This is a genomic window from Streptomyces sp. NPDC019224 (genome assembly GCF_040632605.1).
Classification (GTDB): Bacteria; Actinomycetota; Actinomycetes; order Streptomycetales; family Streptomycetaceae; genus Streptomyces.
Genome location: NZ_JBEYCF010000019.1, coordinates 1 through 111355, shown reverse-complemented (window position 1 = coordinate 111355; position 111355 = coordinate 1). Strand labels below are relative to the sequence as shown.

General features: G+C 71.2%; 103 protein-coding genes, 1 tRNA gene, 3 pseudogenes and 1 riboswitch (1 of these 108 cut by a window edge). Of the genes and pseudogenes, 42 read left to right on the top strand and 65 right to left on the bottom strand.

Features of this window, described 5'->3' with window-relative positions:
- Positions 1-226 carry the beginning of an NDP-sugar synthase gene (locus ABZ564_RS15320; RefSeq protein WP_360855482.1) on the bottom strand. Its footprint begins 866 nt before the window's first position, so only the first 226 of its 1092 coding nucleotides appear in the window; the start codon lies at positions 224-226; its stop codon lies beyond the left edge, outside the window.
- 124 nt (positions 227-350) lie between these two features.
- On the bottom strand, positions 351-1625 hold the full coding sequence (locus ABZ564_RS15315; RefSeq protein ID WP_360855479.1) for an N-acetylmuramoyl-L-alanine amidase: 1275 nt from the start codon (positions 1623-1625) through the stop codon (positions 351-353).
- A gap of 138 nt (positions 1626-1763) precedes the next feature.
- On the opposite strand from ABZ564_RS15315, the gene ABZ564_RS15310 reads away from it, so the two are divergent.
- From ABZ564_RS15310 to ABZ564_RS15295, 4 genes are all read left to right on the top strand, one after another.
- Positions 1764-2513 (top strand): TIGR03089 family protein, encoded by a 750-nt coding sequence (locus ABZ564_RS15310; RefSeq protein ID WP_360855476.1) that lies wholly within the window; start codon positions 1764-1766, stop codon positions 2511-2513.
- Between the two features lie 240 nt (positions 2514-2753).
- Positions 2754-4139, top strand: a complete 1386-nt coding sequence (locus ABZ564_RS15305) for an LCP family protein (protein WP_360855473.1) — start codon at positions 2754-2756, stop codon at positions 4137-4139.
- A gap of 256 nt (positions 4140-4395) precedes the next feature.
- Positions 4396-6108: an LCP family protein gene (locus tag ABZ564_RS15300; protein WP_360855470.1), complete on the top strand. Its 1713-nt coding sequence runs from the start codon at positions 4396-4398 to the stop codon at positions 6106-6108.
- A gap of 256 nt (positions 6109-6364) precedes the next feature.
- On the top strand, positions 6365-7849 hold the full coding sequence (locus ABZ564_RS15295) for an LCP family protein (protein WP_360855540.1): 1485 nt from the start codon (positions 6365-6367) through the stop codon (positions 7847-7849).
- Between the two features lie 133 nt (positions 7850-7982).
- On the opposite strand, the gene ABZ564_RS15290 is transcribed toward ABZ564_RS15295, so the two are convergent.
- Positions 7983-9014 carry a glycosyltransferase family 2 protein gene (locus ABZ564_RS15290; RefSeq protein WP_360855467.1) on the bottom strand — a complete coding sequence of 344 codons (1032 nt, stop codon included), beginning with the start codon at positions 9012-9014 and terminating at the stop codon, positions 7983-7985.
- Positions 9015-9293: 279 nt separating this feature from the next.
- Between ABZ564_RS15290 and ABZ564_RS15285 the strand changes: the two genes are divergently transcribed.
- On the top strand, positions 9294-10661 hold the full coding sequence (locus ABZ564_RS15285; RefSeq protein WP_360855537.1) for an LCP family protein: 1368 nt from the start codon (positions 9294-9296) through the stop codon (positions 10659-10661).
- 85 nt (positions 10662-10746) lie between these two features.
- On the opposite strand, the gene ABZ564_RS15280 is transcribed toward ABZ564_RS15285, so the two are convergent.
- Positions 10747-11295 carry an acyl-CoA thioesterase gene (locus ABZ564_RS15280; RefSeq protein WP_360855464.1) on the bottom strand — a complete coding sequence of 183 codons (549 nt, stop codon included), beginning with the start codon at positions 11293-11295 and terminating at the stop codon, positions 10747-10749.
- Positions 11296-11414: 119 nt separating this feature from the next.
- Here ABZ564_RS15280 and ABZ564_RS15275 point away from each other — a divergent pair, with 119 nt between their 5' ends.
- Both ABZ564_RS15275 and ABZ564_RS15270 read left to right on the top strand, forming a co-directional pair.
- Positions 11415-12719, top strand: coding sequence for an LCP family protein (locus tag ABZ564_RS15275; RefSeq protein ID WP_360855461.1), 1305 nt, complete (start codon positions 11415-11417; stop codon positions 12717-12719).
- Between the two features lie 31 nt (positions 12720-12750).
- Positions 12751-13293, top strand: coding sequence for a histidine phosphatase family protein (locus ABZ564_RS15270; RefSeq protein WP_360855458.1), 543 nt, complete (start codon positions 12751-12753; stop codon positions 13291-13293).
- Here the strand turns inward: ABZ564_RS15270 and ABZ564_RS15265 are convergent.
- Both ABZ564_RS15265 and ABZ564_RS15260 read right to left on the bottom strand, forming a co-directional pair.
- Positions 13278-14084 (bottom strand): class I SAM-dependent methyltransferase, encoded by an 807-nt coding sequence (locus ABZ564_RS15265; protein WP_360855455.1) that lies wholly within the window; start codon positions 14082-14084, stop codon positions 13278-13280. The genes ABZ564_RS15270 and ABZ564_RS15265 overlap by 16 nt on opposite strands.
- On the bottom strand, positions 14081-14572 hold the full coding sequence (locus ABZ564_RS15260; protein WP_360855452.1) for a hypothetical protein: 492 nt from the start codon (positions 14570-14572) through the stop codon (positions 14081-14083). The genes ABZ564_RS15265 and ABZ564_RS15260 overlap by 4 nt, the downstream gene beginning before the upstream one ends.
- 115 nt (positions 14573-14687) lie before the next feature.
- On the opposite strand from ABZ564_RS15260, the gene ABZ564_RS15255 reads away from it, so the two are divergent.
- Positions 14688-15065 carry a nuclear transport factor 2 family protein gene (locus ABZ564_RS15255; RefSeq protein ID WP_360855449.1) on the top strand — a complete coding sequence of 126 codons (378 nt, stop codon included), beginning with the start codon at positions 14688-14690 and terminating at the stop codon, positions 15063-15065.
- A 48-nt stretch (positions 15066-15113) separates the two neighbouring features.
- The gene (locus ABZ564_RS15250) at positions 15114-15791 is read left to right on the top strand and encodes a DNA alkylation repair protein (RefSeq protein ID WP_360855446.1); all 678 of its coding nucleotides are present in this window, start codon (positions 15114-15116) and stop codon (positions 15789-15791) included.
- Between the two features lie 42 nt (positions 15792-15833).
- Here the strand turns inward: ABZ564_RS15250 and ABZ564_RS15245 are convergent, their stop codons facing one another.
- Entirely contained in the window at positions 15834-16991 is a 1158-nt protein-coding gene (locus ABZ564_RS15245) for an acyl-CoA dehydrogenase family protein (protein ID WP_360855443.1), read from the bottom strand.
- 175 nt (positions 16992-17166) lie between these two features.
- Between ABZ564_RS15245 and ABZ564_RS15240 the strand changes: the two genes are divergently transcribed.
- Both ABZ564_RS15240 and ABZ564_RS15235 read left to right on the top strand, forming a co-directional pair.
- Complete coding sequence (locus tag ABZ564_RS15240) at positions 17167-18510, top strand: UDP-glucose/GDP-mannose dehydrogenase family protein (protein WP_360855440.1); 1344 nt, start codon at positions 17167-17169, stop codon at positions 18508-18510.
- A gap of 62 nt (positions 18511-18572) precedes the next feature.
- Positions 18573-18932 carry a VOC family protein gene (locus ABZ564_RS15235; RefSeq protein WP_360855437.1) on the top strand — a complete coding sequence of 120 codons (360 nt, stop codon included), beginning with the start codon at positions 18573-18575 and terminating at the stop codon, positions 18930-18932.
- A gap of 18 nt (positions 18933-18950) precedes the next feature.
- Here the strand turns inward: ABZ564_RS15235 and ABZ564_RS15230 are convergent, their stop codons facing one another.
- Genes ABZ564_RS15230 through ABZ564_RS15220 form a run of 3 tightly spaced genes read right to left on the bottom strand, consistent with a single transcriptional unit; the run spans position 18951 to position 21828 of the window.
- On the bottom strand, positions 18951-20147 hold the full coding sequence (locus ABZ564_RS15230; RefSeq protein ID WP_360855434.1) for a dipeptidase: 1197 nt from the start codon (positions 20145-20147) through the stop codon (positions 18951-18953).
- Positions 20148-20152: 5 nt separating this feature from the next.
- Positions 20153-20692: a 5-(carboxyamino)imidazole ribonucleotide mutase gene (gene purE, locus ABZ564_RS15225; RefSeq protein ID WP_360855431.1), complete on the bottom strand. Its 540-nt coding sequence runs from the start codon at positions 20690-20692 to the stop codon at positions 20153-20155.
- Complete coding sequence (locus ABZ564_RS15220) at positions 20689-21828, bottom strand: 5-(carboxyamino)imidazole ribonucleotide synthase (RefSeq protein WP_360855429.1); 1140 nt, start codon at positions 21826-21828, stop codon at positions 20689-20691. The genes purE and ABZ564_RS15220 overlap by 4 nt, the downstream gene beginning before the upstream one ends.
- Positions 21829-22008: 180 nt before the next feature.
- Between ABZ564_RS15220 and ABZ564_RS15215 the strand changes: the two genes are divergently transcribed.
- Positions 22009-22542, top strand: a complete 534-nt coding sequence (locus tag ABZ564_RS15215; RefSeq protein ID WP_360855426.1) for a GtrA family protein — start codon at positions 22009-22011, stop codon at positions 22540-22542.
- Between the two features lie 29 nt (positions 22543-22571).
- On the opposite strand, the gene ABZ564_RS15210 is transcribed toward ABZ564_RS15215, so the two are convergent.
- Together ABZ564_RS15210 and ABZ564_RS15205 are read right to left on the bottom strand one after the other, a co-directional pair.
- On the bottom strand, positions 22572-23837 hold the full coding sequence (locus tag ABZ564_RS15210; RefSeq protein WP_360855423.1) for an ATP-binding protein: 1266 nt from the start codon (positions 23835-23837) through the stop codon (positions 22572-22574).
- A gap of 64 nt (positions 23838-23901) precedes the next feature.
- A complete protein-coding gene (locus ABZ564_RS15205; RefSeq protein ID WP_018104033.1) occupies positions 23902-24579 on the bottom strand; it encodes a response regulator transcription factor in 678 nt (225 codons plus the stop codon).
- Between the two features lie 425 nt (positions 24580-25004).
- On the opposite strand from ABZ564_RS15205, the gene ABZ564_RS15200 reads away from it, so the two are divergent.
- Entirely contained in the window at positions 25005-26501 is a 1497-nt protein-coding gene (locus ABZ564_RS15200) for an oligopeptide:H+ symporter (protein ID WP_360855420.1), read from the top strand.
- A 63-nt stretch (positions 26502-26564) separates the two neighbouring features.
- Here the strand turns inward: ABZ564_RS15200 and ABZ564_RS15195 are convergent, their stop codons facing one another.
- Both ABZ564_RS15195 and ABZ564_RS15190 read right to left on the bottom strand, forming a co-directional pair.
- Entirely contained in the window at positions 26565-27074 is a 510-nt protein-coding gene (locus ABZ564_RS15195; RefSeq protein ID WP_360855418.1) for an ATP-binding protein, read from the bottom strand.
- 242 nt (positions 27075-27316) lie between these two features.
- The gene (locus ABZ564_RS15190) at positions 27317-27685 is read right to left on the bottom strand and encodes an STAS domain-containing protein (RefSeq protein WP_360855415.1); all 369 of its coding nucleotides are present in this window, start codon (positions 27683-27685) and stop codon (positions 27317-27319) included.
- 283 nt (positions 27686-27968) lie between these two features.
- On the opposite strand from ABZ564_RS15190, the gene ABZ564_RS15185 reads away from it, so the two are divergent.
- Positions 27969-28988, top strand: coding sequence for an RNA polymerase sigma factor SigF (locus tag ABZ564_RS15185; protein ID WP_360855535.1), 1020 nt, complete (start codon positions 27969-27971; stop codon positions 28986-28988).
- A gap of 150 nt (positions 28989-29138) precedes the next feature.
- On the opposite strand, the gene hutI is transcribed toward ABZ564_RS15185, so the two are convergent.
- The 4 genes from hutI to hutU all read right to left on the bottom strand — a co-directional run bounded on the left by hutI (position 29139) and on the right by hutU (position 34862).
- Positions 29139-30338 carry an imidazolonepropionase gene (gene hutI, locus ABZ564_RS15180; RefSeq protein ID WP_360855412.1) on the bottom strand — a complete coding sequence of 400 codons (1200 nt, stop codon included), beginning with the start codon at positions 30336-30338 and terminating at the stop codon, positions 29139-29141.
- Positions 30339-30388: 50 nt separating this feature from the next.
- Positions 30389-31774 (bottom strand): formimidoylglutamate deiminase, encoded by a 1386-nt coding sequence (locus ABZ564_RS15175; protein WP_360855409.1) that lies wholly within the window; start codon positions 31772-31774, stop codon positions 30389-30391.
- A complete protein-coding gene (locus ABZ564_RS15170) occupies positions 31765-32976 on the bottom strand; it encodes an allantoate amidohydrolase (RefSeq protein ID WP_360855407.1) in 1212 nt (403 codons plus the stop codon). Before ABZ564_RS15170 ends, ABZ564_RS15175 begins: the two co-directional genes overlap by 10 nt.
- 209 nt (positions 32977-33185) lie before the next feature.
- On the bottom strand, positions 33186-34862 hold the full coding sequence (gene hutU, locus ABZ564_RS15165; protein ID WP_360855404.1) for a urocanate hydratase: 1677 nt from the start codon (positions 34860-34862) through the stop codon (positions 33186-33188).
- 231 nt (positions 34863-35093) lie between these two features.
- Between hutU and ABZ564_RS15160 the strand changes: the two genes are divergently transcribed.
- The 4 genes from ABZ564_RS15160 (at position 35094) to ABZ564_RS15145 (ending at position 37258) form a co-directional block, all read left to right on the top strand.
- Positions 35094-35501, top strand: coding sequence for a hypothetical protein (locus tag ABZ564_RS15160; protein ID WP_360855402.1), 408 nt, complete (start codon positions 35094-35096; stop codon positions 35499-35501).
- Positions 35502-35545: 44 nt separating this feature from the next.
- Complete coding sequence (locus ABZ564_RS15155) at positions 35546-36280, top strand: transcriptional regulator (protein WP_360855532.1); 735 nt, start codon at positions 35546-35548, stop codon at positions 36278-36280.
- Between the two features lie 38 nt (positions 36281-36318).
- On the top strand, positions 36319-36774 hold the full coding sequence (locus ABZ564_RS15150; protein WP_360855399.1) for a roadblock/LC7 domain-containing protein: 456 nt from the start codon (positions 36319-36321) through the stop codon (positions 36772-36774).
- 109 nt (positions 36775-36883) lie between these two features.
- Positions 36884-37258 carry a hypothetical protein gene (locus tag ABZ564_RS15145; RefSeq protein ID WP_360855396.1) on the top strand — a complete coding sequence of 125 codons (375 nt, stop codon included), beginning with the start codon at positions 36884-36886 and terminating at the stop codon, positions 37256-37258.
- A 47-nt stretch (positions 37259-37305) separates the two neighbouring features.
- Here ABZ564_RS15145 and ABZ564_RS15140 read toward each other — a convergent pair whose 3' ends face one another.
- Positions 37306-38151 carry a MurR/RpiR family transcriptional regulator gene (locus tag ABZ564_RS15140; protein ID WP_360855394.1) on the bottom strand — a complete coding sequence of 282 codons (846 nt, stop codon included), beginning with the start codon at positions 38149-38151 and terminating at the stop codon, positions 37306-37308.
- A 170-nt stretch (positions 38152-38321) separates the two neighbouring features.
- Here ABZ564_RS15140 and ABZ564_RS15135 point away from each other — a divergent pair, with 170 nt between their 5' ends.
- Positions 38322-38747 (top strand): hypothetical protein, encoded by a 426-nt coding sequence (locus tag ABZ564_RS15135; RefSeq protein WP_360855391.1) that lies wholly within the window; start codon positions 38322-38324, stop codon positions 38745-38747.
- Positions 38748-38774: 27 nt separating this feature from the next.
- On the opposite strand, the gene ABZ564_RS15130 is transcribed toward ABZ564_RS15135, so the two are convergent.
- Positions 38775-39536 (bottom strand): SDR family oxidoreductase, encoded by a 762-nt coding sequence (locus tag ABZ564_RS15130; protein WP_360855388.1) that lies wholly within the window; start codon positions 39534-39536, stop codon positions 38775-38777.
- 145 nt (positions 39537-39681) lie between these two features.
- On the opposite strand from ABZ564_RS15130, the gene ABZ564_RS15125 reads away from it, so the two are divergent.
- Entirely contained in the window at positions 39682-40545 is an 864-nt protein-coding gene (locus tag ABZ564_RS15125; protein WP_360855385.1) for a helix-turn-helix transcriptional regulator, read from the top strand.
- Between the two features lie 290 nt (positions 40546-40835).
- Here ABZ564_RS15125 and ABZ564_RS15120 read toward each other — a convergent pair whose 3' ends face one another.
- Positions 40836-42245 carry a cystathionine beta-synthase gene (locus tag ABZ564_RS15120; RefSeq protein ID WP_360855382.1) on the bottom strand — a complete coding sequence of 470 codons (1410 nt, stop codon included), beginning with the start codon at positions 42243-42245 and terminating at the stop codon, positions 40836-40838.
- A 161-nt stretch (positions 42246-42406) separates the two neighbouring features.
- Between ABZ564_RS15120 and ABZ564_RS15115 the strand changes: the two genes are divergently transcribed.
- The 3 genes from ABZ564_RS15115 (at position 42407) to ABZ564_RS15105 (ending at position 45911) form a co-directional block, all read left to right on the top strand.
- Positions 42407-43498: an SGNH/GDSL hydrolase family protein gene (locus ABZ564_RS15115; protein ID WP_360855529.1), complete on the top strand. Its 1092-nt coding sequence runs from the start codon at positions 42407-42409 to the stop codon at positions 43496-43498.
- 119 nt (positions 43499-43617) lie between these two features.
- The gene (locus ABZ564_RS15110) at positions 43618-44838 is read left to right on the top strand and encodes an acetyl-CoA C-acetyltransferase (RefSeq protein WP_360855380.1); all 1221 of its coding nucleotides are present in this window, start codon (positions 43618-43620) and stop codon (positions 44836-44838) included.
- 245 nt (positions 44839-45083) lie between these two features.
- Positions 45084-45911 carry a hypothetical protein gene (locus ABZ564_RS15105; protein ID WP_360855377.1) on the top strand — a complete coding sequence of 276 codons (828 nt, stop codon included), beginning with the start codon at positions 45084-45086 and terminating at the stop codon, positions 45909-45911.
- Between the two features lie 73 nt (positions 45912-45984).
- Here ABZ564_RS15105 and ABZ564_RS15100 read toward each other — a convergent pair whose 3' ends face one another.
- From ABZ564_RS15100 to ABZ564_RS15045, 12 genes are all read right to left on the bottom strand, one after another.
- Positions 45985-46305 carry a hypothetical protein gene (locus tag ABZ564_RS15100; RefSeq protein WP_360855375.1) on the bottom strand — a complete coding sequence of 107 codons (321 nt, stop codon included), beginning with the start codon at positions 46303-46305 and terminating at the stop codon, positions 45985-45987.
- Positions 46306-46390: 85 nt separating this feature from the next.
- Positions 46391-47278 (bottom strand): Bax inhibitor-1/YccA family protein, encoded by an 888-nt coding sequence (locus ABZ564_RS15095; protein ID WP_360855372.1) that lies wholly within the window; start codon positions 47276-47278, stop codon positions 46391-46393.
- Positions 47279-47426: 148 nt separating this feature from the next.
- The gene (locus ABZ564_RS15090; protein ID WP_360855369.1) at positions 47427-48038 is read right to left on the bottom strand and encodes a DinB family protein; all 612 of its coding nucleotides are present in this window, start codon (positions 48036-48038) and stop codon (positions 47427-47429) included.
- Positions 48039-48733: 695 nt separating this feature from the next.
- Positions 48734-49066 carry a MazG-like family protein gene (locus tag ABZ564_RS15085; protein ID WP_360855367.1) on the bottom strand — a complete coding sequence of 111 codons (333 nt, stop codon included), beginning with the start codon at positions 49064-49066 and terminating at the stop codon, positions 48734-48736.
- Positions 49063-49731, bottom strand: coding sequence for a dTMP kinase (gene tmk / locus ABZ564_RS15080; RefSeq protein ID WP_360855364.1), 669 nt, complete (start codon positions 49729-49731; stop codon positions 49063-49065). The genes ABZ564_RS15085 and tmk overlap by 4 nt, the downstream gene beginning before the upstream one ends.
- Entirely contained in the window at positions 49728-51215 is a 1488-nt protein-coding gene (locus ABZ564_RS15075) for a radical SAM protein (RefSeq protein WP_360855361.1), read from the bottom strand. Before ABZ564_RS15075 ends, tmk begins: the two co-directional genes overlap by 4 nt.
- Complete coding sequence (locus ABZ564_RS15070; protein ID WP_360855358.1) at positions 51184-52008, bottom strand: hypothetical protein; 825 nt, start codon at positions 52006-52008, stop codon at positions 51184-51186. The genes ABZ564_RS15075 and ABZ564_RS15070 overlap by 32 nt, the downstream gene beginning before the upstream one ends.
- 114 nt (positions 52009-52122) lie before the next feature.
- A complete protein-coding gene (locus tag ABZ564_RS15065) occupies positions 52123-53256 on the bottom strand; it encodes a hypothetical protein (RefSeq protein ID WP_360855355.1) in 1134 nt (377 codons plus the stop codon).
- A complete protein-coding gene (locus tag ABZ564_RS15060) occupies positions 53253-54155 on the bottom strand; it encodes an NAD(P)-binding domain-containing protein (protein WP_360855352.1) in 903 nt (300 codons plus the stop codon). Before ABZ564_RS15060 ends, ABZ564_RS15065 begins: the two co-directional genes overlap by 4 nt.
- Positions 54152-55354, bottom strand: a complete 1203-nt coding sequence (locus ABZ564_RS15055) for a hypothetical protein (protein ID WP_360855350.1) — start codon at positions 55352-55354, stop codon at positions 54152-54154. The genes ABZ564_RS15060 and ABZ564_RS15055 overlap by 4 nt, the downstream gene beginning before the upstream one ends.
- A 463-nt stretch (positions 55355-55817) precedes the next feature.
- Positions 55818-56240 carry an ATP-binding protein gene (locus ABZ564_RS15050; RefSeq protein ID WP_360855347.1) on the bottom strand — a complete coding sequence of 141 codons (423 nt, stop codon included), beginning with the start codon at positions 56238-56240 and terminating at the stop codon, positions 55818-55820.
- 80 nt (positions 56241-56320) lie between these two features.
- Complete coding sequence (locus ABZ564_RS15045) at positions 56321-56863, bottom strand: hypothetical protein (RefSeq protein ID WP_360855344.1); 543 nt, start codon at positions 56861-56863, stop codon at positions 56321-56323.
- A 593-nt stretch (positions 56864-57456) separates the two neighbouring features.
- Here ABZ564_RS15045 and ABZ564_RS15040 point away from each other — a divergent pair.
- The 4 genes from ABZ564_RS15040 to ABZ564_RS15025 all read left to right on the top strand — a co-directional run bounded on the left by ABZ564_RS15040 (position 57457) and on the right by ABZ564_RS15025 (position 59883).
- Positions 57457-58455, top strand: coding sequence for a hypothetical protein (locus tag ABZ564_RS15040; RefSeq protein WP_360855341.1), 999 nt, complete (start codon positions 57457-57459; stop codon positions 58453-58455).
- Positions 58456-58465: 10 nt separating this feature from the next.
- Positions 58466-59011: a GNAT family protein gene (locus tag ABZ564_RS15035; RefSeq protein WP_360855338.1), complete on the top strand. Its 546-nt coding sequence runs from the start codon at positions 58466-58468 to the stop codon at positions 59009-59011.
- A gap of 74 nt (positions 59012-59085) precedes the next feature.
- Complete coding sequence (locus tag ABZ564_RS15030; RefSeq protein ID WP_360855335.1) at positions 59086-59430, top strand: transposase; 345 nt, start codon at positions 59086-59088, stop codon at positions 59428-59430.
- 159 nt (positions 59431-59589) lie between these two features.
- Positions 59590-59883: an IS3 family transposase gene (locus ABZ564_RS15025; RefSeq protein ID WP_360855526.1), complete on the top strand. Its 294-nt coding sequence runs from the start codon at positions 59590-59592 to the stop codon at positions 59881-59883.
- Between the two features lie 392 nt (positions 59884-60275).
- On the opposite strand, the gene ABZ564_RS15020 is transcribed toward ABZ564_RS15025, so the two are convergent.
- Entirely contained in the window at positions 60276-61802 is a 1527-nt protein-coding gene (locus ABZ564_RS15020; RefSeq protein WP_360855332.1) for a hypothetical protein, read from the bottom strand.
- A gap of 307 nt (positions 61803-62109) precedes the next feature.
- On the opposite strand from ABZ564_RS15020, the gene ABZ564_RS15015 reads away from it, so the two are divergent.
- A complete protein-coding gene (locus ABZ564_RS15015) occupies positions 62110-62334 on the top strand; it encodes a hypothetical protein (protein ID WP_360855329.1) in 225 nt (74 codons plus the stop codon).
- Between the two features lie 253 nt (positions 62335-62587).
- Here the strand turns inward: ABZ564_RS15015 and ABZ564_RS15010 are convergent, their stop codons facing one another.
- From ABZ564_RS15010 to ABZ564_RS14975, 8 genes are all read right to left on the bottom strand, one after another.
- Entirely contained in the window at positions 62588-62791 is a 204-nt protein-coding gene (locus ABZ564_RS15010; protein ID WP_360855327.1) for a hypothetical protein, read from the bottom strand.
- Between the two features lie 229 nt (positions 62792-63020).
- Positions 63021-63106, bottom strand: a tRNA-Leu gene (locus ABZ564_RS15005).
- A gap of 257 nt (positions 63107-63363) precedes the next feature.
- Positions 63364-65772, bottom strand: coding sequence for a glycoside hydrolase family 2 TIM barrel-domain containing protein (locus ABZ564_RS15000; protein WP_360855324.1), 2409 nt, complete (start codon positions 65770-65772; stop codon positions 63364-63366).
- The gene (locus ABZ564_RS14995; protein WP_360855321.1) at positions 65769-66719 is read right to left on the bottom strand and encodes an ATP-binding cassette domain-containing protein; all 951 of its coding nucleotides are present in this window, start codon (positions 66717-66719) and stop codon (positions 65769-65771) included. Before ABZ564_RS14995 ends, ABZ564_RS15000 begins: the two co-directional genes overlap by 4 nt.
- On the bottom strand, positions 66704-67645 hold the full coding sequence (locus ABZ564_RS14990) for an ABC transporter ATP-binding protein (protein WP_360855318.1): 942 nt from the start codon (positions 67643-67645) through the stop codon (positions 66704-66706). The genes ABZ564_RS14995 and ABZ564_RS14990 overlap by 16 nt, the downstream gene beginning before the upstream one ends.
- An 83-nt stretch (positions 67646-67728) precedes the next feature.
- Entirely contained in the window at positions 67729-68634 is a 906-nt protein-coding gene (locus ABZ564_RS14985; protein ID WP_360855315.1) for an ABC transporter permease, read from the bottom strand.
- Positions 68631-69626, bottom strand: coding sequence for an ABC transporter permease (locus ABZ564_RS14980; protein WP_360855312.1), 996 nt, complete (start codon positions 69624-69626; stop codon positions 68631-68633). Before ABZ564_RS14980 ends, ABZ564_RS14985 begins: the two co-directional genes overlap by 4 nt.
- A 176-nt stretch (positions 69627-69802) precedes the next feature.
- Entirely contained in the window at positions 69803-71539 is a 1737-nt protein-coding gene (locus ABZ564_RS14975; RefSeq protein ID WP_360855309.1) for an ABC transporter substrate-binding protein, read from the bottom strand.
- Between the two features lie 222 nt (positions 71540-71761).
- Here ABZ564_RS14975 and ABZ564_RS14970 point away from each other — a divergent pair, with 222 nt between their 5' ends.
- The 3 genes from ABZ564_RS14970 (at position 71762) to ABZ564_RS14960 (ending at position 76395) form a co-directional block, all read left to right on the top strand.
- Positions 71762-72790, top strand: a complete 1029-nt coding sequence (locus ABZ564_RS14970; RefSeq protein ID WP_360855306.1) for a LacI family DNA-binding transcriptional regulator — start codon at positions 71762-71764, stop codon at positions 72788-72790.
- 226 nt (positions 72791-73016) lie between these two features.
- Positions 73017-73787: an ABC transporter ATP-binding protein gene (locus ABZ564_RS14965; protein ID WP_360855303.1), complete on the top strand. Its 771-nt coding sequence runs from the start codon at positions 73017-73019 to the stop codon at positions 73785-73787.
- A gap of 79 nt (positions 73788-73866) precedes the next feature.
- The gene (locus tag ABZ564_RS14960) at positions 73867-76395 is read left to right on the top strand and encodes an FtsX-like permease family protein (RefSeq protein ID WP_360855300.1); all 2529 of its coding nucleotides are present in this window, start codon (positions 73867-73869) and stop codon (positions 76393-76395) included.
- A gap of 65 nt (positions 76396-76460) precedes the next feature.
- Here the strand turns inward: ABZ564_RS14960 and ABZ564_RS14955 are convergent, their stop codons facing one another.
- Positions 76461-77765, bottom strand: a complete 1305-nt coding sequence (locus ABZ564_RS14955) for a cyclopropane-fatty-acyl-phospholipid synthase family protein (RefSeq protein WP_360855297.1) — start codon at positions 77763-77765, stop codon at positions 76461-76463.
- Positions 77766-78081: 316 nt separating this feature from the next.
- Complete coding sequence (locus tag ABZ564_RS14950) at positions 78082-79467, bottom strand: NAD(P)/FAD-dependent oxidoreductase (protein WP_360855294.1); 1386 nt, start codon at positions 79465-79467, stop codon at positions 78082-78084.
- Positions 79468-79879: 412 nt separating this feature from the next.
- Between ABZ564_RS14950 and ABZ564_RS14945 the strand changes: the two are divergent.
- Positions 79880-79993 (top strand): annotated as a pseudogene (locus ABZ564_RS14945) (type II toxin-antitoxin system RelE/ParE family toxin); the annotation flags it as partial.
- A 62-nt stretch (positions 79994-80055) separates the two neighbouring features.
- Here ABZ564_RS14945 and ABZ564_RS14940 read toward each other — a convergent pair.
- The 6 genes from ABZ564_RS14940 to ABZ564_RS14915 form a co-directional block, all read right to left on the bottom strand.
- Positions 80056-81006 (bottom strand): Ppx/GppA phosphatase family protein, encoded by a 951-nt coding sequence (locus ABZ564_RS14940; RefSeq protein WP_360855291.1) that lies wholly within the window; start codon positions 81004-81006, stop codon positions 80056-80058.
- 10 nt (positions 81007-81016) lie between these two features.
- Complete coding sequence (locus ABZ564_RS14935) at positions 81017-81556, bottom strand: DUF501 domain-containing protein (protein ID WP_360855288.1); 540 nt, start codon at positions 81554-81556, stop codon at positions 81017-81019.
- Between the two features lie 70 nt (positions 81557-81626).
- On the bottom strand, positions 81627-82097 hold the full coding sequence (locus tag ABZ564_RS14930) for a septum formation initiator family protein (protein ID WP_360855285.1): 471 nt from the start codon (positions 82095-82097) through the stop codon (positions 81627-81629).
- Positions 82098-82204: 107 nt separating this feature from the next.
- Complete coding sequence (gene eno, locus ABZ564_RS14925; protein ID WP_018104074.1) at positions 82205-83485, bottom strand: phosphopyruvate hydratase; 1281 nt, start codon at positions 83483-83485, stop codon at positions 82205-82207.
- Positions 83486-83814: 329 nt separating this feature from the next.
- Positions 83815-84549 carry a transglycosylase family protein gene (locus ABZ564_RS14920; protein ID WP_360855282.1) on the bottom strand — a complete coding sequence of 245 codons (735 nt, stop codon included), beginning with the start codon at positions 84547-84549 and terminating at the stop codon, positions 83815-83817.
- Between the two features lie 4 nt (positions 84550-84553).
- A riboswitch (cyclic di-AMP (ydaO/yuaA leader) is annotated at positions 84554-84722 on the bottom strand.
- Positions 84723-85020: 298 nt separating this feature from the next.
- Positions 85021-86106 (bottom strand): transglycosylase family protein, encoded by a 1086-nt coding sequence (locus ABZ564_RS14915; RefSeq protein WP_360855279.1) that lies wholly within the window; start codon positions 86104-86106, stop codon positions 85021-85023.
- Between the two features lie 305 nt (positions 86107-86411).
- Here ABZ564_RS14915 and ABZ564_RS14910 point away from each other — a divergent pair, with 305 nt between their 5' ends.
- Positions 86412-87662, top strand: coding sequence for a cytochrome P450 (locus ABZ564_RS14910; RefSeq protein WP_360855276.1), 1251 nt, complete (start codon positions 86412-86414; stop codon positions 87660-87662).
- Between the two features lie 36 nt (positions 87663-87698).
- Here ABZ564_RS14910 and ABZ564_RS14905 read toward each other — a convergent pair whose 3' ends face one another.
- The 8 genes from ABZ564_RS14905 to ABZ564_RS14870 all read right to left on the bottom strand — a co-directional run bounded on the left by ABZ564_RS14905 (position 87699) and on the right by ABZ564_RS14870 (position 95865).
- A complete protein-coding gene (locus tag ABZ564_RS14905; RefSeq protein ID WP_360855273.1) occupies positions 87699-88661 on the bottom strand; it encodes a nucleoside triphosphate pyrophosphohydrolase in 963 nt (320 codons plus the stop codon).
- 34 nt (positions 88662-88695) lie between these two features.
- Positions 88696-89352, bottom strand: a complete 657-nt coding sequence (locus ABZ564_RS14900) for a SurA N-terminal domain-containing protein (protein ID WP_360855270.1) — start codon at positions 89350-89352, stop codon at positions 88696-88698.
- A 131-nt stretch (positions 89353-89483) separates the two neighbouring features.
- A complete protein-coding gene (locus ABZ564_RS14895) occupies positions 89484-89930 on the bottom strand; it encodes a hypothetical protein (protein WP_360855267.1) in 447 nt (148 codons plus the stop codon).
- Entirely contained in the window at positions 89927-90436 is a 510-nt protein-coding gene (locus ABZ564_RS14890) for a GtrA family protein (RefSeq protein ID WP_360855265.1), read from the bottom strand. Before ABZ564_RS14890 ends, ABZ564_RS14895 begins: the two co-directional genes overlap by 4 nt.
- Positions 90433-91398: a glycosyltransferase family 2 protein gene (locus ABZ564_RS14885; RefSeq protein WP_360855262.1), complete on the bottom strand. Its 966-nt coding sequence runs from the start codon at positions 91396-91398 to the stop codon at positions 90433-90435. The genes ABZ564_RS14890 and ABZ564_RS14885 overlap by 4 nt, the downstream gene beginning before the upstream one ends.
- 104 nt (positions 91399-91502) lie before the next feature.
- Positions 91503-93035, bottom strand: a complete 1533-nt coding sequence (locus ABZ564_RS14880; RefSeq protein ID WP_360855259.1) for a serine/threonine-protein kinase — start codon at positions 93033-93035, stop codon at positions 91503-91505.
- A complete protein-coding gene (locus tag ABZ564_RS14875; RefSeq protein WP_360855256.1) occupies positions 93032-93589 on the bottom strand; it encodes a hypothetical protein in 558 nt (185 codons plus the stop codon). Before ABZ564_RS14875 ends, ABZ564_RS14880 begins: the two co-directional genes overlap by 4 nt.
- Positions 93590-93777: 188 nt before the next feature.
- On the bottom strand, positions 93778-95865 hold the full coding sequence (locus tag ABZ564_RS14870; protein WP_360855254.1) for an N-6 DNA methylase: 2088 nt from the start codon (positions 95863-95865) through the stop codon (positions 93778-93780).
- A gap of 262 nt (positions 95866-96127) precedes the next feature.
- Here ABZ564_RS14870 and ABZ564_RS14865 point away from each other — a divergent pair, with 262 nt between their 5' ends.
- On the top strand, positions 96128-96997 hold the full coding sequence (locus tag ABZ564_RS14865) for a DUF4190 domain-containing protein (RefSeq protein WP_360855251.1): 870 nt from the start codon (positions 96128-96130) through the stop codon (positions 96995-96997).
- A 60-nt stretch (positions 96998-97057) separates the two neighbouring features.
- On the opposite strand, the gene ABZ564_RS14860 is transcribed toward ABZ564_RS14865, so the two are convergent.
- Positions 97058-97678, bottom strand: a complete 621-nt coding sequence (locus tag ABZ564_RS14860) for a TetR/AcrR family transcriptional regulator (RefSeq protein ID WP_360855248.1) — start codon at positions 97676-97678, stop codon at positions 97058-97060.
- A gap of 86 nt (positions 97679-97764) precedes the next feature.
- Between ABZ564_RS14860 and ABZ564_RS14855 the strand changes: the two genes are divergently transcribed.
- Together ABZ564_RS14855 and ABZ564_RS14850 are read left to right on the top strand one after the other, a co-directional pair.
- Complete coding sequence (locus ABZ564_RS14855) at positions 97765-98538, top strand: SDR family oxidoreductase (RefSeq protein WP_360855245.1); 774 nt, start codon at positions 97765-97767, stop codon at positions 98536-98538.
- A gap of 181 nt (positions 98539-98719) precedes the next feature.
- On the top strand, positions 98720-99391 hold the full coding sequence (locus ABZ564_RS14850; RefSeq protein ID WP_360855242.1) for an AAA family ATPase: 672 nt from the start codon (positions 98720-98722) through the stop codon (positions 99389-99391).
- A 4-nt stretch (positions 99392-99395) separates the two neighbouring features.
- Here the strand turns inward: ABZ564_RS14850 and ABZ564_RS14845 are convergent, their stop codons facing one another.
- Entirely contained in the window at positions 99396-99905 is a 510-nt protein-coding gene (locus tag ABZ564_RS14845) for an NUDIX domain-containing protein (RefSeq protein ID WP_360855239.1), read from the bottom strand.
- Between the two features lie 64 nt (positions 99906-99969).
- A pseudogene (locus ABZ564_RS14840) lies at positions 99970-100242 on the bottom strand (HNH endonuclease family protein); the annotation flags it as partial.
- A gap of 134 nt (positions 100243-100376) precedes the next feature.
- Between ABZ564_RS14840 and ABZ564_RS14835 the strand changes: the two are divergent.
- From ABZ564_RS14835 to ABZ564_RS14825, 3 genes are read left to right on the top strand one after another with little or no spacing between them, the layout of a single operon-like run.
- Complete coding sequence (locus ABZ564_RS14835) at positions 100377-101552, top strand: tyrosine-type recombinase/integrase (protein ID WP_360855237.1); 1176 nt, start codon at positions 100377-100379, stop codon at positions 101550-101552.
- A complete protein-coding gene (locus tag ABZ564_RS14830) occupies positions 101542-103794 on the top strand; it encodes a tyrosine-type recombinase/integrase (RefSeq protein ID WP_360855234.1) in 2253 nt (750 codons plus the stop codon). Before ABZ564_RS14835 ends, ABZ564_RS14830 begins: the two co-directional genes overlap by 11 nt.
- Positions 103791-104207: a DUF6262 family protein gene (locus ABZ564_RS14825; protein WP_360855231.1), complete on the top strand. Its 417-nt coding sequence runs from the start codon at positions 103791-103793 to the stop codon at positions 104205-104207. Before ABZ564_RS14830 ends, ABZ564_RS14825 begins: the two co-directional genes overlap by 4 nt.
- 14 nt (positions 104208-104221) lie before the next feature.
- Here ABZ564_RS14825 and ABZ564_RS14820 read toward each other — a convergent pair whose 3' ends face one another.
- Entirely contained in the window at positions 104222-105742 is a 1521-nt protein-coding gene (locus ABZ564_RS14820; RefSeq protein ID WP_360855229.1) for a hypothetical protein, read from the bottom strand.
- A 400-nt stretch (positions 105743-106142) separates the two neighbouring features.
- Here ABZ564_RS14820 and ABZ564_RS14815 point away from each other — a divergent pair, with 400 nt between their 5' ends.
- Positions 106143-106799, top strand: a complete 657-nt coding sequence (locus ABZ564_RS14815; protein WP_360855524.1) for an HNH endonuclease family protein — start codon at positions 106143-106145, stop codon at positions 106797-106799.
- A 273-nt stretch (positions 106800-107072) separates the two neighbouring features.
- Here the strand turns inward: ABZ564_RS14815 and ABZ564_RS14810 are convergent.
- Together ABZ564_RS14810 and ABZ564_RS14805 are read right to left on the bottom strand one after the other, a co-directional pair.
- Positions 107073-107543: pseudogene (locus tag ABZ564_RS14810) on the bottom strand (HNH endonuclease); the annotation flags it as partial.
- Between the two features lie 135 nt (positions 107544-107678).
- Entirely contained in the window at positions 107679-108545 is an 867-nt protein-coding gene (locus ABZ564_RS14805) for a hypothetical protein (protein ID WP_360855226.1), read from the bottom strand.
- A 107-nt stretch (positions 108546-108652) separates the two neighbouring features.
- Here ABZ564_RS14805 and ABZ564_RS14800 point away from each other — a divergent pair, with 107 nt between their 5' ends.
- Positions 108653-109234 carry a TetR/AcrR family transcriptional regulator gene (locus tag ABZ564_RS14800; RefSeq protein WP_360855223.1) on the top strand — a complete coding sequence of 194 codons (582 nt, stop codon included), beginning with the start codon at positions 108653-108655 and terminating at the stop codon, positions 109232-109234.
- Positions 109235-109238: 4 nt separating this feature from the next.
- Here ABZ564_RS14800 and ABZ564_RS14795 read toward each other — a convergent pair whose 3' ends face one another.
- Positions 109239-109979 carry a GntR family transcriptional regulator gene (locus tag ABZ564_RS14795; RefSeq protein WP_360855220.1) on the bottom strand — a complete coding sequence of 247 codons (741 nt, stop codon included), beginning with the start codon at positions 109977-109979 and terminating at the stop codon, positions 109239-109241.
- Between the two features lie 77 nt (positions 109980-110056).
- Here ABZ564_RS14795 and ABZ564_RS14790 point away from each other — a divergent pair, with 77 nt between their 5' ends.
- Complete coding sequence (locus ABZ564_RS14790; protein ID WP_360855217.1) at positions 110057-111241, top strand: GDSL-type esterase/lipase family protein; 1185 nt, start codon at positions 110057-110059, stop codon at positions 111239-111241.
- The last annotated feature ends 114 nt before the right edge of the window (positions 111242-111355 follow it).

The window sequence follows — 111355 nt, the reverse complement described above, 5'->3', positions numbered from 1 at the left end:
GGCCGAGGGAGGAGCCGTCCCCGAAGTACGGCTCGAAGACCTCGGCGAGGTACGAGGTGGCGAGGACGATGTGCTCGACGCCGGCGGCCCGGGCACGCGCCAGTTGGTGTGTGAGGAAGGGGACGCCCGCCGCCGGAACCATGGGTTTGGGCGTGTGCACCGTGAGCGGGCGCAGCCGGGTTCCCTTGCCGCCGACCAGGAGGATCGCTTCTTTTGCCTCTGTCACAGCACTGTCTTCGCTTCCTGCTGGGGCCGGGCCTGGTGGGTCAACAGCTTCTTCGGCTGGCCAGTGTATGCAGACCTCGGGGACGTCCTTCGGCCAGCGGCCCGCAGCAGGTGTGGCGCTGGTGTCAGCGCCCCTGCAGGCGGGCCGACGTCGTCCGGGCGGTCCCGAGCTTCTTGTAGAGACGCGCTCCGGGGCATTCGGTTGCGAATCCGTCGCGATGGCCCGAGATGACGTTCAGTTTGACCTTCTTGCCCTTCTTGTATGTGGTGCTGCCGCCCGAGACCAGGGTCACCTTGCCCCTCGGGTCGGCACCGAACAGGCCGAGCTTCCAGGCGGTGAGCCCGGAGACGGCGGTGACGGCGGCGGCGGGCGGGTTGGAGCTGCTGTACGTGCCGAGGACGGCGATGCCCATGGTGTTGGCGTTGAAGCCGAGGGTGTGGGCGCCCATGACCGCCTTGGTCACACCGCCTGCCCGGCCCTCGTAGATGTTTCCGCACTTGTCGACCATGAAGTTGTAGCCGAGGTCGCGCCACCCGTTGCTCTTGACGTGGAAGCGGTAGATGCCCCGGATCACCGAGGGCGCCTGCGAGCAGCTGTAGCTGTTGCCGGTGGCGCTGTGGTGGACGAAGGCCGCCTTGACGGACTTGGTGTACGCGAACGCCTTCTCGCGCAGCTTCTCGTCGGCGCCCCAGCCCTTGCGGGTGACGATGCGCGGGCGCGGCCCGATGTACGGCTTCGCGGCGGGCGCGAGACCGGCGGCGGCCTCGGTTTCGGTTTCGGTTTCGGCCCGGTCCAGGGCGGGAAGCGCGACGGACTCCTGCCCTGCCGTACGGTCCGCGCCGGCCGCGCCCGTCACGTCCTGCGGGTCCTCGCCCGGGTCGACGAGTTCGAGGTGCAGTCCGGCGGGCAGCGGTACGGAGGCGGCGTCCCCGGTGGCCGGGGCCTCGGGGCGGACCCGGACCTGGACGCCGTCGGAGGCGCCGACCCAGAGCGGGGCGGTGGAGCCCTTGACGGTCCCGGCCGCGCGTTCGGCGGAGCCGGGGTCGGGGGCGTGTTCGGCGTTGTGCGTCTCCAGGTCCTGCCAGCCGGACCAGCTGCGGGTGCCGGCGGCGCGGGTGCGGACCTGGGCGGTGCCGTGGAGTTCCGCCTCGGCGTCGTCCCAGACGACGCCGACCATGGAGAACGGGCGGACATCGCGCTCGGTCAGCCCCTGCTCCCCGGCCGGTGCGCCGGTGGCGCGGGTGGAGGGCGACAGCGCGTCCAGGGGCAGCGACTGCGTCGAGCCGGGGAGGTCGTTCTCGCGGGCGGGGGCGGCGGAGGCGTCGGCGGGCGCGGCGAGCGGCAGGACGAGGGCTGCCGTGCAGGTGACGCCAATGGCGGATGCAAGGAAGGCACGCATACATATGATCCTTGACATAACCGGACAAATTCGGCTACCCGGATCGCGCCGGGTCGTTGACGGACCGTCTGCCGAACCGGTGCACGCGGCAGCCTCGGCGCCCGGTGCCCTCCGGCCCGGCCGCGTACGCTTCCGCCCATGAACGCCAGCGACCGCACCCCCGCCGACCTGCTGCGTTCCGCGCTCGCCGCGGACCCGGCCCGCCCCATGGTCACCTTCTACGACGACGCCACCAAAGAGCGCGTCGAACTGTCGGTGGCCACCTTCGCCAATTGGGTGGCCAAGACCGCCAACCTGCTGCAGGGGGACCTGGCCGCCGAGCCCGGTGACCGGCTCGCGCTGCTGCTGCCCGCGCACTGGCAGTCCGCCGTCTGGCTGCTGGCCTGCGCGTCGGTGGGCGTGGTGGCCGAGGTGCAGGGCGACCCGGCCGCCGCCGACCTCGTCGTCTCCGGCCCGGACACGCTGGACGCGGCGCGGGCCTGCCGGGGCGAGCGGATCGCCCTGGCGTTGCGTCCGTTGGGCGGGAGGTTCCCGCAGGCGCCCGAGGGGTTCGCGGACTACGCGGTGGAGGTGCCGGGCCAGGGCGACCGGTTCGCGCCGTTCGCCCCGGTGGACCCGGAGGCGCCGGCGCTGACGGTGGGCGGGGCCGCGTTCACGGCGGCGGAGCTGGTAACCCGGGCCCGCGAGGACGGGACGGCGCTGGGCCTGGGCGCCGGTTCGCGGCTGCTGTCGGGGCGTACGTACGACACCTGGGAGGGGCTCAGCGCCGGGCTCTACGCGCCCCTCGCGACCGGGGGCTCCGTGGTCCTGTGCCGCCACCTCGACCGGCTGGGCGCGGACGCGCTGGCGCAGCGGGTGGAGAGCGAGCGGGTCACGCTGACGGTGTGAAGGGGAGCGGTGCGCCTCGGCCGGCGCGGGCCCCGCACCTGGTACGACAAGCGGTCCGAGGGGCACCCGTCCGGCCCAGCGTGGGCCGAGCCCTCCGCTCTGCGGCTCAGCCCCCGGTACATGATCTGCGGTACGGACCACCAGAGGTCTCCCCCAGGCACAACCAAGCGTGAGGTTCAGCCGTCTACTTCTGCGACCGGCGGCCCAGCGCGCCGCCGAACATGAAGGATGGACGCAGACGTGACCGAAAGCGCCGGCACTCCGGGCGACCCCGACGAGTCGGCCGCGGGCGAGGACCGGACGCCGGACGCACCACCGCCGCCCGCGGGGGAGGACGCGCCGCCGCCCGCAGAGCAGGACGCGCCCCGGCCCGACGGGGAGGATGCGCCGAAGCCCTCCGGGAAGACCGCTCCCGGCGGGGAGACCCGCAGCGGGTCCGGCCGCGGGCCCGGTCCGGAGGCGGCCCAGGAGGGCGGGAGCGCGGCCGTCGCCATCACCGTCAAGCGGAAGCGGCACTGGCTGCGCTGGACCGCGCTCGGGGTCTCGTTCGTCGTCCTCGTCGCCGCGGGTGTGGGCTGGTGGCTGTACAAGAAGCTCGACGGCAACATCCGCACGGACACCTCGGCGGCGGCCGAGCTGAAGGCGTACGAGAAGGAGCGGCCGGTCTCCGTCGTCCACGACGCGGAGAACATCCTGCTCATCGGCTCGGACAGCCGGGCCGGCGACAACCGCAGGTACGGCCGCGACGACGGGGGCAGCCAGCGCTCGGACACGACGATCCTGCTGCACCTGGCGGCGAACCGGAAGAGCGCGACCGCGATGTCGGTCCCGCGCGACCTGATGGTGGACATCCCGGCCTGCCACAAGGCGGACAAGACCACCACCAGGCCCCAGTTCGCGCAGTTCAACTGGGCGTTCGAGATGGGCGGGACCGCCTGCACCATCCGGACCGTCGAGAAGATGACGGGCATCCGCATCGACCACCACATGGTCATCGACTTCAACGGCTTCAAGGACATGGTCGACGCGGTGCACGGGGTGGAGATCTGCCTCAAGGAGCCGGTCGACGACAAGGACGCCCACCTCAAGCTCAAGGCGGGCCGCCACAAGCTCGACGGGGAGCAGGCGCTCGGCTACGTACGGGCCCGCAAGTCGCTCGGCAACGGCAGCGACACCGACCGCATGGACCGCCAGCAGCAGTTCCTGGGGGCGCTGGTCAACAAGGTGCAGAGCAACGGCGTCCTGCTCAATCCGACCCGGCTCTACCCGGTGCTGGACGCGGCCACGAAGGCGCTCACCACCGACCCGGGTCTCGACAGCCTGAAGGACCTGTACGAGCTGGTGCGGGGCATGCGGGACGTCCCCACCGAGAAGGTCCAGTTCCTGACCGTCCCCCGGCAGCCGTACCACCTGAACCGGAACCGGGACGAACTGGTGCAGCCCGACGCGGACAAGTTGTTCAAGCAGTTGCGCGAGGACAAGCCGGTCGTCGTGGTGCCCGCCGACAAGATCGAGGACGGAGACAGGAGCGACGCCGAGAGTCCGGCCCCCGCCGACTCCTCGGCTCCGTCCCCCACACCCACGTATTCGGGGAACAATGCCGCGACCGACCTGTGCAAGCAGTAAAGCAATGGCCAAACAGACATCAGCATTCGGCGTGCAATGGGAGGAATGCCCGGTTGTAAGGGCCGTGGAATGTGTCACGCGCGTCGCTGTACGCGGATGAGGACGGATAGTGTGACGCGATCCGGTGCTTCCGGCCGTCCGGCCGCGCACTTCTGGAGAGCAAGACTGAGCGCCTTTTCGGGGGAGGCGCCTCGCGTGGCACCGACGGAGGACTCGAGCAACCGTGGATGCGCAAAGCCGTGGGCGGGCGGAAGACATGGATGATCCCGCAGACCAGTGGGTTCTCAACCCGGACACCGGCGATTACGAACTGCGACTGAACCACTCCGGAGGGAACACCCCCCGGTCCTCGGCACCCCCGGCACAGCGCGGCCCGTCGGACGCGCCCCGCCGCCGCCCGTCGGACGGCTCCCCGCGGCGCAGCGCCGAGGTGCCGCGCCAGGGCGGACGCCGGTCGGCGAACGCCCCGCGCGGCCAGGAGCGCCCCGCCCCGGGCGACGCCGGCCCGGGACGCCGCAAGCGCAAGGCCCCCAAGTCGCGCCGCAAGAAGGCGCTGCTGTGGACGGGCGGCACGATGGCGTTCGTGCTCGTCGGTCTCTCGGCCGGTGGCTACTGGCTGTACCAGCGGCTCAACGGCAACATCAACACCGTGGACATCGGCGACGCCGGCAACAAGGACGTCGTCACCGCCAACGCGCCGATCAACATATTGATCATCGGTACGGACCGGCGCACCGGTAAGGGCAACGAGGGCTACGGGGACAAGGGCAGCGTCGGCCACGCGGACACGACCATCCTGTTCCACGTCTCCGAGGACCGCACCAACGCCACGGCGATGAGCATCCCGCGCGACCTCATCACCGACATCCCGGAGTGCACCACCAGGCTGGAGGACGGCTCCGAGAAGACCATCCCGGCCCTGCGGCACGTCCGGTTCAACAGGAGCCTCGGCGAGGCCGACCGCAACCCGGGCTGCACGATGAAGACGGTCCAGGAGCTGACCGGCGTGAAGATCGACCACTTCATGATGGTCGACTTCAACGCGGTGAAGACGCTGTCCACCGCGGTGGGCGGCGTCAAGATCTGCCTCGACCACGCCATCGACGACCCCAAGTCCCACCTCAAGCTGCCCGCGGGCCCGAACACGGTCCAGGGCGAGGACGCGCTGGCGTACGTACGGACGCGGCACGCCTACTCCAACGAGAGCGACCTCGACCGGATCAAGGGCCAGCAGCAGTTCATGGGGTCGATGATCCGCCAGGCCAAGTCGGACGACACGCTGACCAGCCCCACGAAGCTGTTCAAGCTGGCGGACGCGGCCACGAAGGCCCTGACGGTCGACAAGCCCATCGGCGACGTGAAGAAGCTCAGCGCGCTCGCCAAGGAGATCACCAGGACGAACACGAAGAACATCACGTTCGTCACCATGCCGGTGATCGACAACCCCGACGAACCCGAGCCCGTCACGGTCGTCCCGCACCCGACCCAGGCGGAGCAGCTGTTCTCGATGCTGCGCGACGACACCTCGCTGACCGAGGTGGCCGCGCAGAAGAAGAAGGCCAAGAGCAGGCAGGACGCGCTCCTCAAGGGAACCAAGGCCGCGCCGGCCGACGTCCGGGTCGATGTGTACAACGGCGGAGACATCTCCGGCGGCGCCCAGCAGACGGTCACCTGGCTGCAGAACACCAAGGGCGTCCTGAAGTCCACGAACAAGGCCAACGCACCGCGGAAGATCGACAGGACGACGCTGGAGTACGCCCCGAACCAGGCGGACCAGGCCCGCGCCCTCGCCGAGATGATGGGACTGCCCGGGTCCGCGATGAAGCCGGGCACCACCGACGCCGAGGGGCTTCAGGCGATGGTGCTGACGCTGGGCAAGGACTTCAAGGCGGCCGGTACACCGATCACGGCACCGAAGAAGATCGACATTCCGAAGTCCAGCGCCGACTCCGCGGGATGCTCCAAGTGACACCGCGTCACCGCACCATACGAGTCTGAACAGCAGGGGGGTCCTGGTGGGACGGAGCAGCACGCCTGGGGAGGGGACGCGGCCGCGGACGCACTCCCGCCGGCAGGGTGGGGACGAGGGCGTGGGCGGCCGGGACGGCGCGCGCCCCGGTGACGCCGGACCGGGCGAGACCGGCGGTGGCCGCGCGGGCCACCGGCGCGCCAAGCCCCGCAAGCGGGCTGCCAAGAAGTCCCGAAGACGCCGCGTCTTCCGGTGGATGGCGCTCACTCTGGCGGTACTCATACTGGGCACCGCCACCGCCGGGTACCTCTACTACCGGCACCTCAACAACAACATCCGCAGCAGCGCCCGCAGCGGCGGCGAGAGCGGTGTGAAGAAGGCCGCGCCCAACTCCGCGGGTGACACCCCGCTCAACATCCTGCTGATCGGCTCCGACAGCCGCAACAGCGCGGAGAACGTGAAACTCGGCGGCAGCCGGGACACCGTCGGTGACAAGCCGCGGGGTGACGTCCAGATGCTGCTGCACATCTCGGCGGACCGGAAGAACTCCTCCCTGGTCAGCATTCCGCGCGACACGATCGTCGAGATCCCCGAGTGCAAGGACTCCGAGACCGGTCAGTCGTACGCCGCAACGGTCAACAGGCCGATCAACGAGTCACTGCAGCGCGGTGGTCCCGGCTGCACGCTGACCACCTGGGAGAAGCTCACCGGCGTCTACATCGACCACTGGATCATGCTCGACTTCGCGGGCGTGGTGGCCATGGCGGACGCGATCGGCGGTGTCGAGGTGTGCGTGAAGACGGGTGTGTGGGACAAGCCCACCACCCGTGTTCCCGGCGGCTCCGGCCTCAAACTGCCGGAGGGGAAGAACACGGTGCAGGGCAAGCAGGCGCTGCAGTGGCTGCGTACCCGGCACGCGTTCGGCAATGACCAGAACCGGGCCAAGGCGCAGCACATGTACATGAACTCCATGCTGCGCACGCTGAAGAAGCAGAACCTCTGGTCGGACGCGGGCCGGCTGATGGACCTCGCGGAGACGGCCACCAAGGCCCTCCAGGTCTCCGACGAGATCCGTTCGGTCAAGAAGCTCTACGACCTGTCGATGCAGCTCAAGAGCGTGCCGATCAACCGCATCACCATGACGACGATGCCGACGGCCGAGTGGTCCCAGGACCGGAACAAGCTCGTCCCCGTCGAGAAGTCCGCGGACGCCCTGTGGCGTCTGGTCCGTGAAGACGTCGCGTTCGACAAGAACGGCAAGGAGAAGAAGAAGCCCTCGTCCTCCGCGAGCCCCTCCGGGCCTCCCGCGGCGGAGCCGGCGACGCTCGGCGTCTCGGTGGTGAACGGCACGGGTGTCGGCCAGGCCCCCAAGGACGGGCGGGCCACCGAGGTCGCCGACCTCCTGCACGGCAAGGGCTTCGCCGAGGCGGAGGCGTCCCGGACCGCCGAGCCGCACCAGGACACGGTGGTGTGGTACCCGCAGGAGGACGGGGACCAGGGCAGGTCGGACGCGCAGTCCGTGGCCAAGGCGCTGGGGCTTCCGACGACAGCGGCCAAGGCCGACCCGAAGGCCGGCGGGCTGACCGTCGTCGTCGGCGCGGACTGGCGCGACGGAACCGTGTACAAGGCCCCGAAGGCGGAGGCGGGGGATCTTCCGGAAGGCGCGGACGACCTCAACGCCGCGGACGAGGGCCAGTGCATGGACATCTACTCCGTCTACCGGTGGGACGGAAAGAGCTGACCGCGGACAGGCGGTGAGCGAGAGGGGGCGCCCGGTCCGGCCGGGCGCCCCCTCTCGTCGTCCGCGCGGGTCGGGGCCGGCCGGTTGGATCATGCCGGGCTCGCGGGGTCCGGCCTGATCCGAACGACCGACCCTAGGCCACCGGCGCGCCCGGCTCGGCGATCGCCGGGCGGCGGCTCGCGATGACCTTCCTCGCCAGCGAGCGCGGGCTCGTCAGGAAGCCGTAGCCCCAGGACATGTGCATGGTCGCCAGCGCGACCGGGATCTGCGCGCGGGCCTTCAGCGACAGGCCCCTGCCCGCCGGGAGGGAGCCCGCGACGATCGCCGCGACGTACCCGCCGGGGACGATCAGGGCCCACGGCGTGACCGCCGCGCCCACGACGAGGCCGGCCGCGATGGCGACGACGGCGGTCGGGGGCGCCAGGTAGCGCAGGTTGATGGAGCCGGCGTGGTAGCGGGCGACGACGTGGCGCCAGCGGCCGTAGTCCTTGTACTGCTTGGCGAGTGCCCGGACGGAGGGGCGGGGGCGGTACTGGACGCGCAGCTCGGGCGAGAACCAGATCAGGCCGCCGGCCTCGCGGATGCGGAAGTTCAGCTCCCAGTCCTGGGCGCGGATGAACTCGACGTTGTACCCGTCGGCCTTCTCCAGCGCCTCCCGGCGGAAGACGCCCAGGTACACGGTCTCGGCGGGGCCCGCCTGGCCGCCGGTGTGGAAGGCCGCGTTGCCCACGCCGATCTTCGACGTCATGGCCGCCGCGACGGCGTCCTCCCAGGCGTTCTCGCCCTCGGCGTGCATGATGCCGCCGACGTTCTGCGCGCCCGTCTCCTCCAGGAGCCGGACGGCGGTCGCGATGTAGTTCGGCGAGAGCATGCCGTGGCCGTCGACGCGTACGACGATCGGGTGGCGGGACGCCTTGATCGCCGCGTTGAGGGCGGCGGGGGTGCGGCCGGTGGGGTTCGGCACGGTGTGGACCCGGGGGTCCTCCGCGACCAGCTCGGCGGCGATCTCGTCCGTACGGTCCGTGGACGGGCCGAGCGCGATCACGACCTCCATCTCGCCCGCGTACTCCTGCTCCAGGATGTGGCGGACGGAGTTTTGGAGGTGGCGCTCCTCGTTGAGCACCGGCATGATCACGGAGACGGCGGGAGGCTGCGCGGCAGACATGTGGTCCTCGGGTGGTCCTCGGGGGCGCCGGGGGCTCGTCCCCCACCAGGCGGCGGTGTTCGGCCGCCACGTTACCGCGAATGGGGGACAGCGGCGCGCGCCGCCGGGCGGCCTCCCGGGATGAGGATCGTATGGGCCTACCGTGCGAACGGTCCCCTCGCACCGCGGAGGTCTCCCCCCGTGCCCACGCCGCACCGCTCCCCCCGTCCGACCGGGCCCCGCCCCGCGCCGCCGCGGCGCGGGCGGCCGCGAAAGAAGGACGAGCGGCCGCACTGGGGCATGCGGGTGGCGACCGGGCTCTCCGTCCTCGTGCTCGGGGCCGGCGGGATCGGGCACGCGGTCGTGACGAACCTGGAAAGCGGGATCGACCGCATCGATCCGTTCAAGGACATGAAGAACCGGCCCGCCGACGGGCGCGGCATGAACCTGCTGCTGGTCGGCACCGACGGCCGCGACAGGATCACCAGGAACGAGAAGCGGAAGTACCGGCTGGGCGGTGAGCCCTGCCACTGCACGGACACGATCATGCTGGTGCACCTGTCGGCCGACGAACAGCGCGCCAGCGTCGTCAGTCTGCCGCGCGACAGCTACGCGGAGATCCCCGCGCACCGGGACCGTACGACCGGCGAGGAGCACGCGGCGCACCCGGTGAAGCTGAACGCGGCGTACGCGGAGGGCGGGCCCGGCCTCACCGTACGCACGGTCGAGCACATGACCGGCGTCAAGATCGACCACTACCTGGAGGTCGACTTCACCAGCTTCATGACCACCGTCGACACCCTCGGCGGTGTGGAGATCTGCACCACCCGCCCGCTGAAGGACTCCTACACGGGCCTGGACCTCGCCGCCGGCCCCCATACGCTCGACGGCGGCCAGGCCCTCCAGTACGTACGCTCCCGGCACATCGACGGGGCCGCCGACCTGGGCCGGATACAGCGCCAGCAGAAGTTCATGGCCTCGCTGATCGAGCAGGCGACGAGCAGCGGGGTGCTGCTGAACCCGGTGAAGTTCCGCGAGGTCGCCTCGACGATGCTGAGGTCCGTACGGGCCGACCGGGGCTTCGACACGCAGCAGATGCTCTCCATCGGCCAGGCGATGCGGGGGTTCTCCGCCGCCTCGTCGGAGTTCGCCTCGGTGCCGATGAGCGATGTCGCCCACCAGGTCAAGGGCATCGGTTCCACGGTCAAGTGGGACCCGGCCAAGTCGAAGCAGCTGTTCACCGCCCTGCGCGAGGACGAACCCCTCACCACCGCCCGTCCCGCCGAGAAGGCCCCCGCGAAGAAGGTCGACGTCCCGCCGAACCGGATCCGCGTCCAGGTCTACAACGGCACCGCCAGGGACGGTCTCGGCTCCACGGTCGACGCCGCGCTGCACGCCACCGGCTTCGACACCACCCGCGCCCCGCTCACCGCACCGCGGCAGGACCTCGAGCGCACCCTGGTGACGTACGACCCGCGCTGGGACCGCTCCGCGAAGTCACTGGCGGCGGCGCTGCCGGGGGCGGAGCTGCGGGCGGTACGGGGTCAGGGGGCGACGATGCGGGTGACGGCGGGCAAGGACTACCGCAAGGTCGAGCGGGTCCACGCGGAGGAACCGGAGCCGGGGCGGTTCGGGGCGGTGAAGGGGGACGAGGTGGTGTGCCCGTGAGCTGTCGGGCAACCCCGGCCCGTCCGGCGCTTGAGGACGGAACCGGTCAGGGGTGAGCCCCGCGCCCTCGATCGGCCCCGCGCCCTCAGTCCTCGATGCCGTCGGCCAACCGCTTCTCGCGGAGCTCCCTGATCGCGCGGCGCCGGGCCAGCCGGTGGGTGCGGCGGATCTGGGCCTCCTGGTAGCGCCGCTTGTCGCGCTCGGTCTCCGGGATCACCTGCGGTACGGGGCGGGGCCGGCCGTCCGCGTCGACCGCGGTGAACACCAGGTACGCGCTGCCGACCTGGGTCGCGGGCGTCGACTCGTTCCACCGCTCGGCCATGACCCGGACGCCGACCTCCATGGAGGACCGGCCGGTCCAGTTGACCTGGGCGCGCACGTGCACGAGGTCGCCGACGCGGACCGGCTCCAGGAAGACCATCTCGTCCATCGAGGCGGTGACCGCGGGCCCGCCGGAGTGCCGGCCGGCCACGGCACCCGCCGCGTCGTCGACCAGTTTCATGATCACGCCGCCGTGCACCGTACCCAGCAGATTGGTGTCGCTGCCGGTCATGATGTGGCTGAGGGTGGTACGGGACGCCTCGGTGGGCTTGGCCGGAATGTCGCCCTCCGGGCGCGGAGCCTGATCTGTCATACCATCCACCATATGTGTGGGCTCGGAACGCGTCGCAATGCATCAGCTTCGCAACAGCCCCGGCCCGATTTTTCTCACACCCTGTAAGAGGGACGGCCGCGACCTGCACACTGGTCCGTATGAACGATTGGCCCGACGGCTGGACCGACGACAACCGCAGCGGCGACCGCTACGGGCAGGGCAGCGCGAACGAGCGGCCCGAGAGCGCCCGCTCGATGCCGCACGTCCAGCGCCGCCCCGCCCCGCCGCGGCAGCGCCCCGCCCCGCCGCGCCGGCGGCCGGTACCGCAGCAGCCGACGGGCTACGACGACGGCGACCCGCAGTACGGCGAGGGTTACGACAGCGGGTACAACACGGGCCAGGTCTACGGCGCGGGAAGCGGCGGCCGTGGCACGGGTCACGGTGACGGCGGTGACCGGGGTCACGTCCAGGGCCGCCCCCGGCCCGCGCCCGACTGGGGCCGCCGGATCAAGATCGGCGCGCTGGTCCTGGTCGTCGCGGTGCTCGGCGTCTCCGTGGGCACGTACTTCTGGGCCGACTCCAAGCTGAACCGTGCCGTCGACCTGTCCAAGGTCATCGAACGGCCGGAGGCGGGCGAGGGGACGAACTACCTGATCGTCGGATCCGACAGCCGTGAGGGCATGACATCCGAGGACAAGAAGCGGCTCCACACCGGTTCGGCCGACGGCAAGCGGACCGACTCGATGATGATCCTGCACACCGGCGACAACGGTCCGACGCTGGTCTCGCTGCCGCGCGACTCCAACGTCGAGATCCCGTCGTTCGTCGGCTCCGAGTCCGGCAAGAGGTACGAGGCCACGGGCCGCACGACGAAGCTGAACGCCGCGTACGCCTCGGACGGCCCCGAACTGCTGGTGCGCACCGTCGAGTTCAACACCGGCCTGCACATCGACCACTACGTCGAGATCGGCTTCGGCGGATTCGCCAAGATCGTGGACGCGATCGGCGGGGTCGAGCTGGACATCCCGAAGGCGTTCAAGGACAAGTGGTCGGGCGCCGACTTCCCGGCCGGCAAGCAGACCCTGAACGGCCAGGAGGCCCTGGCCTTCGTCCGCACCCGCCACGCCTTCACCTCGGACCTGGACCGTACGAAGAACCAGCAGAAGTTCCTCGCGGCGCTGGCGAGCCAGACGGCGACCTTCTCCACGATCGTCAACCCGTTCAAGCTGTACCCGACGATGGGCGCGGGCCTGGACACGCTGATCGTCGACAAGGACATGTCGCTGTGGTCGCTCGGCAAGATGTTCTTCGCGATGAAGGGCGTCACGGGCGGCGACGGCACGTCGATGAACATGCCGATCGCGGGCAACGTCGGCGGAAACCTGGCGTGGGACAAGGCGAAGGTGAAACAGCTGGTCGAGCAGCTGAAGAACGACGAGAAGGTCACGGTCACCGAGAACTGAGGGGGCGCCCCTTCCCCCGGGCGGGAGCCCCATGCCCGTACGGATCGTGTACGAGTCGCACGCCACGACGACCGACAACGAGGCGGGTATCGCCACGGGACGGCTTCCGGGCCGGCTCTCGCCGCTCGGACGCCGCCAGGCCGCCGAACTGGGCGACCGCCGGCGCGGCACCGGGCTCGACGCCGTCTACACCTCGGACCTGGCCCGCGCCGTGGAAACGGCCCGCATCGCGTTCGCCGGCGCCGGGAGCCCCGTCCTCCTCCAGGACGCGCGACTGCGGGAATGCGACTACGGGGAGCTGAACGGCGGCCCGACCGCCGTCCTGCATCCGCTGCGCACGCGGCACATCGACCGCCCCTGGCCCGGCGGCGGCCAGAGCTACCGTGACGTGGTCGAGGCGACGGCCGCGTTCCTGCGCGACCTGGCGGCCGAGTGGGACGGGGGCCACGTCCTCCTGATCGCCCACTCGGCGAACCGCTGGTCCCTGGACCACCTGCTCGCGGGTGCCCGGCTGGAGAGCCTCGTCGCACACCCGCCGCCGTGGCAGCCGGGCGTCTCCTACACCCTGCCCTGAGCCAGCACCGCCGCGTGCGGCAGCGTCAACAGCCCGTCGTCCGCCAGGAATTCGGCGCACAGCACGTCGTACTCCCGCTTGGCCGCCGCCGCGCCCTCCGGGCCGGCGGCGGTGATCATCCCGCCGACCGCGCCGATCCCGGCGGCGGGACCAGCCCACCAGTCCTCCGGATCGGCCCGCTGGTCCCAGACGTGCGTGGCGCTCTGTACGTCTTTGAGCCCGGCGGCCGTGAGCAGCGCGGCCAGCCCCTCCTTGGTGCGCGGGAAGTTGTGCTCCTCGTCGACCGTGGCCAGCCAGTCGGGCCGGGTGAGCCCGGCGGCCTGGGCGGCCCGCCCCACCAGCGCCTGGCCCGGCGCGCCGGGCAGCTGCCAGACGGTGACGGCGATGGTGCCGCCGGGGCGGGTGACCCGGCGCAGCTCGACAAGGGCGTCCAGGGGGCGGCCGACGTGGTTGAGCACGAAGTTCGCCACGACCGCGTCGAACTCCCGTTCGGCGTACGGCAGCTGGGGCAGCGCCCCGGCGCGCACCTCGGCCCCGGGGGCGGCCCGTCGGGTCGCCTCGACCATGCCGGGCTCGGCGTCCACGGCCCGGACGACCGCGCCCCGCGCGAGGGCGGCGACCGTCACGTTGCCGCTGCCGCACCCCACGTCGAGCAGGCGCGTCCCGGCCCCGACACCGGCGGCGTCCAGCAGGGCGGGCACGGTGCGGACGCAGAGCCGGGCGGCGGTGCGGGCGTAGGCATCGGCCCGCCCGTCCCATATCCGCCGCTCCATCACGTCGAACGCGGTCATGTGTCGTCTCCTCCGGTACGGCTGGTGGGGGTCTGCGGTTCGGTCTCGTTCAGGTCCTCGTGCAGGGCGCCGAGGACGCGCCCGGTGGGTTCGCCGCGCGCGGAGAGCTCCCCGAGGAACCACCCGGGCAACCGCCCCTCCACCTCGTCCGGGACGTCGCCCCGCGCCGGGTCGTCGAGCCCCTGGAGCAGTGCGAAGGCGGTCTCCCTCGCCACCTCGCGGGCGATCTCCCCCAGCTCCTCGGCCGTCAGCGCGAGCCGCACGGCCCGCTCGACGGCCCCGCCGGCCACCCCTTCCCGGCGGTAGGCGGCCACCCACTGGGGCGCGGTGGTGCTCCAGGCGTCGATGTCCTGCCACACCATGCGCAGCAACCGGAACCGGGCGAGCTGCGGCAGCCCTTCCTCGGCCTCGGACTCGGCCCACCCCTCGGCGTCCTCGGCCCCGAGCGCGTCGAAGAGCCGGGCCAGTCGCGCCGTGTCCTCCCCCACCGGACTCCCCTCAGCCGTTGCGTGCACGTTACGCGAGAGCGACGGCCGACGCCGCCCGGTTGGGTATCACCCCGGCGCGGGGGCCGCTGTCAGACCTCTGTGGGAGGCTCCTGCGATGGAACCTTCGAAGGTGATCGAGACGCTGTGGGGCCGGATCCAGGAGCGGGACTGGGCAGGTGTCGCCGAGTTGGTCGCAAGGGACGCCGTCGTCGAATGGCCGGTCAGCCGCGAACGCATCATCGGCCGGGACGACTTCGTGGCGGTGAACCGCGAGTATCCGGAGGGCTGGTCGATTCACGTGCTCAAGGTGGTGGCCGAGGGCGACGAGGTCGTCTCCGAGGTCGAGGTGCCGCACGGAAGTCTCGGCGTCTTCCGCGCCGCGTCGTTCTGGACCGTCCGCGGCGGGCAGGTCGTCCGGGGCACGGAGTACTGGACGAGCCTCGGCGCGGACCCGCGGCCCGAGTGGCGGGCCGGCTTCGTCGAACCGATGTAGTACCGAGGGAAGAGAACCCGAAACGACCCCGTACGAAAGGTGGCCCGGATGACCGGAGCAGCCGTCACCGATGTCCTGGCCGAGCTCCGCGCGCTCGACGACCCCCGGGCCCGGGCCGTCAACGCCCGGCACGGGGACGACCATGGGGTGAACCTCACCAAGCTGCGCGCCCTCGCCAAGCGGCTGGGGAAGCGGCAGGAGCTGGCCGTCGAGCTGTGGGAGACCGACGACACCGCCGCGCGGCTCGTCGCGTTGCTGGTCTGCCGGCCGAAGGAGTACACGCGGGACGAGCTGGGCCGGATGCTGCGCGAGGCGCGGGCACCGAAGGTGCACGACTGGCTCGTGGGCTACGTGGTGAAGAAGAGCCCGCACGCGGAGGAGCTGCGCCTCGCCTGGACGGAGGACGCCGATCCGGCCGTCGCGAGCGCCGGGTGGGCGCTCACCGCCGACCGGGTGGTGAAGAAGCCCGACGGGCTCGACCTCGGCGGGCTGCTCGACGTCATCGAGGCGGAGATGCGCGACGCCCCGGAACGCCTCCAGTGGGCGATGAACACCTGCCTCGCCCGGATCGGCATCGAGCATCCCGGACACCGCGCCCGCGCCCTCGCCATCGGGGAGCGGCTGGGCGTGCTCAAGGACTACCCGACGCCCCAGGGGTGCACGTCGCCGTACGCGCCCACGTGGATCGGGGAGATGGTGCGGCGGCGGGGCGGCGAGGACGCGTGAAGCCCCGCCCCGGGAGCGGGGCGGGGCTCGGGCGCGGCGGACTTACGGCAGGTTCCTCGCCATGACGATCCGCTGAACCTGATTCGTGCCCTCATAAATCTGGGTGATCTTCGCGTCCCGCATCATCCGCTCCACCGGGTAGTCCCGCGTGTAGCCGTAGCCGCCGAGGAGCTGGACCGCGTCCGTGGTGATCTCCATGGCGACGTCGGAGGCGAAGCACTTGGCCGCGGCGCCGAAGAAGGTGAGGTCGGCGTCGACGCGCTCGGACTTGGCGGCGGCCGAGTACGTGAGCTGGCGGGCGGCCTCCAGCTTCATGGCCATGTCGGCGAGCATGAACTGGACGCCCTGGAAGTCGCCGATCGGCTTGCCGAACTGCTTGCGTTCCTGGACGTAGCCCTTGGCGTAGTCCAGCGCGCCCTGGGCGACGCCGAGTGCCTGGGCCGCGATGGTGATGCGGGTGTGGTCCAGGGTCTTCATCGCGGTGGCGAAGCCGGTGCCCTCCTCGCCGATCATGCGGTCGGCGGGGATGCGGACGTTGTCGAAGTAGACCTCGCGGGTCGGGGAGCCCTTGATGCCGAGCTTCTTCTCGGGGGCGCCGAAGGAGACACCCTCGTCGGACTTCTCGACGACGAAGGCCGAGATGCCCTTGGAGCGCTTGGCCGGGTCGGTGACGGCCATGACCGTGTAGTACTCGGAGACGCCCGCGTTGGTGATCCAGCGCTTCACGCCGTTGAGGACCCAGAAGTCGCCGTCGCGTACGGCGCGGGTCTTCATGCCGGCGGCGTCGGAGCCCGCGTCCGGCTCGGAGAGGCAGTACGAGAACATGCCGTCGCCCTTGGCCAGCGGGCCCAGGTACTTCTTCTTCAGGGCCTCGGAGCCGGACAGGATCACCGGGAGCGAGCCGAGCTTGTTCACGGCCGGGATGAGGGAGGAGGAGGCGCAGGCGCGGGCCACCTCCTCGATCACGATGACCGTGGCGAGCGCGTCGGCGCCGGCGCCGCCGTACTCCTCCGGTACGTGGACGGCGTGCAGGTCGGCGGCGGTGAGGGCGTCCAGCGCCTCCTGCGGGAAGCGGGCCTCCTCGTCGACCGCGGCCGCGAACGGGGCGATCTTCGCCTCGGCGAGCGCACGCACCGTCTCACGGAGCATGTCGTGCTCCTCGGCCGGACGGTACAGGTCGAAATCGGTCGAACCCGCCAAGACGCTCACTCCCCAGGGTGCTAACTACCGTTAAGTAACCCAATTTTAGGTGTTCGACCCGCCCCCGGCATACGCGCTCGGGCCGTGAGCTGCGCGACAGCCGGAAATGGGAGGTTTCACGGGCGGGACTATGCTCGTTCACCGCATGTCCGTCCGCATCTCACAGGAGCACTTCATGGCCCTCAGGATCACCGTGATCGGCACCGGCTATCTGGGCGCCACGCACGCCGCGGCCATGGCGGAGCTCGGCTTCGAGGTCCTGGGCCTCGACGTGGTGCCCGAGAAGATCGAGATGCTGTCCGCCGGCCGGGTCCCGATGTACGAGCCGGGCCTCGAGGAGATGCTGCGGCGGCACGTCACGGGGGCCGAGGGATCCACCGGGCGGCTGCGGTTCACCACCTCCTGGGAGGAGGCGGCCGACTTCGGCGACGTGCACTTCGTCTGCACCAACACCCCGCAGAAGCACGGCGAGTACGCCTGCGACATGTCCTACGTCGAGAGCGCCTTCGACTCGCTGGCCCCGCTCCTCACCCGGCCCGCCCTCGTCGTCGGCAAGTCCACCGTGCCCGTCGGCTCCGCCGCCCGGCTCGCCGCCCGCCTCGCGGAGCTGGCCCCCGTGGGCGCCGACGCGGAGCTGGCGTGGAACCCGGAGTTCCTGCGCGAGGGCTTCGCGGTCGACGACACGCTGCACCCGGACCGGATCGTCGTCGGCGTGACGAGCGAGCGGGCCGAGAAGCTGCTGCGCGAGGTGTACGCCGTGCCGGTCGCCGAGGGCTCCCCGTTCGTCGTGACGGACTTCCCGACCGCGGAACTGGTGAAGACGGCCGCCAACTCGTTCCTCGCCACCAAGATCTCGTTCATCAACGCCATGGCGGAGGTCTGCGAGGCCGCCGGCGGGGATGTCGCGAAGCTGGCCGAGGCGCTCGGGCACGACGAGCGCATCGGAAGGAAGTTCCTGCGGGCCGGCATCGGCTTCGGCGGCGGCTGCCTGCCCAAGGACATCCGCGCCTTCATGGCCCGCGCCGGTGAGCTGGGCGTCGACCAGGCACTGACGTTCCTGCGGGAGGTCGACTCGATCAACATGCGCCGCCGGGGGCACATGGTGGAGCTGGCCCGGGAGGCCGTGGGCGGCGGTTCCTTCCTCGGCAAGCGGGTCGCCGTGCTCGGCGCCACGTTCAAGCCGGACTCGGACGACGTACGCGACTCGCCCGCGCTCAACGTGGCCGGCCAGATCCACCTCCAGGGCGGCCAGGTCACCGTCTTCGACCCGAAGGGCATGGAGAACGCCCGCCGCATCTTCCCCACCCTCGGTTACGCGGAGAGCGCGCTCGACGCGGTGCGCGGCGCGGACGTCGTGCTGCACCTGACGGAGTGGCGCGAGTTCCGCGAGCTGGACGCGGAGGCGCTGGGCGCGGTCGCGGGCAGCCGGATCATCCTCGACGGGCGCAACGCGCTGGACCCGGTCGCCTGGCGCGAGGCCGGCTGGACCTACCGGGCGATGGGCCGGCCGACGGCCTGACTCCCCCGGGACGGGGTATACGGGTAACCGTCTGCCGGTAGTCCGCCCGAGGAGGAAGCATCATGGCTCTGGCCGCAGTGGGTTCCGTCGTCCTGGACTGTCCCGACCCCGTCGCCCTGGCGAACTTCTACGCGGCGCTGATCGGCGGCGAGGTCGAGCAGCAGGAGGACTGGGTGGACCTCAAGGGGGGCGCGGGCGCCCCGCTCGCCTTCCAGGCCGCCCCCGGCTTCGTACCGCCGAAGTGGCCGAGCGCCGACGCCTCGCAGCAGTTCCACCTGGACCTGGAGGTGGACGATCTGGACGCGGCGGAGCGTGAGGTGCTGGCGCTGGGCGCGACGGTGCTGGAGGCGGACGACCGGGAACGGTCCTTCCGGGTGTACGCCGACCCGGCGGGGCACCCGTTCTGTCTCTGCGCCTCCTGAGGAAGACGCCCCGGTGGCTCAGGCCGCCGGGGCGTCCAGCTCTTCGATCGTGGCGTGCGACGGGCCGCGCCGGGCGCGCAGGTCCCGTGCCACGTCCTCGGCGGCGCGCAGTACCCGTACGGCGTTCCGCCAGGTGAGTTTGGCCAGGTCGGCGGCGGACCAGCCCCGGCGCAGCAGCTCCGCGATCAGGTTCGGGTAGCCGGCGACGCTCTCCAGGCCCTGCGGGAGGAAGGCGGTGCCGTCGTAGTCGCCGCCGATGCCGATGTGGTCGATGCCGGCGACCTCGCGCATGTGGTCGAGGTGGTCGGCGATGGTGGCCACGGTGGCGACCGGGCGGGGGTTCGCCGCCTCGAACGCGGCGTGCAGCTTCATCGCGTGCTCGGTGGTGTCCAGGTGGTGCAGCCCGTTCGCGCGCAGGTTCTCGTCGGCGGCCTGCGTCCAGGCGACGGCCTCCGGCAGGACGAACTTCGGCACGAAGGTGGCCATGGCGATGCCGCCGTTGGCCGGGAGCAGGGCCAGGACGTCGTCGGGGATGTTGCGCGGGTGGTCGCAGACGGCCCGGGCGGAGGAGTGCGAGAACATCACCGGCGCGACGGAGGTGGCGAGCGCGTCGCGCATGGTCGTCGCCGCGACGTGCGAGAGGTCGACCAGCATGCCGGTGCGGTTCATCTCGCGGACGACCTCGTGGCCGAACGGCGAGAGGCCGCCCACGCCCGGCTCGTCGGTCGCCGAGTCCGCCCAGGCGATGTTGTCGTTGTGGGTGAGCGTCATGTAGCGGACGCCCAGGGCGTGCAGGCCGCGCAGGGTGCCCAGTGAGTTGGCGATGGAGTGGCCGCCCTCGGCGCCCATCAGGGAGGCGATCCGGCCCTCGGCGCGGGCCGCCTCCATGTCGTCGGCGGTCAGGGCGCGCCGGAGGTCGGCCGGGTAGCGGTCGAGCAGTTCGGCGACGGCGTCGATCTGTTCCAGGGTGGCGCTGACGGCGGCGTCGCCCGCGAGGTCGGAGCGGACGTAGACGGACCAGAACTGGGCGCCGACGCCCCCGGCCCGCAGCCGGGGGATGTCGGTGTGCAGGTGGGCCGACTGGTCGGTGGCGATGTCCCGCGCGGCCAGGTCGTACCGCACCTGCTCGCGCAGCGCCCACGGCAGGTCGTTGTGGCCGTCGACGACCGGGTACTCGGCGAGGAGTTCCCGGGCCCGGTCCAGTCGGTCCGTCACGGTGCCTACTTCCCGAAGCCGAAGGAGTCCGCGCCGGCGGCCTTCTGGCGCAGCCGCTTGCCCTTCTCGGTCGCCTGGTCGTTCAGGTCGTCCAGGAACTCCGTCATCCGGCGCTGGAGCTCGGGGTCGGCCGCGGCCAGGACGCGGACGGCCAGCAGGCCGGCGTTGCGCGCGCCGGCGATGGAGACGGTGGCGACGGGGATGCCGGCGGGCATCTGGACGATGGACATGAGGCTGTCCATGCCGTCCAGGTACTTCAGCGGGACCGGTACGCCGATGACGGGCAGCGGGGTGACCGAGGCGAGCATGCCGGGCAGGTGGGCGGCGCCGCCCGCGCCCGCGATGATCGCCTTGAGGCCGCGGCCGGCCGCGTTCTCGCCGTACGCGATCATCTCGCGGGGCATGCGGTGGGCGGAGACGACGTCGACCTCGTACGGGATCTCGAACTCGTCGAGGGCCTTGGCCGCCGCTTCCATGACGGGCCAGTCGGAGTCCGAGCCCATGACGATGCCGACGACCGGTGCGGCGGTGGCGGGGGAAGTCATTCGGTGATCGTTCCTCGCAGGTAGTCGGCCGCGTGCCGGGCGCGCTCGCGCACGTCCGCCAGATCGTCGCCGTAGGTGTTGACGTGTCCGATCTTGCGGCCGGGCTTCACGTCCTTGCCGTACATGTGGATCTTGAGCTGCGGGTCGCGCGCCATGCAGTGCAGGTAGCCCTGGTACATGTCCGGGTAGTCGCCGCCGAGGACGTTGCACATGACCGTCCAGGGGGCGCGGGGGCGCGGGTCGCCGAGCGGGAGGTCGAGGACCGCCCGGACGTGGTTGGCGAACTGCGAGGTGATCGCGCCGTCCTGGGTCCAGTGCCCGGAGTTGTGCGGGCGCATCGCCAGCTCGTTGACGAGGATGCGGCCGTCGCGGGTCTCGAACAGCTCGACGGCGAGGTGACCGACCACGCCCAGCTCGGACGCGATGCGCAGCGCGAGCTGCTGGGCCTCGCCCGCCAGGCTCTCGTCGAGCTCGGGCGCCGGGGCGATGACCGTGTCGCAGACGCCGTCGACCTGGACGGACTCGACGACCGGGTAGGCGACTGCCTGGCCGTGCGGCGAGCGGACGATGTTGGCCGCCAGCTCCCGTACGAAGTCGACCTTCTCCTCGGCGAGGACCGGGACACCGGCCCGGAAGGGCTCGGCCGCGTCCGCCTCGGAGCGGACCACCCAGACGCCCTTGCCGTCGTAGCCGCCGCGCACGGTCTTGAGGATGACCGGGAAGCCCCCGGTCTCCTCGGCGAAGGCCGCGGCGTCGGCCGGGGCCTTCACGAGGCGGTGGCGGGGGCAGGGTGCGCCGATCTCGGTGAGCTTCGCGCGCATCACCCCCTTGTCCTGGGCGTGCACCAGAGCGTCGGGGCCGGGGCGTACGGGGATGCCGTCCGCCTCCAGGGCCCGCAGGTGCTCGGTGGGCACGTGCTCGTGATCGAAGGTGATCACGTCACAGCCGCGCGCGAAGGCCCTCAGCGTCTCCAGGTCGCGATAGTCGCCGACGACGACCTCGCCCGCCACCTGGGCCGCGGAGTCCTGAGCGGTGTCGCTGAGGAGCTTGAACTTGATGCCGAGGGGGATGCCCGCCTCGTGGGTCATACGGGCGAGCTGACCGCCACCGACCATGCCGACTACCGGGAACGTCACGCTCCCAGGGTATCCGCACCGCCCGGGGGCGGTCCCGGCCGGGGGCGGGAGGGCCTTGCCGACCTGTCACGGACTCGCCACACCCGCGCCGGTACGCACAGGCGTCCGGAGGGCGTCCTGGTTAGCATGGCCGGGTTGACGGAACACGAAGCCGAACTTACGGACGGGCTGAGCGATCACATGAGCGAACGAGGCGCACTGCGGGCCCGGCTGGAGCTGCTGGCCCGGGAGATCGCCAAGTTCGGCGTGGTCGGCGCGATCGGCCTGGTCGTCAACATCGCCGTCTCCAACCTGCTGTGGCGCTACACGGACATCCCGACCGTACGCGCGGGTCTGCTCGCCACGTTCGTCGCGATCCTGTGCAACTACGTGGGTTTTCGCCACTGGACGTACCGCGACCGCGACAAGACCGGCCGCGCCCGCGAGCTGGCCCTGTTCCTGCTGTTCAGCGTGGCGGGCGCGGTGATCGAGACCGGTGTGCTGTACGCGGCCACGTACGGGTTCGGCTGGGACACCCCGGTCCAGAGCAACGTCTTCAAGATCGTCGGAATCGGCGTGGCGACGCTGTTCCGTTTCTGGTCGTACCGGACGTGGGTCTTCAAGGCGCTTCCCGCGCCCCCGGAGGCCGGTGCCGGCAAAGAGGCCCTCGTGAACGGGCCGGTGTCCGTGCCGGCTCCGGCCGGGCGGGTCGAGGCGGACACGGCTCGCCGGTAGGCCCTGGGCTCCCGGCGGACGGGCCGGGCCTATCGCACCGGGCGTTCCGGTTCCTCTCTCGGGTGGGCCATGCGGCTCAGGAAGAGGGCGAAGACCGGGGGCTGCTGCTGGAGCAGTTCCAGACGGCCGCCGTCCGCCTCGGCCAGGTCGCGGGCGACCGCGAGGCCGATGCCCGTGGAGTTGCGGCCGCTGATGGTCCGCTCGAAGATCCGCGCGCCCAGGTCGGGGGGGACCCCGGGGCCCTCGTCCGTCACCTCGATCACCGCCTGGTTGCCGGTCACCCTCGTGCGGAGCGCGACCGTACCGCCGCCGTGCATGAGGGAGTTCTCGATCAGCGCGGCCAGGACCTGGGCGACCGCGCCCGGGGTGCCGACGGCGCTCAGGCCCTGCTTGCCGGAGCAGACGATGGCGCGGCCCTCGCCCCGGTAGGCCGGGCGCCACTCCTCGATCTGCTGCTTGACGACCTCGTCCAGGTCGAAGACGACCGCCGAGCCCGTCCGGGGATCACGGGCGTTGGTCAGCAGCCGCTCCACCACGTCCGTGAGCCGTTCGACCTGGGCGAGGGCGATGTGCGCCTCCTCCTTCACGGTCTCCGGGTCGTCGGTCAGCGAGATCTCCTCGATCCGCATGGACAGGGCGGTGAGCGGCGTACGCAGCTGGTGGGAGGCATCGGCGGCGAGCCGGCGCTCCGCGGTCAGCATGCGGGCGATCCGCTCGGCGGAGGCGTCGAGGACGTCGGCGACGCGGTCCAGCTCGGGCACCCCGTACCGCTTGTGGCGCGGGCGGGGGTCGCCGGAGCCCAGGCGTTCGGCGGTCTCGGCGAGGTCGGTGAGCGGCGAGGCGAGCTTGTTGGCCTGGCGTACGGCGAGGAGGACGGCGGAGACGATGGCCAGCAGCGCCACCGCCCCGATGATCATCAGCGTGCGGCCCACCTCGCGGGTGACGGCGGAGCGGGACTCCTCGACGGTGACCTCCTCACCGTGCTCACCCGTCTCCGTGGCGGTGATCACACGGCCGCCGGGACGTTCGCCGACCTCGATGGGAGAGCGGCCGGGCATCTTGACCAGCGCGTAGCGCTTGTCGTCGATCTGCTCGGCCAGCACCCCGGGGTTGATCCGCTCGGCGCCGAGCAGCCGGCTCTCGATGACGCTGATCAGCCGCAGGGCCTCGGAGTCGACGCTCTCCTGGGCGCTGCTGCTGATGGTGCGGGTCTCGACGATGACGAGGGAGACGCCGAAGACGGCGATCACCACGAGCACGACGGCGAGGGTGGAGTTGATCAGTCGTCGGCGCATGCCTGCTTCTGTACGTCAGCTCGGGCGGATGGCGTGGAGCGCGGTCACCCCCCGCGCGTGTGCGTCAGCTCTTCTCGAAACGGAAGCCGACGCCCCGGACCGTGGCGATGTAGCGCGGGTTGGCGGCGTCGTCGCCGAGCTTCTTGCGGAGCCAGGAGATGTGCATGTCGAGGGTCTTGGTCGACGACCACCACGTGGTGTCCCACACCTCGCGCATCAACTGGTCGCGGGTGACGACCCGGCCGGCGTCCCGCACCAGGACCCTCAGGAGGTCGAACTCCTTGGCGGTGAGCTGCAGTTCCTCCTCGCCCATCCAGGCCCGGTGCGATTCGACGTCGATGCGGACGCCGTGCGTGGCGGGCTGGGGGGCGGGCTCGGTGGCACCGCGCCGCAGCAGGGCCCGGACCCGGGCGAGGAGCTCGGCGAGGCGGAAGGGCTTGGTGACGTAGTCGTCGGCGCCCGCGTCGAGCCCGACGACCGTGTCCACCTCGTCGGCGCGGGCGGTCAGGACGAGGACCGGCACGGTGTGACCCTCGGCACGGAGCCGGCGGGCGACTTCGAGGCCATCCATCCCGGGCAGCCCCAGGTCGAGGACGACCAGGTCGATGCCGCCCTGGAGACCTGCGTCGAGGGCGGTCGGGCCGTCTTCCCGCACCTCGACCTCGTAACCCTCTCGCCGCAGGGCGCGGGCCAGCGGTTCCGAGATGGATGCGTCGTCCTCGGCGAGCAGTACACGGGTCATGCACTGATGGTAGTCCGCGGGAGGGACAGGGCGGGTGGTGATCCAGAAGCCCTGCGGGTCTGCGCCCTGTTACCGGAAGGGCCTTCGAATATGCGACTGTGGTCGCCCTCGCGCCTGTGATCCATCTCTCAAGTCCTTCCATAACGGTCTTTGTCATGCCGTATGGTGGCTGAACGCCTATTGCACTACTCAAGGACCTTTGGGCTGCTCTGAGCGCCGAGGGTCTCTTTTGTGTGCGGGGCCGGTACCCGCCGGCCCGGAAGTTTCAGTGAATGACCTGTGGGCCGGGCCCGGACCGCCGATGAGGACGTCTCCGGGTGTGGATCCCGTCGCGGTGGGCGTACCCGCGGCGGTGCCGGCCTCCCCCCACCGGGCGCGTACCCGCTTCTTCGAGGCGTCGCGTCCCGAGCACACAAGGATCGATCATGGCGTCCAGCCTGACGAAGGACCCGTCGAGCACCGTGGGTGGCGAGAAGACCTTCTTCGGCCACCCCCGGGGCCTGGCCACGCTCTTCATGACCGAGATGTGGGAGCGTTACAGCTTCTACGGCATGAGGGCACTGCTCCCGCTGTACCTGATCGCGCCCGGCGGCATGCACATGAGTGCGACCACGGCGACGGCGATCTACTCCGTCTACATGGCGATGGTCTATCTGCTCACCATGCCCGGCGGCTGGATCGCCGACCGGTTCTGGGGACCGCGCAAGACCGTGGCCATCGGCGGCGGCATCGTCATCCTGGGTCACATCACGCTCGCCGCGCCCAGCGCGGCGGCCTTCTTCGCGGGCCTCGTGCTCGTCGCACTCGGCTCCGGCCTGCTGAAGGCCAACATCTCCACGATGGTCGGCCACCTCTACGACGGCCCGGAGGACCCACGCCGTGACGGTGGCTTCACGCTCTTCTACATCGGCATCAACCTCGGCGCCTTCCTCGCCCCGCTGACCATCGGCACCATCGGCGAGAACGTCAACTGGCACTTCGGTTTCGCGCTCGCCGCGGTGGGCATGGCGCTGGGTCTCGCCCAGTTCATGCTCGGTACCCGCCACCTGAGCCCGGAGAGCGACGTCGTCGCCACGCCGGCGACGGAGCAGGAGAAGCGCTCCGTCCTGCGCAAGGGCCTGATCTGGCTGATCGCCGCCGTCGTCTTCTACACCCTGCTGGGCGTCACCGGGAACTTCGCCGACTGGGCACTGCTGCCGATCACGATCGCCGGCCTGGTCGTCCCGATCGTCGTACTGGCCCGCATGAAGCGCGACAAGGATCTGACGGAGACCGAGCAGTCGAAGCTGTCGGGTTACGTCTGGTTCTTCGTGGTCGCCGCCGTCTTCTGGATGATCTACGACCAGAACGGCTCGACCCTGTCGATCTTCGGCGAGGACTCGACGACGAACAGCCTCCTCGGATTCGGCTTCCCGACGTCCTGGTACCAGTCGCTGAACGCGATCTTCATCATGGCGCTGGCCCCCGTGGCCGCTTCGGGGTGGCTGTGGCTGAACCGGCGCGGCAAGGAGCCGAGCACCGCCGTCAAGTTCGCCTCCAGCCTCGTCCTCATCGGCATCTCCTTCGTCGTCTTCCTCATCCCGCTGCTCGACACCGCCGCCAACGGCGGCAAGGTCAGCCCGATGTGGCTGGTCGCGATCTACTTCATCCAGACCGTCGCGGAGCTGTGCCTCTCGCCGGTCGGCCTGTCGGTGACGACCAAGATGGCCCCGGCGAAGTACGGCTCCCAGATGATGGGCGTCTGGTTCCTCGCGGTCACCGCCGGCGACTCCGTGACCGGCCTGCTCACCACTCCGCAGCTCGGCGTCGACCTGAACACCTCGGGCGCCGTCGCCATCGAAGCGGTCATCGCGGTCATCGCCGGTGTCGGCATGTGGATGTCCCGCCGGAAGGTCTCGAAGCTGATGGGCGACGTGCACTGACCGTCCGGACACGGCGAAGGGGCCGCGCACCGATTCCGGTGCGCGGCCCCTTCGCCGTGCGCGTCACGCCGGGGCGGCGAGCTCCGCCCACACGGTCTTGCCGGGCTCGCCCGGCACCCGTACGACTCCCCAGTCCAGACAGAGCCGCTGCACGATGAACATGCCGTGCCCGCCGGGCCGCCCGGCCCGGTGCGGCGTACGCGGCGCGGGCTGGCCCGCACCGCCGTCGGCGACCTCCACGCGCAGCATCTTGGGGCTGTGGGCGATCCGGAGCTCGTCGGGGCCGCCCGCGTGCAGGCACGCGTTGGTGACCAGCTCGGACACGACCAGCAGGACGTCCTCCGCGGCGGCGCGGCGGTCGGCGCTGGAGGCGGGGAGCCAGCCCCAGTCGTGGAGCGCCTGGCGGGCGAAATCACGGGCGGTCGGCACGATGCCGGTGGCCTCCCGCAACGACAACGTGCGCCACTGCCGGTCGGCGGCCTCGGCGGGCCCGGGGGGCTCGGCGGAGGAAACGCCCGCGCCCTCCGGCTCGCGGCCGAGGTCGCCCGGCGGATGCTGCCGGGTGGTGCTCATCAGCGCTTCACCTCACCGATTCACCATGTCGCCGTGGGACAGATACGAACCACGGAACAGATACGAGTACGAATACCGACACGGACACTGATACAGGAACCGCACAGGCGCGGCGGGCCGGGCTGCCCGGGCTCGCCGGAAGATCTCCTGCCCGGCCGAACCGCGACGACACCCCTGTGCCTTCGCGGATCGCGTGACCCACGCGACGGACGAGGCGCCCGGATACCCGGCACGCCGTCCGGTCAGGTCGCCAGGGCCTCGGCGAGCGAGGCGTGGACGGTGAACACCGCCTCCGCGCCCGTGATCTCGAAGACCCGTGCCACCACCGGCTGCATCGCGGCCAAATGAACCCCTCCCCCGGCTGCCTCCGCCTTGAGGCGGGCACCGAGCAGGACGTTCAGCCCGGTGGAATCACAGAAGTCGAGTCGCGAGCAGTCGACCACCAGGCGCGCACGCCCCTGTTCGACCGCGCTCTCCAGCGGCTCGCGCAGCAGGTCCGCCGTGTGGTGATCGAGCTCACCGACCGGCGTCACCACCTCGCTGTGCCCCTCGGTCCGGGCGTCGACCTGAAGCCGCCCCCGGTTCGCACTGCCGACCGTCCCGCGGTCCATGCCCGTCCCTCTTCACCGCTCGTCACTGTCCGCGTCACCACACCTACGGATGCGCGCCAGCTGTCACTGATGTTCTTGAAACAGTACGCGTTCCTTTCGCCACGCGGTAGCGGAAGACCTCAACAAACCGGACATACGCGGTCAATTGGCGGTTGTACCGACCCATGACGAGCGGGTAAGGGTAGGAGGACACCCACAACACGACCGGCTTCGGAGGCGCCGCTTCACCGCAGGAACACGTAGGGGCATCGGCAGCCATATGCCGAGAACGATGGAGGAGACCATGTCACCCCGGCTCGACGTACCGCGTACCCACAACGCGCCGTCGGCATGTCCTCAGGGACCGACCGAATCAGACTCCCCTGCTGCGACCGTTTCGCACGGCACGCGCACCGGCAGCACCAGCAGTGGCAGTGACCGCTTCACCCGCGGTACCGCGCACCCGCACAGTGCCTCGTACCCGCACCGTGCCGCATCAGACAACGAAGGACTCGACGGACTCGAGGGGCTTCCCGAGATCCCGCCCTGCGCCGAAGTGGGGGCGCTGGACGCCAGGGCCCTGTCGAAGACGCTCTTCGCCCGGCTCGAAGTCCTCGAAGAGGGCACGCCGGAGTACTCCTACGTGCGCAACACGCTCGTGGAGCTGAACCTGGCCCTGGTCAAGTTCGCCGCGTCCCGCTTCCGCTCCCGCAGCGAGCCGATGGAGGACATCGTCCAGGTCGGCACGATCGGCCTGATCAAGGCGATCGACCGCTTCGAGCTCAGCCGGGGCGTCGAGTTCCCGACCTTCGCGATGCCGACCATCGTCGGCGAGATCAAGCGCTTCTTCCGCGACACCAGCTGGTCCGTGCGCGTCCCGCGCCGGCTGCAGGAACTGCGCCTCGACCTGGCCAAGGCGGGCGACGAGCTCGCCCAGCGGCTCGACCGGGCGCCCACCGTGGGCGAGCTCGCCGACCGCCTCGGCCTCACCCGCGACGAGATCGTGGAGGGCATGGCCGCGAGCAACGCGTACACCGCGAGCTCGCTCGACGCCAAGCCCGAGGAGGAGGAGCCCGAGGGCGCGCTGGCCGACCGGATCGGCTACGAGGACCACGGACTCGAAGGCATCGAGTACGTCGAGTCCCTGAAGCCGCTCATCGCCTCGCTGCCGGGCCGCGACCGCAGGATCCTCTCGCTCCGGTTCGTCGCCAACATGACGCAGGCGGAGATCGGCGAGGAGCTGGGCATCTCCCAGATGCACGTGTCGAGGCTGCTCTCGCGCACCCTGGTCAAGCTGCGCAAGGGTCTGACGCTGGACGAGTGAGACACGTCCCGCGCCGTGCGCGCGAGGACTGCCGCGTCCCGGACGCGGTAGGCCGCAGCCGCGCCGGGGACCGGCCGTGCGCGTGAGGATTGCCGGAAAGGACCTGCCCCCGGGGGCAGGTCCTTTCCGCGTCTCGGGACGTCCCCCGGGTCAGCCGCCGTACGGGACACCGCGCGGCGTCACGACGCGTTCGCCGGCGCGCCACACCTCGTGGACCAGCGGCACGCCCGGCCGGTACGCGAGGTGGACGTGGCTGGGCGCGTCCAGGACCACCAGGTCGGCGCGGGCCCCCGGGGCGAGGCGGCCGATGTCGTCGCGGCGCAGGGCCGCCGCGCCGCCCGCCGTGGCGGACCAGAGGGCCTCGTCCGGGGTCATGCCCATGTCGCGCACGGCCAGCGCGATGCAGAACGGCAGGGACGAGGTGAACGAGGAGCCCGGGTTGCAGTCCGTGGAGAGCGCGACGGTGGCGCCCGCGTCGAGCAGCCGGCGGGCGTCCGGCCAGGCGGCGCGGGTGGAGAACTCGGCGCCGGGCAGCAGGGTGGCGACGGTCGCCGAGCGGGCCAGGGCGTCCACGTCCGCGTCGGTCAGATGGGTGCAGTGGTCGGCGGAGGCCGCGTCGAGCTCCACGGCGAGCTGGACGCCGGGGCCGTGACCGAGCTGGTTGGCGTGCACCCGGGGGTGCAGGCCCCTGGCGCGGCCGGCGGTGAGGATCGTCCGGGCCTGGTCGCCGTCGAAGGCGCCGCGCTCGCAGAAGACGTCGATCCAGCGGGCGTAGGGGGCGCAGGCGTCGAGCATCGGTCCGGTGACCAGGTCCACGTAGCCGGCCGGGTCGTCGGCGTAGTCCGGGGAGACGATGTGGGCGCCGAGGAAGGTGACCTCGTCGGTGTGGCGGGCGGCGACGCGCAGGGCGCGGGCCTCGTCCTCGACGGTGAGGCCGTAGCCGGACTTGGTCTCGAAGGTCGTGGTGCCCTGGCGCAGCGCCTCGGCGAGGTAGCGGGCGACGTTGGCGGAGAGCTGTTCGTCGGTGGCGGCGCGGGTGGCGGCGACGGTGGTGCGGATGCCGCCCGCGCTGTAGGGGCGGCCGGACATCCGGGCGTTGAACTCCTGGGTGCGGTCGCCCGCGAAGACCAGGTGCGAGTGCGAGTCGACGAAGCCGGGGATCACGGCCCGGCCGCCCGCGTCGACGGCGTTGTCAGTGGCGGGTGCTTTGCTCGACTCACCGGTCCAGACGACGCGGTCGCCCTCGATGACGACGGCCGCGTCCTGGACCAGTCCGAGGGGGGACTCGTCGCCGAGGGAGGGGTCGTTGGTGACCAGGGCGGAGATGTGGGTGATGGCGGTCGTCGTCATCGGGGGACTGCTCTCCTTGTGTGGGAGCCGGGTGTTCACCGGGCCGCTGCTCAGGGGCGCAGGGCGCCGATGGCCCGGGCGAGCGCTTCGGGGACGTCGTCGACCAGCGTGTGCCGCCCGTCGCGTACGAGGTGGCGCCCCGCCACCACCGTGTGGCGGACGTCGGCCGCGGAGGCGGCGAATACGGCGGTCTCCGCTGCCAGCCGCGGCACGGGCCCGGCTGTCCTGACGGAGTCGAGGGCCACGGTCACCAGGTCGGCGGGGGCGCCCGGTTCGAGGACGCCCGCGTCGGGCCGGCCGAGCGCGGCGTGGCCGTCGGCGGAGGCGGCGCGCAGCAGGGCGGCGGCGGTCCAGTGGCCGCGTGTGCGGGTGCGCAGGCGTTCGTTGAGCTCCAACGCGCGGGCCTCCTCGAAGAGGTCGATCACCGCGTGGCTGTCGCTGCCCAGCGAGAGCGGGGAGCCGGCGTGCTGGAGGGCGGCCGCGGGGCCGATGCCGTCGGCGAGGTCGCGTTCGGTGGTCGGGCACATGCAGGTGCCGGTGCCCGTCGAGCCGATGAGGGCGATGTCCTCGTCGGTGAGGTGGGTGTTGTGGACGCCGGTGGTGCGGGGTCCGAGGACGCCGTGGTCGGCGAGGAGCCGGGTGGGGGTGCGCCCGTGCGCGGCGAGGCAGGCGTCGTTCTCGGCGGTCTGCTCGGAGAGGTGGACGTGCAGGGGGGCCTGCCGTTCCTCGGCCCATCGGGCGACGGTGGAGAGCTGGCCGGCCGGGACCGCCCGCACGGAGTGGACGGCGGCGCCGATGAGGGCGTGGTCGTCACCCTTGAGGAGGGCGGCGCGTTCGACCCAGGCGTCGGCGGTCGTGTCGCTGAAACGCGCCTGGTGCCGGTCGGGCTCGCGGTAGTCGGCGGGCCCGGAGCCGAATCCGGCGGAGAGGTAGGCGGTGTCGAGCAGGGTGATCCGGACGCCGGCCGCGCGGGCGGCCTCGATCAGGGCCTCGCCCATGGCGTTCGGGTTGTCGTAGGGGGTGCCGCCGGGCCCGTGGTGCAGATAGTGGAATTCGCCGACCGCGGTCACGCCGGCGAGCGCCATCTCCGCGTACACCGCGCGGGCCAGCGCGTAGTAGGTGTCGGGGGTGAGCCGGGCCGCGACCTGGTACATGGTCTCGCGCCAGGTCCAGAAGGTGCCCGAGCCCACCTGCACGGTGGAGCGCAGGGCGCGGTGGAAGGCGTGCGAGTGGGTGTTGGCCAGGCCTGGCAGGGTGAGCCCGCGCAGCGCGGTCGCGCCGGGCGGCGCGGCGTCCACGCCGGTGCGTACGCGGGCGATCCGCCCGTCGGACACCTCCAGGGCGACGCCCGGCTCGACATGGGTGCCGAGCCAGGCATGGGACAGCCAGTACGTCTCGGTGACGGGCTTGCCCGTCGCCTCCGTCGTCAGCGGCACGCGAGACCTTCCAGTACGTCGGCGAGTGCGGTCACCCCGGCCACGCAGTCGTCCTCGGCGGCGTGTTCGGCCGGTGAGTGCGAGATCCCGGTCGGGTTCCGTACGAACAGCATGGCGGTCGGGACCGAAGCGGACAAAATACCCGCGTCGTGCCCGGCGCCGGTGCCGAGCACGGGGACCGGGCGGCCGGTGCCGTGGGCGGAGCCCTTGAGCAGGGTGCCCAGTTCGTCGCGCAGGGCGTGCTGGAACTCGACCACGGGCGTGAACGACTCGCGTACGACGTCGAGGTCGATACCCGCCCGTTCGGCGTGGTCCCGGGCGGCCCGCTCGACGGCGGCGACGACCGTGTCCAGGGTGTCCTGGTCGGCGGCGCGCGAGTCGAGCCAGCCGCGCACGAGGGAGGGGATGGCGTTGACCCCGTTCGGCTCGACGGCGACCTTGCCGAAGGTGGCGAGGGCGCCGGCCAGTTCCGCCTCCCGGCGGGCGGCGAGGACGGTCTCGGCGTACGTGGGCATCGGGTCCCGGCGGTCGGCGAGCCGCGTGGTGCCCGCGTGGTTGGCCTCGCCCCGGAAGTCGAACCGCCAGCGTCCGTGCGGCCAGATCGCGGAGGCGATGCCGACGGGGTCGCCGGTGAGGTCGAGGGCCCGGCCCTGCTCGACGTGGAGTTCGACGAAAGCGCCGATCCGGGCGAGCCGTGCGGGGTCGGGCCCGATGGCGTCGGGGTCGTATCCGGCGGCCTCCATGGCCTGGGGGAGGGTGACGCCGTCCGCGTCGCGCAGCCGGTGCGCGGCCTCGACGGTCAGCTGCCCGGCGGAGAGCCGGGAGCCGACGCAGGCGAGGCCGAAGCGGGCGCCCTCCTCGTCACCGAAGTTGGTGATGGCCAGCGGCTTGGTGAACTCCGCTCCCCTGCGGCGGAGTTCGTCGAGCGCGGCGAACGAGGAGACGACCCCGAGCGGCCCGTCGAAGGCGCCGCCGTCGGGCACGGAGTCGAGGTGCGAGCCGGTGACGACGGCGTCCCCCGCCAGGGGGTCGCCGAGCCAGGCCCACTGGTTGCCGTTGCGATCGGTCTCCAGCGTCAGCCCTCGCGCCTCGGCCTGCGTCCGGAACCACGCCCGGCAATCGGAGTCGGCCCCGGTCCAGGCGTACCGCCGGTATCCGCCGCTGTCGGGGTGGCGGCCGAGGGGAGCCAGCTCCCGCCACATCTCCTGGAAGGAACCGGCTCGCGGGCCTTCGTTCGGCCGGGCGAGGGGGGCGCCTCCCGCGCCTCCCGCGCCTCCCGCGCCTCCCGCGCCTCCCGCGCCTCCCGCGCTTTCGGGGCCGAGGGGGAGGGCGGGCGCACCGGGACCCGTGCCCGACGCGGTCCCCGCGCCCCCCGCCGGTCCGCCGCCGTCCCCCGATGCGGCCGGGCGCGTCACGCGCCCTCCCGCATCGGCACCCGCACACCCTTGTCCGCCGCCACGGACTCCGCGACGTCGTACCCCGCGTCGACGTGCCGGATGACCCCCATGCCCGGGTCGTTCGTGAGCACCCGCCGGATCTTCTCGCCGGCCAGCGGTGTGCCGTCGGCGACGGTCACCTGGCCGGCGTGGATGGAGCGGCCCATGCCGACCCCGCCACCGTGGTGGAGGGAGACCCAGGACGCCCCGGACGCCACGTTGACCATGGCGTTCAGCAGCGGCCAGTCGGCGATCGCGTCGGAGCCGTCGAGCATGGCCTCGGTCTCGCGGTACGGGGAGGCCACGGATCCGCAGTCCAGGTGGTCGCGGCCGATCGCCAGCGGCGCCGCGAGTTCGCCGCTCGCCACCATGTCGTTGAAGCGCTCGCCGGCCCGCTCCCGTTCGCCGTAGCCGAGCCAGCAGATGCGGGCGGGCAGGCCCTGGAAGTGGACGCGTTCGCCGGCCATCCTGATCCAGCGGTGCAGGGACTCGTTCTCCGGGAAGAGGTCGAGCAGGGCCTTGTCCGTCTTGTGGATGTCGGACGCCTCCCCGGACAGCGCCGCCCACCGGAACGGCCCCTTGCCCTCGCAGAACAGCGGCCGGATGTACGCCGGCACGAAGCCGGGGAAGTCGAAAGCCCGCTCGTACCCGGCGAGTCGCGCCTCGCCCCGGATCGAGTTGCCGTAGTCGAAGACCTCCGCGCCGGCGTCCATGAAGCCGACCATCGCCTCGACGTGCCGGGCCATCGACTCGCGGGCGCGCAGGGTGAAGTCGGCGGGCTTCTCGGCGGCGTAGGCGGCCATGTCGTCGAAGTCGACGCCGACCGGCAGGTAGGCCAGCGGGTCGTGCGCGCTGGTCTGGTCGGTGACGATGTCGACGGGGGCGCCCTCGGCGAGCATCCGGGGCAGCAGCTCCGCCGCGTTGCCGAGGAGGCCGATGGAGAGCGGCCGGCGGGCGTCCCTGGCCTCCACGGCGAGCTGGAGCGCGTGCTCCAGGGAGTCGGCGCGCACGTCCAGGTAGCGGTGCTCGATGCGGCGCTCGATGGCGCGCGGGTCGCAGTCGATACAGATCGCGACGCCGCCGTTCATGGTCACGGCGAGCGGCTGGGCGCCGCCCATCCCGCCGAGACCGGCGGTCAGGGTGATCGTCCCGGCCAGCGAGCCGTCGACCCCCTTACCCGTTGAGTGCAGCTTGGCGGCGACGGCGGCGAAGGTCTCGTAGGTGCCCTGGAGGATGCCCTGGGTGCCGATGTAGATCCACGAACCGGCGGTCATCTGGCCGTACATGGTGAGCCCGAGCGCCTCCAGGCGGCGGAACTCCTCCCAGTTCGCCCAGTCACCGACCAGGTTGGAGTTGGCGATCAGGACCCGCGGCGCCCACTCGTGAGTCTGCATGACACCGACCGGCCGCCCCGACTGGACGAGCATCGTCTCGTCCTGCTTGAGCGTGCGCAGCGTACGGACCATCGCGTCGAACGAGCGCCAGTCGCGGGCCGCCTTGCCCGTGCCGCCGTAGACGACGAGCTTGTCGGGGTGCTCGGCGACCTCGGGGTCGAGGTTGTTCTGGAGCATCCGCAGGGCGGCCTCCTGCTGCCATCCCAGGGCGGTCAGTTCCGTACCGCGCGGCGCCCGTACGGGGCGGGGTCCTGACATGGCGGTGCCTCCTCGCGACTGTGACTTTTCTATTCACATCTTGAGCGGGTGAATAGCCCCAGTCAACAGCCCCGGCCGGGCGGTCTCAGGAGCCGTTCCGTCCGTTTCGCGGCGGGCATTCTCCGGCAACCGCCCGCATGTACCGATGGAAAATGCCAAACCTCCACCTGGAGCGGGCACGATGCGTAGCCTCTGGGTCACACACGAACGCCGTGTCGGAGGGGAATCCGCGTGCCCGGAATCGACGAGTGCCTGCTCGACGTCATGAGACTGCCCGGTGCCAGGGGCGCCGCTGTCGTCGACTGGACGAGCGGTCTCGCCCTCGGCACCATCGGCGACTCGCCCAACGGTGACCACGAGGCCACCGCGGCGGAGACGGCGGAGGTGGCCCGGATGGCGGCCGAACAGCCCGCCTTCGCCGTCGGGCCGTCGGACGCGTCCGCCGCCGGGGAGACGGCCGCGCCACCCGTCGAGGACGTCATCGTCACCACCCGTGCCGGGTACCACATCCTGCGGTTCGTGGAGACGGACTTCGACAGCAGTGTCTTCCTCCACCTGTGGCTGGACCGTGCGGAGGGCAATCTCGCGCTCGCCCGGATACGCCTCGGCGAGATGGCCGAGCGGCTGGTCCTCGCGTGACCGCCGCCCTCGCGGACGAGACCGCCGCCCCCGTGCTCTCCCCCATGCTCCAGCGCCTCGCGGCCGAACGGGCCACCGGCGCCCTGATGCGCGACCGGGGCACGCTGTACCTCGCCGACGGCGAGGTCGTGCACGCCGAGAGCCCCGCGACGCCCGGCATCGACGTCCTGCTCACGCGGGGCGGTGCGCTGCGCCGCGAGGGCTGGTGGGACGCGGTCGCCGAGGCGGGGGCCGGACAGCGGGTCGGGCGGCATCTGGTGGACAGCGGGCGGGTCCCGGGCGGCGCGCTGGAGCTGTGCCACCTGGGCGCCCTGTACGACGCCGCGTTCTTCGCCCTCGCACCGACCAGGACACCGGCGCGTTTCCGGTACGGGGTCGCGCACTGGATCGGCCCCGTGCGCCCGGTCCCGGTGGACGCCGTGGAGCGCGAGACGCTGCGGCGCCGGGAGCTGCTGGACCGGATCTGGCCGGACGCGGCGGTGGACACGGCCCCGCTGATGCGGACGGGCCGCCCGGCCGACGCGCCCGTGCCGCCGGGCCGGCGCCGCGTACTGGAGCGCGTGGACGGGGTGCGTACGGCCACCGGCATCGCGCAGGAGCTGGGCAGGTCCGCGTTCCACGTCCTGGTCGACCTGCGGCGCCTCGCGGCGGCCGGGCTGGTCGAACCGGCCACGGGCCCGGCCGTCCGGGGCGCGGACCGGATCGCGCTGCCCGAGGTCACGGCCGACCCCGACGTCGCCCTGCTGCGCCGGCTCCGAGACGCATTGGAGGCCCTGTGATACGCGCGCTCAGACAGCGTGCCGGAAGGAGACAGCTGATGGTGCCCGAAGCCGAAGCACAGGACGTCCTGGCCGAGCTCCAGCGGTTGAGGGCACGGGTCCCGCTGCTCTCGGGCGCCCTGGCGGCCAGCACCGACGGCCTGGTCCTGGCTCATGACACACCGGGCGTGGAGGCCGAGGGGGTCGCCGCGCTGACCGCCGCCGCGCTGGGCGTCGCGATCCGGATGACCGAGGCGACCGGCCGGAACGGCTTCCGCGAGCTGCTCGTGCGCGGCGAGTCGGGCTACATCGCGACGTACGCGGCGGGCTCCCAGGCCGTCCTGACCCTGCTGGCCGAGGACCGGATCAACGTGGGCCGGCTGCATCTGGAGGGCCGCCGGGCCGGCTCCCGTATCGGCGAACTGGTCGACCAGGCCCTCGCCCGGGCCCCGCAGCCCGCCCCCGTGCCGCGCCCCCCGCAGCAACCGGGCGCCCTCCCCCACCGCCCGACCTGAGCCCCAGGGGAACCACCTGAGCCAGTAGGCCCACCGGAACCACTCGCACCACTCGCACCACGCAACGGAACCGGCCGCAGTGGCCGGTCAGAGAAAGGGAGCACCACTCATGGCGAACACCGAAGCGTCACTGAAGGAAGCGATGTCGTCCATCGAGGGCACCACCGGTGTCGCCCTCGTCGACTACACGAGCGGTATGGCGCTGGGCACGCTCGGCGGCGGCAAGGACTTCAACCTGGAGGTCGCGGCCGCCGGCAACACCGACGTCGTACGCGCCAAGCTCCGCACCATGGAACACCTCGGCATCAAGGACGAGATCGAGGACATCCTGATCACCCTGAGCACCCAGTACCACCTGATCAGGCTCCTCAAGACCCGGGGCAACAACGGCCTGTTCCTCTACCTGGTGCTGGACGCCGGCCGGGCGAACCTCGCCATGGCCCGCCACCAGCTGAAGAAGATCGAGGCGGACCTGGAGGTCTGACGGGGGCGCGGGTGCGGGCCGTACGCGGCCCGCACCCGCGCCCCGGTTCACTCCACGAACAGCCCCCGCGCCACCGCCCCCGTGTCGAACTCCTCCAGGCGGGCCTGGGCGTCCGGGAGGGCGTCGCACATGGCTTCCAGGAGCACCCGGCCCAGGAGCATCGGCGCACAGGCGGTGTCGAAGGCGAGGCCGGTGCCGACGGCGGCCGGGATGAGCAGGTCGCTGTGGCGGGCCACCGGCGCGAACGCGGAGTCGGCCACCGAGACCACGGTGAGCCCCCGGCCGCGTGCGTAGGAGAGGGCGTCCACGACCTCGCGCGGGTGGCGGGGCAGCGCGAAGCAGATCAGCGCACTCGCCCCGGCCCGCCGGGCCGCGTCGATCCGGTCGTGCAGCATGCTGCCGCCCTCGTCGAGCACCCGGACGTCCGGGTGCACCTTCGCCGCGAAGTAGCCGAACCCCCGCGCCTGCGAGGACGCCGCGCGCAGCCCGAGCACCGGCAGCGGGCGGGAGGCGGCGAGCAGCCGGCCGGCCCTCTCGACGGGGCCCGGGTCGGCGAGGAGTCCGGCGAGGTGGCGCAGGTTCTCGATCTCCCCGAGTACCGCCTGCTGGTACTCGTTGTACGTCTCCTCCCCCTCACCCGCCTCCGCACCGGCCGGGGCGACCTCGCGCAGGTGCTTGCGCAGCGCGGGGTAGCCGTCGAAGCCGAGGGCGACGGCGAACCGGGTGACGGAGGGCTGGCTGACCCCGGCCAGTTCGGCCAGCTCGACGCTGGAGAGGAACGGGGCGTCACCGGCCCTGCGCACCATCGAGTGTGCGATGCGCCGCTGCGTGGGCGTGAGCCGGCGCCCCTCGAACAGCTCCTGCAACCGCGCGGCCGGGCTGCTCCCGCTCATCCTGTCCCCTCGGTAGGTCCGCCGCGCCGAGGCCCGGCGCCGACGAATCCATTCAGCCAGCAAGGGGTCTGCATGTCCATATGCAGCCGGGCGCCGTGGGGCGTGCCGCCCGCCGAACAGGGGGGCCAGCCCCACTGACCCGGAGGCCTCCGCTTCGTACTGTGGGGCCCATGGACGCACCCGACACCGAGCTCGGCAAGGAGCTCAAGGCGACTCTGCAGGCCCGCGGCGAGCTGGGGGCCGACTACGACTCCGCGCTCGTCGAGTCGTTCCTGGAGAAGGTGGAGCAGCGGCTCGACGCCACGCTCGACCGCAGGGTCCGGCGGCATCTCGCCGAGGAACGGACCACCGTCGCCCGGGGCGCGCGGCCGCCGTCGCAGCCACAGGGGAACTTCGGCGAGCGGTACGGCTTCGGGGTCGTCTCGCTGGTGCTGGCCGTCCCGCTGTCCGCGATCGGCGCCGCGCAGGCGGGCCTCGGCGGGCTCGTCGTGGCCTGGGTCGGGATCGTCGGCGTCAACGCCTTCCAGGCCGGCCACGGCCGGCGGTTGTTCCGGGGCCGCGAGGAGCGGCGGCCGGCGTCCGACTGGGAGGACTGAGAGGCTGGGTAGGACTGGGAGGCCGGGTCACGCCTGACGGGTCGGCAGGACGACCAGCTGGCGCAGGTTGATGTGACGGGCGCGGCTGGTGGTGTACGCGATGAGGTCGGCGATCTCGTCGGAGGAGAGCCCGCCCAGCGCCTCGAACATGCCGTCCAGCTGCCCGCTCAGCTCCGCGTTGTCGACGTGGCCGGCCAGCTCCGAGTCGGTGAGGCCGGGCTCGATGTTGGTGACGCGGACGTCGCGCGGGCCGAGTTCGGTGCGCAGCGAGGCCGACAGGTGGGTGAGCGCGGCCTTCGTGGCGCCGTAGACGGCGTAGTGGGGGAACGTGATGTGCGCGCCGATCGAGGAGATGTTGACCAGGTCGGCGGTGCGGCCCCCGGCCGCGGCCGCCACCAGGTCCGCGGTGAAGGCCCGGATGATCCGCAGGGCCCCCGCCACATTGGTGTCGAGCATCCGCTGCCACTCGTCGGCGCGCCCCGCGTCCAGGGGGTTCGGCAGCATCACCCCGGCCGCGTTGACCACCAGGTCCACCGGGCCGAACTCCGCGTGCACCCGGTCGGCCGCCGCGTCCACGGACGCCTGGTCGGTGACGTCGGCGGCGACGGCCAGCGCCTGACCGCCGTCCGCGGTGATCTTCGCGGCCAGCTCGTCCAGCCGCTCCGCGCGGCGGGCCAGCAGCGCCACCCGTACGCCCTGCGCGGCGAGCAGCCGGGCGGTCGCCGCGCCCATGCCGCTGGCGGCTCCGGTGATGACGGCGGTGCGGCCTGCGAGCGTCTCGTACGACATGGGTGCTCCCCGATCCGTGTCCGGCCGGGGCGTCTCCCCGGCCGGACACCACGGTGCTCCGGTCCGCGCCGCCCACCCAGGGATGCGTTGTTCCCGGGTCCGCCAGTACCAGGCTGGGCGGGCGCCGGTCTCCTACGATCGGGCCATGGACGGTGAACTCGGAGACTTCCTGCGCTCACGGCGTGCCCGCATCCGCCCGGAGGACGTGGGGCTCGACTCGTACGGCCGCAGGCGGGTTCCGGGCCTGCGGCGCGAGGAGGTGGCGCAGCTCGCCGGGGTGAGCGTCGACTACTACATCCGGCTGGAGCAGGGGCGCGGCCCCCGCGTCTCGGACGCCGTGCTCGACGCGATAGCCCGGGTGCTCCGGCTCGACGCGACGGAGCACGTGTATCTGCGGACGGTGGCACGCCCCAAGGCGCGGACGGCTCCCACCCCCGAGGCCCGGCGGGTGCGGCCGGGGCTGCGGCTGCTGCTCGACATGTTCGAACGCGCGCCCTCCTTCGTGCTGGGGCGGCGGATGGACGTGCTGGCGTGGAACGCGCTGGGGGACGCGCTCGCCGGCTTCTCCCGGATGCCGGCCGCCGAGCGCAACATGCCGCGCCAGACGTTCCTGGCCCCGGAGGCGCGGGACCTGTACCCGGACTGGCCGGCCGTGGCGGCGGAGACGGTCGCGCATCTGCGACTGGACGCGGGGCTGCACCCGGACGACAAGGAACTCGCCGCGCTGGTCGGTGAGTTGTCGCTGAAGAGCGAGGACTTCCGCCGACTGTGGGCGGACCACCTGGTGAAGGCGAAGACGTACGGTGTGAAGCGGATGCACCATCCGGTGGTGGGCGCGCTGGCCCTTCCGTACGAGACGCTGGCGGTGCCCGGCGAGCCGGAACTCTCGCTGGTCGTGTACACCCCGGAGCCGGGTTCGGAGACCGCCGAGCGCATCGCCCTGCTGGCGAGCTGGGCGGCGGCCGAGGGGCCGGGGGAGCCGGAGGACGCGCGGGGCCTGCGCGCGTAGAAGGGTATGTCGCGGGGACCGCCGCACCCCCGGTTTCCCAGGGGGCGGGACGACGGCGGTCCCCGCGAAGGACGCGGCCCGGGTCAGGGCCGGGTGGCGCGTCCGGGCGACGGTGGAGGTCCGGGAGCCGCTCCGTAGTCCGTTGTCGCCGTTCGGGTGCCGGCGGGTTTCCCTGCCGACACCCACCAATGTGCCGGAGTCGTGTTAAGCCGGTGCTGCGGCCACGTGACGCACACGTACCGTTTTCGCGAAACGCGCGTCCACGTGCCCGTTTCCCCGGCTTTGCGCCTTTACGGCTTCGCTGCCGCCGGGGCGTCCTTGGCCAGATAGGCCAGCAGGTCCTGGCGGCTGACGACGCCCTTCGGCCTGCCCTCCACGAGCACGATCGCCGCGTCGGCGGCGCCGGTGCCGCCGAGTACCGCCATCAGGTCCTCGACCGGCTCGCCGGAGCCGACCTGCGGCAGCGGCGGCGACATGTGCTTCTCCAGCGGGTCGGTGAGGGAGGCGCGCTGGGCGAACAGCGCGTTCAGCAGTTCGCGCTCGACGACCGAGCCGATGACCTCGGCGGCCATCACGTCCGGGTGCCCCGCGCCCGGCTTCACGATCGGCATCTGCGAGACGCCGTACTCGCGCAGCACCTCGATCGCCTCGCCGACCGTCTCCTCCGGGTGCATGTGGACGAGGGTGGGGATGGGCCCCTCCTTGTGGTCCAGGACGTCCGCGACCCTGGCCGAGGGACCGGTGTCCTCCAGGAAGCCGTAGTCGGCCATCCACTCGTCGTTGAAGATCTTCGAGAGGTAGCCGCGCCCGCTGTCCGGGAGGAGGACGACGACCACGTCGTCGGGCCCGAGCCGCTTCGCGACCTCCAGGGCGCCCACGACCGCCATGCCGCAGGAGCCGCCGACGAGGAGGCCCTCCTCCTTGGCGAGCCGGCGGGTCATCTGGAAGGAGTCCTTGTCGGACACGGCGACGATCTCGTCGGTGACCTCGCGGTCGTACGCCGACGGCCAGAAGTCCTCGCCGACGCCCTCGACGAGGTACGGGCGGCCGGAGCCGCCGGAGTAGACCGAGCCCTCGGGGTCGGCGCCGACGACCTTGACCCTGCCGCCGCTGGCCTCCTTCAGATAGCGGCCGGTGCCGCTGATCGTGCCGCCGGTGCCGACGCCCGCCACGAAGTGGGTGATCCTCCCCTCCGTCTGCTCCCACAGCTCGGGACCGGTGGTCTCGTAGTGGGAACGCGGGTTGTTCGGGTTGGAGTACTGGTCGGGCTTCCAGGCCCCCGGCGTCTCACGGACCAGCCGGTCGGAGACGTTGTAGTACGAGTCGGGGTGCTCGGGGTCGACCGCCGTGGGGCAGACGACGACCTCGGCACCGTAGGCGCGCAGTACGTTGATCTTGTCCGTGGACACCTTGTCCGGGCAGACGAAGACGCACTTGTACCCCTTCTGCTGCGCGACGATCGCCAGGCCCACGCCCGTGTTGCCGCTCGTCGGCTCGACGATCGTGCCGCCGGGCTTCAGCTCGCCGCTCTGCTCGGCCGCCTCGATCATGCGCAGGGCGATGCGGTCCTTGACCGAACCGCCGGGGTTGAAGTACTCGACCTTGGCCAGAACCGTCGCCTGGATGCCGGCCGTGACACTGCGCAGCTTCACCAGCGGGGTATTGCCTACGAGACTGATCATCGAATCGTGGAATTGCACCGTGTACTCCGGGTCTCCGAGATGGTGCGGCAAGCGTATGCGCACGGGCACCGGATCGGTGGTGCGATTGAACGACGGCCGGTAGCGGGCAGGTAGCTCTGTGTACGGCTCTCCAGCGGTACGGGCGACGAGAGGTGGACCGGACTGTGTCGACGGCGAGGGTGGCACGGCGGATCGCGGCGGGCGCGGCCTACGGCGGCGGCAGCATCGGGCTGCTGGGCGCCGCGGCGGTGGGTGTCCTGCTGGCGGAGGTCCAGCTGGCGAAGCGGCAGGTGGGCGGCGGCGTCGCCCCGGTCCCGCCGAGCGCGGACGGGCGGTACGGGGTGGCGTTCACGGGCCCGGCGGAGCCGTTGCGCCTCGGGCTGCTCGGGGACTCCACCGCGGCCGGGCAGGGGGTGCGGCGGGCCGGGCAGACCCCGGGGGCGCTGCTGGCGTCGGGGCTCGCGGCGGTGTCGGAGCGGCCGGTGGACCTGCGCAACGTCGCGCTGCCCGGGGCGCGGTCGGACGATCTGGAGCGGCAGGTCTCGCTGCTGCTCGCGGACCCGGCCCGGACGCCGGACGTGTGCGTGATCATGATCGGCGCGAACGACGTGACGCACCGGATGCCGGCCACCCAGTCGGTGCGCTGTCTGACGACGGCGGTGCGCAGGCTGCGGACGGCCGGGGCGGAGGTCGTCGTCGGGACCTGTCCGGACCTGGGCACGATCGAACCGGTCTACCAGCCGCTGCGCTGGCTGGCCCGGCGGGTGAGCCGGCAGCTGGCGGCGGCGCAGACGATCGGCGCGGTGGAGCAGGGCGGGCGGACGGTCTCGCTGGGCGATCTGCTGGGCCCGGAGTTCGAGGCGAACCCGAGGGAGCTGTTCGGCCCGGACAACTACCACCCGTCGGCCGAGGGCTACGCGACCGCGTCCATGGCGGTGCTGCCGACGCTGTGCGCGGTGCTGGGCCTGTGGCCGGAGACGGACCGCCTGGACGGCGCCCGGCGCGAGGACATGCTGCCGGTGGCCAAGGCGGCCTCCCAGGCGGCCAAGGAGGCCGGTACGGAGGTCACGGGTGCGCGGGCGCCCTGGGCCCTGCTCAAGCACCGCAGGCGGCGCCGCCTGCCCGCGGCCACGGAGCCGCACCCGCATCCGCATCCGGAGCCCGGGGGCTCGTCCCGGATGGAGCACCGGCCCGGCACGGGCGCCGACGGCTCGCAGGCGCGGGGGGCCGCCGGCCGGGCGGGCGTCCGGAGGAATGAGCCCACTGACTGAGCGGTTGCTTAGAAAAGAGGCCCGCATCACATGCCGCGTCGGGTGACCCGGGCGCTACGTGCGGGTAATTTCCAGAGCAGTCGAGCCAGACAGCCTTCCAGCCCTCATGGAGCCGCGTGATGCCCGAAGCCGTGATCGTCTCTGCCGCCCGTTCGCCCATCGGCCGGGCCTTCAAGGGGTCGCTGAAGGACCTGCGCGCGGACGACCTGACCGCCACGATCATCCGGACCGCACTGGCCAAGGTCCCCGAGCTGGACCCCAGGGACATCGACGACCTGATGCTCGGCTGCGGCCTGCCCGGCGGCGAGCAGGGCAACAACCTGGGCCGCATCATCGCCGTGCAGATGGGAATGGACCACCTTCCCGGCTGCACGGTCACCCGCTACTGCTCGTCCTCGCTGCAGACCAGCCGCATGGCCCTGCACGCCATCAAGGCCGGCGAGGGCGACGTCTTCATCTCGGCCGGTGTCGAGATGGTGTCCCGCTTCTCCAAGGGCAACTCCGACAGCCTGCCGGACACGCACAACCCGCTCTTCGCCGAGGCGGAGGCCCGCACCGCGGCCCGCGCCGAGGAGTCCGGCGCGAGCTGGCACGACCCGCGCGAGGACGGCCTGGTCCCGGACGCGTACATCTCGATGGGCCAGACAGCGGAGAACCTGGCCCGGCTCAAGGGCGTCACCCGCCAGGAGATGGACGAGTTCGGCGTACGGTCGCAGAACCTCGCCGAGGAGGCCCTGAAGAACGGCTTCTGGGAGCGCGAGATCACCCCGGTGACCACGCCGGACGGCACCGTCGTGGCCAAGGACGACGGTCCGCGCGCGGGCGTCACGCTGGAGGGCGTGCAGGGCCTGAAGCCGGTCTTCCGTCCGGACGGCCTGGTCACGGCGGGCAACTGCTGCCCGCTCAACGACGGAGCCGCCGCGCTCGTGATCATGTCCGACACCAAGGCGCGCGAACTCGGCCTGACCCCGCTGGCCCGGATCGTCTCCACCGGCGTCTCGGGCCTCTCCCCCGAGATCATGGGCTACGGCCCCGTCGAGGCGAGCAAGCAGGCCCTCGAGCGGGCCGGGCTGACCGTCGGCGACATCGACCTGGCCGAGATCAATGAGGCGTTCGCCGCCCAGGTCATCCCCTCCTACCGCGACCTCGGCCTGCCGCTGGAGAAGGTCAACGTCAACGGCGGCGCCATCGCCGTCGGCCACCCCTTCGGCATGACCGGCGCGCGGATCACCGGCACGCTGATCAACAGCCTCCAGTTCCACGACAAGCAGTTCGGGCTGGAGACCATGTGCGTCGGCGGCGGCCAGGGCATGGCCATGGTCATCGAGCGTCTGAGCTGATCAGGACGGGTTCCGGGCCCGCGAAGACCTCCGAGCCCCGACCGTGACCGAATCTCCCCCAGGATGTGATCTATCTCCTGGGGGAGATTCGTTTCCGCAGGTCACACCGGAAACAGGGGGAAACCCCGGGCCCAAAGACCTGTCCAATTCGTGACGTAATGCACTGACACAGCGTCCCGCTCGGGCCCAAGCTGATGTAGGAAGTCGGGGGATCGACTGAAACCGGGAGTACGTCAGTGAGCGCCATGCCTTTTGCCCTGTTGCTGACCACCGCCGCCACCACGGCCGTGGGTGCCGCTGCCCTGCACGCCGCTCACGGGCTGCGCAGGCAGGTGTCGGCTCTCCGGAAGGAGATGGCCGACAGTCGCGCCCGTACTGCCGCCGTACCCCCTCAGACGCGTCACGACACCACCTCCGCCGAAGAAATCCGCGCGGCGGTCGCCGAGGCGCTGGCCGAGGAGCGGGAGCGGGAGCTGGCCGAGGCCCGCGCGTTCTGGGCCTCGCAGGAGGCGCGGGACGCCGCCGACGCCCCGTCGCTGCTGGGCGGACTGGCCGGCCTGGGCGAGGACGCCCCGTTCTTCATGCCGCGCCCGAGCGACTTCGCCGGCCTGGAAGCGATGGACCTCGACGCGACGGAGGCTTTGGACGAGCTGGCCGGGCTGAGCGAGCTGACGGAGGCCGCGGAGTTCCCCGAGGACTCCCCCGAGCTGGCCGCGGCCCGCCGTCGCCACCCCTCGCACCCCGACTTCGTGCCGGTCCAGACGCCTGTCGTCACCGACCACGAGCGCACGGTGAACCGCCTGGAGGAGCTGGCGGACAGCCGTACGGAGCTCTCCGACGTGCGCCCCGGCCCGCTCGGCACGCTCGACGTGTACGTGTTCGCCGACGGCACGACGCTCTGCATGACCCCCGGCCACCGCGAGACGGCCGAGCGGCTGGCCGACTCCCTGCGGGCCGGCGAGCACCCGGTGCTGCTGGGCGGCTCCGGCGTCTCGGGCGCGTACGCGCTGACGTTCTCGTGCGGCAAGGAGAACGTGTACATACTCGCCGACCGCGTCATAGCGAGCTTCTGAGCACGCACCCCCGCGGTCCCCGGCTCCACCGGAAGCGGCTCTCGCCGGCCGCCGCTCCCACGTCCCGCGGAGCCTACTGCCCGAAGGCCCGCGCGGCCGCTTCCCCGACGTATCGCACGGCCTCGTCCAGCTCCGCGGACGGGGCCGTTTCCAGTGCCACGGCCAGGTCCCGCCCGGCGACGGCGAGCTGGTCGCCGACCGCGAACATCCCGGCGTCCGGCATGACCCTGGGCTCCCGGCCGGGCTCCTCGGCCCGCTGGGCGCGCGCCGACAGCTCGCGCGCGGCGGCAAGGCCCTCGGCCGCCGCTCCCCGCTGCAGCCTGCTCTGCGGGGCGGCGCGCAGCCGGTCGGCGAATCGGTCCACGGCGATGATCAGGGCAGTCGTATCGAGCACCCCGCGACCCTATCCCGCACACGAAGAAGCGGCCCGCGGCCTCCGGAGGGGAGGCCGCGGGCCGCTTCGGGTCCGCAGGGGCCGGTCAGTCGTCGCCGCTGAGGATGGAGAGCAGGCGCAGCATCTCCAGGTAGATCCAGACCAGGGTCATGGTCAGGCCGAAGGCGGCCAGCCAGGACTCCTCCCGCGGAGCGCCGTACGCGATGCCGTCCTCGACCTGCTTGAAGTCGAGGGCCAGGAAGCAGGCGCCGAGGATGATGCCGATGACACCGAAGAGGATGCCGAGGCCACCGCTGCGGAAGCCGAGGCCGTCACCGCCGCCGAAGGCGGCGAAGAGCAGGTTGACCACCATCAGGAGCAGGAAGCCCACGGCTGCGGCCATCACGAAGCCGTAGAACCGGCGGGTGACGCGGATCCAGCGCATCTTGTACGCCAGCAGCACACCGGCGAAGACACACATGGTGCCCATCACCGCCTGCATCACGACGCCCGGCCCGATGTACGTGCTGACCGCGCTGGAGATGACGCCGAGGAACACGCCCTCGAAGGCGGCGTACGCGAGGATCAGCGCGGGTACGGGCTTGCGCTTGAAGGACTGGACGAGCGACAGCACGAACGCGATGAGCGCGGCGCCGATGGCGATGCCGTACGACTTGTTGAGGTGCGCCTCGTCGACCGGCAGCAGCGCCCAGGCGAGCACGGCACCGAGCACGACCGTGCCCAGGGTCATCGCCGTGCGGGTGACGACGTCGTCGATCGTCATCGCGCCGGTGCGGGCCGGCGCCTGCGGGCCGCCGTAGGGGGCGCCCGTGGGGGCGTAGGGATTCGTCGCGTACGGGTTCGGGGCGGTGCCCTGCGCGTACGGGTTGGCACCCGCTGCGGGGGCCCCGGCCTGCGGCGCCGCGTTGAAGCCCGCGTAACCGTTGTCGCGGCTGAAGCCCCGTCGCGAGAAGACCGGGTTGCTGCTCCTCATCTCACTCCTCCATGGCCACCCAGCGTGGCCTTCCTACAAGAGTAATGGGTAGGCAAAGCAATCGCCCTAGTGCCGAAGGAGGATCTTTCCGCCGGCACGGGCCCTGCGCGGCCACCCTGGTGGGGCGGGCGCCTCCCCCGCCGCACGCTCATCCGGCGAACCGGCCGGCCGCCTCCCGGGCCGCGCTCTCCACCTGTGCCCGGTGCCCGCGCCACCATGCCTCGTCCCCGGGCGCCATGTCCTCGCTCCCCCGCCGCAGCCCGGCGGTCCCGTCGATCAGCTCGCGGACGACATCGGCGTGGCCGGCGTGGCGCTGGGTCTCGGCGACGAGATGGACGAGGACGCGGTGGAGCGACAGCGCGGGACCGTCGCCGCCGTCCTCCCCGGGCAGCCGCCCCACGGCGTCCAGCCCGAACGCCTCGACGGTCGCGTCGGAGTGCGCCCACACCCGCCGGTAGCGCCCGGTGATCTCCTCACGGGTCTCGTCGGGCGTGGCCCACAGGTCGGCGTTGGGCTCGGCGTCCCCGGTGATCCACAGCCCCGGTGCGCGGACGGGCCGCCCGAAGACGGTCCCGAGGTAGAACGCCTCGGCCCCGGTCACATGCTTGACGAGCCCGAGCAGATTGGTGCCGGTGGGGGTGAGGGGCGGCGGATGTCGTACTCGGACAGCCCGTCGAGCTTCCAGAGAAAAGAGAAAGGCGTCGCGGGCGTCCTGGAGGTAGAGCCTCAGGTCGTGCTTGTGCTGATCGGTAGCAGACATACGCCCAACATGCCGGTGGAGCGGCCCACGCCCCACCCCTTTTCCGTCCCCGGCCACCTGCCGCCCCGGACTGCGTCCGCCGGGGCCCGTCGGCCTGGTGGGGTCCGCCGGGACCACGGCCCGGGACGGCCGCTTCGGGGCCGGCCGTGCCCGTCAGGACTTCGAACGCGATGGTGCCCGGAACCGGACTCGAACCGGTATCGGTAACCCCTCTGACCAGGCACAATGCGTTGACCTCGAACAATCGGCCCGCATCTCCCCGTTTCTTCCCGGATCTCCCCGCATCCGGGCCCGGTTGTGTTCCCACGGGAACACGGCTGGGAACACGCCCAGGAACGACGTAGGGCCCGGCAGTGAACTGCCGGGCCCTACCTGCGGAACCGTCTAGCTGCGGAGCATGGACGGGGCCTGCACGCACCCACGCCCCGGAGGGCGAGGGAACTTGTCAGAATGTTCAGGCTAATGTCCGAAACGTGTCGACCATTTAACCTGCGGCGGTCCTCCATGACTAGGCCGATTCAACAACTAGTTGAACGCCACCCGAAAGGAGTACGCAGACCCTTGGCCCGCTCAGGCCCTGTCAGATGGTCACGGTCCATCCGCCTCGCGAGAGAACGACCGTCCTGTCCGGGGCTACGGAGGCATGGGACCCGTAGACGGGCAGGCCGCCCGACCGATTCTCGTGGTCACACCTCCTAGGCCAGCGATCGCTCGGCCACGGCATCGAGGCGCTCTTGAAAGACCTTCGCTGCGTCCGGGGTGAGCGTGAGGAGGGCGACCATGCTGGTCAGCATCACGTCGCACAGCTCGTGCTGGACGTCCTCCCACGTGTGACTGTGGCCCTTGCGCGGGTTGGCGTTGTCGGCGCCCATCGCCGCCTGGGCGACCTCCCCCACCTCCTCCGAGAGCTTGAGGATGCGCAGGAGCCGGGCCTTGTCCGGCGTCGCGTTGTCCTTCGCGTCCAGCCACTCCACGAGTCGCTGGACCGTTGACCAAGCTTCTTCGCCGACACCGGTGTTGACGGTCATGCTGGGGTTGCTCCTTGCGTAGATGCGGGTGCTGAATTGAGGTGGTTCGAGACGCTACCGAGGCCGAACGCGGCCGACGCGATCTGCTCGGCAATCACTGTCGGTGATGCGGCGCCGGTATCGAGAACAAGGACCGGCACCCCCATGGCGCGCAGCAGCTCAGCGGCTCTGTCGTACAGAGCTACCTCCCTGGCCGGGAAGCTCGCGTCACGGTTGAAGCGGTGAGTCGCGCCGCGCTCGGCGATGCGGGCGGCAATAGCGCGCGGGTCCGCGGTGAGGATCACCGCGAGGTCCGGTAGGCGCAGGCCGGCGTTGAGGTCGAGAAGGTAACGCTGCGGCACCCCGTCGAGGGCCTGGACGACCAGCGTGGAAGCTATGTACCGATCGCAGACGACGGTGTCACCGGCGGTGAGGCGCGGCACGATCTCTCGCGCGAGGTGGTGGTGGCGGTCAGCGACGACCAGGCACGCCAGGGCGGCACCGTCGTAGTCGTCGGCGTTCGCTCGGATGAACTGCCCGAGCGGTGAGCCGGACGGCTCCTTCGTGGAGTGGACCTGCTCGCCGTGGGCCGCCAAAAGCCGGGCGACGGCGCCCGCTGTCGTGGACTTCCCGACGCCGCCCGGTCCGTCAAGGGTGATGAAGCGGCCGGGCCGCGTGCCCGTCACGAGGCCACCGCCGCTGTGCGGGCGTGCTGCTCGCGGGCGATCCGCGCGAGAGCAGCACGCAGCTCCGGGAGCGGCGTGCCGGCGAACTGGATACCGACACTGAACGCGAACTCGTCGCGCTGCCGCATCGCCTCGTCCGCCCCTTCGTCGGTCAGGTCGACGTCGGCGTACGCGGTCATCGCGACCGGGTCGTGCCCGTCCGTGACGAGCTTGTCCCAGACAGGCGACCCGGGATACGGGCGGAACTCGAACGCGCTCGCGCGGAAGCTCCCAGGCAACCGGTCGGCCAGTTCCCACAGCCGGTTCACGTGATCGAGGGTCGCCGCCAAGTCCTCCGGCTCCTCGCCGGGGTAGCCGAGGATGAAGTACCCCTTCACGTTCACGCCGCGCCGCATCAGCCGCTCAGCGACCCGGAGCGTCATGCCCGCGGTGATCCGCTTGTCCATCTCCGCCAGGACGCGGTCGGAGCCGGACTCGATACCGAGCGCGACCTCGCGCATCCCCGAACGGGCGAGGATGTCGAGCATCGCGTCGCTCTCGCGGTCGAGGACGTTGATCCGCCCCGTGGCATCCCACACCCACCGCTCTCCGACCCTGTCCGCGGTGAAGGCGTCCATCATCGGGTGGATGATCCGGCGCGCCCCGAGGAACAGGTCGTCAACGAACCGAAACGCGCTCACGCCCTGGCCGTCCGCCAACTGGTGCATCTCGGTGAGGATGTTCTCGGGGGTGCGGGTACGGATCGTCAGGTCCGGGTTCTTACTGACGGCGGCACCGCAGAACCAGCAGTCGTAGGGGCAACCGCGCGCCCCGACCATGTTCGCCTCCCGGCGGCCGTCGCCGGCGAGGTACGGGTCTTGCGGCAGGAACGCGCGGTCGAGCATCGGAAGGCCGTTGATGTCCGGGCTCAGCCAGTGCCCGACGCGGGCCGGGTCGTGCTCGATGCCCTCTGCGGTCGTGCCGAGGAGCCGGTCGCGCCACATCACACCGGGTAGCTCCGCGCGGCGGGCCGGGTCGTCCAGGAGTGCGGCCACCCGAGTCTCACCCTCGCCGACGACGAGAGCGGTCAGACGGCTCATGCGCGGGTCGACGAGCACCGATTCGGGAGCGGCCTTCGCGTGGTGGCCACCGACGATCAGCCGTATGTCCTCGTTCAGCCCTGCGGCGATCCTGGCCGACAGCTCGTAGGTAGGTGCCAGCAGGTTCAGCCCGCACCAGCGCGGCCCGGCGGCATTCGCCAGCTGGATGGTCTCCTCGACGCCCAGGCCGTGCGCCTCGGCATCGAGTAACCCCACGTTGTGGCCGGCCAGTTTCGCGTACGTAGCGATGTACCCCATACCGATGACCGGCAGGGTGTAGTCCGTCAAGCGGGGCCTCAGCGAGTAGTCCCGCAGCGGCGCGTTGATCAGCAGCAAGTCGAGGGGCCGGCCGGCGGCGGCGCCGACGATGCGGTCAGGGATGGCGGATAACGGCTGGTCGGGCATGAATCCCCCACGCGAGTGTGTAGGTGGTCAGGGCGTGAAGTTGCGGCCGATCTGGCGCCCACCGGGACCAGGCGGCTTCGAACTCCCGCGGCTTCTCAGGCAGCGCTGCGGTGGGGGCGGCCTTTGCCGCCCACGTGCGTACCGCCAAGTCGCCGTGCGGGTAGACGGAGTAGTCCCCCGTGAAGTCAGCCGCCGCGCACGCAGCGGTCCACGGGCCGATGCCCGGCACCTCCTGGAGGGCCTTCACCAGGTCGTCGGGCGAGAGCTGAATCCACGCATCGCCGTTCTCCAGGTACGCCGCCGCAGCAGCCGGCAGTGCCTTGCGGTGCAGCGCTGCGCCGATCTCGGTGAACTGCTCCGCGGCCAACGCAAGGACCCTCTCCGGGTCCGGCACGGTGTGCAGCACCCCGGCCGGGGTATCCCAGGCCGCGCCATACGCCGTGATCCACCGCTGATACAGGGCGCGGGCCTGCGCGGCGCGAATGATCTTGCGCAGCAGGCCGCTGGTGATCGCCTCCCACAGCGTGGGCGACGGCAACCGGTGCACGGTCCCGAGGCCGGCCAGGGCTGCCGTCAGAGGGCGCGGAGCGTTCGGTGGCAGGCTCACCGGCTCTGTCTCGATCGCGGCCACGGTCTCGTTGACGGCCGGGCCGCCGAGCTTCGACGGAACCAGCCGGGTGCCGTCCCAGGCCACGAACCAGGCGTCAGCACCGACAGCAAGGAGGCGGCAGCTCGTACCGTCTGCTCGTACCGTCCAGGCCGGGTGATCCGTCAGCAAGGTGGCGGTGGTCATCGTGGTGCCTTCCGTAGCGCGTCTGTGTATGCCCGGCCGGGGGCCCGGCCGGGCATACACGGCAGTCTGCTCGGTTTCCGGCAAGCAGCGGGTCCTGACGGTGATAGCCGAAGGTCAGATCGCGTCCGCGACCTTGCACAGCACCGCGGTGCTCGCCGGGATGTCGTGGTTGAGCCAGACGGCGCGGTGCGGCAGTTCGGCAAGTCGTGCCGCGACCTCGGCGCGGGCGCTCTCCCGGCCGCCGCCGTCCACGCCCTGCGCCTGCCCGAAGATGTCCGGGTAGCGGTCCTCGGTCGCCCCCGACATGAAATCGGCCTCGCCCAGCGTCCGGGTGCCGTCGGTAATGTCCGGCGCCGCGTCGGCGTCGATCTGGGGGAAAAGGAGGCCGGCCGCCCGGCCACCGGTGGCGAGCGGGACATCGAACAGGTCCGGGAACTGGTCCGGGAACACCTGGACCTTCCGCTCCCGCCGCGCGTTCTCCCACAGCGGCGTGTGGTCGCCGGCGAGCAACGCCTCGGTCACCGAGTCGTGCTGAGTCGGGTGGAAGCTGCCGCCCGACCGCAGGTGCTCGCGCGCCTTGCCGTCCCAGCCGAGCGAGTGGAGCAGGCCCAGGCCGAGCGCTGCGGCGGACGGCCAGGGCACGACCTCGATGTCCCGCTCGCCGGTCGGCCGCACCAGCACCCGGTCGTTGGCGAGGAGCTGCCAGCCGGCCGAGGCGAGCAGCAGCGCCGTGGTCGTCTTCCCGGCCCCCTTGTCACCGAAGGTCAGCAGGGTCGCGCCGTCGTCCGGCCGTACGACCGCGGAGGAGTGGAGCACCGCCCACCCGTCACGCAGGAGCTGACCACGGATCGCCTCCCGAGCCAGGCGCGCAGCGGCCAGGGCGAGAGGCTGCGCGTGCGTACCAGCGAGGACCAGACGGCCGGAGGACGGCGTGCTGCGGTACGCGATCCCCTCTTCCGGCGACGTCGCAACGATGTCCTCGCCATCGCGCGCCACCAGCAGCGGGTGCTTGGCATAGTCCACTTCCTCGGTGGACCGGCCGTCGTGGACCAGACGAGTGATCTCCTCGTAGCCGTCCGCGTTGACGTCCGCGAGCACAGCGGCCCCGGCGCACACGGATGCCGCATCCACCGACGTGGCATTCCACCACGGGCCGAAGTACCTCAAGGACCAGTCCGTGACCACCGTGCTGTTGCTGAGCACGGTGACGGCCGCCGCGGCGGCCTCGAGTCGGGTAGCGCTGATCATGTGCCGATCCTTTCGAGGAGGGGTAGTTGGGCATAGGCGTCGCGGAGGCTGCTGGCAGCCGAGTCCAGACGCAGACGCTCGGCGCGGGTGAGGGGAGGCAGGCACGGTACGGCCTTGCCGCCCGCGAAGTGGACCGGGATTCCGAGGAAGACGTCCCCGTACGGGACGGACAGCTCCTCGACGCCGTCGACCAGGCCGAGGGCCTTGCGGAGCGTGGAGAGCACCGCGCCGGCGGGCCCGCAGCGAGTACGGCCGATGCCGTCCCGGATCAGCGCCGGGCGCTGCTGGAGGTCGGCCACGACGGTGCGCACGGGGACGGCGATCGGGCGGCTGCCGACGGTGGTCGTGGACGCGCATACGACGGCGCGGTCACCGTGCTCGCCGATGACGTGGCCGCGCACCAGCTCCGGGGAGACCTGGGCGTAGCGGGCGAGCAGGAGCCGGTAGCGGGCCGAGTCGAGGTTCGAGCCGATCCCGAAGACCCGGGAGCAGCCCGAGACCTCGCCGAACCGGCGGGCCATCAGGTCGACCGGGTTCGTCACGACGAGGACGGTGCCGCCGTACCCGCGCAGCTCCCGCGCCAGCGCGCCGAGCGCGGGCGCGTTCGCCGCCGCGCCGCCGCGCCGGATGTCCCGCTGGGCCGTGTTCGTGAAGTCGGTCCGCAGGGCGATCACGACCGCGTCGCAGCCGTGGAGGTCGGCGACCTCACCGGCCTCGACCAGGGAGCGTGACTGGGCGGTCTGTGCGAGGTCTTGAAGGTCGGTGCATAAGCCCTGCACCTGGCTGGGCTGCCGGGACACGACGAGGAGCCGTTCGGGCAGGCCGGCGGTCACCAGGCTCGTAGCGACGGTCTGCCCGACGGCGCCCGCCCCGACGATCCCCACCACCGGGCCGCTCACCGCGCGCTCCTCGCGGTGTGCTCCACCTCGGAGAAAACCGCGTCCAGGAGCCGGGGGCCGGTCATCGACCCGACGAGGAGGGCGCTCGCCCGGTCGACGACGCCCGCGACCGTGCGGGCCTGGGCGACGAGGGCCTGCTGATGGGGTGCCAGGGGGAGTCCCGGGGGCGCACTGAGGCAGGTACTCAGGATGCTCACGGTGTCCATGAGCCACAGGACCAGGACCTCCCGCAGCCGCCGGGAGTGCTCGTGCTCGGGCAGCGTCGCCACGTACCGGTCGATCGTGTAGGCGGCCCCCTGCACGATCTGCCAACCTGCGGCCGGCTCCTGGTGGCTGAGGGCGAGGAGGAGCGTGCGGCCGACGAGCTTTGCGATGTCCGGCTCGGGACCAGCCGCCCACTGCACGGCCGGGTCAATGAGTGTGAGGCGAGAACCGACGGCGAAGACGTGCTCCGGCTTGAGGTCGCCGAACACGGCCGTGTCACGCCGCGTTGACAGGCCGTCGACCATCTTGAGGAGCCGCCGCACCGTGCTCTGCAACAGGGCGGTGGCCTCCAGTCGCTCGAACTCCGGCAAACCGCTGTCCGCGCCGAGCGACCGCAGATAATCCGAGCTGCCCAAGCTCCCGAACTTCCGACGGAACACGCCGACAACGGACCGCTCGGTGATCGGCGCCGCGTCCTGCAGGGCCTCGGCCCCAACCGGACCGTGGAGGCCCCGCAGCTCGACGAGAACCTGGTCCAACAGCGCTGCCGTGTCCCAAGGGCGAACCGACAGTTCGTCGGCCAGCGATGTGCCGGGCACAACCCGCGTGAGAAGAAAGCCATCGCACAGGCCCGCTGTCTTGCACACCCGGGGCCGTCCAAGGCGGCGCAGGAAGCGGAGATTCTGCGCCTCCCGGGCAGTCAGCAGGTCCGCGCTCGCCACATAGGCCCGCTGCGCCTCCAGCACGCTCTCCCACGGTCCGGCAGCACCCCGCAGGAGCGAGACCAAGGACATGCCCAGCCAGGAGTACTTGGCGATCAGAACCTCGCCGTCGACCATGACCCGGCAGACGTACGACGTGACGCTTGGGCACTGCGGCCCGAGGACGAGTTCCTTCTCCGGCCACCGCTTCGTGACCGCCTGGTTGATGATCTCCTGAGTGGCGGCTCGCAGGGCGGCCACGTCTAACGTTCCGTGCTCCGTGGTGATGGTCACTGGCGTCTCCTTGTGGGATCGCGCTTCCTCTGGTGGTGGTAGGGGATGTGCCGCGGGGTGGGCGGCCAAACCGGGTGGGAGACCGGGGCTCGGCTGCTTACCACCCGGCTGCGATGACGATCATGACGAGGGCTCCCAGGAAGACGCCGACTTGGCAGAGGCGTAGTACGAGGGACTTTCGGGCAGAGCGCGGCGGCTGGCTCACTCGCCCTCCGGTAGGGAGGCGGCCGGCTTCCGCGACGAGGCGCTGCTGTGACGGGGATGCCTGTTGAGCAGGACGCGACAGTCCGCAGCGCGGGAGTGGTCGCCGACCCTACGGGCACTCGCTTCTTCCTCACGCAGACGGGCGCAACGGGCGCACGTGGCCATGATTGATTCCCTTCATCCGCTCTGTGTGATTCCGATGACGAGCGAGACGGCCACCCCGAACAGGACCGCGATGTACAGGACCTGAAGGGTGCGCTCACTCACCGAAGTCCCCGTCGCTGGCGTCCAGATCGGCCCAGACCTGCTTGCCCCAGCGCTTCGGATCGACCCCCCACCGGCCGTGGCTCAGCGCCTCCACGATCTCCAGGCCGCGCCCGCCCTCGTCGTTCACGCCTGGCGTCCTGGGCCGCGGGTGCTCCCGCGACAGGTCCACCACGGCCACCCGGACGCGGGCTTCACCGAGCCGGGTCACGGTGACCCGGACCGAGTCGCGTCGCGCGTGTACGACCGCGTTGGTCACCAGCTCGCTGAGGACCATCTCGGCCGCATCACGCACGCCGTCCATGCCCCAGACATTCAGCGCCAGGCGCAGCAGTCGGCGGGCGTCGGACGCCGATTCCGGACGCCGTGGCAGCGTCTCGGTGTACGCGGGCAGTACGCCCGTGCCGGTCTCGACCATGGCGATCGAACCAATCCTGGAAGGACGTCTATCGGCCGGGGAGAACAACGTGCCCGTACCGCTGAGCGTCGGGGTGGTCATCAGCTGCCCCCACTGGCGCGGACGGTGCGGGCGTGCCCGGCGAGCGCCACCAGAGCGACGTCGCGCACCAGGCACAGAGCTCCTGGGCCGTCCATCGACGTGACCCAGTACGTCCGGCCACCGCCCTGCCGCGCTTGTCCTGGCACCGGCACGGTCACCAGCCCTCCAGAGCCTGCGCACACGGTGCCGGGCATGGCCGGCCAGACCCTGGCGGCGCTGGGCGGGACGAGAGCGCGGTACCGCCGGCTCACGGAGTCGTAGAACACCGGGCCGACCACGCTTTCGCGAAGGAAGGCGGCGACGGCCTCGCGAACCGCCGTCCCGGCCGCAGCGTGGATCAGGAGCTCGGGCAAGCCCACCGTCGTGAAGAGGGCACCGCAGCGCAGGACCGCGCTCCTGGTCGTCCTCCACTGGTCGAGCGCGGCGTCCTTGTCCGCAGCCGACAGCAGCAGCCACTCGGCGACAGCGAGGTCTCGGTCCGCCCGAGTGTGCACGAGGGCACCGCCCACCCGAACTGGGTCCCTGGCCATACTCGTGGTCACCTCGACGCTCCTCGAATCAGGGGGCAAAGCGTGTTCGTCCACTCACGTTCAGCGAGGGCGCCTAAGAGCCTTGCAATTGCACGGGGGACGGCTCTACCCCCAAACCCACCTCGGATCGTGGTGCGAAGTTGACGTAAATCCTCTACTTGCCCTCGGACCTTCCCCGGATCCGCTAAACACCGTCTGGATGGGGGAACTTGAAGAAGTAGCCGGTCTACCGTCGAGACCGTGACGTGCCAGCGGATGGAAGGAGACGCATGCTGTTCTTCCGGCAAGTCCTCGAAGACAGGGGCCTACGAAGCCCAGAGGACTTCCTTCCGCAGTACCGGGCCGCTGCCGCGCGGCTCGGCTTAGAGAACGCAGACCCGGCCCCGAAGACCGTCGAGGGATGGATCTACGAGGGGCGGAAGCCTCAGAGAGCCTTCCGTCCCGTTGTGGTCGAGATGCTGGGCTACAGCATCGAAAACCTCTGGTCCGAAGTCCCCGAGGGCGCCGGCCAATCACCGCGTTTCGTTCCTCTTACCGCCGCGTCACCAACTGCACCTCATGCCCCTGGTGGCATGGACTTGACCGAGATGAAAAGGACGGGCGCGATGGCAGTGCAACGGGCAAAGGCGTTCCTGCTGGACAAGGACCGCGAGCGTGTGGGCGACGACACGCTCGGGCTGCTCGACGACGAGGTGTCGCGTCTAGTCTCCGCGTACCCGCGTGAGCCTCTCTCGGAGATTTGGGATGACCTGCTGGAAACCCAGGACCAGGTCTTCCGCCTCCTGGACGGCGGCCGGGTCCGACCGTCCCAACTGCGCGACCTGAACTTCAAGGCGGCGGTGCTGTCGTTCCTGGTCGCCAAGGGCTTCAACGACATGGAGTCCCCGCACGACGCGCGCACCATGACCCGCGTCGCGGCCTCGTGTGCCAAGGAGGCCGAGCACCCTGGCCTGGTCGCCCTCACCGACGGCCTCAAGTCCTTGATCGCTTACTGGGCGGACAAGCCGCACGACGCCTACCACTACGCGAGCCAGGGGGTCGAAGCCACGGCCGACCAGCGCGGAACGGTGGGCCTGTGGCTGCTCGGCCTCCAGGCTCGTGCCGCCGCCGCTCTAGGCAACGGAGAGGCCGTACGCACCGCAAACCGGCAGGCGACCGACCGGCGGGAGCGCGTAGTCCACGACGACCTCGACCAGCTCGGCGGCCTGTTCACCTACGCCCCGGAGAAGCAGCTCTACTACGCGGTCGAATCGGAGGTCCTGCTCGGCAACGGCGATGCGAGGGTCATCGCCCAGGCGGAGCAGGCCGTGCAGGGCTTCAGCGACCCCTCATCGCCGACCTGGGCCTTCGGCGATCTCGCAGGAGCACAGTGCGACCTCGCCCTGGCCCGACTCTTCGGCGGAGATGTAGAAGGGGCAGTCGAGGCCATCCGCCCGGTCCTGGACCTCCCGGTCTCTCACCGGAACAACGGGATCATCGTGTCCGCGCAGCGCGTCCGCCAAGCACTGGGGGGCAACCCCGCACGCACCGCCGTGGCCGCCCAGGACCTTCTTGCGGAGATCGAAGCCTTCCCCGTGAGCCGGCGCACTCTGCCCCGGGGATAGGGTCCGAGCCATGTACCCGATCAGCCGATCCAGCTCCCGCCTCGGTCTGCGCGAACTCACCCACGAGGACATCGACGCAGTACTGGCCCTCTACGGCAGTCCGGCGGCTACCGAGCATCTGTCCTTCGAGCCGCGCACGCGTGAGCAAGTCGAGCAGATCGTTTCTCGGTCCGTCGCCTCGGCGACGGAGACGCCTCGTACCGAGTACGCGCTGGCTGTCGTCCAGCGAGACACCGACGAGCTGATCGGGTTCGGCCGCATCGCCACCGACCCCCATCAACCGCGCGGCGCCACGTTCGGTTTCGCGCTACGTCCGGACACCTGGGGAGCCGGCCTCGGCCTCGAAACGGTGCGGCTGCTCCTTGGCCTCGGGTTCGAGGAGCTGGGCCTGCACCGGATCTGGGGAGCGCGGAGCCCTGAGAACATCGCGTCGGCGAAGACCTTGACCGCTGCGGGGATGGCCGAGGAAGGCACCATCCGTGAGCACATCTTCAAGGCCGGCCAATGGCGAGACTCCGTCGTCCACGCCATGCTCGACCGTGAATGGCGCGCATGACGGAGCCATCCCGCTGACACAATGACCATCCCCTCGTAGCGTGGAGCCCGTGATTGCAGGGGAAGTTGGGATTCATGGGGTCCAATAAGAAGCCGCCGTACGACGCCGAGTTCCGTGAGGGCGCGGTGCGCATCGTGGTCGAGACCGGGAGGTCGGCCGGGGAGGTCGCCGAGGAGCTCGGCATCAACCCGGGCACGCTGCACAGCTGGGTGTCACGGTGGCGGCGCAACGGGACGACGTCCTCGGACCGGCCCGTACAACCGACAGCCGCCAGTGGCGGTGGCGGTCGGGTGCGGGAGGCCGAGCGGGCCGAGCTGGAGCGGCTGCGCCGGGAGATCGGGGAGAAGAACAAGCGGATCCGGGAGCTGGAGATGGAGCGTGATGTCTTCAAGCCATGCATGGCCCTCTGGGTGAAGTGACCGAGAACGCTCCGGAGGCGGTGGTCGCCTTCATCGGTAACCAGAGGGTCGAGCATGGCGTCCCGCACCGGGTGTCCTGCCGGGTGGTCGGGGTGAGCGAGGCATGGTTCTACAAATGGCGCCGGCGCCCCGACGAGACGCGAGGTCAGGAGGGCGAGGCTGGAGGAGCGGATCATCCACTTCTTCACCGGGTCCGGCGGCACCTACGGCTCGCCGAGGATCACTTTGGACCTGTGGGCGGAGGGCTGGCAGGTGTCGGTGAACACGGTCGCGGAGATCATGGCCGAGCTCGGTCTGCAGGGCGAGGCCCGCCTGAAGATCGCCACCTGGATCACCGGGTTCTACAACCCGCGACGCAGGCACAGCGCGGCCGGCGGCCTGCCGCCGGAGGAGTTCGAACGGACCATCACCGAAGCACGCAAGAAGAGCGACCAGAGGTGCAAGGCCGCATAGGAGAGGTCTCTACGAAACCAGGGGATTGACACTTCTTCGTTCTGGGCTTTGCCCCGAGGGCAGCGTCCGGGCCAGGTACCCGATCAGCCGATCCAGCGCCCGTCTCGGTCTGCGCGAGCTCGCCCACGAAGTCATCACCGACGGGGCAGGCCGGCCGTCGCTCGGTGGGGCCACAGAGCAGGCACCCGTTCCAGGCCCCCGGATCGACGGGGCCGCCGGGTGCTGCGCGCACCGGTTCGCCCACACCTCGCCATGGGCGCCCTTCACCGCGGGCCGGGGCCGTTCGAGCTCGGCCGCGAGGTCGGCCGGCGTGCGGCCATCGACGTCGTGCCGGGTCGAGAACTCGCACAGGGCGCGCAGCGAGGCGCCGATCGCGGGCAGGAGATCCGGGTTCATGCGCCTGCCACCTGTCGGTCGTTGGTGCTCCGAGCCGCGGGGACGGAGGGTCTGTGGTTCCGGTCGCGCCATCCGGCCATGTGGCGCCCGACATGGTGGTCGAGCATCTGGCCGTACATCCCCGATTCGCCGAGGCGCTGACGGATCGTGGCCTCTTCCGCCGCTTCGCGTTCGGCCCAGACGCCCACGACGGCCTTCCGGGCGACCAGGGCAGCCGTATCGGCCTCCAGCTTGGCTTTGGCCTTCGCAGCGGCCCCCGCGGCCTCTCTGGCCTCCTCGCGGCGCTCCTGGCAGTTGCGACAGGACCCGCCGCCGATGATCTCTCCGTCCTCGCACGACGGATCGGGGCAGTCCTGGGCGAGGATCGCGGCGGCAAGCCAGGAGCAGCGGTTGCGGATGCGGTCGTCGCCCTCGTAGTCGGCCGCGGTGCGCTCGTCTGCGTTCTCGCCGTACCAGCGCCGGTTGAGCCGGGCGATCACCTGCTCCGGGGTCCGGCTCGGGATGCCCGCCGCCTCGTTGCCGTCGAGCAGGTCGTTGATCGCACGGTGCAGCCCGGTCCACAGCTTCGTTCCGGGACCGGTAACGGCGGCCGGGATGGCAGCTCGCACCATCTCGAACCCGGCGGACTCCTTCCGGGGTCTGGTCTTCACCGTCGCTGGCCGAGGGGACTGCTTGCGCTGCTCGGGGAGGGAGCTCGGTTCCGACGCGGCGGCGCCGCTCCCAGCCTCGCCGGTTTCATCAGCCGCACCGGCGCTCGATCCCGCACGCGCTAAACCACCTGCACCCCGGCCTACGGCGTCAGCCACGGCTTCAGCTGTCGAAGAAGGATCTTGAGCAACGGTTGTAGACAGGGCGTCACCCGTAACGCCACCCGTCACGTCACCGGTGACGCCACCGGGAGCGTCACCGGTGACGTCACCCCCCTCGGATGCCGCACCCCCAGGGGTGGCGTCACCGGTGGGACCACCCCCCTTCTTCGGCTTCTTCCGGCGGGCCCTCTCAGCGCGTCGCTGCTCCTCGCGCTTGGCCTGCTGTGCCCGCTTCTTCTCCTCGTGCGCGGCGCTCCAGCCGGCCAGGTCGAAGTCGGGCGCGTGCTCGGCAATCCAGGCGCCGACGTCCAGACCGGGAACCGTGTCCCCGTACCGGGCGACCAGCTGCGGCGGCGTGCCCGCCGGAGGCGTCACGCCGTGGATCAGCCACGAGTCATGCAGCTCGTACAGGTTCGCGTCGTTCTCATCAGGCTTGCCCTCCACCTTCCGGCGGTGGACTGTCACGAGCCCGATCTCCTTCTCCAGGTACTCGGAAGCCCGGTCAACGGTCTGCTTCGAGCAGTCCAGGTACGAGGCCAGAGCCTCGCGGTACGGGTAGCCCCGGCCGGTGTCACGAGAGCTGACGTCCGCGTAGCTGACCAGCAGGTCGTAGAGCGCCTTCGCCTTGCTCCGGTTCAGCCCTGGGTCGGAGTCGCGGACCACGCACACGGCGAACATGCCGAACCGCAGACCGCTGGAACCGGGACGGCTCACACTCGGCCGGTGCGTGTGGGAAGGCCGACGGGTCATCGGACACCCCCTGGTGGGGCGGGGACACCGAGCAGCGCAGACGCGGCAGAAACCGCCCTGAGTGCTGCTTCCTGGCTCATGGCGTCTCTTCTCGGTCGTGCGTCGAGTGGGAGTCCTGGCGTGGCGGACACATCGAAGACGCACCGCCTTGTGGCCACAAAAAGTAGATGACTTGTGGCTACAAACGCAACCGCTGCGGCAGTCTTTTCGTGGCCACAAAATCGGCGGCTTGCGGTTGCCCTTGTGGGCACGACGGCTTACGATCACCGGCATGTCCACCGACACCGCGGCCGAGTACGACCCCCCGCGCAAGTTCCGTGCACCCGACGACGAGTGGAACGGCTTCGAGGCTGCCACCAAGGCCCAGCACCCCACGGGGCGCAGCCCGCGAGCGCAGGTCATCCGCGAGTTCATCCGCTGGTACATGCGGCGGCCGGGCGCCAAGCTCCCGGTGCGCCCGCCGGCCGGGCCCTGGTCGACACCCGCAGCCGGGTGACCTCGCCTCACTGCCGGCCGTCCTCGCCGAGGGCGGCCTCTTCGCCGTGCGCAGTCCTTTGCCGGGCAGCCAAGGCGGTGATGCCGACCGCCTGCCACCGGCGACGTCCGGGCGTGAGCGTCACGCACCGGGTGCAGACCGAGCGGACGCGGGCGGCCGGAGCGCACCACGTCGGGAAAAGGTCCTCAGTGGACATCTCGACGTCGCCGACGGGCTCGACGAGGTGCGAGGTCCCCCGGAACGCCAGGGACACCTAGAACCGGCCGTAGCCCCTGTCCGTCTTCGCCTGGCGGTACCGGCCGTGCAGGGACTCGGAGCTGATCGCGAGTTCCCGAGCGACGGCGGCGACCGTCCTACCCGAGGAATCCACGAGCGCGATCTCGTCCCGCTCGACCTCCTCGGTGTACCACTTCGCGCACTTGCCTCCCCCCTGATGCCGCTTCTTCCGGAACCTCAAGATCCCAGTCTCCAGGTGTCCGCGACCAAGGGAAGCCTCACGTGGCCCTTCACCCAGCCCAGGCACCGCTTCATCCGACAGCTCGTGACATCGCCCTGCTCGTTCTTGCGCTTCGCGACGTACGCCATGAGGGGACCGCCGGACGGCGGTGCGCTCGCGGTGCGCCCCTATACCCGAAAGAGGGACCTGCGGAATCAGTCATTCCGCAGGTCACGCAGGGTGAACGCGATGGTGCCCGGAACCGGACTCGAACCGGTACGCCCCCGAGGGGCAGCGAGGTTTAAGCTCGCCGTGTCTGCGTTCCACCATCCGGGCTTGGCGCGGCTCCGCGTTGGCACATGACCCTATCCGGGGGGCTCGGCGTGATCAGCCGAACAGTGGCTCGATGTTGTCTTATTTATCGATCTCTTGAGTCCCCGTCAGCACACGTCGGAGGCATACCCACATGCCCGGGCCAAATGGCGGCAGCGCAGGGCTCCCGGCCGAATTGACGGAAAGTCGCCGCACCGCCCCGGACGATTCGCCAGGGGCGCGCCACTGATCACCAGGGGCACGCCACCTCGTGGCTGATTCTAGAGCTCGATCCTGTCGTTCACGCACCGCAGGACCGGGTGCGCCCCGAGGGCAGACGGGTCCTCCAGAGCCGCGCCCGTCACCCGGAACACGGTGCTCTCGCCCGGGAGGAGGGTGACGAGCATGGTGTCGGTCCCGGCGTCCGGGTGGAGGCGGTCGGGGAACAGGGAGAGGTCCCGGAGGAGGGTGGCCGCGGTGACCTCCACCCGGTACGCGGGCACCGCGCCCCCCTCCTCCTCCGTGACCGTCACCTCGTAGCGTGCCGGCGGGAGGGCGAGCCTGGTGTCCTCCTCGTAGAAGTGCAGGGTCCTGATGTCGTCCAGGCGGACGGACAGGAGTTCGCGGGCGGGGTCGGCGGGGGTGGCGAGCGGCGGGGGCAGGGGGACGCTCGTCGTGGCTCGGGGGGCCGTGGTCACCGGCAGGGCCTCCTCGGCCAGGACCGTGCCGTCCAGGGCGTGGCGGGTCAGGCGGAGGGTGCCCGCCCAGGGGGTGGCGGTGTCGTTGACCAGGTGGGCGGAGCCGTCGCGGACCGCGATCAGGCGGTCCGCGTACACCGAACGCAGCGCGTGCCACAGGGGCTTGCGGCGGCCGTCGCCGTCGACCGCCGACCAGGAGACGACCGGCCAGCAGTCGTTGAGCTGCCAGACGATCGTGCCCATGCAGTACGGGGCGTGGGAGCGGAAGTGGCGGATGCCGAACGCGACGGCGCGGGCCTGGTTGAGCTGGGTGAGCCAGTGCCAGTCGTCGAAGTCCGCGCCCGGTTGCGGCAGATGGTCGCCCAGGCCGCGCAGCAGCTTCGCGTTGCCGTCCTCGGCCTTCTGGTGGTGGGCCAGGAGCGGGGCGCCGGGGGTGAGCGGGCCGCTGACCGCGCGGCGCAGGGTGGCGTAGGCGGGCGGGCCCTGGAAGCCGAACTCCGCCACGAAGCGCGGCACCCGGTCCGCGTAGGCGCGGTAGTCGGCGCGGTTCCACACGTCCCAGATGTGGATGGTGCCCCGCTCCGGGTCCTGCGGGTGGGCGTCGGGGGTGCCGGAGTACGGGGAGCCCGGCCAGTACGGACGGGTCGGGTCGGTCTCGGCGACGATCGAGGGCAGCAGCTCGTGGTAGTAGCCGTGGCCCCAGGTGCGGTCGCCCAGCTCCTTCTGCCAGCCCCAGTCGGCGTGCCCCTCCAGGTTCTCGTTGTTTCCGCACCACAGGACCAGGGAAGGGTGCGGGGCCAGCCGGGTGACGTTCTCGCGGGCCTCGGCCGCCACCTCGTCCCACAGCGGCTGCTCCTCCGGGTAGGCGGCGCAGGCGAAGGGGAAGTCCTGCCAGACCAGCAGCCCCTTCTCGTCGCACAGTTCGTAGAAGTCGTCGCTCTCGTAGAGCCCGCCGCCCCAGACCCGGATCAGGTTGACGTGGGCGGCGACGGCCTGGTCGAGGCGGTCGGAGATCTGCTGCCGGGTGAGCCGGGCCGGGAAGCAGTCCTCGGGGATCCAGTTCACCCCTCGTACGAAGACCGGCTCGCCGTTGACCGAGATGCGGAACGCCTCCTGTTCGAGGGTGACCGCGCGGAAGCCCGTACGGAACGTCCGGACGTCGTCGCCGACGCGGACCCTCACGTCGTACAGCGGCTGTGCGCCGTGGCTGTGCGGCCACCAGGGCTCGGCCTGCGGGACGGAGAGGGTGACCGAAACGCGGTCCTCGTCCTCGGCGATGAAGACGGCCCCCGCCCCGAGGACCCCGACCTCGCCCGACAGCGGTTCGAGGCCGTCGTGCTCCACCTCCAGCTCGGCGGTCAGGCGCGGCACCCCCTCCGCGTCCAGGTCCGGCAGCAGCTTCACGGACGCGAGACGCGGGCCGCTCCACGTCTCCAGGGCGACCGGACGCCAGATGCCGGAGGTGACCAGCGTCGGGCCCCAGTCCCAGCCGAAGTTGCAGGCCATCTTGCGGATGAAGGCGTACGGCTCCGCGTACGCGCCGGGGCGGTCGCCGAGACGTTCGCGCAGTTCCTCGGCGTAGGTGTACGGCGCGGTGAACATGACGTCGAGGGTGTTCTCGCCCTCGCGCAACAGCGCGCGTACGGGGAAGCGGTAGGAGCGGTGCTGGTTGGCCGTCCGGCCGATCTCGGTGCCGTTGAGCAGGACCGTGGCGACCGTGTCGAGGCCGTCGAAGCACAGGGCGGCGTGGTCGTGTCCGTCGGGCGTCCAGTCGAAGGTGGTGCGGTATCTCCAGTCGGTGCGGCCGATCCAGCCGAGCCGGGTCTCGTTGTCGTCCAGGTACGGGTCGTCGATGAGCCCGGCGGCGAGCAGGTCGGTGTGGACGCAGCCGGGGACGGTGGCGGGGACGCCTCCTGTGGGCAGCCCCGACGGCACGGGGCCGGCGGGGTGCAGCGTCCAGCCGTCGTGCAGGGGCAGGTGGCGAAGGGTCACGCGGGGGTCCTTCCGCAGTCGGGGAGCTGGGCGCAGGCGACGAAGTGGTCCGGCTCGGCCTCGTACAGGCCGGTGGCGACAGGTCCGCCCGGCTCGGCCTCGTACGAGCCGGTGGCCGCCGCTCCGCCCGCCTCGTGGAAGGCGCAGGATGTCACGGGCTCCGGCGGGTCCCACGGCTGGTCGAGGCGCGGCACGGCGGCGAGCAGGGTGCGGGTGTAGGGGTGGAGGGGGGTGCCGAACACCTTCTGGGTGTCGCCGCGTTCGACGACCCGGCCCCGGCGCAGCACCACCGTCTTCTCGGCGAGGTACGTGCCCAGCGCGAGGTCGTGGGTGATGTAGAGGACGCCGAGGCCGCGTTCCTTGAGGCCGGCCAGGAGGTTGAGGACGTCGATGCGGGTGGAGGCGTCGAGCATGCTGGTGATCTCGTCGGCGACCAGGAAGCTCAGGTCGAGCAGGAGGGCGCGGGCGATGAGGAGGCGTTGCAGCTGGCCGCCGCTGAGCTGGTGCGGGTAGCGGCCGAGGACCTGCGCGGGGTCCAGGCGTACGTCCCGTACCGCCTTCTCGACGCGGTCGGCCCACTCCTTGTCGGGGACGCCGGGGTGGTAGGCGCGGCGGACCAGGTCGAAGACGCGGTCGGCGCGGAAGACGGGGTTGTAGCAGGAGAAGGGGTCCTGGAAGACGCCCTGGACGCGGCGGTAGAAGTCCTTGCCGGGGCGCACCCGCCGCCCGTCCAGGGTGAGGGTGCCGGAGCTGACGCCGGTGAGGCCGAGGATCATCCGGCCGATGGTGGACTTGCCGCTGCCGCTCTCGCCGATGAGGGAGACGACCTCGCCGGGTGCGGCGGTGAAGGACACCCGGTCGACGGCGGTGACGGAGCCGCCGCCGAACGCCCCGGCGCGGTAGGTCTTGGTGACGTGGTCGAGGGTCAGCATCAGGCCTTCCAGCATGCGACGGAGTGGCGGGGGGCGATCTCGACGACCGGGGGCTCCTCGGCGCAGCGCGCGTCGGCGACGGGGCAGCGGTCGCGGAAGCGGCAGCCGGCCGGGGGGTCGAGCAGGGAGGGCGGGGCGCCGGCGATGCCCTTGAGGGGCCGGTCCGCGTACCGGGCGCCGACCTCGGGGAGCGAGCCGAGCAGGAGCTTGGTGTACGGGTGGCGGGGCGCGGTGGTCAGGGTCCTCGTGGGCGCCTTCTCGGCGAGCTTGCCCGCGTACATGACCATGATGGAGTCGGCGATGTGCGAGGTGAGGCCGAGGTCGTGGGTCACGAAGATCATGCTGGTGACCAGGCCCTTGTCGCGGAGCCCGGTGAGCGCGCCGACGACGGCGCGCTGGGTGGAGACGTCGAGGGCGGAGGTGACCTCGTCGGCGATGAGGACGGACGGGTCGAGCAGGGTGGAGATCACCATGACGGTGCGCTGTTTCATCCCGCCGGACAGTTCGATCGGGTAGCGGTCCAGGACGTCGTGGTCCAGGCCCACCAGGTCGAGCCTGCGGTGCAGTTCGGCGGTGTCCACGCTCGCGCCGCGCGAGGCGAGCAGTTCGCGGATCATGCGGCCGATGCGGCGGGTCGGGTTGAGGGCGCTCATGGAGTACTGCGGGACGAGCGAGATGCGGTGGAAGCGGAAGGCGTTCATCGCCCTGTCGTCCGCGACGGGCACGTCGTCGCCGTCGAGGGTGACGGTGCCGCCCGCGTGGCGCATCCGGCCGTCGAGGCGGATCAGCGACTTGCCGAGCGTGCTCTTGCCGCAGCCGGACTCACCGGCCAGGCCCAGGATCTCCCCGTCGGCGAGGTCGAAGGAGACGCCGTCCAGGGCCCGGACCTCACCGCGCAGGGTGCGGTAGTGGACCCGGAGGTCGCTCACGGTCAGGGTCATGAGGTCCGGCCTCCCGGGGAGCGGTGGTGCGCAGCGGTCATGGTCCGGTCTCCCGGGAAGCGTTCGTTCGCGGGGGGCATGGCTCAGGCCTCCCGCAGCTTGGGGTTGAAGACCTCGTCGAGGCCGACGTTGGCGACGTACAGCGCGCCGACGATCGCGGTGATCCCGGCGCCGGGCGGGACGAACCACCACCACATGCCGAGCTGGAGGGCGCTCCACTGCTGGGCGCTCTGGAGCATCAGCCCGAGCGAGACGCCCTCGGTGGGGCCCAGCCCGATGAAGTCGAGCGAGGAGGCGATCAGGACCGAGCCGCCGAACAGCAGGATGAACATCATGAAGAGGTACGAGCTCATGTTGGGCGCGATCTCGCGGAAGATGATCCGCCAGGTGCCGCTGCCGCTGAGCCGGGCCAGGTCCACGAACTCCCGGGTGCGCAGCGAGAAGGTCTGCGCCCGGATGGCCCGTGCCGCCCACGGCCAGGACGTCAGCCCGATGAACAGGCCCTGTACGGGGACGGAGCGGACGCCGAGGTAGGCGTTGATGATCAGCAGGACGGCCAGGGCGGGCAGCACGAGGACGACGTTGGTGAGCATGTTGAGGATCTCGTCGACGGCACCCCCTCGGTAGCCGGCCAGGAAGCCGACGAGCATGGCGATGGCGGCGGCGATGGCCCCGCCGACGACGCCGACCAGGAAGGTCGCGCGCAGCCCGTGCACGAACTGGGCGTAGACGTCCTGCCCGAAGGTGGTGGTGCCCATCCAGTAGGTGCCGTCGGGCGGGGCGGCCTGCGGGCCGACGTACTCGTTGGGGTCGGTGTTGTCGAGCAGCGGCGGGCCGATGATCCCGACGAGCAGGAGCAGCACGACGACGGTGAACCCGATGAGCAGCTTGGGGTTGCGGACGGCGTAGTGCAGCGTCTCGCGGCCGGGCCGGACGGCGGGGGCCGAGGGCGCGGCGGGCTCGGCGGCCGGTTCGGGCACGGTGCTCATGACTGGCCTCCTGCCATGCCGGTACGGGTGCGGGGGTCGACGACGACGTACACGATGTCGATGAGGAAGTTGGCGATCAGGACGCCGATGACGATGAACAGGAACGCGCCCTGGAGCAGGAAGAAGTCCTGGTTCTGGATCGCGGCGAGGATGAGCGAGCCGAGTCCGGGGTACGCGAAGACGATCTCGGTGACGAGCGCTCCGGCGACCAGGACGCCGAGCTGGAGGGCGAGTCCGGTGATCTGCGGCAGGACGGCGTTGCGGAAGGCGTAGCGGCGGATGAGGCGCTGGGGTGCGCCGAGGGCCGACAGATAGGACGAGTAGTCGGATTCCAGCTCGTAGATGATCATGTTGCGCATGCCGATGGCCCAGCCGCCGAGTGCGACGAGGAAGAGCGACAGGAACGGCAGCACCCAGTGCTGGAACAGGTCCGCCGCGAAGGCGAAGGACCAGGTGGGCTGGATGTCGAGGCTGTAGCCGCCGGAGAGCGGGAACCAGCCCGCCTTGGAGCCGAGCGCCCAGGCGAGGATGACGGCGATCCACATGTAGGGCATGGCGGTGAGCAGGTAGCCGGCCGGGAGCACGGTGTTGTCGAGCACCTTGCGCCGGGCGGCCAGGGCCCCGGCCCAGTTCCCGACGAACCAGCTGAGCAGGACGGCCGGGATCATCAGCCCGAGGGTGTACGGGAGTGCGTCGAGCAGCACGTCGGCGACGGGTTTGGGGAACACCCAGATGGAAAGGCCGAAGTCGCCCTGGAGGAGGGCGCTCCAGAAGTGCAGATACTGCTGCCAGACGGGTTCGTCGAAGCCGAAGAGGTCGTTGTAGTAGGCGCGCATGGCCTCGACGGCCTCGGGCTGCGAGACCCGGGCCCGGGCCACCATGGCGGCGACGGGGTCGCCGGGCATGAAGCGCGGGATCATCCAGTTGACGGTGACGGCGACGACGAAGGTCAGCGCGTAGATGAGCAGTTTGCGGGCGAAGTAGCGGCGCAAGAGGGCTCCCCGGAGAGAGCCCCGCCGTGCGGGCTGCGGTCAGGTCGGCGCGCACGGCGGGGCGGTCATGGGTCATGGACGGGGGCGGGGGCGCGAGGCACCCCCGGGGGCGGCGCGGGGCCGGTCCGCGCGGGGCCGGACGCCGGCGCGGGCCGGCTGCGGTCAGAACCGCCCGGTCACTTGGCGGGCTTGAGCTGGGTGAGCGCCTCGAAGCCGCCCATTTCCAGCCAGTTGCGCCACATCGCAGGCGCGTACTTGGGCGCTCCGGCGGCGTCCGAGGGCCAGTTGGTCCAGGTGCCGGTGGTGGACTGGGCCCACAGGCCGTTGTACCAGAGGGGGATGACCGGCATCTCCTCCAGCTGGATCTCCTGGATCCTGGAGATGACCTTCTTCATGCCCGCGGTGTCGTCGGTCTTCACCGCGCCGAGCTGCTGGACGAGCTTCCAGGCGTCCTCGTTCTCGTAGCGGCCGAAGTTGACGGTGTTCTGCTGCTTCTGGACGGGAAGCTGGAACATGTACTCGTAGTACGTCCACGGCGTGCTGGAGAGCTGGCGCTCGTTGTTGACGACGAGGTCGAAGTCGCCCTTGCCGCGCTGCTCGTTGAGGGCGTTGACGTCGGGGAACTCGGTGGTGATCCTGATCCCCGCCGCCTTGGCGGACGAGGCGATGACCTTGGCGGCCTCCATCCAGTCGGTCCAGCCGGTGGGCACGGCCAGCTTCAGGCTGATCTTCGAGCCGTCCTTGTTCTCCACCAGGCCGTCGCCGTCGGTGTCCTTGTAACCGGCGTCCGCGAGGATCCGCTTGGCCTCGGCGGTGTCGAAGGTGAAGCCCTTGCTCGCGACGAGGCCCTTGTCGATGAACTTGTCCCACTGCGGGAGCAGACCGGTCGGGTCGGCGCCCTTCACCAGGCCCCCGTACACGCCCTTGACGATCTTCCCGGTGTCGACGGAGGCGGCGAGCGCCCTGCGGAAGGCGGCGTCGTCCATCGGCTTCTTCGTGGTGTTGGGCACCAGCCAGGCGGTGTTGGCGGAGAGCATGTAGGGCGGCTCGTCGTAGTACGAGACGACCTTCTTGCTCTTGACCAGGGAGGCGGCGCCGGGCAGGAAGTTGTTGCTCAGGTCCAGCTGGTTCTGGCCGAGCTGGCCGATGACGACCTCGTTGCTGGGGTTGGAGACGTCCACGATGTAGCGGGGCGCGGGCTTCATGGAGAGCGCCTCGACGCCCCACCAGTCGTCGCGCCGCTGCCAGACGACCCGGTCCTGGGTGTGGCTCTTGAGCGTGTACGCGCCGGTGCCGACGGGCTTGTCGTTGACGCCGTCCAGAACCTCCTTCTCGGAGCGTTTGCCCCAGATGTGTTCGGGAACGACGGGCTGTCCGTAGAGCGTGAAGTCCCACTCCTGGTAGCGGGCCTCCTTGAAGGTGAAGCGGACCGTGGTGGCGTCCACCGCCTCGGCGCCGGAGAGCCAGCTCCACAGGCTGTGGAAGGCGGACGCCTCGATCTTGCCGATCCCGTAGGAGTAGGCCACGTCCTTCGCGGTGAGGGGCTTGCCGTCGGACCACTTGACGCCGGGGCGCAGCTTCACCTCGTAGGTCTTGTCCCCGGTCCAGCTGCCCGACTCGGCGAGCCAGGGCGTCAGCTTGCCCGCATCGGGGTCGAAGTGGAACAGGGTCTCGTAGACCAGGCCCTTGGTGCCGGTGGCGTGGTCCCAGTTGTGGAGCGGGTTGTAGTTGGCCGGCGGCCCCCACTGCGTGCCGGTGGTGTAGAGCGTCTCGTTACGGGGAAGCGCGCCGCCGCCTCCACCGCCGCCGGAACCGCCCGAGCCGCCCGACGAGCCGCCTCCCGTGCACGCGGTGGCGGCGAGTGCGATCACGGCGAGCGTGGCCGCGACTCGTCCCCGGAATCCCGTGCCCATCGTCCCTCCTTCTCCCCGCCGTCCCTGCCGAGCGGAGTTACTGAACCGGGTAAGTGCCGTGAAGTTAAGACCGCACCATGCCCCTGTCAAGGGTGCGGGAGCGCTCCCATTTCATGTACCGCACAGGCGAGTTGAGCGATCACTTGTCGCGCGGGACCCCTGTGCGCGCCCCGCAGGGCGTCTAGGATGTGCAGGCTGCACGAACCGGTTAAGCGAGGTCACATGCCCAAACACCGCCCCACGATCGCCGACATCGCGGCCCGCGCCGGGGTGTCCAAGGTCGCCGTGTCCTACGCGCTCAACGACCGGCCGGGGGTCTCCCCCGCGACCCGGTCCGCCATCAAGGCCATCGCGCAGGAGATCGGCTGGCGCCCCAACAGCGCGGCCCGCGCCCTCACCCGGGCCAGGGCCGACGCGGTGGGACTGGCCCTGTGCCGGCCCGCCCGGCTGCTCGGCGTCGAGCCGTTCTTCATGGAGCTGATCAGCGGCATCGAGTCCGAACTCTCGCCGCGCGGCTGCGCCCTGCTCCTCCAGGTCGTCACCGACCCGGCCCAGGAGCTGGAGGTCTACCGCCGCTGGTGGGGCGAGGGCCGGGTGGACGGCGTCTTCCTCACCGACCTGCGCGGCCCCGACCCCCGCATCGAGGGCGTCGCCGGACTCGGCCTGCCCGCCGTGGTGATCGGCCACCCCTCGGCGGCCGGCCCACTGCCCGCCGTGTGGTCCGACGACGGGGCGGCGATCCGCGACACCTTCGCGTACCTCGCCGCCCTCGGCCACCGCTCGGTCGCCCGGGTCGCCGGGATGCCGGAGCTGAACCACACCGCGCTGCGCGACCGGGCCCAGCGCGAGGTCTGCGCCGAACTGGGCCTCGGCGAACCGGTCATCGTGCACACCGGCTACTCCGGCGAGGACGGGGCGCACGCCACGCGCCGGCTCATCAGCTCGCCCGGGCGGCCCACCGCCGTCGTGTACGACAACGACATCATGGCCGTCGCCGGGCTCTCGGTCGCCCAGGAGATGGGGCTCGACGTGCCGGGCGACCTCTCGCTCGTCGCCTGGGACGACTCCCAGCTCTCCCGGGTCGTCCGGCCCCCGCTGACCGCGCTGGGCCGCGACATCCCGGCGTACGGGGGGCTCGCGGCCCGGACCCTGCTGTCCCTGGTCACGAACGGCGCCGCCGAGGGCTGCGAGGACACGACGGCCCGGCTGGTACCGCGCGGATCGACGGGGGCGCCGACGAAGGCCCCGTAGGGCCCGGCCGGCGGATCTTCGTGGAGGCGGAGGTCATACCGGAGGAGGATGCCCGAGGCCCGGTCGTGCGACTCGAGAGGGCCCCGGGAACGGGCACCGGGAGTGACGACCGGCGCCCGTCCGGCGGAGACGATGGAGCGGTACCCCTGACCCGGGGCCCACGCCCTCGCGGCGGGCCGCCGGGCGGGCTCCGTCCCGTACGCCCCCACCCCCTCTGGAGTCTGCCGTGACCACCATGTCCACCGCCCACCGCACCACCGCGGTGGCCGCCCGCGCCACGGAACTGTCGAAGGTCTACGGCGAGGGCGAGACGCGGGTGACCGCCCTGGACCGGGTCACCGTGGACTTCCCGCAGGGCGAGTTCACCGCGATCATGGGCCCGTCGGGCTCCGGCAAGTCCACGCTGATGCACTGCGTGGCCGGCCTCGACAGCTTCAGCAGCGGTTCGGTGCGCATCGGCGAGACGGAACTGGGCTCGCTCAAGGACAAGCAGCTCACCCAGCTGCGCCGGGACAAGATCGGCTTCATCTTCCAGGCGTTCAACCTGCTGCCGACGCTCACCGCCCTGGAGAACATCACGCTCCCGATGGACATCGCGGGCCGCAGGCCGAACCAGGAGTGGCTGCGCCGGGTCATCGACATGGTGGGCCTCTCCGACCGGCTGAAGCACCGCCCCACCGAGCTCTCCGGCGGCCAGCAGCAGCGCGTGGCGGTGGCCCGCGCCCTGGCCTCGCAGCCCGAGATCATCTTCGGGGACGAGCCGACCGGCAACCTCGACTCCCGCTCCGGCGCCGAGGTCCTCGGCTTCCTCCGCAACTCCGTGCGCGAACTGGGCCAGACCGTGGTGATGGTGACCCACGACCCGGTCGCCGCCTCCTACGCGGACCGGGTCGTCTTCCTGGCGGACGGGGCGATCGTCGACCTGATGGCCCACCCCACCGCCGACGGGGTGCTGGACCGGATGAAGGCGTTCGACGCCAAGGGCCGCACCAGCTGAGCCCGCCCGCACCGGCGCTTCGTACCACTCCCCCCGGCCCCTCCCGCCCCGGGCTGACAGACTCCCAGGACTGACAGACATGTTCCGTACCGCCCTGCGCAACGTGCTCGCGCACAAGGCCAGGCTGCTGATGACGATCCTCGCCGTGATGCTCGGCGTGGCCTTCGTCTCCGGCACCCTCGTCTTCACCGACACCCTCGGCAACGCCTTCCGCAACCAGTCGGCCAAGAGCTACGACGACACCGCCGTCGCCGTCACCACCCACGCCGACCGGCGCGACGGGACGACCGCCGCCGTCGACGAGGCCACCCTGAAGAAGATCCGGGCCCTGGAGGGCGTCGCGTCCGCCACCGGCCGGGTCGACGGCTTCGCCGGGGTCGCCGACCCCGACGGCAGGCTCATCGGCAACGGCTGGTCCAACACCGGCTCCAACTTCGCACCCGGCGAGGACGGCGAGGACCCCGCGTACGCCTTCACCGACGGCACGGGTCCCACCGGGGCCGGCGGCATCGCCCTCGACGAGGACACCGCGAAGAAGGGCGAGTACGAGGTCGGCGACACCGTGCGCGTCGCCACCAACGGGCCGGTGAAGGAGTACACCCTGTCCGGGGTCTTCACCACCGAGGACGGCGCGGTCAACGCCGGCGGCAGCCTGGTCCTCTTCGACACCGCCGTCGCGCAGAAGCTGTTCCTGCGTCCCGGTGAGTTCAAGGACGTCTCCGTCACCGCCGCGCCCGGCGCCTCCGACCGGCAGCTGCTGGCCGCCGTGAAGCCGCTGCTGCCGAAGGGCGCCGAGGCCAAGACCGGCGAGGTCCGCGCGGCCGAGCAGGCGGAGGAGATCGAGAACGGTCTCAGCGACCTCAACAAGCTGCTTCTCGCCTTCGCGGGGGTCGCCCTCTTCGTGGGCGTCTTCCTGATCGCCAACACCTTCACCATGCTGGTCGCCCAGCGCACCAAGGAACTCGCCCTGCTGCGCGCCGTCGGCGCCTCCCGCCGCCAGGTCAAGCGCTCGGTGCTCCTGGAGGCGGCCGTGGTCGGTGTCATCGCCTCCGTCGTCGGCTTCGCGGTGGGTCTCGGCCTCGCGGCCGGGCTGCGCTCCGCGATGAGCCTGATCGGTGGAAAGATCCCGGCCGGACCGCTGGTGATCGCCCCGCTCACGGTCGTCGCCGCGTTCGCGGTCGGCGTCCTGATCACCGTCCTGGCCGCCTGGCTGCCCGCCCGCCGGGCCGCGAAGATCCCGCCCGTCGCCGCGATGAACAGCGCGCACGCGGTGGCCACGGTCCGGTCCCTCGTCCTGCGCAACACCCTCGGCGGGATCGTCACGCTGCTCGGTGCGGCGGCGATCGTCGGCGGCGCGGCGCAGGCCGGGTCGGACGGACAGCTGCTCGTCGCGGGCGGCACGTTCCTGGCGCTGATCGGTGTCATCGTCCTCATCCCGCTGCTGTCCCGCCCGGTGATCGCCCTCGTGCGCCCGCTGCTGCGGCGGCTGTTCGGGGTCGCCGGCAAGCTCGCCGCGCAGAACGCGGTCCGCAACCCCCGGCGTACCGGTGCCACCGCCTCCGCACTGGCGATCGGCCTCACCCTCGTCACCGGCATCTCGGTGCTCGGCGTCACCCTCGGCCAGGCGGTCGACAAGGTGACGACGGACAACATCAAGGCCGACTACATGGTCTCGATGGCCGGCGGTGACGCGCTCGACGAGGCCGCGCTGACCGCCCTGGAGAAGGCCGAGGGCGTCACCGCCGTCTCGCCCCAGCAGGCCGTCTGGCTGACGATCGACGGGCAGGGCGTCTCGGCGTCCGGCGTCACCCCGGGCGACGTGCAGCAGGTGCTCACCGTCGACACCGTCACCGGCTCCCTGGACACCCTGGAGAAGGGCGGGATCGCCGTCGCGGAGAAGACCGCGAAGTCGCACGGCTGGAAGCCCGGGGACACCGTCGCGGTCACGTACCACGACAAGAAGAAGGAGACGCTGAGGATCGGCGCGCTCTACGAGGACAACGAGTTCCTCTCGCCGGTCCTCGTGCCCCGCGCGACCGTCGCCCCGCACGAGGGCGAGGGCGACATCCGCGAGATCTGGGTGAAGACGGAGGGCGGTGCGAGCGCGGCCGACGAGCAGGCCCTGGTGGACGCGCTGGGCGACAACCCGGGCATGAGCGTCATGGACCGTCAGGACATCCGGGACATGTTCGGCGGCGGCGTCAACCTCGCGATGAACGTCATGTACGGGCTGCTCGGCATGGCGCTGATCATCGCGGTGCTCGGCGTCGTCAACACCCTGGCCATGTCGGTGTTCGAGCGCCAGCAGGAGATCGGCATGCTGCGGGCGATCGGCCTGGACCGGCGCCGGATCAAGCGGATGATCCGGCTGGAGGCGGTGGTGATCTCGCTGTTCGGCGCGGTGGTCGGCATCGGGCTCGGACTGTTCCTCGGCTGGGCGATCGGGCAGACCGTCGCCGAGAGCATCCCGCAGTACGTGCTGGTCATCCCGTGGGGCCGGATCGCCGTCTTCCTCCTGCTGGCCGGCGCGGTGGGGGTGCTGGCCGCCCTGTGGCCCGCCCGCAGCGCTGCCAAACTCAACATGCTGACGGCCATCAAGACCGAGTGACCGGAGCGGTACGAGGGAAGGGGCCGGTGTCCGCGGAGACCGGCCCCTTCCGTGCTTCACGGCGCTCAGGCGGTCGCGTCGGCCTTCCAGGCGCGGGCGCGCAGCGGCATGCGCGAGGAGCCGTCCTCCTCGGGGCGCACCGCCAGGATCTGGTTGACGCCGATCCTGTTGCGCTCGAAGGAGAGCGCGGAGGCGGCCATGTAGAGCCGCCAGACCCTCGCCCGGCCGGGCGAGACCATCTTCACGGCGCTCCCCCAGCCCTCTTCCAGGTTGGCGACCCACTGGCGCAGGGTCAGCGCGTAGTGCTCGCGCAGCGCCTCGACGTCCCGGGCCTCGAAGCCGGCCTCCTCCAGGAGGGCGAGGGTCCGGCCGACCGGGGCCAGTTCCCCGTCCGGGAAGACGTAGGCGTCGATGAACGCGTCGATCTCGTAGGCGGACTCGTCCTTCTCCGGGCGGCGGCCGATCTGGTGGTTGAGGAGGCGCCCGCCGGGCTTGAGGAGGGCGTAGAGGGCGTCGGCGTACTCGCGGTAGCGGACGGAGCCGACGTGCTCCGCCATGCCGATGGACGAGATGGCGTCGTACGGCCCGTCCCTGACGTCCCGGTAGTCCTGCACCCGGATCTCGATGCGGTCGGTGAGCCCCTCGTCGGCGATGCGCTTCCTGGCGTAGCCGGCCTGTTCGGCGGAGAGGGTCACGCCGGTGACGCGGGCGTTGTACGCGCGGGCGGCGTGGATGGCCATGGAGCCCCAGCCGCAGCCGACGTCCAGCAGGCGGTCGCCCTCCTTGAGCGCGAGCTTGCGGCAGACCAGGTCGAGCTTGTCGCGCTGGGCGCTCTCCAGGGTTCCGGCATCCTCCCAGTAGGCGCAGGAGTAGACCATGGACGGTCCCAGAACCAGTTCGTAGAAGTCGTTGCCCACGTCGTAGTGGTGGCTGATGGCCTCCTTGTCGCGGTGCCTGGTGTGCAGGGGGCCGCTGCGGCGCCGTACCTCCTCGGGCGGCGGCGGGGGCGGCAGCCACGGCCCGGACAGCTTCAGCAGATCCTTCACGGCGGCCCGCACCGCCGGTTCACGCAGGGCCTGGAGGCCGCCGCGCACATCGGCGCCGCGCTCCCAGACGAGCCCGGCCATCAGGTCCAGGGCCTCGTACAGGTCGCCCTCGATGTCGAGTTCGCCGGCCACCCAGGCGCGGGCCAGGCCCAGTTCGCCCGGTTTCCACAGCAGCCGGCGCAGGGCGCGGCGGTTCCTGATGACGAGGACGGGGGCTCCGGGCGGTCCGGATTCGCTGCCGTCCCAGGCCCGGACGCGGACCGGTAGGGGTTCTCCCAGCAACTCCTGGGCGAGAGTGGTCAGCCGCGATGCGGCGTCTGCCATGGCGCACACCTCCGTGACGGTGTTTCCCGACGTGCCCGGAGATGCCCACACATACCCCGGGCCACGCCCCGGCACCCCGGGCGCCGTGGCGTGGTACATCCCCACAACAGTTTCCGGCGGCCGGGCCATCCCGCTACCGGGCAAGGGAACGGCAAAATACGTGCACAGCACATACATCCGTCGGGGGTCCGGCCCGCGCCCCCCGGGGCTCCGCGCCGTCCCGTCGTCCCCGGATACGCCGAAGGGACCGCCCGCACCACGGATGGCGGACGGCCCCTTCGGGCGTCGTACTGCTGCTCCGGCGGGAGCGGGAGGGCTAGGAGGCCTTGGCCTTCTCGCCCACCGGCTTGGCGGCGGCCGGGGCGGGGGCCGGCTTGGCGGCCTCGTAGAACTCCTCGCGCGGCGTCTCCATGGCGCCGAGCGAGACGACCTCCCGCTTGAGGAACATCGCCAGGGTCCAGTCCGCGAAGATCCGGATCTTGCGGTTCCAGGTCGGCATCGCCATGCCGTGGTAGCCACGGTGCATGTACCAGGCGAGGCGGCCCTTGAGCTTGATCTTCATCTTGCCCATGACGATCATCGCCACGCCCTTGTGCAGGCCCAGACCGGCGACCGCGCCCTTGTTGGCGTGGCTGTAGTCGGACTGCGGGAAGCCGCGCATCCCGGAGATGACGTTGTCACCGAGGACCTTGGCCTGGCGCAGCGCGTGCTGGGCGTTCGGCGGGCACCAGGCGTTGGGGTTGCCGGCCTTGCGGCCGACCATGTCCGGGACCTGGGCGTTGTCGCCCGCGGCCCAGATGTAGTCGGTGCCCTGCACCTGGAGCTTCTCGGAGGTGTCCACGTGACCGCGGGGGCCGAGCGGCAGGCCGAAGCGGGCCAGTGCCGGGTTCGGCTTCACGCCGGCCGTCCACACGATGGTGTTGGAGTCGACCTCGAGGCCGTTCTTCAGCACCACGTGGCCGTCGACGCAGGAGTCCATGGAGGTCGAGAGGAAGACCTCGACACCGCGGGACTCCAGGTGCTCGCGGCCCCAGGTCCCGAGCTTCGGGCCGACCTCGGGAAGGATCTTGTCGGCGGCGTCGACGAGGATGAAGCGCATGTCCTCGCGCTTCACGTTCGTGTAGTACTTCGCCGCGTCGCGGGCCATGTCCTCGACCTCGCCGATGGTCTCCGCACCGGCGAACCCGCCGCCCACGAAGACGAAGGTGAGGGCCCGGCGGCGGACGTCCTCGTCGGTCGTCGAGTCGGCCTTGTCCAGCTGCTCGAGAACGTGGTTGCGCAGGCCGATGGCCTCCTCGATGCCCTTCATGCCGATGCCCTGTTCGGCGAGGCCGGGGATCGGGAAGGTGCGGGAGACCGCGCCGAGCGCGATGACCAGGTAGTCGAAGGGCAGCTCGTAGGCCTCGCCGACGAGCGGCGCGACCGTGGCGACCTTGCGCTCCTGATCGATGGTGGTGACGCGGCCGGTGAGGACCTCGGCCTTGGGCAGGACGCGTCGCAGCGGGACGACGACATGCCGAGGCGAGATGCTGCCGGCAGCAGCTTCGGGGAGGAAGGGCTGGTAGGTCATGTACGACCGGGGGTCGACGACCGTGACGGTCGCCTCGCCGTAGCGCATCTTCTTGAGGATGCGCCGAGCTGCGTACAGGCCTACGTACCCACCGCCTACTACGAGGATCCTGGGACGCTCCGTGGTGCTCATGCCATCGAGTATCCACCCCCCTCCGAGGACATGCTCGTGAGCCCCTTCACAAGGTTGCGGCCCCCGTCTGCTACACTCCGCCGCCCACGTGACCCAGGTCATGGCCGCAGGAGGGAACCACTGCATCCTGGTGAACGTTGTTCACCGGCTGTGAGCTGGCCCTTGAACCCCGGGCCCGGGGGAGGGCCACTTCCGGTCCACACCCCTGTAACACTCCCGGAACCCTTCGGTCCGGCCGCCGAGTGACCCCGCTCACCCTCGGCATGACCCATCCGGGTCAGGAGACCGGCCCGAGGGGGCCAATCTCTTGTGAAGAAGTTCACGAAGTTGGTGGCGAGGCGGCCCGGAAACCGCCCCACCAGGCACGTCCCACCCACTCAACAGTGCGGGCGGAGCGACGCATGAGCGCCCCGGCCCGTCGGGACTCCACCGGCTCCGGGTCGGAAGCCGCCGGGTCGCCTACCAGATCAATGACGGTGAACTCGTCATCCTCGTGATCGAGGTGGGCGACCGGCGGGACGTCTGACGCAGCCTGTGGGCGATCGGATCAGGGACCGGGCGATGCCGTCGAGGACCGCTCCCGAAGGGTCACTCCGCGGAGGCGCAGCTCCAGGCGATTCCGTCCAGAATGTCGTGTTCACTCACCACGACCTCGCGCGCCCCGGCCCGCTCCATCACGGCCTGGAGGATCAGCACCCCGGCCGCGATCACATCGACCCGGCCCGGATGCATGGCGCCGATCGCCGCGCGCTCCGCGTGGGTCGAGGCCAGCAGCCGCGCGGCGATCTCCCGCACCTGCTCCAGAGTGACCCGGGAGTGGTGGATCGCCTCGGAGTCGTACTCCTCCAGGCCCAGCGCGATGGCGGCCACGGTGGTGACCGTCCCGGCGAGACCGACGAGCGTGGCCGCCGAGGCGAGCGGAACGCTCTCCTCCGCGAGGTCCAGCGCGGCCGCGACGTCCGCCCGTATCGCGTCGGCCTGCGCGGCCGCGGGCGGGTCGCTGACGACGCCGTCGCGCACGAGGTGACGCTCGGTCATCCGGACGCAGCCGATGTCCACGGACCGGGCGGCCCGTACCCGGTCGTCGCCCACCACGAACTCGGTGGAGCCGCCGCCGATGTCCACGACCAGGTACGGCTTGGCCAGGTCATCGCGCCCGGTCAGCTCCTTGGTCGCCCCGTCGAACGAGAACGCGGCCTCCTGGTCGCCACTGATCACCTCGGGCTCGACGCCCAGGATGTCCAGCACCCCGCGCACGAAGTCGTCCCGGTTCTCCGCGTCCCGGGAGGCGGAGGTGGCGACGAAGCGGACCTTCTCGGCGCCGAGCTCCTTGATCACCGCCGCGTAACTCCGGCAGGCGGCGAACGTACGCTCCAGCGCCTCGGGGGCGAGCCGGCCGGTCCGGTCGACCCCCTGCCCCAGCCGGACGATCTCCATCCGACGGGCGAGCTCGACGAACTCCCCCGTGGCCGGATCGGCGTCCGCGACCAGCAGACGGATCGAGTTGGTACCGCAGTCGATGGCGGCCACGCGCGTCATGTCGCCGCCCTCAGCCCTCGTCCGTACCCTGCTCGCCGCACGGCGACACACACGGCCCCTTGCGCCACCACTCCGGGAGCATCGCGATCGCCTCGTCCCCCAGCGGGTTCACGCCGGGCCCAGCCGCCAGCGAGTGCCCGACGAGCACGTGCAGGCACTTCACCCGGTCCGGCATGCCGCCGGCGCTCGGGAAGCCCTCCAGGACCTCGATGGCGTCGCGGCGCGCGATGTAGTCCTCGTGCGCCGCCCGGTAGGCCGCCGCGAGCTCCGGGTCCTTGCCCAGGCGCTCGGTCATCTCCTTCATGACCCCGTTCGCCTCCAGCGTGCCGATCGCGGACGCGGCGCGCGGGCACGTCAGGTAGTACGTCGTCGGGAACGGCGTGCCGTCCTCCAGCCGGGGCTGCGTCTCGACCACGTCCGGGTTGCCGCACGGACAGCGGTGCGCGATAGCGCGCAGCCCGCGCGGCGGGCGGCCCAGCTGCTGCTGGAACGCGGCGATGTCCGCCTCGGTGGGGACGGTGGACTCGGTCTGGGGAGGGGGCGTTTCCATGCCTGCCTAGGGTTCTGATCGGACTGCTCGAACCGCGGGTTCTGCAGAGGTACGGGGGTGGGGGCGGCCGTCAGCCGCGGTCGGCGCCGTCGACGCCGTCCCACAGGTTGGAGTGCCACGGCCGGTCCGTGCCGGACGGCTTCCCGTTGCGCTCCTCGGCCGCGTCGGGGTCGACCACGGTGTAGGAGGTCTCCCCGGGAAGAAGGTAGTGCAGGTGCTCGCGGGCCAGCCGCTTGATGTACGCGTCGTCCTGGAGCCGGGCCTTCTCGTCCCGCAGCTCCTCGGTGCGCTTCTCGGCCTCCCGCGCCAGCCGCTGCTGGTCGGCGATCTCGTCGCGCTGCGACACGTACTGCCGCATCGGGTAGGCGAGGGCGACGACCAGCGAGCAGACGACCAGGGCCAGGAAGGCGGCGCGGCCGGTGAGGCGGGAGCGGCGGGCCTGCCGCCGGTTCTGGGACCGGTAGACGCGGGCGGCGGTCTGCTCGCCGAGCAGCCGCAGCCGGGTCGCGGTGGAGAACCGGTCCCGGTCCTTCGCGGCCATGTTCCCGCCTCCCCATTACGCACGTCCGTCCCCGCACACGGTACGGGACCGAGCGCGGGGACGGACGGAGGCGGGGGCCGAGGGGCGTCCCGCCCCCCGCCGGGCTGTCAGCCCTTGAAGCGCGGGAACGCCGAGCGGCCCGCGTACACCGCGGCGTCGTCGAGGATCTCCTCGATGCGCAGCAGCTGGTTGTACTTGGCGACGCGGTCCGAACGGGCCGGGGCACCGGTCTTGATCTGGCCGCAGTTCACGGCGACCGCGAGGTCGGCGATGGTGACGTCCTCGGTCTCGCCGGAGCGGTGGGACATCATGCACTTGAAGCCGTTGCGCTGGGCCAGCTCCACGGCGTCCAGGGTCTCGGTCAGCGAACCGATCTGGTTGACCTTCACGAGCAGGGCGTTGGCGGAGCCCTCCTCGATGCCGCGGGCCAGGCGCTCCGGGTTGGTGACGAAGAGGTCGTCGCCGACGATCTGGACCTTGGCGCCCAGCTTGTCGGTGATGACCTTCCAGCCCGCCCAGTCGTCCTCGTACAGCGGGTCCTCGATGGAGACCAGCGGGTACGCGGAGACCAGCTCCTCGTAGTACTCGGTCATCTCGGCGGCCGAGCGGGACTTGCCCTCGAACTCGTAGGAGCCGTCCTTGTAGAACTCGGACGCGGCGACGTCGAGCGCGAGCGCGATGTCCTTGCCCGGGGCGTAGCCGGCCTCCTTGATGGCCTCGATGATGAGGTCGAGGGCGGCGCGGTTGGACTCCAGGTTCGGCGCGAAGCCGCCCTCGTCACCGAGGCCGGTGGACAGGCCCTTGGTCTTCAGGACCTTCTTCAGCGTGTGGTAGACCTCGGCGCCCCAGCGCAGGGCCTCGGAGAAGGACTCGGCGCCGATGGGCGCGATCATGAACTCCTGGATGTCCACGTTGGAGTCGGCGTGCGACCCGCCGTTGAGGATGTTCATCATCGGGACGGGCAGCAGGTGCGCGTTCGGGCCGCCGAGGTAGCGGAACAGCGGGAGGTCGCTGGCCTCGGAGGCGGCGTGCGCGACGGCGAGGGAGACGCCGAGGATGGCGTTGGCGCCGAGCGAGCCCTTGTTCTCCGTGGCGTCCAGGTCGAACATCGCCTGGTCGATGAGGCGCTGCTCGGTGGCGTCGTAGCCGACGAGCTCCGGGCCGATCTGCTCGATCACGGCGAGGACGGCCTTCTCGACGCCCTTGCCCTGGTAGCGGTTGGGGTCACCGTCGCGAAGCTCAATGGCCTCGAACGCGCCGGTGGAGGCGCCGGACGGAACAGCAGCACGACCGGTGCTGCCGTCGTCGAGGCCGACCTCGACCTCGACCGTGGGGTTGCCCCGGGAGTCGAGGATTTCCCGGGCTACGACGACGTCGATGGACGGCACGAGGCATCTCCTTCTGGGATATGACGCTGGTTGTGCAGGGTCACTTTGGCCTTGCGACAAGAGCCTAACCGGCCCGGCCGTCTGCGTCGGCCGACCGCCCGCCCCCTGGGACGAAAAAGGACCCAAGAGCGGGCATACCGGTGCGAACTGCCAGATATTTACTGACCAGTAACTACAACAGTTGAACGATCGGGACCGGTCGGCGGCCGAACGGAAGCAGCCGGGAAGCGGTCACCACCGAACGCGGCGTGCCCCGGCCCGGCAACGCACGGGGGGAGGGTGCGCGCCGGGCCGGGGCGGCCTGAGCGATCAGCGAGGAGGGATCGCGGCTACTTCGTCAGGTGGAGCTGCTGACCCGGGTAGATCAGGTCGGCGTCCTCGACGATGTCCTTGTTCAGCTTGAACAGCTGCTCCCAGCCGCCCTTGACGTCGTGCTCGGCGGCGATCCCGCTCAGCGAGTCACCGGCGACGACCTTGTACTCGCCGTCACCCTTGGCGACCTTCTCGCCGGTCGGGGTGGTGACCGTCTTCTTCGGGGCGTCCGAGCGGTCCGAACGGTTGGTGGCGGGGGCCTCGGTGCGCTCGGCCTGCTTCGGGGCGGCCTCCTGCTTCGGAGCGGCCTCCTGCTTCGGAGCGGCCTCCTGCTTCGCGGCACCGGAGCCGGTGTCGACGCCCGGGTCGACACCGTCGTTGGTCAGGTTGCCGGCGCCTGCGCAGCCCCAGGCGCCCGGACCCTGCATGTCGAGGAGCTTCTCGGCGGTGGCGATCTGCTGGGCCTTGGTGGCCAGGTCCGCGCGGGGCGCGTACTGCGTACCGCCGGCGGCGGCCCAGCTGGACTGGGAGAACTGCAGGCCGCCGTAGTAGCCGTTGCCGGTGTTGATGGACCAGTTGCCACCGGATTCGCACTGGGCGACGGCGTCCCACGTGGCGACGGAGGCGGCGGAGGCGCCGGTCGCGCCCATCAGCGGCACGGCGACGGCGGCACCGGCGACACCGGCGAGCGTGGCGATACGGACGACCCTGGACGGGCGGCGGTGCTTGTTGCCCTTGCTGTTGAGCAGCATCGAGACTTCTCCTCACCGACGCCTGCGAGGTGAGCTGTCGGGTTCGGGCCAAGTGAGTTGCCCGGCCGCGCTCCTGGCGCGGCTTCACCCCTAGCCGGTCCTGATGCGTCTCCCGACGATCCGGCCCAGCGCCTACCTGGGTCCCCCGCTCCTGCCTACGGCGCTTTCGCGTCTGTTCCCTCCGACCGACGGCAGGATTCGGCGTGACGGTCGACGGGGCCCGCGGTGCGAGCGGCTCCGACGGTAATCACACCCAACCCTCATATTCAAAGATGGACATACCGGATAATCATGCCGCACGAGCATCCGATGAACCCTCATTTGTGCAGGTCGGAACGGATGCGGCAGGACCTCCCGGACAAGAAGCGACAGTTCACGCGAAGAGACCCATGTCTCACTCGATCAGAAGTGGGACATGGGCCTCATAAACCCCCAAACCTCAGGGGCTCTCAGCTACTCGTCGGGCCGCTCTCAGCGGGCGTCCTGGCCGGGCTGGGGGTTCTGGCCGTCCAGGTCGGGGCCGGGCTCGGGGTTCTGGCCGTCCAGGCCGAGGTCGAGGTCCTGACCGGGCAGGATGAGGTCCGGGTCGGACCCCACCTCGGCCTTGTTCGCCTCGTACAGCTCGGGCCAGCCGCCCGGCAGGTCCTGCGCGTCGGCGATCGCCCAGAGGTTGTCGCCCGGCCGGACGGTGTACGTGTCGTCAGCCGGCCGCGCCGCGCCGTCGCGTGCCTCACCGTCACCCCGCGAGGCGTGCCGCCCCATGTCGCGGCCGCCCTCCGCCCCGGTGGTCTCGTCGGCGGCCGGGGCGCCCCGGTGCTTGCCGCCCTTCTCCCGCGCACCGTCCGACGCGCCGGCGGACAGGCCGGACGAACCGGAGGGGTCGGCGGCCGGAGCGGTGGAGGCGCCTGCGGAGGACCCGGCGGACGGGGAGGCGGACGCACCGGCCCCGGCGCCCTTGCCCGCGGACTTCTCCGCGCTCCCGCCCGCGTGCTCGCCCTTGCTCTCGGCGGCACCCTTGGCGGCGGCCGTCCCGCCGGCCGCCTCGTCCGAGGAGGTGGCGGACGAGCCCGACGAGGCGTCGTCCACCGGATCGGCGCCGAGCCCGGCGTCCAGGCCCGCTTCCGCGCTCCGGGGGGGCGCGTCGGAGTCCTCGCCGCCCGGGTCGACGTCCGCCGCGCCCGTGCTCTTGCCGAGCCCGGAGATCACCGCGCAGCTGGGCCACGCATTCGGGCCCTTGTCCGCCAGGACCTTCTCGGCCACCGCGATCTGCTGCGAGCGGCTGGCGAGGTCGGCGCGCTCGGCGTACGCCTCACCGCCGTACGCCTTCCACAGCTTCGGCGAGAACTGGAGGCCGCCGTAGGAGCCGTTGCCCAGGTCGGCGCTCCATGTCCCGCCGCTCTCGCACTCGGCCACCCGGTCCCAGGTCGAGGCGTCCGCCGCGTGTGCGCCCGCCGCGCCGAGCAGCGGGATGGCGATGGCCGAGCCGGTCACGCCTGCGGCGACGACGATGGCGGGTGCCTGGCGAGGGCGACGGTGTCTGCCGTTCGCGGAGCCCATGGGAGATGCCTTCCGTGTGACTGACAAGCGACTGGTGGGTCGAACGGTGAACCTAGCGGGACTCGAACGAGAGTCACAAGTCGATGCAGCGCAGATCACGCGAAAGTCACAGAGTTGACTGGGCGTCACTTCGCCGGTGCGCGCCCCCTGCGTGAACCGCGCCGGCGGCGTCCGTGATCCCCGCCTGACGAGCCCGCCGCCCGGCCGTGCAAACGATCGCCGGCCCCGTGTCCCGGACGGCCGCGTGGAGGCGATGCGCCGCCGGCGACGGAGCCGGAGCCGGAGGCGCCGGATACCGTCGTCATGTGAACCGCACCCCGCCGCCCGAACTCTTCACCTGGGAGTTCGCCACCGACCCGTACCCCGCATACGCCTGGCTGCGAGAGCACAGCCCCGTACACAGGACGACCTTGCCCAGCGGCGTGGAGGCCTGGCTCGTCACCCGGTACGCGGACGCACGGCAGGCCCTGGCCGACAGCCGCCTCTCGAAGAACCCGGCGCACCACGCGGACGACGCGCAGGGCAAGAGCAAGACCGGTATCCCCGGCGAGCGCAGCGCCAACCTCATGACGCACCTGCTGAACATCGATCCGCCCGACCACACGCGGCTGCGCCGGCTGGTGTCCAAGGCGTTCACGCCCCGGACGATCGCCGCCTTCGCCCCCCGTGTGCAGGAGTTGGCGGATCGGCTCATCGACGAGTTCGCGGAGAAGGGCGAAGCCGACCTGATCCACGACTTCGCCTTCCCTCTTCCCATCTACGCCATCTGCGATCTGCTCGGCGTGCCGCCGGAGGACCAGGACGACTTCCGGGACTGGGCGGGCATGATGATCCGGCACGGCGGCGGGCCGCGCGGCGGGGTCGCCCGGTCGGTGAAGAAAATCCGCGCCTACCTCGCGGAGCTGATCCACCGAAAGCGGCAGGATCCCGGGGACGACCTGATCTCCGGACTGATCCGGGCCAGCGACCACGGCGAACACCTCACCGAGAACGAGGCCGCCGCGATGTGTTTCGTGATCCTCTTCGCGGGTTTCGAGACGACCATCAACCTGATCGGCAACAGCGCGCACGCCTTCTTCCGCGACCCCGTCCAACGCGCCGTCTTCCAGAACGCGGTCCAGCAGGGCGACAGCCGCCTCCTGGACACCGCCATCGAGGAACTGCTGCGGTTCGACGGCCCGGTGGAGCTCGCCACCTGGCGCTACGCCACGGAGGCACTCGACATCGGGGGAACGCGCATCAGGGAGGGCGACCCCGTACTCGTGGTTCTCGCCGCGGCCGACCGTGACCCGGCCCGTTTCGCCGAGCCGGACACACTCGACCTGTCCCGTCGGGACAACCAGCACCTCGGGTACGGACACGGCATCCACTACTGCCTGGGCGCCCCTCTCGCGCGGCTCGAGGGCCGCACCGCGCTGGAGACCTTGTTCCGCCGCCTGCCCGACGTGCGGCTCGCCGTGGAGCCCGGTGACCTCCGGTGGAGGGGCGGTCTCATCATGCGCGGCCTCCGCACGCTACCGGTGGAGTTCACGGCGGTGCGCGGTACTCCGGTATGACGGAGGGCCCGCCCGGCCGCCGTTCGCTCCCCGCCGCTATCCGGTGCCCTCCGCCGTCCTGATCGCGTCCCGGTACGCGCGCCCCGCGGCGCGCAGGGCGGCCTCCGGGTCGACGCCGTCCTCCTGGGCGCGTACGGCGAGGGCGAGGAGGCGGTAGCCGATGTCGTCGCCCTCGGGGAGGGGGACGTCGAGTCCGGCGGTACGGGCCCGGCTCGCGAGCTTCGCGGCGAGCGCCAGGCCGGGCTGGCCGAGCGGTACTCCGTCGGTGACCGATTCACGCTGCTTCTCGATCGCCTTGGTGCGCAGCCAGTGGGCGCGGACGTCCTCCGGGGTCTCCGCGGCCTCGTCGCCGAAGACGTGCGGGTGGCGGTGGACCAGCTTCTCGATCAGCGTGCCGGCGACGTCGTCCACGGAGAACGGCTCCTGCTCGTCCTCCTCGGCGATGCGCGCGTGGAAGACGACCTGGAGCAGCACGTCGCCCAGCTCCTCGCGCAGTTCCTCGCGGTCGCCGTCCTCGATCGCCTCGACCAGCTCGTACGCCTCCTCGATGGCGTACTTGGCGAGGCCCTTGTGGGTCTTCTGCGAGGTCCAGGGGCACTCGGCGCGGATGCGGTCCATGACCTGGACCAGATCGAGGAGCCGCGCGCCGGGCAGGTCGTACGAGCCGGGCAGCAGCTCCAGGTCCGGCATCCGCACCCGCCCCGAACCGGCCAGCCGGGCCAGGCCGTCGGTGAGCGGCTGGTTGCCCTCGCCGCCGGTGAGCACGACCACGGTCCGGCCGCCCGCGCAGGCGTCGACGAGCTGCTGGGCGTCGGGCACGCCGGGGGTGACGGTGACACCGGCCTCGCGCAGATACGGCAGCTGCGGCTGCTCCGGCTCGCCGCAGCGCACCTCGTCGGCGGCGTGCAGCGCCTGCCAGGCGGGCCAGGACAACAGTCCGGGCGCGACCCGGTGGCTGGCGGTGAGCAGGACGATGCGGCCGGGGTCTTCAGCGTTCACAGCGCCGAATCTACCCGGCCGCACGCGGCGGCTCTCAGGCCCCGGCCTCCGCGGCCGCCTGGGCGGGCTCGGTGACCTGGGAGATCCAGGGGGCCTTGTAGTCGGTGAGCTGGATCTGCTGGTTGTCCCAGGTGCCGTAGCGCGGGTTGACGTCGACGTTCAGCGCCTTGGACGCCTTGGTCAGGGCGTCGCCGATGGCCTTGGTGCCCTCGGGGGTGGACGGGTCGGCGCCGAGGGCCTGGCCGAGCTTGGTGATCTGGATCTGCTCGCGCAGGAAGGCGTCGATCTGGTCCGGGGCGAGCCAGCGCTCCTGGAGGACGGCGGCCCGCAGCCCCTTCTCGCCCTGGTACTGGGCGACGGCCGACTTGCGCATCTCCTGGATCTCCGCGCGGGTCACCGTGACGCCCGCGTCCGCCGCCGCCCGGTCGAGGACCCGGTCCAGGATCAGGCCGTGCAGCTTGGCGCGGGCGAGTTGGCCGGACTGGTCGGTGAGCTGGGCGGACTGCTCGGAGGAGCTCTGCGCCTCGCGCACGTCCGCCACCTGGGCCTGCACGGTGGACACCGTGATCCGGTCGCCGCCGACGACGGCCGCGGCGCCGGGGTGGGCCTGGCTGCCGCAGGCGGTGAGGAGCGGCGCTGCGGCGAGCAGCGCTGCGGAGACGGTGAGCGCGGTGCGACGGCGGCGGTGCAAAGGAGCCTCCCGAGGAGATTGTGCGGCGGTGCACAAGGCCTTGCGGTGATCGATGTTAGGGAGTGGAACGGGTCCGGGCCACTGATTCGACCAACGATTCGGGAAGAGTCGGGGATGCGGGCCGCCCCGGTTCAGACGGTGGCTCCCGCGACGGGGACGAGTCCGGCCACGGTGTCCAGGCTGTTGTTCCTGACCAGGGCGGGGAAGAAGATGCGCAGCGCGCTGCCCGTGGACTCGTCGACCAGGTCGAAGGACTTCTTCAGGACCCGGTTCTTGATCTCGGTGCGCCTGAGGCCCTGGAGCGGGTACGTGGCCAGGTGCCGGTCCGGCTTGGCGAAGGTCTGGTTGGCGACGAAGAGGAAGAGCCGCTCGCGGCTGACCGCCAGGTACATCGGCTGGGGGGTCGCCGCCGCGACCATCGTCCCGCCGCTCAGTACCGCCGCGGCGACGCCCATCGCCAGGTTCCGCTTGACCGAGACCTCGCTCAGGTTCACCAGGGACATCGCCACCACCTGCTCCCCGGGCTCCAGCATCGGCGTGACGGCCTTCAGCAGGGCCCGGCTTCGTCTTCCGTTCACAACACTCCTCGGTGACTCGTGCGATCCATGCGGCGCGAGGACGGTCCCCTCGCGTGCCGGGGACATTGTGTCCCACCCGTCCCGGCTTCCCGACCGCTGTCCCGGGCCACCGGTTCCGCCCGCTTCCGGGGCGGTGCGTCCGGCCGCAGCATGACCGTGCGCGAGACCACGAACGTGATGGGGATGGCGGCCGCGGCGGCCACCAGCGGGGCGTAGCGGTCGCTGAATCCGGCCAGGTCGACCAGGAGGTAGACCCCGCCGGTGGTGATGACGAAGTTGGCCGCGTTGGTGAGGGGGAAGAGCAGGAACTTCCGCCAGGTGGGCCGGGTGCGGTACGTGAAGTACGAGTTCAGGAAGAACGACCCGGTCATGCTGAGTACGAAGGCGAGCACGTGGGCGGCGATGTACGGCAGCAGATGCAGCAGGAGCAGGTAGCAGCCGTAGTACGTGCCGGTGTTCACCGCGCCCACGAGGGCGAAACGTACGAGTTGCGCGCGGACCGTCATCGGCGTACGAACTCCCGGGGCTCCTCCGGTGCGGTCGTGCGGGCGCGGGTGTTGGTGTCCTTGACCAGGAAGTGCGGGCGACGTTTGACCTCGTAGTAGATACGGCCGACGTATTCGCCGACGACTCCGGCGAGCACCATCTGGACGCCGGCGAGTGCGGTGACGACGACGAGCAGGGTGACGTAGCCGGGTGTGTCCACGCCCCGCACGAGGGCGACGCCGACGATCCAGGCGGCGTAGCCGAGGGCGAGGGAGGTGAGGAGCAGGCCGAGGTAGAGGGCGGCGCGCAGGGGCTTGTTGTTGAAGGAGAGCAGCCCGTCGAGGCCGTAGTTGAGGAGTTTCCCGAAGGTCCAGGCGGAGCGGCCCTGCTCGCGTACGGCGTTGTCGTAGCTGAACGTCGTGGTGGGGAAGCCGACCCAGGCGAAGAGGCCCTTGGAGAAGCGGTTGTACTCGGTGAGGGCGAGCACGGCGTCGGCCGCGCGGCGCGACAGGAGCCGGAAGTCGCCTACTCCGTCCACGAGTTCGACGTCGACGAGGCGGTTGATCAGCCAGTAGTAGGCACGTGCGGTGAGGGTGCGGGTGACGCGGTCGCCGGCGCGGGTGCGGCGGGCGATGACCTGGTCGTGGCCCCCGGCGTGCTCCTGGAGCATGCGGCCGACGAGCTCCGGCGGGTGCTGGAGGTCGGCGTCCATCAGGACGACGGCGTCGCCCTCGGCGTGCTGGAGGCCGGCCAGCATGGCGGCCTCCTTGCCGAAGTTGCGGCTGAAGGAGACGTAGCGGACGCGCGCGTCGGCGGCGGCCAGCTCCTGGATGAGGGGCAGAGTCCGGTCGGCGCTCCCGTCGTCGATGTAGACGACCTCGAACGCGTGGCCGAGACTGGACATTTCGTCCGTGACGCGTTCATGGAAGCGTTCGAGGATCTCTTCCTCGTTGAAACAAGGCACCACCAGCGAGATCAGCACCCATGTACATCAACCGGTCAAAGTGTCGCTCTCCGGAGCCCGGTGTGGCCGGTGGGCGGCCATCGGGTGAACGGCCCCGGACGCCTTCCCCGGAGCCGGTGCCCTCAACCGCCCCGGACCTCCATCTGGCGCTCCAGCTGCCTGCGCAGTTCGACGGCCTGCGGGTGGTGCGGGCCGTAGGTGCGCTCGGTGTCGTACAGCAGCGCCTGGAGCTGGACGCGCGCACCCGCGTGGTCGCCGAGGGCGAGCAGCAGCTGTCCGATGCGGTGGCGGATCTCGTACGAGCGTGCCGGGTCGTTGCCCGTGGCGTACTGGTTCTCGTAGTACGGCAGGACGGCGCGGTACTCGGCGAGTGCGGCGGCGGGCTCCCCGAGCTGTTCGAGGCACTGGGCGGCGTCGCAGCGGTGGCCGAGGGCCTGCGGGTCGGCGGCGCCCGCCTCGGCCGCCCGGTCCTCGGCGAGTCGGCGCAGCTCGGGCAGGGCGCGACGGTACTGGCCGTCGTCCATGAGGGTCGCCGCGTACTGCTTGCGCAGGATGCGGACGACCGGGGAGCCGGGTCCGTGCTGTTCGGCGGCGACGGGCAGGAGCCCGCCGAGCAGGTCGACGGCCTGGGTGATGCGGCCCTCCCCGAGGAGCCTCTTGACCTCGTCGACGGCGGCGGCGACGTCCGGCCGGGCGGGCGCTGGGGCGGGCATGGCCGGCGGCGGGACCGTGGCGCGGTCGGGCCAGGGGGCGTGCGGGCGCAGGAACGGGCGGGTGGGGTCGAGCGGTCCGGACGGCGGCCGGGAGCCGCGCGCGGGCAGCAGCGGGGCGAGGTGTTCGTACACCTCCTGGGCGCTGCCCGGACGGTGCTGCGGGTCCTTGGCGAGCAGCCGCAGGACGAGCGCTTCGAGGGCTTCGGGGATGTCGGGCCGGATCTGCCGGACGGGCACCGGCGCTTCGTAGAGGTGGCGGTGCAGTACGCCGAGGGCGGTGGAGCCGGCGAACGGCACGTCGCCGCTGAGCAGTTCGTGCAGGAGGACACCGAGGGCGTAGAGGTCGGTGTACGGGCCGACCGCGCCGCCCATCGCCTGCTCGGGGGCCATGTAGGCCGGGGAGCCGATGGGCGAGCCGGTGTGCGTGAGGCGGGTGGTGTCGGTGTCGAGGACGGAGGCGACGCCGAGGTCGAGGACCAGGACGGTGCCGTCCGGACGGACCATCACGTTGCGGGGCTTGAGGTCGCGGTGGACGATCGGCACGGCGTGCACGGCGCTGAGGACGGCGCACAGCTGCGCGGCCACCGCGACGGCCCACGGCCAGGGGTACGGGTCGTGCTCGGCAAGGTGGTCGCCGAGGTCGGCGCCCTCCACGTACTGCATGACGAGGTACAGGTCGTCGCCGTCGCTGCCCGCGTCGTGCACGGTGACCAGGCCGGGGTGGTCCACTTGGGCGGTGACCCGGCACTCGCGGACGAAGCGGCGGCGCAGCTCGCCGGCGGCCTCGCTGCCGATGGGGCCGGTGACCCGGTCGGGGCGCAGGAGTTTGACGGCGACCCGGCGGTCCAGGCGCTGGTCGTAGGCCGTCCAGACCTGGCCCATGCCGCCCTGGCCGAGAATCGTCGCCAGCTCGTACCGCCCGCCGATGAGACGACCGCTCACCGGTCCTCCCCCTTGCGGAGGTAGTCGCTCAGCTCGTCGAGCTCGGCGCGGACCTGGTCGATGCGCTGGGGCGCGGGGTGCTGCCGGGGCTCCGGAGCGGGGCGCACGTCCTCGGGCTGGGGGCAGCGCGTGAGGGGGAGGGGGTAGGGCTGCTGGTGGGGGTGGGGCGGGTACGGCTGCGGCTGCGGCTGCCCGTACGGCGGAGTCGGCACGGGCACGGTGGTCATGTATCCGTAGCCGGGTCCCGGGTGCGCGGGTACGGGGCCCTTGCCCGTCAGTTGCGCGTAGTGGCGGATCTCGGCGGTGAGGTAGTGCGCGACGGCGCCCATCATCGCGAGGAGCAACAGCGAGAGGAGCATGTAGTCGGTGCTGTTGGCCTCGGCGTCCGAGCCGTCCCTGCCGAGGACTGCCAGCAGCACGCACACGAACACGAGACCGGCCACTGCCGTCCACCAGTCGAGGGCCCGGCGACGGACGATCGCCAGCCGGATCAGCGGCGTCCACAGCAGCAACCCGATGGAGAGCACCGAGAGCGCGACGAACAGCACGCGCATGGAAACGATCCAGGCCCTGCCGGGGACTCGGCGAGGCGCCGTGGGCGGAAGACCCGGGGCGTACATGGCGGCTCCTGGATTGCCTGGTGGTGGAACGTCCGCACGCACGAGGACGTGCGTGCGGATCCGAGCGTAAGGGGCGACACCTGCGAAGGGCCCGGGGTTGTGCGGAACCGTTGTGGTTCCGGTCACTCCGGTGCGACCGTACCGTCCGTCAGACCGTCGTACAGGCCCTGGACGAGCTGTCCGCCGAGGCGTCCGGCGAGCCGCAGCGCGTCCTCGAACGCGGCGAGCGCGCGGAACCGTTCGCCGTACCGCTGCTGCTCCGCCAGCGGCAGGCGCGGCAGTTGGAGGCGGCGGGCGTCGAGCCGGGTCGCGGTGGAGGCGTGGCTGCTGGCCTGCCGGTTGTTGGTGGTGCCGCGCAGGAAGCCTGCCAGGAACCAGGGGTCGAGCACGCCCGGGTCGGGGCGCAGCAGCTGGAGGTTGCGGCCGAGCGCGGCGCCCGCGGTGGCGTCGTCGACGACGCGGACGACGGTGACGCCGCCGAGCACGGGCACGACGACGTCGCCCGCCGCGACGAGCACCGGCTCCTCGGGGGACCCGTCGACGGGCAGACTGCCCGAGGGCGCGGTGCCCGCGAGCACGTCGTGCTCGGTGAGGACGGGGGCGGCCCCGGTGCCGGTGCCGCCGTGCCGGAGCTGCAGGGCGCCGGCGCGGGCGAGTTCGCCGATGGTGGTGAGCGGGCGGTGCGCGGGAACGGTGAGGGCGGGCGGCGGCGGTGTGAGCCCTGCGGCGAGGCCCAGGGTGCGCGTCAGCCGCTCCCGTACGCCGGCCAGCTCGGCGGGTCCGCCGGTGGCGGCGGGTGACGGCAGATGGCGGGCGGGGGCGAGATCGACGTCGTCATCGAGGAGTTCGATGACGGGGACGGTACGGGAGGCGGCGCCGGGGGCCGTCTCGTCCCCTTCGCTCCTGGGCGTTTCGCGTGGGCCGTCGTACGCGTGCCAGGCGTCGAGCACGGCGCGGCGCAGGGCGGTCAGGTCGAGGCGGTCGCGGCCGCCGCCGGTGGTCTGTTCGGCGGGCTCGGCGGTGTCGACCAGCAGCAGTTCGGGCGTGGGGTGCGGCTCGACGCCGGCGGGCTTGCGCAGCACCCACAGGTGCAGCGGGATGCCGTACGGGGGTGCGGCGCCGGCCGGGAGCGCGATGACGGCCCGCAGCGCGCCCCGGCGCAGGAGGTCGGCGCGGATGCGGCGGCCGGAGCGGCGGGACGCGGCGGCCGGCGGCATCAGCAGGACGGCGGTGCCGCCGTCGCGCAGCCGGGCCAGCGCGTGCTGCACCCAGGCGAGTTCGGACTCGGTGCGGGCGGGGAAGCCGTACTCCCAGCGCGGGTCGTAGGCGAGTTCGTCGTGGCCCCAGTTGCGCTCGTTGAACGGCGGGTGGCAGAGCACGGCGTCGGCGGCCAGGCCCGGGAAGGCGTCGGTGCGCAGGGTGTCCCCGGTCCGCACGTCGACCGCGCGGCCGGCGGGGGCGGTGCGCAGGGCGAGACGGAGCGCGGTGACGGCGGCGAGACCGGGGTCGCTCTCCTGCCCGTACAGCCCGGCCTGCCCGGCGGCGGCCAGCAGGGCACCGGTGCCCGCCGCCGGGTCGAGGACGGTGCGCACGCCGGGTTCGCCGGCGCCGGCCAGTTCCGCCATCAGCTCGGCGAGTCCGGGCGGGGTCAGCGTGTACTGGCGCGGGTTGGCGTCGAGCTGGCGGCCGAGCAGGAACTCGTACGTCTCCCGGGGGCCGGATTCGGCGGCCAGCTCGGCGGCGCCGCGCAGGAGTGGTACGGAGGGCAGGAGTTCGGCGCGGTCCGGCGTGTGCACGGCGCGCCCGTGGCCGGCGGGCCCGAAGCGGTGGGCGAGGACGTCGTTCAGCGCGAGGGAGAGCACATTGGCCATCCGTTCGTCGGACACGCCGGTGAACTCGCGCCAGGCGGCGGGGCTCCGGTTCACCAGGAGCAGGGCACAGCCGACGTGGACGAGGGCGGTGACGGCGCCCGCCGGGTGGCCGGACAGCTGCTGCCAGACGCGTTCGCGGAGCGGCACCTCGGCGAGCTTCCCCTGGTCGCGCAGCCATCGCTCGACCTCGGAGAGGGCGAAGGACGGGCTGGTCTCGGTGCCGCCGACGGGCTGGGGGAAGTCGGCGTGCCGACGGCGCCAGTTGCTGACGGCGGCGCGCCCCACGCCCGCCAGACGGGCGATCCCGGCGGCGGTCACCTCTGTCGCGTTCTCCGGCACTTGCTGTCTCCCTGGGCTGTACCGCTGACGGTCGGCCGCGGCGGCACGCATCACGCGATGCGTCGACCGGCCACGCGGGGCGAGCATACCGATCCATTCACAGCGCACACCCCGCCAACCGGTTCACAGTCGAAGCGGGGTCGTTTCCCGTGAACCGTGTTGACTCGGTTCACAGATGATGCTGTCATTGACCCGTCGCTGCACGACGGCGACAGGTGGATCCGCTCACCACTTCATCCCGTACTTGCCGAAGGGCACAGCCATGTCCCAGTTCACGCAGCCGCCGCAGTCCCCGTACTCCCAGCCGCAGCAGCCGTACGGCCCCGACCACGCCCCCGGCCTGCGCCCGGCACGCAACGGACTGGGCATCGCCGCCCTGATCCTCGGGCTCATCGGCGCGGTGTCCGGCCTGATCCCGCTCCTGTTCTGGCTGGCGGGCATCCTCGGCACGATCGCGCTCGTCCTGGGGCTCGTCGGCCGGGGGCGTGCCAAGAGGGGCGAGGCGACGAACAAGAACATGGCCACGTTCGGCGCGGTCCTCGCGCTGATCGCGCTGATCATGTCGGTGGTCGGCGCGGTGATCACGTTCAACGCGGTCGACGACGCGGTGGACGACCTGAACAAGGCGGTGTCGGAGACGACGGCGTCCGCGAAGCCGAAGGCGGGCGGGGACGCCGGCAAGGGCCAGGAGAAGGGGAAGTCCGGCGACGACAAGGCCGGCAAGGAGGAGAAGCCCAGCGGCGAGGCGCTGGAGGCCGGTGACGCGGCCGTGTACGACGACGACCTCACGGTCACGGTCGGCGACGCGACGAGGTACTCCCCCACCGAGTACGCGGCCGGTCACACCAAGGGCAACAAGGCCTACCAGGTGGCCGTCGTCATCGAGAACGCGGGCAAGAAGAAGTTCGACTCCGCGCTGGTCACCGTCGAGGGGCGGGCCGGGGAGGAGGGGGTCGACGCCGAGCAGATCTTCGACGACAAGGTCGGCGCGGGTTTCACCGGCACGATCCTGCCGGGCAAGAAGGTCACGGTGCTCTACGCGTTCGACGCACCGGCCGACGCGAAGAACCTGACCGTGGAGGTCAGCCCCGACTTCACGTACGACTCGACGCAGTGGGACCTGGGGCTCTGACCCGCACAGCGCACCCGGCACCCGTGGAACCCGCCCCCAGGGCGGGTTCTCCGCGTCCGCTCAGCCCTCACGCACCCCCGGCCAGGCGGCCAGCGCCAGTTCGGCGATCCCGGCCAGCTCGTCCGGGCCCGCCTCGTCGCAGGACCGCTGCGACATGCCCTGGATGACCGTGGCGAAGTACCCGGCGAGAGCACGGGGGTCCGCCTGCTCCGGCAGCTCGCCCGCGCGCTGCGCGTCCCGCAGCCGCGCCTCCCAGGCCGCGAGGTTCGCGTTGCGCAGCCCTCTCAGGTGGGCGCCCACCTCGGCGTCCTGCGGGGCGACGTTGACGGCGGCCCTGATCGTCATGCAGCCCGCCGGGTGCGAGGGATCCGCGTAGATCCGGGCGGCCTCCCGCAGGATGCGCGCGAACGCGCGGTAGGCGGTGGGCTCCTGCTCCAGGGCGTCACCCATGAAGGTTCCGGCCGGCGTCGTCCCGTACGCGGCGACCGCCTCCTCGAAGAGCGACCGTTTGTCGCCGAACGCGGCGTAGAGGCTCGCGGGCCTGATGCCCATCGCCTCCGTCAGCTCACCGATCGAGGTCGCCCCGTAGCCCCGCTCCCAGAACAGCCGGATCGCCGCCGCGAGTGCGGCATCCCGGTCGAAGGAGCGCGGCCGCCCGCGCGCCGCACCTTTCTCACCCATGCCCACATTCTAGAGCGCCCGCTCAACAAGTCGTGCTACGTTCTTTCTGGATCGATCACTCAACAAATCGATGAGAGGCAACAGCCATGCGCACGAACGGGCTTGAGGGAAAGGTCGCCCTGGTCACCGGCGGCAGCCGGGGCATCGGCCGGGGCATCGCGGAACGGCTGGGGCGGGATGGAGCCGTCGTCGCCGTCGCCTACGCCCGGGACTCGGCGGCGGCCGCGGAGGTCGTCGAGGTCATCCGGAAGAACGGCGGCACGGCGTTCGCCTTCCGCGCCGAGCTGGGGGCACACGGCGACGCAGCCGCGCTGTGGGAGGCCTTCGACGCGCAGATCACCGCGTACGCGCCCGGCGGCGGCGTCGACATCATCGTGAACAACGCCGGCGCCGGGCTCTACTCCGAGCTCTCCTCCCTCACCGAGGAGGCGTTCGACGCGGTCTTCGCCGTCAACGTGCGGGCGCCGTTCTTCATCGTCCGCCACGGGCTCGGCCGACTGCGCGACGGCGGCCGGATCATCAACATATCCAGCGGCGCGGCCCGGGTCGCGATGCCGGAGATCATCGCCTACAGCGCGACGAAGGGCGCCCTGGACAATTTCACCCTGACTCTCGCCAAGGAGCTGGGCCCGCGCGGGATCACGGTCAACTCGGTGGCCCCCGGCATCATCGACACCGACATCAACGCGGACTGGCTGCGCGGCGACGCCGAGGCGCAGGCCCGGTCCGCGTCCCTGGCCGCGCTGGGCCGGGTCGGGCAGCCGGAGGACGTCGCGGACGTCGTGGCGTTCCTCGCCTCGGACGACTCCCGCTGGGTGACGGGCACGGTGCTCGACGCGACGGGGGGCTCGGCGCTCTGAGGGGAGCGGACGCGGGGCGGCGGCTTGTCGAGGGGGCGTACGAGGCACATCCGGACCGGTTGCCGGGGTGCCGAGCGAACCACGGCCGTCCCGGGCGCCGAACAGCGAGGGTCACCCATGCCCCGCCATCAAGTACGCGGGCACCCGAGCCGGCCGACGCCTGCACGAGAAGCATGATCGGATGCCGGCAGCACACGAAGCGGAGGAAGACATGTCAACAGCGCCAGCTCCGGACTCGTTTGTCCAAAGTGACGGCTCGGCGGAAGTGTCGCAGAGACCTGGCGGATTGATCATTTTTTTGAACGGTACATCGAGTTCCGGGAAGTCGAGCATCGCCGAGGAACTCCTCCCCCTCCTGGACGACACGTACTTCTACATGCCGGTGGACGCCTTTCACGCCATGCGGACCACACCCCGGGACCTTGCCCCCGACCAGCTCCGGAGCGTGCTCAAGCACACCTGGACGGGCTTCCACAGGGCAGTCGCAGGGATGGCCGCAGCCGGCAACAACGTCGTGGTGGACCATGTCCTCAGTGAGCAATGGCGATTGCTCGACTGCCTAGCCCTGTTCGCCCCAAGAGACGTTGTCCTGGTCGGAGTGCACTGTCCTTTGCCGGAGCTGGAACGGCGCGAGTTGCAGCGCGGTGACCGACCAACAGGTCTGGCCGCACGCCAGATCGCCCAGGTCCATGCCCACGGCCTTTACGACATCGAATGCGACACCAGCACAGCCGGCCCGCTCGCCTGTGCTCGGCAGATCAGGGACTTCCTGCCGCAACGTCCGACCCCCACCGCTTTCGAGCAGCTCCGGAATTCTCCGGTGTCTGCCGGCTCACGATCGGCCCTGTCGTGATTCATCAGACCGTCCCGGCCGCGCCTTGCTGCCGCTGGAGGTAGAGCCTCAGGGCACCGAGACCGTCCTCCACGAAGCTCCATCGCTGCCTCGCCTCCAGGAACTCCTGAGGAGTGAGCCATGCATGCCAGGCGATCTCCGATGGGTCGACGACCACATCTCCCTCGATCACCACTTCGTGGAGCCCCAGCCAGTAGGGGCTGATGGCCCCCCGGCACAGGTACTTGAAGACGAACTGCGGTGAGGCGCTGATACCCAGCTCCTCGGCAAGCTCCCGCGCAGCCGACTCCTCGTACGACTCACCGATGTCCACCGCCCCGCCCACGAGCCAGTTGTACTGGCCGGGGAACCGGGACACGGTCTGTGGCCGTCGATGCACCAGGATCCTGCCGTCGGGGCGGCGACAGACGGTCGCCGCAACGCGGTGCAGCCATCCACTCCGGATGGCTGCACCACGCTCGACGACTCTCAGCACCTGGTCCTGATCATCGACCTGCTCCACCAGTTCACCCATGGCGCACACATTTCCACACAGCCCTGACAGCGCCTGGGTGCGTGCCTGCCGGACAGCAGGCCGCTCAATCGCCGCACTGCCTGAGCATCGTGCTCTTGTCCGCCGCCGTGACGGAAAGCTCGTACTTCTCCGCCACCTGTGCGAACCGAACTGCGTACGAGCAACGGACCGCCTTGCTGGGCGGCAGCCAGGACGCCGGGCCCGAGTCCCGCTTGGCCGAGTTCGTGGGCCCCGAGACCGGCAGAAGATTCAGCACATCGTTGGCCAAGCGCTGCCGCTTCTGGTTGTCCCATCGAGCGGCGCCCATCTGCCAGCTGTAGGACAGCGGGACCACGTGTTATCCGCACCCTGAAGTGAGTGCCGTTGACGTCTGTGACAGATGGAGATTGGACCGTTTCCTTTCTGTGAGCGTTGCGTTATCCGGTACAGCGACTGTCTGCCGCTGACAGCGATGACATGCAGGGGGAAGTGTTGGCGAGTACGCAACGGGTGGCGATCGGAGAAGGGGTCACGTGGACGGTTCTCGCGGGTGACTACCGGGTCGCGGAGCCGGTCGAGCAGTATCTGGAGTATCTGAGGTCGACCGACAGCTCGCCCAACACGATCAAGAGCTACGCCAGGGGCCTCGCCCTCTGGTGGTCCTTCCTGGAACAGCGTTCTCAGGTGTGGGATGCCGCCGGTGTGACCGAACTCGGAACCTTCGTAGGGCAGTTGCGGCGCAGGAACGTGGCGCAGGAGGTCGTCCCGCTTCGGAATCAGGAACGGGCCGCCGACGCCACGGTCGCAAGCCGGATCAGGGCGGTAATGGGCTTCTACCGCTATCACGCGGCGCGTGGGGTCGAAGTCGCGGGCCAACTGTACGAGACGGTGCATGCCCGGCCGGGCAGCTATCTGCCGTTCCTGGAGCATGTGGCGCGCAAGCACGGACGGCGATCGAGTGTGGTGAAGGTAAGGGTCCGGGCGAAGCCCGTCCCTGTTCTTCTTCCCGGGCAGATGACGTCACTCCGCGAGGCAGAGGCGTCCTGGGACCCGGCGGCCGGGATCTGGTCGGGTGAGCTGCGCTACCGGCTGTTGTGGATGCTGTTGGAGGAGACCGGACTGCGGCTCGGCGAGGCGCTGGGGCTGCGTCACCGAGACTGGAAAACCGGGACCGGCACGACCGCCCAGGTCGAGGTCGTCCACCGTGAGGACCATCCGCACGGCTTGAGGGCCAAGAGCGGCTACCGGCGGATCTTCATCGGCTCCGCGCTGGACCGGCTGTACGGGGACTGGGTGTGGGCCCTGTGCGAGGCCGGCGCCGATGTCGAACTGGAGGACTGGGACGGCGCGTACATCTTCTGCAACCTGCATCGCGGCCGCCGCTTTGCTTCGCTGAGGCCAGAGAGCGTCTACAAGCACCTGAGCGCGAGGAAATCCCAACTCTCCTCGCTGCCACCTCGGATGACACCTCACTGGTACCGCCACACGCACGCCACCGCCTTGCTACTGGCCGGAGTGCCGATGCATGTCGTCAGCCGCAGACTCGGTCACGCCGACGTGCAGACCACGATCAACACCTACGCCCATGTGACCGAGGACGCGGAGCTTCGGGCGTGCGCGGACTGGCAGAAGATCACGCAGTCCTGGGGGAACTGGAATGAACGCTGAACCAACCATCCTTTCGGCCGTTGGGGCGCGGGTGCTGCCGTCGCCGCGGACCGAGGGGCGTAAGCGCCTGGACAAGCGGGACCCTCGCCTGTCGATCGCTCAGCTCTTCAGCGAGGAGCGGGCCCGGCAGCTGTGGGAGAGCCTGCCGGAGGAGCACCGCCGAGACCACTTCGACTCCACGAACATGCCCCAGGACTACGGACAGGCTTTCACCACGCGGACCATCGACAGCGAGCGCGGCTGGTTCACCCAGGCGCTCAGCTTCCGAGGTCTGCCCGAGCCGATGGTGTGGGAGCTCGCTTGGTGCGTCCACCAGCAGGTTGCCGACGGATACTCCATCAACATCGACCGCTTCCAAAAACTTCGGCGGGGACTGAACCTGGCCATCGAACACGGTGGCCCGTCGATGCTTTCCGTCAGATCGCTCACGGCGCTCACGCACGAAGAATGGGCACGGGAGGTGCGAGGTGCGGGAATGCGCACCAACACTTCGGCCACTGCGAATCTCTCTACCCCCGTCCTGCACAGCGTCAAGCATCTTCAGGATCGGCTGGCATACGCGTATCACGACGGCGAGTGGTGGCGGCTCAACGTGTGGAATCCGGGCCTAGACCGACGCATTCCTCAGAGGGAGCACGAGCCCAGCGGCCGGAAGCTGGCCAACTTCAGCCAGCTGACAACGGACTGGTTTCGGGAAGCCGCGAAATGGTGGCTGTCGGTCCAGCTCTCGACTGAGCAGTACGTGTGGTCGTCGGTGAAGAGCCGGCTGGACCATCTGAAGTGGTTCCAGTGGTACATCGACCAGGCTGGCTGCACGGGCCCTCAACTGGTCGACTCACCGGAGGAACTTCGCCCCTGGCTGCGTGGGCTCGTGGACTCCCTGAACAGCCATGTCGCGATGACCGGGCCGAACAAGGGCGGGAAGCTCGCGAAGAACAGCCGTCGGGGGCCGCTGGTGACCATCGAGGTGTTCTACCGCTGGATGTACGACAACCGAGCCGAGGCGGTCTCGGTGCTCGGTGAGCCGCGTTGGGCACGGCTCGGTCTCCACCACACGGTGCTGTTCCGCCTGGAGGACAAGCCCAGACTGACCAACCAGCTCCCCGACGACATGGCACTCGAGGACGAGGTGATCAGCCAGATCGCCGCGGGCTCCGGCGCCCTTGCCGCGCCCAAGGCCGAGGGCGGCCTCGACGATCGGCAGGCTTTCCACGCGCTGATGCTCCTGATCCGCACCGGCCGCCGGATGAACGAGGTCCTGATGATGGACTTCGAGCCGCTCCTGCCGCTCCTGACCACGGGCAGGAAGGACAACCGGGAGCCGGACGGCTTCGTCGCGCGTCTGCGCTACCAGCAGACGAAGATCACGGGCGGGGATCCGCCGACCATTCCGGTGGACCAGGAGGTCGTGGACATCATCCGTGTCCAACAGCGGTGGGCCAGGGAATTCGTCGCCGCGCACGGCGCGCCGGAAGGGACAGACCCCCGCTACCTCTTCCTGGGGATCCAGAACAACCGGCTCGGCCTCCGCCCCTATGCTTCGGCAACCTTTCACATGCGACTCAGCGCGCTGACCGGCATGCTCGCCATCACAGACAGTGTCGGGCGCGCGGTTACCATCTCCAAGACCCATACATTCCGGCACACCCGCGCTACCGACCTGATCAACGCCGGAGTACCGATCCACGTGGTCATGCGCTACCTCGGACACCTGACTCCGGCCATGACCATGCACTACGCCAAGACCCTTGCCGTCACGGCCGAGCGCGAGTTCCTCCGCTACAAGAAGGTGACCGCAGACGGCCGGACCGCCGAGGTGGACCCCAGCGACCTCTACGACCTCCTGCACCTGGACCAGCGAGCCGACCGCGTCCTTCCGAACGGCTGGTGCATGCTGCCGCCCCGGCAGGTCTGCTCGAAGGGCAACGCCTGCCTGACCTGCGACAAGTTTGTCACCGACGCCAGCCATCGCGACGAACTCCAGCACCAGCTCCAACAATCCGAAGCGCTGATCGCCCGCCGCCAGACCCAATTCACCGCCCGCCATGGCGAACCGATGGGCGAGGACAACGTCTGGCTCGCCGGTCGTCTCACCGAAACCCGCGCCCTCACCAAGGTCCTTGTCGCCCTGGACCAGGTCAGCGTCCACGAGGACGGACAACTCCGGGCCGTCCGCGGAGCGGGCGCGATCGACCGTCCCGAACCGCTGTCTCCTACTCATCGACAGGAGCCGACCGCATGACGCCACTGCCCGACCACCTCCAGCAGGCCACCCTCGCCCGGAGTCAGGAGGCCGAGAAACGAGCGCGCACCGCCCTCGCTGAACTGGTCAAAGCCGGCAGGCCTGTCAGCTTCACCGCCGTGGCCCGCCAGGCCGGAGTGAGCACCGACTTCCTCTATCGGAGCCCGGAACTGCGGGCGCAGATCGAGCGACACCGCGCCAAGGGCGGGTCTGCCCCGGCATCGGCCGCAGTTGCGCTGGCAGACTCCTCGACCTCGGCTGCAGTCAGGGCGCTCAGCGCCCGCCTCACCCGACAGCAGCAGATCCACCACGAGGAGGTGACCCGGTTGCGGAAGGCCCTCGAAGTGGCACAGGGGGAAAACCTCGACCTCCGTCGGCGCCTGGACCGCTACGAAGCTGATTCAAGCAGGTGACGACTCCGCGAGGGTCAACTCACCGACGCGCTCCAGCCGTCACTGGCCGCGATGTGTAAGGCTCCCTGGTGCAGGTCGAGGCTGCAGGCGGCGGTGGGCTTCCCTTCCTGGGCGAACGGGCCAGGGCCGTGGAACGCGACGGCGTCCAGGTGGAAGGCGTCGGGTTCGGTGCAGCTGACCGTACGCAGCCTCCAAGGTGCCGAGGGGTCCTCGCCCGACCGGGGCGGCAGGGCGAGCTGGAGTTGCGCGGTGGCCGGACGCTCCGTGCGGTAGTCGGTGTGCCTCGCGGTCCAGGAGGCCATGCTGAGGGCGGCCTGTGGGGGCACACCAAGTGCGGGCGGGCTGTCGGTGAGGGAGCGGGGAGTTCGTTGGCCCGTCTGCGGGACCTCGAGGAGGTCCGAGCGGCCGGCACGCGCCTTGAGTGTGCCCGCGAACCAGCGTGTGAGTGTCGGGCCGCCCTGGTCGGCCCAGGTTCGGATCACCGTACGGAAGGCTGCTTCGCGGTGGCGGGAGCCGCGTCGGGATCCCGCGTCCAGGATCGCCTCGCCCGCTCGGGAGAAGGCCCTGCACAGGTCGAGGACAGGGACATGATCGGCGTGGTCGGCGTAGCGCACCGAACGCAATTCCCACATGGCGTGGCGCAGGAGTACCGCGGCGGTCCGGGCATCGGTTCCCAAGTCCTCGGAGGGAGGCTGGCGCAGGCGGCTCGGTTGGCCGGTACGAGGCGGGGTGACGGCGTCCGCACGCCGTCCGGCAGCTGACAGGTGCCATGAGCGGTCGTCAAGGCGGTACTCACCGGCGGTGGCGCGGAGCCGGCCGCCCGTGCCCAGGGATATCGCGGTCTCCAGCGAACCGGCGTCCAGGATTACGCCCCGCGTGTGGGAGAGGTCAAAGACGGCATCGGTGACGCCATCCAGCCAAACGTTCAGCAGGGCGGGTGGCGAGGGCGCGTCCTCCCCGACGGCGTACGTACGGTCAGCGACCAACTGCAGGAAGGCGGTCAGGCGAGTACCGGCACGCTCTACTTGGAGATGGTGGACGGACGCCGTCGCCAGGTCGTAGTCGGGAGCCAGATCGTCCACGCTCTGGCGGGTGAGTCGGGGCTGCGGTGCCATGACGTGTCCGAGGTAGTCGCGACCCGGGATGTACGGCTCGGCCGGCGGTAGGAGCGTCCCGATGTCGTAGCCAGCGATCGCGGCCTGCTCGGTCATCCAGCTTCGCCGCCGCTCTCCAAGGCCCGCCATCCACTCCAGCGCCGTCATCGCCCGGCGCTCGCGTTCATCGGCGTCCGACGTACTTACGGCCCAGAACAGCGGAAACACGTTGTTGTCCCACACATCCGCTGCCGCACGAATCGTTTCCCGGTCGAACTGGCGGACGTCTGCAGCGGCCTCCGCAATCTGCTCCACCGAGCGGTCCAACAGTGCCACCAGCGCGGAAACGGCCGACGTACGGCTTTCCGGCAAACACAGCGAGTCGGAGAGTGGACGGGTACGTCTGGCCATGGCGTGATCCTCGCATACCGCCGTATCCACCCCGTGGGATAACGTCCGCGGTATACCGCCGACGTGATGAACGCGGTGGCATGGTCGGCGGCCCACTGGCGAAACGTTCGCGGCGCCGTCCCAAGGATGTCGGCCACGGCAGTGGTGACGTACGCGGGCTGACCGACCGCCGCGCTCCACGCGGCGAGCAGCATGTCGACGACCGAGCTGGGCGCCGTGCCCTGGCCTCGCGTGGCGGGCAGACACAGGAGTCACGGCATGGCCACATCGTCGCGGTCACGGGTGGCGCTGGAATGGGGAATCCGACCCCCTCCCGGCCGCGAGCTGCTCCCGCTCAATACTCTGTTTCGTTGTGATACCTCACCACGCCTCACATGCTTCCCGCCGCCTGCTTCCACTCACCCCGCTTCTGCTGTCGGGCTTGCTCGCCGTGGGCGGGTGCGACATCGGGAACAGTCCGGCAGGACCTCCCCTCCAAACCGGCGCAGCTGCCGACGGAGCAGCGCTGCAAGCCGTCGGAGAACTCACGGTGAAAGGGCGGGCCCCGAAAACGGGATACGACCGAGAGAAGTTCGGCCCCGCCTGGGCGGACACCGATCACAACGGCTGCGGCACCCGAGACGATGTCCTCGCACATCAGCTGACGTCCGTCTCCCGGGATCCGGACGGGTGCAAAGTGCTGCGCGGAGTCCTCGATCCCGATCCCTACACCGGAACCCGTATCACCTACGTACGCGGTCACAGCAAGGTCGACATAGACCACCTCGTCGCACTTTCGGACGCCTGGCAGAAGGGCGCTCAGCAGTGGAGCGAGAGCAAGCGGCGGGCCTTCGCGAACGACTCACTCAATCTCGTGGCTGCCGATTCCTCCACCAACCGTCAGAAGGGGGACGGGGATACGGCAACCTGGCTACCGCCCAACAAGTCCTATCGCTGTGACTACGTGGCGGGGCAGGTCGCGGTCAAGAAGAAGTACGGACTGTGGGTGACACAGGCGGAGAAGGACGCGATGGCGAAAGTGCTCACAGCCTGCCCGAATAAGAAGCTTCCTTCGGGCGGCAATCCCACGGAAGCTGCCGTTGGTTGAGATACCGGACCTCCGTGCCGACGACCTCCATGTGAGACGCCCTCGCTTGGGACACTGCCGGTAAGAACGCCCAACGGATCTTCGCCCGGCACATCCACGGCTGGACCTCGCCACCACCCATCGCGCCCTTCTGGTCACCGAAACCGCAGTCGTCACGATCATTCAGCGCGTCGCGCTCAGGGTGTTCTGATTCCAGACGCCATCCGCGTCAGCGCCATACCGCTGACGTCACGACAAGGGGGAACGTGAGCTCTTGGGCGTCGCGGCTACGGATACGACGTGGTCGATCTGCACCTCGGCCGCCTTCGCCTTCTTCCAGGCGATCTCCTTGCCGGTGTACGGGTCGTACAGGTCCATCGAAACGACCACGCAGTCCGAACCCGCCCGGAACTGAACGTTCCGGCCATGGAGCTTCAGCAGGTCGTTCCGCGTGTCGCAGCCGTTGCGGGACAGCGGGATGCCGTCCACGGAATCCTTCCACGCGTACCCGAACTTCTCCCGCTCGTAACCGGTCTTGGGACCGCGCCCCTTGGTCGTGACCTTCTCGATGATCCTGCGGGCCGCCGCCCGGTCCTCGTCGGAGGTGAGGGGCGCGAGGCCGGGCTTCGTACCGTCCTCGTTCTCCAGCGGGCCGGCACCGAAACCGGTGACGGACCGGCCGCCGTCCGCGCCGCCGGAGGAGATCCGGTCCGGGTCGCAACCGCTGAGCGCCAGCACGGCCGTCGCGGCCAGGGCGGGCGCCATCCATCGACACACACGGGGAGATATCACTCGTAGCCGTCCTGACAGGGAGAAAGCCGAACCCACCCGGGAATCCTACGGACGTCTTCCCCGTCAGGGGCGGTTCAAGACCGCCGTTCACCGCCGATGCGGCCCGGATCACACCTTCCCGATCCCCAACGTGTTCTCGGGCGGCAGCAGCCCCGACCCGATCGCCGCCACCCACAGCGGCCCCAGCAGCCCGACCAGTCGTTCGCGCTCCACGTCCGCGAGCACCCGCCACGGTCCCGTCGCCGCCTCGTCCGTACGCCGCTCCACCTCCGCCCGCAGCGCCCGGCCCGCCTCGGTCGCCGTGCCGTCGCCGGCCACCAGGCCCCGCTTCTCCAGCCGGTCCAGCCCCGCCTGCCACTCCCCCTCGTCCCAGCCCCGGCTGCGGAAGACCTCGGGCCGGGCGGCCCCGATCGCCGCGAAGGAGACCAGCGACTCGACGGGGTCCAGCTCCGCGTGCGCCAGCGCCGCGAGGTGGCCGTCTCCCCGGTGTTCGCGCAGGACGGTCGCGGCGTGCCAGAGGGCGAGGTGGGGTTCGTCCGGCCAGGGCAGCACGGCGTTCGCAGCGGCGAGCGGCCGGTCCGCCGTGTCGGCGGCCTCCGCGACGCGCCGCAGCAGCGCGGCGGCCTCGGCCGTCCCCGGCGCGGCGGCCTCCTCCCCCAGGAGCGCCCGGTACGCGTGGTCGACGGCCCTCACCCGCGCCGCGAGCACCGCGTCCGGCGAGGCGACGGACCAGACGGCGGGGACGTACGCGCCGACCATGCGCGGGCTGAAGCTGTAGAAGGTCTCCGTAACCCGGGCCGCCCGCGCCTCCCCCAGCGGCGCCGCCCGCCAGGCGAAGTAGCTCGGCCACCGCTCGTCGACCGCGTACCCGAGGGCGGCGGCCTCCTCGAACGCCTCCGGCGCGTAATAGAGCACGGCGTGCAAGGGCTCCAGCAGATGCCACATCTGCCGTACGCGACCCAGTTCCCCGGACATGTCCACACCTTCCGCCACGCACCGGCCATCTAGCCACCGCCTAGATCCCCAGAGTGCGCGCGATCCGCAAACTTGTCAATGACTAGATCACGCCTACGATGCTGTCCATGACCAGCGACCGCGCCTACCACCACGGCGACCTGCGACGGGCCGTCCTCGCCGCCGCCCTCGACGTCATCCGCACCGAGGGCCCCGCCGCGCTCAGCCTGCGCGACCTGGCCCGCCGGGCCGGCGTCTCGCACGCCGCGCCCGCCCACCACTTCAAGGACCGCACGGGCCTGCTCACCGCGATCGCCGCCGAGGGCTACGGCCTGTTCGCGGACGCCCTCGCAGCTGCCCCGGACCTGCGCGAGCGGGGCGTGGCGTACGTACGGTTCGCGGCGACGCACCCGGCCCACTTCCAGGTGATGTTCCAGCCGGACCTCTGGCGCGCGGACGATCCGGACCTGCTCGCCGCGAAGGCCCGCGCCACGGCCGCCTTGCGCACGGGCGTCGCCGCCCTCACCCCCGCCGCCCCGACCGACGACCCCCGCCTCGCGGGCGTGGCCGCCTGGTCCCTCGCCCACGGCTTCGCCACGCTGCTCCTCAGCGGCAACCTGGCCGACGCGGTGGGCGCCCGCGACCCGGAGAAGGTGTTCCGGGCCATCGGCCGGCTGCTGTTCACACCGGAGGGGACGCCCGGGCAGTGAGGGCCTATTCGGCCGTGAACTCGTACTGGACCTCGTACAGGTGCCCCGCCTTCACCATGACGGTCGCCTCGATGGGCCGCTCGTCATCGCTGTAGACGACGCGCAGCGTACGCAGCACCGGCAGCCCTCCGGGCAGGCGCAGTGCCTGGTACTGCTCCTGGGTGGGCACCCTCGCGGACACGCGGTCGACGCTGAGCCGTGGCGGGTGCCCCAGCTCCGCGAGCAGCGTCGGGGTTCCACCCGGGATCTTGCGGCGAGCCGTCATCGCCGTCCCCCTGACGATGTCCAGCGGGTAGTACGAGGCGACGAGTTCGGCGGGTTCGTCATCGATCGCGAGCAACTGGCGCCGCAGCAGCGCCGGGTCGCCCTCCGGAAGCCTCAACGCCTCCGCGACATCCGCCGGTGGCTGGACCTCGGCCACTTCGAGCAGCGTGCTGTGAGCCCGGGAGCCGCCCTTCGCCGCTTCGGTCAGCCAGCGGTACGGTTCTCCCGCACCGGCCGGGGCCATGGACGCAGCCGGGCGGACGGTCCGCTGGCGGTGCTCGCGGACGGTGACCGACGCGCCCGGCCTGCCGATCACCAGTTCCTCGTCCTTGAGCAGCTGCACTGCCTTCTGGATCGTTGCGTTCGAGGCGTCGAACCGCTGCTTGAGGTGGGCGGTGGAGGGCAGGTTCGCACCGGGCGCGAGGTCACCGCCCATGATCTGGTCCCCGACCTCGCCTGTCGCACTTGGGCCATAACTCACCTCCTGATCTGGTCCATTCGGCTGTAAACAGGCGATCGCACTTCACTCCCCACCGCCCGGCTGCCGACAACGACAGCATGATCACTTATCCCTCACGACGCTCCAAGGCCCTCGCCGCCGCAGCCGCCACGGTGTGTGCGCTCACGGTCTCGGGCGCACTGCCCGCCTCCGCCTCCGCCTCCCGGACCACGCCGGCCGCCCCCGCCGAGGCGCCGTTGCTGGTGTCCGTGGGCGACAGCTTCATCTCCGGCGAGGCGGGACGCTGGGCCGGCAACAGCAACGTGCGCGCGAACGGCCACTCCGGCACCGACCGGGCCTGGGACCCGGAGACCGGTAGGAGCGACCCCTACCGGGTGTACGGGTCGTCGTACGACAACGGCTGCAACCGCTCCGACGTGGCCGAGGTCCAGTCCACCACGCTCGATGTCAGCCGCATCAACCTCGCCTGTTCGGGGGCGACTTCGAAAGCGGTGCTCCTGCCGGAGAGCGGCGGCGCGCCGTTCAAGGGCGAGCGCTCGCAGGCCGGGGAGCTGGAGGACGTGGCGGCCGGCCGGACGGTGCGCGCGGTCGTCGTGTCGATCGGCGGCAACGACCTCGGCTTCTCCGACATCATCACCGGCTGCGCGACCGAGTTCGTCAAGCCCTTCGGCGGCTCCCCGTGCGCCCCCGACGCGGCCCAGCAGGTCGCCCAGCGCCTGCCCGGTGTGCGGCAGGCAGCCGTGAACACCCTCGCCGACGTGCGGACCGCACTCGAGCGGGCGGGGCACCCGGCGGGCTCGTACCGGCTGGTCCTCCAGTCCTACCCGTCGCCGCTCCCGGACGCCGGCCGCATCCGCTACCCCGGCGAGAAATACGACCGCCTCAGCTCCGGCGGCTGCCCCTTCTTCGACAAGGACCTCACCTGGGCGCACGACGAGCTGGTCCCGGAGATCAGCTCCGTCCTGGCGGACGCGGCCGACGAGGGCGGCGCGGAGTTCCTGGACCTGTCCCGGTCATTCGAGGGCCGCGAGGTGTGCTCGACCAGCACCCGGCAGGCCGACGCCGGCCACTCCCCCGCCGGTGACACCAGCGAATGGGTCCGCTTCGTGACCTCCGGCGCCGGGCAGGGCCAGCGGCAGGAGTCCCTGCACCCCAACCGCTACGGCCAGCAGGCCCTCGGCACCTGCCTGACCCTTCAGCTGGAACAGCCGTCGGGCGACCGCCGCTGCACCAACACCGCCGGCCAGGGCCCCGCCGCGATGCGGCTGAGCTCCATCGGCTGACCCCTTCACGGGAGCGGGGGGGGGGGGCCGGGGGGGGGACCCCCCCCCGCCCCGTGCCCGGGGCGGGCCGGGACCCCAAAAAGGGAGAGGGGGGGGGGGGGGAAAAGGGGTTGG

What these genes read in the sequence shown, in the direction of transcription:
- ABZ564_RS15315 (WP_360855479.1), bottom strand. Translation starts at nt 1,625, where the DNA reads ATGCGTGCCTTCCTTGCATCCGCCATTGGCGTCACCTGCACGGCAGCC.
- ABZ564_RS15310 (WP_360855476.1), top strand. Translation starts at nt 1,764, where the DNA reads ATGAACGCCAGCGACCGCACCCCCGCCGACCTGCTGCGTTCCGCGCTC.
- ABZ564_RS15300 (WP_360855470.1), top strand. Translation starts at nt 4,396, where the DNA reads ATGGATGATCCCGCAGACCAGTGGGTTCTCAACCCGGACACCGGCGAT.
- ABZ564_RS15295 (WP_360855540.1), top strand. Translation starts at nt 6,365, where the DNA reads ATGGCGCTCACTCTGGCGGTACTCATACTGGGCACCGCCACCGCCGGG.
- ABZ564_RS15290 (WP_360855467.1), bottom strand. Translation starts at nt 9,014, where the DNA reads ATGTCTGCCGCGCAGCCTCCCGCCGTCTCCGTGATCATGCCGGTGCTC.
- ABZ564_RS15285 (WP_360855537.1), top strand. Translation starts at nt 9,294, where the DNA reads ATGCGGGTGGCGACCGGGCTCTCCGTCCTCGTGCTCGGGGCCGGCGGG.
- ABZ564_RS15280 (WP_360855464.1), bottom strand. Translation starts at nt 11,295, where the DNA reads ATGACAGATCAGGCTCCGCGCCCGGAGGGCGACATTCCGGCCAAGCCC.
- ABZ564_RS15275 (WP_360855461.1), top strand. Translation starts at nt 11,415, where the DNA reads ATGAACGATTGGCCCGACGGCTGGACCGACGACAACCGCAGCGGCGAC.
- ABZ564_RS15270 (WP_360855458.1), top strand. Translation starts at nt 12,751, where the DNA reads ATGCCCGTACGGATCGTGTACGAGTCGCACGCCACGACGACCGACAAC.
- ABZ564_RS15265 (WP_360855455.1), bottom strand. Translation starts at nt 14,084, where the DNA reads ATGACCGCGTTCGACGTGATGGAGCGGCGGATATGGGACGGGCGGGCC.
- ABZ564_RS15255 (WP_360855449.1), top strand. Translation starts at nt 14,688, where the DNA reads ATGGAACCTTCGAAGGTGATCGAGACGCTGTGGGGCCGGATCCAGGAG.
- ABZ564_RS15250 (WP_360855446.1), top strand. Translation starts at nt 15,114, where the DNA reads ATGACCGGAGCAGCCGTCACCGATGTCCTGGCCGAGCTCCGCGCGCTC.
- ABZ564_RS15240 (WP_360855440.1), top strand. Translation starts at nt 17,167, where the DNA reads ATGGCCCTCAGGATCACCGTGATCGGCACCGGCTATCTGGGCGCCACG.
- ABZ564_RS15235 (WP_360855437.1), top strand. Translation starts at nt 18,573, where the DNA reads ATGGCTCTGGCCGCAGTGGGTTCCGTCGTCCTGGACTGTCCCGACCCC.
- purE (WP_360855431.1), bottom strand. Translation starts at nt 20,692, where the DNA reads ATGACTTCCCCCGCCACCGCCGCACCGGTCGTCGGCATCGTCATGGGC.
- ABZ564_RS15215 (WP_360855426.1), top strand. Translation starts at nt 22,009, where the DNA reads ATGAGCGAACGAGGCGCACTGCGGGCCCGGCTGGAGCTGCTGGCCCGG.
- ABZ564_RS15210 (WP_360855423.1), bottom strand. Translation starts at nt 23,837, where the DNA reads ATGCGCCGACGACTGATCAACTCCACCCTCGCCGTCGTGCTCGTGGTG.
- ABZ564_RS15205 (WP_018104033.1), bottom strand. Translation starts at nt 24,579, where the DNA reads ATGACCCGTGTACTGCTCGCCGAGGACGACGCATCCATCTCGGAACCG.
- ABZ564_RS15200 (WP_360855420.1), top strand. Translation starts at nt 25,005, where the DNA reads ATGGCGTCCAGCCTGACGAAGGACCCGTCGAGCACCGTGGGTGGCGAG.
- ABZ564_RS15195 (WP_360855418.1), bottom strand. Translation starts at nt 27,074, where the DNA reads ATGAGCACCACCCGGCAGCATCCGCCGGGCGACCTCGGCCGCGAGCCG.
- ABZ564_RS15190 (WP_360855415.1), bottom strand. Translation starts at nt 27,685, where the DNA reads ATGGACCGCGGGACGGTCGGCAGTGCGAACCGGGGGCGGCTTCAGGTC.
- ABZ564_RS15185 (WP_360855535.1), top strand. Translation starts at nt 27,969, where the DNA reads ATGTCACCCCGGCTCGACGTACCGCGTACCCACAACGCGCCGTCGGCA.
- hutI (WP_360855412.1), bottom strand. Translation starts at nt 30,338, where the DNA reads ATGACGACGACCGCCATCACCCACATCTCCGCCCTGGTCACCAACGAC.
- ABZ564_RS15170 (WP_360855407.1), bottom strand. Translation starts at nt 32,976, where the DNA reads ATGTGGCGGGAGCTGGCTCCCCTCGGCCGCCACCCCGACAGCGGCGGA.
- hutU (WP_360855404.1), bottom strand. Translation starts at nt 34,862, where the DNA reads ATGTCAGGACCCCGCCCCGTACGGGCGCCGCGCGGTACGGAACTGACC.
- ABZ564_RS15155 (WP_360855532.1), top strand. Translation starts at nt 35,546, where the DNA reads ATGCTCCAGCGCCTCGCGGCCGAACGGGCCACCGGCGCCCTGATGCGC.
- ABZ564_RS15150 (WP_360855399.1), top strand. Translation starts at nt 36,319, where the DNA reads ATGGTGCCCGAAGCCGAAGCACAGGACGTCCTGGCCGAGCTCCAGCGG.
- ABZ564_RS15145 (WP_360855396.1), top strand. Translation starts at nt 36,884, where the DNA reads ATGGCGAACACCGAAGCGTCACTGAAGGAAGCGATGTCGTCCATCGAG.
- ABZ564_RS15140 (WP_360855394.1), bottom strand. Translation starts at nt 38,151, where the DNA reads ATGAGCGGGAGCAGCCCGGCCGCGCGGTTGCAGGAGCTGTTCGAGGGG.
- ABZ564_RS15135 (WP_360855391.1), top strand. Translation starts at nt 38,322, where the DNA reads ATGGACGCACCCGACACCGAGCTCGGCAAGGAGCTCAAGGCGACTCTG.
- ABZ564_RS15130 (WP_360855388.1), bottom strand. Translation starts at nt 39,536, where the DNA reads ATGTCGTACGAGACGCTCGCAGGCCGCACCGCCGTCATCACCGGAGCC.
- ABZ564_RS15125 (WP_360855385.1), top strand. Translation starts at nt 39,682, where the DNA reads ATGGACGGTGAACTCGGAGACTTCCTGCGCTCACGGCGTGCCCGCATC.
- ABZ564_RS15110 (WP_360855380.1), top strand. Translation starts at nt 43,618, where the DNA reads ATGCCCGAAGCCGTGATCGTCTCTGCCGCCCGTTCGCCCATCGGCCGG.
- ABZ564_RS15105 (WP_360855377.1), top strand. Translation starts at nt 45,084, where the DNA reads ATGCCTTTTGCCCTGTTGCTGACCACCGCCGCCACCACGGCCGTGGGT.
- ABZ564_RS15095 (WP_360855372.1), bottom strand. Translation starts at nt 47,278, where the DNA reads ATGAGGAGCAGCAACCCGGTCTTCTCGCGACGGGGCTTCAGCCGCGAC.
- ABZ564_RS15090 (WP_360855369.1), bottom strand. Translation starts at nt 48,038, where the DNA reads ATGTCTGCTACCGATCAGCACAAGCACGACCTGAGGCTCTACCTCCAG.
- ABZ564_RS15085 (WP_360855367.1), bottom strand. Translation starts at nt 49,066, where the DNA reads ATGACCGTCAACACCGGTGTCGGCGAAGAAGCTTGGTCAACGGTCCAG.
- ABZ564_RS15075 (WP_360855361.1), bottom strand. Translation starts at nt 51,215, where the DNA reads ATGCCCGACCAGCCGTTATCCGCCATCCCTGACCGCATCGTCGGCGCC.
- ABZ564_RS15070 (WP_360855358.1), bottom strand. Translation starts at nt 52,008, where the DNA reads ATGACCACCGCCACCTTGCTGACGGATCACCCGGCCTGGACGGTACGA.
- ABZ564_RS15065 (WP_360855355.1), bottom strand. Translation starts at nt 53,256, where the DNA reads ATGATCAGCGCTACCCGACTCGAGGCCGCCGCGGCGGCCGTCACCGTG.
- ABZ564_RS15050 (WP_360855347.1), bottom strand. Translation starts at nt 56,240, where the DNA reads ATGGTCGAGACCGGCACGGGCGTACTGCCCGCGTACACCGAGACGCTG.
- ABZ564_RS15040 (WP_360855341.1), top strand. Translation starts at nt 57,457, where the DNA reads ATGGCAGTGCAACGGGCAAAGGCGTTCCTGCTGGACAAGGACCGCGAG.
- ABZ564_RS15035 (WP_360855338.1), top strand. Translation starts at nt 58,466, where the DNA reads ATGTACCCGATCAGCCGATCCAGCTCCCGCCTCGGTCTGCGCGAACTC.
- ABZ564_RS15030 (WP_360855335.1), top strand. Translation starts at nt 59,086, where the DNA reads ATGGGGTCCAATAAGAAGCCGCCGTACGACGCCGAGTTCCGTGAGGGC.
- ABZ564_RS15015 (WP_360855329.1), top strand. Translation starts at nt 62,110, where the DNA reads ATGTCCACCGACACCGCGGCCGAGTACGACCCCCCGCGCAAGTTCCGT.
- ABZ564_RS14995 (WP_360855321.1), bottom strand. Translation starts at nt 66,719, where the DNA reads ATGCTGGAAGGCCTGATGCTGACCCTCGACCACGTCACCAAGACCTAC.
- ABZ564_RS14990 (WP_360855318.1), bottom strand. Translation starts at nt 67,645, where the DNA reads ATGACCCTGACCGTGAGCGACCTCCGGGTCCACTACCGCACCCTGCGC.
- ABZ564_RS14985 (WP_360855315.1), bottom strand. Translation starts at nt 68,634, where the DNA reads ATGAGCACCGTGCCCGAACCGGCCGCCGAGCCCGCCGCGCCCTCGGCC.
- ABZ564_RS14975 (WP_360855309.1), bottom strand. Translation starts at nt 71,539, where the DNA reads ATGGGCACGGGATTCCGGGGACGAGTCGCGGCCACGCTCGCCGTGATC.
- ABZ564_RS14970 (WP_360855306.1), top strand. Translation starts at nt 71,762, where the DNA reads ATGCCCAAACACCGCCCCACGATCGCCGACATCGCGGCCCGCGCCGGG.
- ABZ564_RS14960 (WP_360855300.1), top strand. Translation starts at nt 73,867, where the DNA reads ATGTTCCGTACCGCCCTGCGCAACGTGCTCGCGCACAAGGCCAGGCTG.
- ABZ564_RS14955 (WP_360855297.1), bottom strand. Translation starts at nt 77,765, where the DNA reads ATGGCAGACGCCGCATCGCGGCTGACCACTCTCGCCCAGGAGTTGCTG.
- ABZ564_RS14950 (WP_360855294.1), bottom strand. Translation starts at nt 79,467, where the DNA reads ATGAGCACCACGGAGCGTCCCAGGATCCTCGTAGTAGGCGGTGGGTAC.
- ABZ564_RS14940 (WP_360855291.1), bottom strand. Translation starts at nt 81,006, where the DNA reads ATGACGCGCGTGGCCGCCATCGACTGCGGTACCAACTCGATCCGTCTG.
- ABZ564_RS14935 (WP_360855288.1), bottom strand. Translation starts at nt 81,556, where the DNA reads ATGGAAACGCCCCCTCCCCAGACCGAGTCCACCGTCCCCACCGAGGCG.
- ABZ564_RS14930 (WP_360855285.1), bottom strand. Translation starts at nt 82,097, where the DNA reads ATGGCCGCGAAGGACCGGGACCGGTTCTCCACCGCGACCCGGCTGCGG.
- ABZ564_RS14920 (WP_360855282.1), bottom strand. Translation starts at nt 84,549, where the DNA reads ATGCTGCTCAACAGCAAGGGCAACAAGCACCGCCGCCCGTCCAGGGTC.
- ABZ564_RS14915 (WP_360855279.1), bottom strand. Translation starts at nt 86,106, where the DNA reads ATGGGCTCCGCGAACGGCAGACACCGTCGCCCTCGCCAGGCACCCGCC.
- ABZ564_RS14890 (WP_360855265.1), bottom strand. Translation starts at nt 90,436, where the DNA reads ATGACGGTCCGCGCGCAACTCGTACGTTTCGCCCTCGTGGGCGCGGTG.
- ABZ564_RS14875 (WP_360855256.1), bottom strand. Translation starts at nt 93,589, where the DNA reads ATGCGCGTGCTGTTCGTCGCGCTCTCGGTGCTCTCCATCGGGTTGCTG.
- ABZ564_RS14865 (WP_360855251.1), top strand. Translation starts at nt 96,128, where the DNA reads ATGTCCCAGTTCACGCAGCCGCCGCAGTCCCCGTACTCCCAGCCGCAG.
- ABZ564_RS14860 (WP_360855248.1), bottom strand. Translation starts at nt 97,678, where the DNA reads ATGGGTGAGAAAGGTGCGGCGCGCGGGCGGCCGCGCTCCTTCGACCGG.
- ABZ564_RS14855 (WP_360855245.1), top strand. Translation starts at nt 97,765, where the DNA reads ATGCGCACGAACGGGCTTGAGGGAAAGGTCGCCCTGGTCACCGGCGGC.
- ABZ564_RS14850 (WP_360855242.1), top strand. Translation starts at nt 98,720, where the DNA reads ATGCCGGCAGCACACGAAGCGGAGGAAGACATGTCAACAGCGCCAGCT.
- ABZ564_RS14845 (WP_360855239.1), bottom strand. Translation starts at nt 99,905, where the DNA reads ATGGGTGAACTGGTGGAGCAGGTCGATGATCAGGACCAGGTGCTGAGA.
- ABZ564_RS14830 (WP_360855234.1), top strand. Translation starts at nt 101,542, where the DNA reads ATGAACGCTGAACCAACCATCCTTTCGGCCGTTGGGGCGCGGGTGCTG.
- ABZ564_RS14825 (WP_360855231.1), top strand. Translation starts at nt 103,791, where the DNA reads ATGACGCCACTGCCCGACCACCTCCAGCAGGCCACCCTCGCCCGGAGT.
- ABZ564_RS14805 (WP_360855226.1), bottom strand. Translation starts at nt 108,545, where the DNA reads ATGTCCGGGGAACTGGGTCGCGTACGGCAGATGTGGCATCTGCTGGAG.
- ABZ564_RS14800 (WP_360855223.1), top strand. Translation starts at nt 108,653, where the DNA reads ATGACCAGCGACCGCGCCTACCACCACGGCGACCTGCGACGGGCCGTC.
- ABZ564_RS14790 (WP_360855217.1), top strand. Translation starts at nt 110,057, where the DNA reads ATGATCACTTATCCCTCACGACGCTCCAAGGCCCTCGCCGCCGCAGCC.